General features: G+C 67.8%; 104 protein-coding genes (1 of these 104 running past the window's edge). 56 read left to right on the plus strand and 48 right to left on the minus strand.

From position 1 onward, the window contains the following. Positions 1 to 200: 200 nt before the first annotated feature. Both ABD810_RS05650 and ABD810_RS05655 read left to right on the plus strand, forming a co-directional pair. Positions 201 to 767 carry an ATP-dependent Clp protease proteolytic subunit gene (locus ABD810_RS05650; protein ID WP_344935026.1) on the plus strand — a complete coding sequence of 189 codons (567 nt, stop codon included), beginning with the start codon at positions 201 to 203 and terminating at the stop codon, positions 765 to 767. 43 nt (positions 768 to 810) lie between these two features. Then, positions 811 to 1479 (plus strand): ATP-dependent Clp protease proteolytic subunit, encoded by a 669-nt coding sequence (locus ABD810_RS05655; RefSeq protein ID WP_344935028.1) that lies wholly within the window; start codon positions 811 to 813, stop codon positions 1477 to 1479. A gap of 80 nt (positions 1480 to 1559) precedes the next feature. On the opposite strand, the gene glnII is transcribed toward ABD810_RS05655, so the two are convergent. The 4 genes from glnII to ABD810_RS05675 form a co-directional block, all read right to left on the minus strand. Then, entirely contained in the window at positions 1560 to 2573 is a 1014-nt protein-coding gene (gene glnII, locus ABD810_RS05660) for a glutamine synthetase (protein WP_344935029.1), read from the minus strand. 385 nt (positions 2574 to 2958) lie between these two features. Continuing rightward, positions 2959 to 3624 carry a response regulator gene (locus tag ABD810_RS05665; RefSeq protein WP_344935031.1) on the minus strand — a complete coding sequence of 222 codons (666 nt, stop codon included), beginning with the start codon at positions 3622 to 3624 and terminating at the stop codon, positions 2959 to 2961. Continuing rightward, positions 3621 to 5012 carry a sensor histidine kinase gene (locus ABD810_RS05670; RefSeq protein ID WP_344935033.1) on the minus strand — a complete coding sequence of 464 codons (1392 nt, stop codon included), beginning with the start codon at positions 5010 to 5012 and terminating at the stop codon, positions 3621 to 3623. Before ABD810_RS05670 ends, ABD810_RS05665 begins: the two co-directional genes overlap by 4 nt. A gap of 19 nt (positions 5013 to 5031) precedes the next feature. Then, a complete protein-coding gene (locus ABD810_RS05675; protein WP_344935034.1) occupies positions 5032 to 7158 on the minus strand; it encodes an AfsR/SARP family transcriptional regulator in 2127 nt (708 codons plus the stop codon). 290 nt (positions 7159 to 7448) lie between these two features. On the opposite strand from ABD810_RS05675, the gene ABD810_RS05680 reads away from it, so the two are divergent. Next, complete coding sequence (locus ABD810_RS05680) at positions 7449 to 7916, plus strand: phospholipase (protein WP_344935035.1); 468 nt, start codon at positions 7449 to 7451, stop codon at positions 7914 to 7916. A gap of 43 nt (positions 7917 to 7959) precedes the next feature. Here ABD810_RS05680 and ABD810_RS05685 read toward each other — a convergent pair whose 3' ends face one another. From ABD810_RS05685 to ABD810_RS05695, 3 genes are all read right to left on the minus strand, one after another. Beyond that, entirely contained in the window at positions 7960 to 8721 is a 762-nt protein-coding gene (locus tag ABD810_RS05685; protein WP_344935037.1) for an ABC transporter permease, read from the minus strand. A 37-nt stretch (positions 8722 to 8758) separates the two neighbouring features. After that, a complete protein-coding gene (locus tag ABD810_RS05690) occupies positions 8759 to 9727 on the minus strand; it encodes an ATP-binding cassette domain-containing protein (protein ID WP_344935039.1) in 969 nt (322 codons plus the stop codon). A 277-nt stretch (positions 9728 to 10004) separates the two neighbouring features. Then, positions 10005 to 11003 carry a DNA polymerase ligase N-terminal domain-containing protein gene (locus tag ABD810_RS05695; RefSeq protein WP_344935041.1) on the minus strand — a complete coding sequence of 333 codons (999 nt, stop codon included), beginning with the start codon at positions 11001 to 11003 and terminating at the stop codon, positions 10005 to 10007. A gap of 148 nt (positions 11004 to 11151) precedes the next feature. Here ABD810_RS05695 and ABD810_RS05700 point away from each other — a divergent pair, with 148 nt between their 5' ends. After that, positions 11152 to 11793 carry a TIGR04222 domain-containing membrane protein gene (locus ABD810_RS05700; protein WP_344935043.1) on the plus strand — a complete coding sequence of 214 codons (642 nt, stop codon included), beginning with the start codon at positions 11152 to 11154 and terminating at the stop codon, positions 11791 to 11793. A 97-nt stretch (positions 11794 to 11890) separates the two neighbouring features. Here ABD810_RS05700 and ABD810_RS05705 read toward each other — a convergent pair whose 3' ends face one another. Next, entirely contained in the window at positions 11891 to 13282 is a 1392-nt protein-coding gene (locus ABD810_RS05705; RefSeq protein ID WP_344935045.1) for a serine hydrolase, read from the minus strand. A 154-nt stretch (positions 13283 to 13436) separates the two neighbouring features. Between ABD810_RS05705 and ABD810_RS05710 the strand changes: the two genes are divergently transcribed. Both ABD810_RS05710 and ABD810_RS05715 read left to right on the plus strand, forming a co-directional pair. Further along, entirely contained in the window at positions 13437 to 15182 is a 1746-nt protein-coding gene (locus ABD810_RS05710) for a sensor histidine kinase (protein ID WP_344935048.1), read from the plus strand. Beyond that, entirely contained in the window at positions 15175 to 15849 is a 675-nt protein-coding gene (locus ABD810_RS05715) for a response regulator transcription factor (RefSeq protein WP_344935050.1), read from the plus strand. Before ABD810_RS05710 ends, ABD810_RS05715 begins: the two co-directional genes overlap by 8 nt. 100 nt (positions 15850 to 15949) lie before the next feature. On the opposite strand, the gene ABD810_RS05720 is transcribed toward ABD810_RS05715, so the two are convergent. Then, positions 15950 to 16855: an SMP-30/gluconolactonase/LRE family protein gene (locus tag ABD810_RS05720; protein WP_344935054.1), complete on the minus strand. Its 906-nt coding sequence runs from the start codon at positions 16853 to 16855 to the stop codon at positions 15950 to 15952. Between the two features lie 65 nt (positions 16856 to 16920). On the opposite strand from ABD810_RS05720, the gene ABD810_RS05725 reads away from it, so the two are divergent. Next, positions 16921 to 17379, plus strand: a complete 459-nt coding sequence (locus tag ABD810_RS05725) for an Lrp/AsnC family transcriptional regulator (RefSeq protein WP_344935059.1) — start codon at positions 16921 to 16923, stop codon at positions 17377 to 17379. Here ABD810_RS05725 and ABD810_RS40955 read toward each other — a convergent pair. From ABD810_RS40955 to ABD810_RS05745, 4 genes are all read right to left on the minus strand, one after another. Further along, on the minus strand, positions 17346 to 17552 hold the full coding sequence (locus ABD810_RS40955; protein ID WP_425566856.1) for a hypothetical protein: 207 nt from the start codon (positions 17550 to 17552) through the stop codon (positions 17346 to 17348). The two genes, ABD810_RS05725 and ABD810_RS40955, sit on opposite strands and share 34 nt — an antisense overlap. Positions 17553 to 17878: 326 nt before the next feature. Next, on the minus strand, positions 17879 to 18598 hold the full coding sequence (locus ABD810_RS05735) for a DUF6082 family protein (RefSeq protein ID WP_344935063.1): 720 nt from the start codon (positions 18596 to 18598) through the stop codon (positions 17879 to 17881). An 8-nt stretch (positions 18599 to 18606) separates the two neighbouring features. Next, complete coding sequence (locus tag ABD810_RS05740; protein WP_344935065.1) at positions 18607 to 19227, minus strand: DUF6879 family protein; 621 nt, start codon at positions 19225 to 19227, stop codon at positions 18607 to 18609. Beyond that, positions 19220 to 19489, minus strand: coding sequence for a hypothetical protein (locus ABD810_RS05745; protein WP_344935068.1), 270 nt, complete (start codon positions 19487 to 19489; stop codon positions 19220 to 19222). Before ABD810_RS05745 ends, ABD810_RS05740 begins: the two co-directional genes overlap by 8 nt. 260 nt (positions 19490 to 19749) lie before the next feature. Here ABD810_RS05745 and ABD810_RS05750 point away from each other — a divergent pair, with 260 nt between their 5' ends. Then, positions 19750 to 21546 (plus strand): sensor histidine kinase, encoded by a 1797-nt coding sequence (locus tag ABD810_RS05750; RefSeq protein ID WP_344935070.1) that lies wholly within the window; start codon positions 19750 to 19752, stop codon positions 21544 to 21546. Positions 21547 to 21859: 313 nt separating this feature from the next. Further along, positions 21860 to 23014 (plus strand): epoxide hydrolase family protein, encoded by a 1155-nt coding sequence (locus ABD810_RS05755; RefSeq protein ID WP_344935072.1) that lies wholly within the window; start codon positions 21860 to 21862, stop codon positions 23012 to 23014. Positions 23015 to 23142: 128 nt separating this feature from the next. On the opposite strand, the gene ABD810_RS05760 is transcribed toward ABD810_RS05755, so the two are convergent. Next, positions 23143 to 24177 (minus strand): LacI family DNA-binding transcriptional regulator, encoded by a 1035-nt coding sequence (locus tag ABD810_RS05760; protein WP_344935074.1) that lies wholly within the window; start codon positions 24175 to 24177, stop codon positions 23143 to 23145. A 128-nt stretch (positions 24178 to 24305) separates the two neighbouring features. Between ABD810_RS05760 and ABD810_RS05765 the strand changes: the two genes are divergently transcribed. The 6 genes from ABD810_RS05765 to ABD810_RS05790 all read left to right on the plus strand — a co-directional run bounded on the left by ABD810_RS05765 (position 24306) and on the right by ABD810_RS05790 (position 30883). After that, positions 24306 to 25937, plus strand: coding sequence for an ABC transporter substrate-binding protein (locus ABD810_RS05765; RefSeq protein WP_344935076.1), 1632 nt, complete (start codon positions 24306 to 24308; stop codon positions 25935 to 25937). Positions 25938 to 26042: 105 nt separating this feature from the next. Then, the gene (locus ABD810_RS05770) at positions 26043 to 26990 is read left to right on the plus strand and encodes an ABC transporter permease (RefSeq protein ID WP_344935078.1); all 948 of its coding nucleotides are present in this window, start codon (positions 26043 to 26045) and stop codon (positions 26988 to 26990) included. Beyond that, positions 26987 to 27856, plus strand: a complete 870-nt coding sequence (locus ABD810_RS05775; RefSeq protein WP_344935080.1) for an ABC transporter permease — start codon at positions 26987 to 26989, stop codon at positions 27854 to 27856. The genes ABD810_RS05770 and ABD810_RS05775 overlap by 4 nt, the downstream gene beginning before the upstream one ends. Then, the gene (locus ABD810_RS05780) at positions 27853 to 28854 is read left to right on the plus strand and encodes an ABC transporter ATP-binding protein (RefSeq protein WP_344935082.1); all 1002 of its coding nucleotides are present in this window, start codon (positions 27853 to 27855) and stop codon (positions 28852 to 28854) included. The genes ABD810_RS05775 and ABD810_RS05780 overlap by 4 nt, the downstream gene beginning before the upstream one ends. After that, the gene (locus ABD810_RS05785) at positions 28851 to 29693 is read left to right on the plus strand and encodes an ABC transporter ATP-binding protein (RefSeq protein ID WP_344935084.1); all 843 of its coding nucleotides are present in this window, start codon (positions 28851 to 28853) and stop codon (positions 29691 to 29693) included. Before ABD810_RS05780 ends, ABD810_RS05785 begins: the two co-directional genes overlap by 4 nt. 116 nt (positions 29694 to 29809) lie before the next feature. Next, complete coding sequence (locus tag ABD810_RS05790) at positions 29810 to 30883, plus strand: C45 family autoproteolytic acyltransferase/hydrolase (protein ID WP_344935086.1); 1074 nt, start codon at positions 29810 to 29812, stop codon at positions 30881 to 30883. 68 nt (positions 30884 to 30951) lie between these two features. Here the strand turns inward: ABD810_RS05790 and ABD810_RS40960 are convergent, their stop codons facing one another. The 4 genes from ABD810_RS40960 to ABD810_RS05805 all read right to left on the minus strand — a co-directional run bounded on the left by ABD810_RS40960 (position 30952) and on the right by ABD810_RS05805 (position 32803). Further along, positions 30952 to 31242 (minus strand): phosphotransferase, encoded by a 291-nt coding sequence (locus tag ABD810_RS40960; protein WP_425566860.1) that lies wholly within the window; start codon positions 31240 to 31242, stop codon positions 30952 to 30954. Further along, the gene (locus ABD810_RS05795; protein ID WP_344935089.1) at positions 31217 to 31927 is read right to left on the minus strand and encodes a class I SAM-dependent methyltransferase; all 711 of its coding nucleotides are present in this window, start codon (positions 31925 to 31927) and stop codon (positions 31217 to 31219) included. The genes ABD810_RS40960 and ABD810_RS05795 overlap by 26 nt, the downstream gene beginning before the upstream one ends. A gap of 65 nt (positions 31928 to 31992) precedes the next feature. After that, on the minus strand, positions 31993 to 32649 hold the full coding sequence (locus tag ABD810_RS05800) for an enoyl-CoA hydratase-related protein (RefSeq protein WP_344935092.1): 657 nt from the start codon (positions 32647 to 32649) through the stop codon (positions 31993 to 31995). 31 nt (positions 32650 to 32680) lie between these two features. Continuing rightward, the gene (locus ABD810_RS05805) at positions 32681 to 32803 is read right to left on the minus strand and encodes a hypothetical protein (RefSeq protein ID WP_344935095.1); all 123 of its coding nucleotides are present in this window, start codon (positions 32801 to 32803) and stop codon (positions 32681 to 32683) included. Between the two features lie 395 nt (positions 32804 to 33198). On the opposite strand from ABD810_RS05805, the gene ABD810_RS05810 reads away from it, so the two are divergent. Further along, positions 33199 to 33603, plus strand: a complete 405-nt coding sequence (locus ABD810_RS05810) for a RidA family protein (RefSeq protein ID WP_344935097.1) — start codon at positions 33199 to 33201, stop codon at positions 33601 to 33603. A gap of 62 nt (positions 33604 to 33665) precedes the next feature. Here the strand turns inward: ABD810_RS05810 and ABD810_RS05815 are convergent, their stop codons facing one another. The 4 genes from ABD810_RS05815 to ABD810_RS05830 all read right to left on the minus strand — a co-directional run bounded on the left by ABD810_RS05815 (position 33666) and on the right by ABD810_RS05830 (position 38323). Beyond that, positions 33666 to 34634 (minus strand): pyridoxal-phosphate dependent enzyme, encoded by a 969-nt coding sequence (locus ABD810_RS05815; RefSeq protein ID WP_344935099.1) that lies wholly within the window; start codon positions 34632 to 34634, stop codon positions 33666 to 33668. 658 nt (positions 34635 to 35292) lie between these two features. Next, complete coding sequence (locus ABD810_RS05820) at positions 35293 to 36318, minus strand: pyruvate kinase (protein ID WP_344935101.1); 1026 nt, start codon at positions 36316 to 36318, stop codon at positions 35293 to 35295. Then, positions 36315 to 37421 carry a thiamine-phosphate kinase gene (thiL, locus tag ABD810_RS05825; protein ID WP_344935103.1) on the minus strand — a complete coding sequence of 369 codons (1107 nt, stop codon included), beginning with the start codon at positions 37419 to 37421 and terminating at the stop codon, positions 36315 to 36317. Before thiL ends, ABD810_RS05820 begins: the two co-directional genes overlap by 4 nt. Before the next feature lie 83 nt (positions 37422 to 37504). Then, positions 37505 to 38323, minus strand: a complete 819-nt coding sequence (locus ABD810_RS05830) for an HIT family protein (RefSeq protein ID WP_344935105.1) — start codon at positions 38321 to 38323, stop codon at positions 37505 to 37507. A gap of 653 nt (positions 38324 to 38976) precedes the next feature. On the opposite strand from ABD810_RS05830, the gene ABD810_RS05835 reads away from it, so the two are divergent. From ABD810_RS05835 to ABD810_RS05845, 3 genes are all read left to right on the plus strand, one after another. Beyond that, positions 38977 to 39648, plus strand: a complete 672-nt coding sequence (locus ABD810_RS05835; RefSeq protein ID WP_344935107.1) for a class I SAM-dependent methyltransferase — start codon at positions 38977 to 38979, stop codon at positions 39646 to 39648. 15 nt (positions 39649 to 39663) lie between these two features. After that, a complete protein-coding gene (locus tag ABD810_RS05840) occupies positions 39664 to 40941 on the plus strand; it encodes a prenyltransferase/squalene oxidase repeat-containing protein (protein WP_344935109.1) in 1278 nt (425 codons plus the stop codon). A 334-nt stretch (positions 40942 to 41275) separates the two neighbouring features. Next, complete coding sequence (locus ABD810_RS05845) at positions 41276 to 41818, plus strand: hypothetical protein (RefSeq protein WP_344935111.1); 543 nt, start codon at positions 41276 to 41278, stop codon at positions 41816 to 41818. 238 nt (positions 41819 to 42056) lie between these two features. Here ABD810_RS05845 and ABD810_RS05850 read toward each other — a convergent pair whose 3' ends face one another. Further along, the gene (locus tag ABD810_RS05850; RefSeq protein ID WP_344935113.1) at positions 42057 to 42542 is read right to left on the minus strand and encodes an ATP-binding protein; all 486 of its coding nucleotides are present in this window, start codon (positions 42540 to 42542) and stop codon (positions 42057 to 42059) included. Between the two features lie 191 nt (positions 42543 to 42733). On the opposite strand from ABD810_RS05850, the gene ABD810_RS05855 reads away from it, so the two are divergent. Together ABD810_RS05855 and ABD810_RS05860 are read left to right on the plus strand one after the other, a co-directional pair. Continuing rightward, positions 42734 to 43603 (plus strand): helix-turn-helix domain-containing protein, encoded by an 870-nt coding sequence (locus ABD810_RS05855; protein WP_344935115.1) that lies wholly within the window; start codon positions 42734 to 42736, stop codon positions 43601 to 43603. Next, the gene (locus ABD810_RS05860; RefSeq protein WP_344935117.1) at positions 43600 to 43821 is read left to right on the plus strand and encodes a DUF397 domain-containing protein; all 222 of its coding nucleotides are present in this window, start codon (positions 43600 to 43602) and stop codon (positions 43819 to 43821) included. Before ABD810_RS05855 ends, ABD810_RS05860 begins: the two co-directional genes overlap by 4 nt. A gap of 31 nt (positions 43822 to 43852) precedes the next feature. On the opposite strand, the gene drmB is transcribed toward ABD810_RS05860, so the two are convergent. The 5 genes from drmB to ABD810_RS05885 form a co-directional block, all read right to left on the minus strand. Beyond that, complete coding sequence (gene drmB, locus ABD810_RS05865) at positions 43853 to 45586, minus strand: DrmB family protein (protein ID WP_344935119.1); 1734 nt, start codon at positions 45584 to 45586, stop codon at positions 43853 to 43855. After that, positions 45583 to 48735 (minus strand): helicase-related protein, encoded by a 3153-nt coding sequence (locus tag ABD810_RS05870; RefSeq protein WP_344935121.1) that lies wholly within the window; start codon positions 48733 to 48735, stop codon positions 45583 to 45585. The genes drmB and ABD810_RS05870 overlap by 4 nt, the downstream gene beginning before the upstream one ends. Then, positions 48732 to 50546, minus strand: a complete 1815-nt coding sequence (locus tag ABD810_RS05875) for a UvrD-helicase domain-containing protein (protein ID WP_344935123.1) — start codon at positions 50544 to 50546, stop codon at positions 48732 to 48734. The genes ABD810_RS05870 and ABD810_RS05875 overlap by 4 nt, the downstream gene beginning before the upstream one ends. Beyond that, positions 50543 to 55192 (minus strand): DEAD/DEAH box helicase, encoded by a 4650-nt coding sequence (locus ABD810_RS05880; RefSeq protein ID WP_344935125.1) that lies wholly within the window; start codon positions 55190 to 55192, stop codon positions 50543 to 50545. Before ABD810_RS05880 ends, ABD810_RS05875 begins: the two co-directional genes overlap by 4 nt. Before the next feature lie 149 nt (positions 55193 to 55341). After that, positions 55342 to 56004 (minus strand): hypothetical protein, encoded by a 663-nt coding sequence (locus ABD810_RS05885; protein ID WP_344935127.1) that lies wholly within the window; start codon positions 56002 to 56004, stop codon positions 55342 to 55344. 1047 nt (positions 56005 to 57051) lie between these two features. On the opposite strand from ABD810_RS05885, the gene ABD810_RS05890 reads away from it, so the two are divergent. After that, a complete protein-coding gene (locus tag ABD810_RS05890; protein ID WP_344935129.1) occupies positions 57052 to 57240 on the plus strand; it encodes a hypothetical protein in 189 nt (62 codons plus the stop codon). A 135-nt stretch (positions 57241 to 57375) separates the two neighbouring features. On the opposite strand, the gene ABD810_RS05895 is transcribed toward ABD810_RS05890, so the two are convergent. Continuing rightward, positions 57376 to 58482, minus strand: a complete 1107-nt coding sequence (locus ABD810_RS05895; protein WP_344935131.1) for a DNA cytosine methyltransferase — start codon at positions 58480 to 58482, stop codon at positions 57376 to 57378. A gap of 558 nt (positions 58483 to 59040) precedes the next feature. On the opposite strand from ABD810_RS05895, the gene ABD810_RS05900 reads away from it, so the two are divergent. Next, positions 59041 to 59490: a very short patch repair endonuclease gene (locus ABD810_RS05900; protein WP_344935133.1), complete on the plus strand. Its 450-nt coding sequence runs from the start codon at positions 59041 to 59043 to the stop codon at positions 59488 to 59490. A 132-nt stretch (positions 59491 to 59622) separates the two neighbouring features. Here the strand turns inward: ABD810_RS05900 and ABD810_RS05905 are convergent, their stop codons facing one another. Then, positions 59623 to 61176 carry a hypothetical protein gene (locus ABD810_RS05905; RefSeq protein ID WP_344935135.1) on the minus strand — a complete coding sequence of 518 codons (1554 nt, stop codon included), beginning with the start codon at positions 61174 to 61176 and terminating at the stop codon, positions 59623 to 59625. A gap of 628 nt (positions 61177 to 61804) precedes the next feature. Here ABD810_RS05905 and ABD810_RS05910 point away from each other — a divergent pair. Next, positions 61805 to 62611, plus strand: coding sequence for an NPP1 family protein (locus ABD810_RS05910; protein WP_344935137.1), 807 nt, complete (start codon positions 61805 to 61807; stop codon positions 62609 to 62611). A 201-nt stretch (positions 62612 to 62812) separates the two neighbouring features. Here the strand turns inward: ABD810_RS05910 and ABD810_RS05915 are convergent, their stop codons facing one another. Further along, positions 62813 to 63178, minus strand: coding sequence for an iron chaperone (locus ABD810_RS05915; RefSeq protein WP_344935139.1), 366 nt, complete (start codon positions 63176 to 63178; stop codon positions 62813 to 62815). Positions 63179 to 63671: 493 nt separating this feature from the next. Between ABD810_RS05915 and ABD810_RS05920 the strand changes: the two genes are divergently transcribed. Then, on the plus strand, positions 63672 to 64268 hold the full coding sequence (locus tag ABD810_RS05920) for a hypothetical protein (protein ID WP_344935141.1): 597 nt from the start codon (positions 63672 to 63674) through the stop codon (positions 64266 to 64268). Positions 64269 to 64522: 254 nt separating this feature from the next. Here the strand turns inward: ABD810_RS05920 and ABD810_RS05925 are convergent, their stop codons facing one another. Then, complete coding sequence (locus tag ABD810_RS05925) at positions 64523 to 65407, minus strand: cytochrome c biogenesis CcdA family protein (protein ID WP_344935144.1); 885 nt, start codon at positions 65405 to 65407, stop codon at positions 64523 to 64525. 93 nt (positions 65408 to 65500) lie between these two features. Continuing rightward, positions 65501 to 66115: a TlpA family protein disulfide reductase gene (locus ABD810_RS05930; protein WP_344935146.1), complete on the minus strand. Its 615-nt coding sequence runs from the start codon at positions 66113 to 66115 to the stop codon at positions 65501 to 65503. A 360-nt stretch (positions 66116 to 66475) separates the two neighbouring features. On the opposite strand from ABD810_RS05930, the gene ABD810_RS05935 reads away from it, so the two are divergent. After that, complete coding sequence (locus tag ABD810_RS05935; RefSeq protein ID WP_344935148.1) at positions 66476 to 67231, plus strand: ABC transporter ATP-binding protein; 756 nt, start codon at positions 66476 to 66478, stop codon at positions 67229 to 67231. Beyond that, the gene (locus ABD810_RS05940) at positions 67216 to 68994 is read left to right on the plus strand and encodes a GumC domain-containing protein (RefSeq protein ID WP_344935150.1); all 1779 of its coding nucleotides are present in this window, start codon (positions 67216 to 67218) and stop codon (positions 68992 to 68994) included. Before ABD810_RS05935 ends, ABD810_RS05940 begins: the two co-directional genes overlap by 16 nt. Positions 68995 to 69018: 24 nt before the next feature. Here ABD810_RS05940 and ABD810_RS05945 read toward each other — a convergent pair whose 3' ends face one another. Continuing rightward, complete coding sequence (locus ABD810_RS05945) at positions 69019 to 69561, minus strand: hypothetical protein (RefSeq protein ID WP_344935155.1); 543 nt, start codon at positions 69559 to 69561, stop codon at positions 69019 to 69021. Between the two features lie 72 nt (positions 69562 to 69633). Between ABD810_RS05945 and ABD810_RS05950 the strand changes: the two genes are divergently transcribed. Further along, positions 69634 to 70182, plus strand: a complete 549-nt coding sequence (locus ABD810_RS05950; RefSeq protein WP_344935160.1) for a SigE family RNA polymerase sigma factor — start codon at positions 69634 to 69636, stop codon at positions 70180 to 70182. Between the two features lie 29 nt (positions 70183 to 70211). After that, the gene (locus ABD810_RS05955) at positions 70212 to 71219 is read left to right on the plus strand and encodes a hypothetical protein (protein ID WP_344935164.1); all 1008 of its coding nucleotides are present in this window, start codon (positions 70212 to 70214) and stop codon (positions 71217 to 71219) included. 127 nt (positions 71220 to 71346) lie between these two features. Here the strand turns inward: ABD810_RS05955 and ABD810_RS05960 are convergent, their stop codons facing one another. Genes ABD810_RS05960 through ABD810_RS05975 form a run of 4 tightly spaced genes read right to left on the minus strand, consistent with a single transcriptional unit; the run spans position 71347 to position 75031 of the window. Next, complete coding sequence (locus tag ABD810_RS05960; protein ID WP_344935169.1) at positions 71347 to 72000, minus strand: GTP-binding protein; 654 nt, start codon at positions 71998 to 72000, stop codon at positions 71347 to 71349. After that, on the minus strand, positions 71981 to 72331 hold the full coding sequence (locus ABD810_RS05965; protein ID WP_344935173.1) for a DUF742 domain-containing protein: 351 nt from the start codon (positions 72329 to 72331) through the stop codon (positions 71981 to 71983). Before ABD810_RS05965 ends, ABD810_RS05960 begins: the two co-directional genes overlap by 20 nt. After that, entirely contained in the window at positions 72328 to 72753 is a 426-nt protein-coding gene (locus ABD810_RS05970) for a roadblock/LC7 domain-containing protein (RefSeq protein ID WP_344935176.1), read from the minus strand. Before ABD810_RS05970 ends, ABD810_RS05965 begins: the two co-directional genes overlap by 4 nt. Then, positions 72734 to 75031 carry a sensor histidine kinase gene (locus ABD810_RS05975; protein ID WP_344935179.1) on the minus strand — a complete coding sequence of 766 codons (2298 nt, stop codon included), beginning with the start codon at positions 75029 to 75031 and terminating at the stop codon, positions 72734 to 72736. Before ABD810_RS05975 ends, ABD810_RS05970 begins: the two co-directional genes overlap by 20 nt. 544 nt (positions 75032 to 75575) lie before the next feature. Here ABD810_RS05975 and ABD810_RS05980 point away from each other — a divergent pair. Further along, on the plus strand, positions 75576 to 76751 hold the full coding sequence (locus tag ABD810_RS05980) for a macrolide family glycosyltransferase (RefSeq protein ID WP_344935183.1): 1176 nt from the start codon (positions 75576 to 75578) through the stop codon (positions 76749 to 76751). 15 nt (positions 76752 to 76766) lie between these two features. On the opposite strand, the gene ABD810_RS05985 is transcribed toward ABD810_RS05980, so the two are convergent. Continuing rightward, positions 76767 to 77183, minus strand: coding sequence for a DUF6157 family protein (locus ABD810_RS05985; protein WP_344935186.1), 417 nt, complete (start codon positions 77181 to 77183; stop codon positions 76767 to 76769). A gap of 185 nt (positions 77184 to 77368) precedes the next feature. Between ABD810_RS05985 and ABD810_RS05990 the strand changes: the two genes are divergently transcribed. From ABD810_RS05990 to ABD810_RS06005, 4 genes are all read left to right on the plus strand, one after another. Further along, complete coding sequence (locus ABD810_RS05990; RefSeq protein ID WP_344935188.1) at positions 77369 to 78112, plus strand: HAD family hydrolase; 744 nt, start codon at positions 77369 to 77371, stop codon at positions 78110 to 78112. Positions 78113 to 78167: 55 nt separating this feature from the next. Continuing rightward, entirely contained in the window at positions 78168 to 80522 is a 2355-nt protein-coding gene (locus ABD810_RS05995) for a glycoside hydrolase family 65 protein (protein ID WP_344935190.1), read from the plus strand. 112 nt (positions 80523 to 80634) lie between these two features. Further along, the gene (gene pgi, locus ABD810_RS06000; RefSeq protein WP_344935192.1) at positions 80635 to 82263 is read left to right on the plus strand and encodes a glucose-6-phosphate isomerase; all 1629 of its coding nucleotides are present in this window, start codon (positions 80635 to 80637) and stop codon (positions 82261 to 82263) included. A gap of 57 nt (positions 82264 to 82320) precedes the next feature. Continuing rightward, positions 82321 to 83613, plus strand: coding sequence for a serpin family protein (locus ABD810_RS06005; RefSeq protein ID WP_344935194.1), 1293 nt, complete (start codon positions 82321 to 82323; stop codon positions 83611 to 83613). A gap of 16 nt (positions 83614 to 83629) precedes the next feature. Here the strand turns inward: ABD810_RS06005 and ABD810_RS06010 are convergent, their stop codons facing one another. Beyond that, complete coding sequence (locus ABD810_RS06010) at positions 83630 to 86500, minus strand: helix-turn-helix transcriptional regulator (RefSeq protein ID WP_344935196.1); 2871 nt, start codon at positions 86498 to 86500, stop codon at positions 83630 to 83632. 117 nt (positions 86501 to 86617) lie between these two features. On the opposite strand from ABD810_RS06010, the gene ABD810_RS06015 reads away from it, so the two are divergent. Next, positions 86618 to 87079: a PPOX class F420-dependent oxidoreductase gene (locus ABD810_RS06015; RefSeq protein WP_344935200.1), complete on the plus strand. Its 462-nt coding sequence runs from the start codon at positions 86618 to 86620 to the stop codon at positions 87077 to 87079. A 270-nt stretch (positions 87080 to 87349) separates the two neighbouring features. Here ABD810_RS06015 and ABD810_RS06020 read toward each other — a convergent pair whose 3' ends face one another. After that, on the minus strand, positions 87350 to 88345 hold the full coding sequence (locus tag ABD810_RS06020; RefSeq protein WP_344935203.1) for a LysR family transcriptional regulator: 996 nt from the start codon (positions 88343 to 88345) through the stop codon (positions 87350 to 87352). Positions 88346 to 88619: 274 nt separating this feature from the next. Here ABD810_RS06020 and ABD810_RS06025 point away from each other — a divergent pair, with 274 nt between their 5' ends. From ABD810_RS06025 to ABD810_RS06035, 3 genes are all read left to right on the plus strand, one after another. Next, positions 88620 to 89690, plus strand: coding sequence for a saccharopine dehydrogenase NADP-binding domain-containing protein (locus tag ABD810_RS06025; RefSeq protein ID WP_344935206.1), 1071 nt, complete (start codon positions 88620 to 88622; stop codon positions 89688 to 89690). A gap of 111 nt (positions 89691 to 89801) precedes the next feature. After that, complete coding sequence (locus ABD810_RS06030) at positions 89802 to 90107, plus strand: hypothetical protein (RefSeq protein WP_344935208.1); 306 nt, start codon at positions 89802 to 89804, stop codon at positions 90105 to 90107. Further along, complete coding sequence (locus ABD810_RS06035) at positions 90097 to 91014, plus strand: class I SAM-dependent methyltransferase (RefSeq protein WP_344935210.1); 918 nt, start codon at positions 90097 to 90099, stop codon at positions 91012 to 91014. Before ABD810_RS06030 ends, ABD810_RS06035 begins: the two co-directional genes overlap by 11 nt. Before the next feature lie 93 nt (positions 91015 to 91107). On the opposite strand, the gene ABD810_RS06040 is transcribed toward ABD810_RS06035, so the two are convergent. Beyond that, a complete protein-coding gene (locus ABD810_RS06040) occupies positions 91108 to 92340 on the minus strand; it encodes an MFS transporter (protein ID WP_344935212.1) in 1233 nt (410 codons plus the stop codon). Between the two features lie 82 nt (positions 92341 to 92422). Between ABD810_RS06040 and ABD810_RS06045 the strand changes: the two genes are divergently transcribed. The 8 genes from ABD810_RS06045 to ABD810_RS06080 all read left to right on the plus strand — a co-directional run bounded on the left by ABD810_RS06045 (position 92423) and on the right by ABD810_RS06080 (position 99096). After that, a complete protein-coding gene (locus ABD810_RS06045; RefSeq protein WP_344935214.1) occupies positions 92423 to 92968 on the plus strand; it encodes a CGNR zinc finger domain-containing protein in 546 nt (181 codons plus the stop codon). 196 nt (positions 92969 to 93164) lie between these two features. Continuing rightward, positions 93165 to 93575 carry an MOSC domain-containing protein gene (locus ABD810_RS06050; protein WP_344935430.1) on the plus strand — a complete coding sequence of 137 codons (411 nt, stop codon included), beginning with the start codon at positions 93165 to 93167 and terminating at the stop codon, positions 93573 to 93575. A gap of 448 nt (positions 93576 to 94023) precedes the next feature. Beyond that, a complete protein-coding gene (locus ABD810_RS06055) occupies positions 94024 to 94560 on the plus strand; it encodes a class I SAM-dependent methyltransferase (RefSeq protein ID WP_344935216.1) in 537 nt (178 codons plus the stop codon). A 182-nt stretch (positions 94561 to 94742) separates the two neighbouring features. After that, positions 94743 to 95750 carry an aldo/keto reductase gene (locus tag ABD810_RS06060; RefSeq protein WP_344935218.1) on the plus strand — a complete coding sequence of 336 codons (1008 nt, stop codon included), beginning with the start codon at positions 94743 to 94745 and terminating at the stop codon, positions 95748 to 95750. A 106-nt stretch (positions 95751 to 95856) separates the two neighbouring features. Further along, on the plus strand, positions 95857 to 96066 hold the full coding sequence (locus tag ABD810_RS06065; RefSeq protein ID WP_344935221.1) for a hypothetical protein: 210 nt from the start codon (positions 95857 to 95859) through the stop codon (positions 96064 to 96066). Between the two features lie 142 nt (positions 96067 to 96208). Continuing rightward, a complete protein-coding gene (locus ABD810_RS06070; protein ID WP_344935224.1) occupies positions 96209 to 97510 on the plus strand; it encodes a glycoside hydrolase family 18 protein in 1302 nt (433 codons plus the stop codon). 86 nt (positions 97511 to 97596) lie between these two features. Next, positions 97597 to 98493 (plus strand): glycosyltransferase family 2 protein, encoded by an 897-nt coding sequence (locus tag ABD810_RS06075; protein WP_344935226.1) that lies wholly within the window; start codon positions 97597 to 97599, stop codon positions 98491 to 98493. Between the two features lie 120 nt (positions 98494 to 98613). Beyond that, the gene (locus ABD810_RS06080; RefSeq protein WP_344935229.1) at positions 98614 to 99096 is read left to right on the plus strand and encodes an HIT family protein; all 483 of its coding nucleotides are present in this window, start codon (positions 98614 to 98616) and stop codon (positions 99094 to 99096) included. A gap of 3 nt (positions 99097 to 99099) precedes the next feature. Here ABD810_RS06080 and ABD810_RS06085 read toward each other — a convergent pair whose 3' ends face one another. Continuing rightward, positions 99100 to 100116 carry a zinc-dependent alcohol dehydrogenase family protein gene (locus tag ABD810_RS06085; protein ID WP_344935231.1) on the minus strand — a complete coding sequence of 339 codons (1017 nt, stop codon included), beginning with the start codon at positions 100114 to 100116 and terminating at the stop codon, positions 99100 to 99102. 128 nt (positions 100117 to 100244) lie between these two features. Between ABD810_RS06085 and ABD810_RS06090 the strand changes: the two genes are divergently transcribed. Continuing rightward, entirely contained in the window at positions 100245 to 100718 is a 474-nt protein-coding gene (locus ABD810_RS06090; protein WP_344935234.1) for a hemerythrin domain-containing protein, read from the plus strand. Between the two features lie 195 nt (positions 100719 to 100913). Here the strand turns inward: ABD810_RS06090 and ABD810_RS06095 are convergent, their stop codons facing one another. Together ABD810_RS06095 and ABD810_RS06100 are read right to left on the minus strand one after the other, a co-directional pair. After that, positions 100914 to 102188, minus strand: a complete 1275-nt coding sequence (locus ABD810_RS06095; protein ID WP_344935237.1) for an alginate lyase family protein — start codon at positions 102186 to 102188, stop codon at positions 100914 to 100916. Positions 102189 to 102345: 157 nt separating this feature from the next. Then, a complete protein-coding gene (locus tag ABD810_RS06100; protein WP_344935239.1) occupies positions 102346 to 103260 on the minus strand; it encodes an aldose 1-epimerase family protein in 915 nt (304 codons plus the stop codon). A gap of 279 nt (positions 103261 to 103539) precedes the next feature. Here ABD810_RS06100 and ABD810_RS06105 point away from each other — a divergent pair, with 279 nt between their 5' ends. After that, positions 103540 to 103839, plus strand: coding sequence for a hypothetical protein (locus tag ABD810_RS06105; RefSeq protein ID WP_344935241.1), 300 nt, complete (start codon positions 103540 to 103542; stop codon positions 103837 to 103839). A gap of 74 nt (positions 103840 to 103913) precedes the next feature. On the opposite strand, the gene ABD810_RS06110 is transcribed toward ABD810_RS06105, so the two are convergent. Then, complete coding sequence (locus ABD810_RS06110) at positions 103914 to 105884, minus strand: Xaa-Pro dipeptidyl-peptidase (RefSeq protein ID WP_344935243.1); 1971 nt, start codon at positions 105882 to 105884, stop codon at positions 103914 to 103916. 234 nt (positions 105885 to 106118) lie between these two features. Here ABD810_RS06110 and recQ point away from each other — a divergent pair, with 234 nt between their 5' ends. Beyond that, complete coding sequence (gene recQ, locus ABD810_RS06115) at positions 106119 to 107948, plus strand: DNA helicase RecQ (protein WP_344935245.1); 1830 nt, start codon at positions 106119 to 106121, stop codon at positions 107946 to 107948. 83 nt (positions 107949 to 108031) lie between these two features. Here the strand turns inward: recQ and ABD810_RS06120 are convergent, their stop codons facing one another. Together ABD810_RS06120 and ABD810_RS06125 are read right to left on the minus strand one after the other, a co-directional pair. Further along, complete coding sequence (locus ABD810_RS06120) at positions 108032 to 109003, minus strand: sulfite exporter TauE/SafE family protein (RefSeq protein WP_344935247.1); 972 nt, start codon at positions 109001 to 109003, stop codon at positions 108032 to 108034. A 102-nt stretch (positions 109004 to 109105) separates the two neighbouring features. Beyond that, positions 109106 to 109924: a hypothetical protein gene (locus ABD810_RS06125; protein WP_344935251.1), complete on the minus strand. Its 819-nt coding sequence runs from the start codon at positions 109922 to 109924 to the stop codon at positions 109106 to 109108. A gap of 225 nt (positions 109925 to 110149) precedes the next feature. On the opposite strand from ABD810_RS06125, the gene ABD810_RS06130 reads away from it, so the two are divergent. The 7 genes from ABD810_RS06130 to ABD810_RS06160 all read left to right on the plus strand — a co-directional run. Further along, complete coding sequence (locus ABD810_RS06130; RefSeq protein ID WP_344935254.1) at positions 110150 to 110551, plus strand: DnaJ family domain-containing protein; 402 nt, start codon at positions 110150 to 110152, stop codon at positions 110549 to 110551. A 157-nt stretch (positions 110552 to 110708) separates the two neighbouring features. Then, positions 110709 to 110870, plus strand: a complete 162-nt coding sequence (locus ABD810_RS06135) for an acyl-CoA thioesterase family protein (protein WP_344935256.1) — start codon at positions 110709 to 110711, stop codon at positions 110868 to 110870. Between the two features lie 172 nt (positions 110871 to 111042). Beyond that, on the plus strand, positions 111043 to 112155 hold the full coding sequence (locus ABD810_RS06140; RefSeq protein WP_344935258.1) for a zinc-binding dehydrogenase: 1113 nt from the start codon (positions 111043 to 111045) through the stop codon (positions 112153 to 112155). Between the two features lie 94 nt (positions 112156 to 112249). Beyond that, complete coding sequence (locus ABD810_RS06145; protein ID WP_344935434.1) at positions 112250 to 112624, plus strand: hypothetical protein; 375 nt, start codon at positions 112250 to 112252, stop codon at positions 112622 to 112624. Between the two features lie 67 nt (positions 112625 to 112691). Further along, positions 112692 to 113069 carry a VOC family protein gene (locus ABD810_RS06150; protein WP_344935261.1) on the plus strand — a complete coding sequence of 126 codons (378 nt, stop codon included), beginning with the start codon at positions 112692 to 112694 and terminating at the stop codon, positions 113067 to 113069. Positions 113070 to 113158: 89 nt separating this feature from the next. After that, a complete protein-coding gene (locus tag ABD810_RS06155) occupies positions 113159 to 113935 on the plus strand; it encodes a helix-turn-helix domain-containing protein (protein ID WP_344935263.1) in 777 nt (258 codons plus the stop codon). Then, positions 113935 to 114740, plus strand: the 5' portion of a protein-coding gene (locus ABD810_RS06160; RefSeq protein WP_344935436.1) for a hypothetical protein. The gene runs 37 nt beyond the window's last position; only the first 806 of its 843 coding nucleotides appear in the window; it begins with the start codon at positions 113935 to 113937; the stop codon falls past the right edge of the window. The genes ABD810_RS06155 and ABD810_RS06160 overlap by 1 nt, the downstream gene beginning before the upstream one ends.

Below are 114740 nucleotides of genomic sequence, written 5' to 3' on the forward strand. Positions count from 1 at the left end.
GTGCCGTCAGTGAAAAGGGTGTCGACCGGTCACCGTTTCTGGGACCGTTAATCTGGCATTATGCGGCGCGCAAAAGCCGTGATTCCCAGGCCACTATTCGAAGCAGGTGACAAACGGTGACCCCGAGGCCTTCTCCCCGTGACCCGTCCGCGACGACCTTCAGGTCCAGCGCTCAGCCCGTCGAGGTGCCCCACCCCTCGTTGATCGATCCGATCAGCCAGCGACTCCTGCGCGAGCGCATCATCTTCCTGGGCCAGGAGGTCGACGACGAGATCGCCAACCGGATCTGCGGCGAGCTGCTGCTACTCTCGGCAGAAGACGCCAAGCGCGACATTTTTCTTTACATCAACTCGCCTGGCGGATCTGTGACGGCAGGTATGGCGATTTACGACATCATGCAATATGTTCCGAACGATATCTCGACGGTGGCGATGGGCCTCGCCGCCTCGATGGGTCAGTTCCTGCTCTGCGCAGGCACATCCGGCAAGCGCTACAGCCTGCCGCACGCCCGCATTCTGATGCACCAACCGCTGGGCGGCATCGGCGGCACGTCGTCCGACATCCAGATCCAGGCCGAGCAGATGCTCTACACGAAGAGGATGTTCGCCGAGCGCATCGCCTTCCACACCGGCCAGTCCGTGGAGCAGATCGAACGCGACTCCGACCACGACAGGTGGTTCACGGCCGAGGAGGCCAGGAGCTACGGCTTCGTGGACCACGTGGTGCGGAGCGCCAATCTCGTCCCCTCCGCCGGCCCCGTCTCATGACCGGCCACGCATGGCCCGACCCCGAACCACCAGTGGAGGAACCGTGACCGACAGCCATCTGAGCCGATCCGAGGTCGTCCCCATCGACAGCCGCTACATCCTTCCGTCCTTCACGGAGCGGACATCGTACGGCGTCAAGGAGATGAACCCTTACAACAAGCTCTTCGAGGACCGCATCATCTTCCTCGGGGTGCAGATCGACGACACCTCGGCCAACGACGTGATGGCGCAGTTGCTGACCCTTGAGTCCCTCGATCCCGACCGCGACATCAGCATCTACATCAACTCGCCGGGCGGGTCCTTCACCGCGATGGCGGCGATCTACGACACCATGCAGTTCGTCCGCCCGGATATCCAGACGGTGTGCATCGGCCAGGCCGCGTCCGCCGCGGCCGTGCTCCTCGCGGCGGGCACCCCCGGCAAGCGCGGGGCGCTGGCCCAGTCGCGGGTCCTGCTGCACCAGCCCTCCATCGAGGGCACCTTCGGGCCGACCAGCGACATGGAGGTCCAGGCCCGCGAGATTCTGCGGATGCGCGCGCTCCTCGAGGAGCTCGTCGCCAGGCACTCGGGCCGTTCGGTCGAGAGCGTGCGCACCGACATCGAGCGCGACAAGATCCTCACCGCCGAGGAGGCCAAGGGCTACGGCCTGATCGACGACATCTTCACCAGCAGGAAACGGCCGGCGAAGCAGGTGCCGTCGCAGGTCCGCTGAGCGGCACCGGCGCCACCCGCGACGGGTAGCCGTCGCGGGAAGCGCCACCCCCCATCAAGCACTGTGAGGAGCCTGGTCGGTCAGACCTGGCTGGCCTTCTCCAGGGCGGAGCAGCAGGTGTCCACCATGAGCCGGGTGACCACGTAGGGGTCACAGTTGGCGTTGGGTCGGCGGTCCTCGATGTAGCCGTGCTTGTCGACCTCGACCTGCCACGGGATGCGCACCGACGCGCCGCGGTCGGAGACGCCGTAGCTGAACTCGCTCCACGGAGCGGTCTCGTGCATGCCGGTGAGCCGGTTCTGGATCTCGGCGCCGTATCCGGCGATGTGCTCCTGAGCCTTGTGGCTGAGGGCCTCGCAGGCGGTGATGATCGCGTCGTATCCCGAGCGCATCGCCTTGGTGGAGAAGTTGGTGTGCGCGCCGGCGCCGTTCCAGTCGCCCTTCACGGGCTTGGGGTCGAGCGTGGCGGAGACGCCGAAGTCCTCGGCGATGCGGTAGAGGAGCCAGCGGGCGACCCAGAGGTGGTCGGACACCGCGAGCGGCCCGGCGGGGCCCACCTGGAATTCCCACTGGCCGGGCATGACCTCGGCGTTGATGCCGGAGATCGCCAGGCCCGCCTCGATGCAGGCGTCGAGATGCGCCTCCACGATGTCCCGGCCGTACACCTCGTCGGCGCCGACGCCGCAGTAGTAGAAGCCCTGCGGGGCGGGGAAGCCGCTGACCGGGAAGCCGAGCGGACGGCCGTCCTTGAAGAAGGTGTACTCCTGCTCGATGCCGAACCAGGAGTCCTGGTCGGCGAAGCGCTCGGCGACCGGCGTGAGCAGCGCCCGGGTGTTGGTCGGGTGCGGCGTCATGTCGGTGAGCAGCACCTCGCAAAGCACCAGCACGTTGTCACCACCTCGGATGGGGTCCGGACAGGTGAACACCGGCTTCAGCACACAGTCGGATGCCTTCCCCGGCGCCTGGTTGGTGCTCGAGCCGTCGAAGCCCCAGATCGGGAGCTCGGCTCCGTCGGCAAGGATCCTGGTCTTCGACCGGAGCCGCGCGGTCGGCTCGGTGCCGTCGATCCAGAGGTATTCGGCCTTGTAGGTCACAACTATCCCTTCAGCAAGGCAGACTCCACAGGTGTCCGCATCGCCGACTTTGTCAACGTGCCGTTTCGAAGCTGTTGCTCGTTTATGAACGGCATGTGAAATCGTGCACGAGCTCGGTGTGTTCTCGCTCACAGGAAATGCCTGGTCAGATACCGTCTGCCGGTATTTGTGGATCACCACTGCGGCACCCGGCCGCCGGTTGCGGACCAACGATCTAAGGACACGGCCCGCCGGGAAGCCATGGTCACCGCGACCGTAGAAACCGTAACCGGCCACCCCGCACGCACCTTCACCCAATGGGCCACCGACCACGCCAACGACTTCCGCTGATCCCCCGCGGCAGTCGTCCCGGCGGGTTCAGAGCGTGCCTCCGGGGTTCGTAGGCTCAGTGAGACGAGCCGGGGAGGACCAGGCCGGCCTCGTAGGCGACGATCACCGCCTGGGCGCGGTCGCGGGCCCCGATCTTGGCGAACAGGCCGGTCACATGGTTCTTCACCGTCGAGGGGGCGACCCGCATCTCCTGCGAGATCTCGGCGTTGGACAGGCCGCGTGCGATCAGGACGAGGACCTCTCGTTCTCGGTCCGTCAGACCGGCCAGGTCCGGGGGCGTGGCGACCTGGCCGGACCGGGCCGTTCTGACGAAGGTGCCGATCAGCCGGGTGAGCAGGCGAGGCGCCACCGCGGACTCGCCCCGGTGGACGACCCTGAGCCCTTCGACCAGTTCCTCCGGGGAGACGTCCTTGGGCAGGAACCCGGACGCCCCCGCCCTCAGCGCCTCCACGACGTACTCGTCCAGGTCGAAGGTGCTGAGCGCGAGCACACGCACGCCGGGCAACTCGGCGGTGATGGCCGCAGTGGCGGCGATGCCGTTCGGTTCGGGCATGTGGATGTCCATCAGCACCACCTCGGGACGCAGTTCGCGGGCAAGGCTCAGCGCCTGCTCGCCGCCACCGGCTTCTCCGACCACCGTGATGTCGTCCTGGGCTTCGAGGATCATGCGGAATCCCGCCCGGACCACCGCGTGGTCGTCCACGACGAGGACCTTGATCATGCCTTCTCCCCTCGGCCGCCGGGCAGGGTGGCGGCGAGGGGCAGGCGAGCGTGCACGCGGAAGCCGCCCTCGGGGCGCGGCCCGGTCTCCAGCACGCCTCCACAGGCCGACACCCGCTCCGCCATCCCCCTCAGCCCGTAACCACCTGCGCCACGCGTACCGTCAAGCGCGTACCCGCCGACATCCCCGGAAGGCGCTCCACCGCGTCGACCGGATCCACCAGATCCGGATCGGCCTGGCGCACCGGGTCCAGTGGATCCGAGTCCACCGGGTCCGTCGAATCCGCGTCCAGTGGGTCCACCGGATCTACCGCGCCTGCCGGTTCCACCGCGTCTGCCGGGTCCGCCGGGCTCACCGGGTTCGGCTCCGTCGGCGCCGGAGGTGTGTGGGTTCGTTCCCGGGCCCTCGTCCAGGACCTCGACCTCGACGGACTCCGGCTCGTAGCTCACCCGGACGTGCGTCGCGGGGTTGCCCCCGTGGCGGCGGGCGTTGGTAAGGGCCTCCTGGACGACCCGGTAGACCGCGTGGTCGACCACCGACGGCAGCTCGGCCGGACCGCCCGACACCTGCAACTCCACCACCATCCCGCCCTCTCGTGCCCGCGCGACCAGCATGGGAAGGCCGGTGACCCCGTACACGGCGTCCCGGGAGGCTTCCGCGCTCTCGACGCGCAGGATGTGCAGCAGGTGGCGCATCTCGGCCATCGCCTCGCGCCCGGTGCGCTCGGCGGTGACCAGGGTGGCCTCCGCCTTCGCCGGGTCCTTTCCCATGGTGGTACGGGCCGCTCCGAGCAGGACGTTCATGGTGGTGATGTGGTGGGCGACCACGTCGTGCAGCTCACGCGCGATGTGCCGGCGCTCGGCCTGCACGGCCGCGTCCGCCAGCTCCGTGCGCTTCCGATCTTCGAGCTCGTACCGGAGCCGCAGCAACTGCCCCACGGCGATGGGCAGCACCGGCCACAGCCCTACGGCGAGCAGCGGCCAGAACGTCCACCACGCCTGATCCCGCGGCGGGTCGCCCGCCCTGAACGTAAGGATCACCGCGACCGTCACGTACACCGGGATGAGGCTTCCGGCGATCACCCCGGCCCGGAGGAGCGAGCTGTGCCTGCCGGCGGCGTAGAGGGCGCACAACGTGGCCAGGCCGATGCCGTTGATATCGCTCAGGAGGGTGACGCGCGCGAGGTCGCACGTCACGCAGACGGCCAGGACGGTGAGCGGCCGGTCCCTGCGCCACACGAGGGCGGCCGAGGGGATCGTGGCGAGCGCGACCGCGGTCGTGCCCTGCGAGATCGCGCCACCGGGGAACGTCTGGAACGCCCAGACCAGCACCGCGAACAGCGAGTCGCGAACGCGCCCCCGTCGCCACAGCCCCCGCAGAGCCACCATGATCCGAGCGTAGGCCACTTCAGCACAACCGGCGGTGGGGTGGTTCGTTGGTGGGCTGGTAGTGGGCGGACAGGCGGTTAAGGGCGTTGTGCCGCTCTGTTTCGCTGTCCTCGGCGTGGGCGAGGTCGGTGGCGTACGCGCGCAGCAGATCGTGCATGCCGTACCTGCCGGCCCGGACCGGCCCGATCAGATGCGCGTGGGCCAGCAGCCCGAGCAGCCGGCGGGCGTCCTCCTGCCGTTCTCCGGTGAGAGCGGCGGCGGCCCCCGCGTCAAGGTAAGGGCCGGGATGCAGGCCGAGAAGCCTGAACGCTCGCGCGGCGTCGGCCGGGAGGCGCCGGTAGGACCATGAGAACACGGCGCGGACCGCCGCCCGTGGATCCCCGCCTGCGTCCAGGAGATCCAGCCGCCGCCGCTGGTCGGCCAGCTCGGAGACCAGCTCCGCGAGGGAACTGGCCGGGCGCGCGGTGGCCAGTTCCGCCGCGATGCGCAGCGCCAGGGGCAACCGCGCGCACTGACCGGCCAGCACCGCGGCGGCCTCGGGTTCGTCCTCGACCCGCCCGCCGATGAGTGCGCGCAGCAGAGCGGACGCGTCGGGCGCGGGCAGGAGGTCGAGGTCCAGCCGGCGGGCGCCGTGCAGCGCGACCAGTCCGGCCAGCGAGTCCCTGCTGGTCACCACGACCGCGCAGGAGGGGGTGCCCGGTAGCAGCGGGCGGACGTGCTCGACCGACGAGGCGTTGTCCAGGACGACCAGCACCCGGCGGCCGCTGATCTCCGTGCGGTAGCGCGCGGACCGCTCGTCCACGTCGAGTGGGACGTCGGACGCGTTCACTCCCAGGGCGGCCATGAACCCCGCCAGCGCGTCGGCGGCCGAGACCGGCTGCTGCGGGTCGTAGCCACGCAGGTTGACGTACAGCTGGCCGTCGGGGAAGCCCTCCCGTGCGCGGTGCGCCCACCGTATGACCAGGGCGCTCTTCCCCACGCCCGCGGTACCGGACACCGTGACGACCGCCATCGCCGAGGCGGATCCCAGCGGGCCGGTGGCGGCGACGTGCCGGGACAGCTCGGCCAGCTCCTGCTCCCTGCCGATGAAGGCCGGCACCTCGGCGGGCAACTGCGCCGGGATCGGCCAGGAAGTGCGGGTTTCCTGTACCGGCCCTGAGGCCTTCGCTGTGGGTGGCTGTGTCGGGCTTGGCCGGGGTGTGCGGGATTCCTGTGCCCGCTCTTCGGCTCTCTGCGTGGGCAAGCGGCCGGTGGCGGCTCGGCTGAGGTTTCCGCGCAGGATCTCCTGGTGTACCTCGCGGAGCTCTGGTCCTGGTTCGGTGCCGAGTTTGTCGATGAGGTGGGCCCGGATGCTCGCGTAGTAGTCCAAGGCTTCGGCGTGCCTTCCGGCGGCGGCGAGCGCGCGGATGAGCACCCCGGCCAGCGGTTCGGCGAATGGATGGTCGGCCGACAGCTCCGCGACCGGCCCGATCACCTCCTCCGGCCGTCCCAGCCGCAGCTCGGCCCTGGCCCACTGCACGGCCGCGTCCAGCCGTTGCCGGTTCCAGGTCTCGCGCATCCGCGCGGCCCATGCTCCGGGCAGATCCGCCAGCGCCGTTCCCCTCCACAGGTCAAGTGCTTCCCTGAGCAGCGCCGACCGCTCGGCGTCGGGGCGCTTCGGGTCGTAGGCGGTGATGACCAGCCTGCGGAACCGGTGCAGGTCGACCATGTCGGGCGCGACCTCCAGCGCGTAGCCGCCGGTCCGGCGGACCAGGACGGTGGCTGGGCGCGCCCATACGTCCCTCCTGGCCTGCTGGGGCGGCTCGGTCCAGTCCGTTGGCTCCGTCCGCTCGGGCCGCTGGGTCCGCTCGGACTGGTCCGTCCGCTCGTGCCGTTCGGCGTTCGTCCGCTTCGCAGGCTGCGGTGGGGGTCCGGACGGATGCGCCTGCTCCAGCGTCCGCCGTATCCGGTTGACGTAGGTGTAAAGGACGCCCCGGGCGTTCGCCGTCGGGGCCTGGTCCCAGACGCGGTCGATCAGCGTCGACCAGGGCACCAGCCGGCCGGCGTCGGTCAGGAGGGCGGCCAGCACCGTTCGCTGCTTGGCGGATCCGAGATCGACCCCGCGACCGTCGACGGTCCATTCGACCGGCCCTAGCAGCTGGAACACCGCTACTCCCGACAGCCATCTCTTAATACGCCAAAGGCGACATAGCCCTCCAAATTTAATTCAGATTTGGTCCAGATACCTCGTGGATGATCCAAGACACGAGCCACCACCGCGTGGTTCGGCCGCGACGCGGGTCCACCGAGTGCCCACTCTGCCTTTCCCTCGCGAGATCCGCCTTACCGACGCTCCTGACGTGACCGGCTTGTCGATTCGCCATGCGCACCAACCGGTGGCCATGCCGCCGGAGAACGGCTCGTGCCACACATCGATGCTCGAGAAGGGCGCATTCCGTGAGATTAAAGAACGGCATCGCGGGACTCTCCGTCGCCATCGCCGCGATGACCACAGGACTGGTGACCGCGGTCCCGGCCTACGCGGACCTGTCCTCGGCCGAACTCCAGGTGAAGACCGACGAATACCTCTTCAGCGTCTCGATCGGGACCTTCCTCGACCAGCGGGCCGCGCAGCCGTACGCCGGCCAGCTCGACTGGTCCTCCGACGGATGCTCCTGGGCCCCTGACAAGCCCGAAGGCTTCAACTTCCTCCCCTCCTGCCAGCGCCATGACTTCGGCTACCGCAACTACAAGCGGCAGGGCCGGTTCAACGAGGACAACCGCGGACAGATCGACATCAACTTCAAGGACGACATGTACGACGTATGCCGGCAGTACAGCGGAGTGCAGTCGTACAAGGGTGTGATCTGCCGCCGCACCGCCGACACCTACTACCTGACCGTCCGCAACCTCGGCGGCACCTGACGGCTCCACCGGTGCTCGTACCGGTCCGACACCGCCGGTGGTCTCAAATGCCGCGCCGCATCGCGCGGGTGCCCAGCGTGAGCCCGATCGCGGCGACGGCACACGCCCAGAGCAGGCCGTACAGCACCGGCATCTCGATGAACCGTCCGTCGAACAGTGCCCGTTCCGCCTCGACGATGTAGGAGACCGGGTTGAGCGCGGCGGCGACCTGGAGCCATGCCGGGCCGAAGTCGATCGGCAGCAGCACGCCCGACAGCAGCAGCAGCGGGAACATGACCGTCTGGGTGACGCCCCAGAACAGCTCGCCGCCTGGCCGGGACGCGATGGCGAGCACGAAGGAGAGCGCACCCAGCCCGGTCCCGAAGACGATCAGCAATGCCAGCCCGGCCAGCACGCCGACGGGACGGAGATGGAAGCCCAGCGGCACCGCCAGGCCGATGATCAGCACGGACTGGAGCAGCAGGATCACGAACTCCTTCATGGTCCGGCCGACCAGCATCGCCGTGCGGTTCAGAGGGGTGACCAGCATCCGCTCCATCGAACCGCCCATCAGCTCCATGAGCAGGGAGTATCCCGCCAGCATCGGACCCGACAGGCACATCATGATCAGGATGCCCGGCACGAACCACTGCCATGGGGACCCCTCGCCTCCGAGGCTGCGCGTCCCCGCCAGCATCGGGCCGAACAGGAACAGGAACAGCAGCGGCTGTCCCATGGTGAACATCAGTGCCAGCGGCTCGCGGACCACGGGGGCGAACTCGCGGGAGAAGACGGTCCGGGTGTCCCGGATGAAATGCGTGCTCACGTCGTACCTTTCCCTGTCGGGGTGACTTCCCGGTGTGCTAGCTGTCGCCCGCGCCTTCGCTCTCGCGCAGGGTGCGGCCGGTGAGCGCGAGGAACACGTCGTCCAGCGTGGGCCGTGCGGTCTCGGCGGTGGCCGCCTTCACTCCCGCCGCCTCCAGCGAGCGCAGGAACTCCGGCAGCGCCGTGTCCGCGCGGGGCACCCTCAGGCGTACGGTCGTCCCTTCCGCGCCGGCCTCGCCCGGCCCGGCGAACCCTTCGGCGATCTCGGCCGCCCTCGCCGCCTGCCGCGGGTCGTGCGTGGTGATCGTGATGCGGTCCCCGGCCAGGTCGCTCTTCAACCGCTCCGCCGTCCCGTCGGCGATGATCAGCCCGTGGTCGATGATCACCACCCGCTCGGCCATGGTGTCGGCCTCCTCCAGATAGTGGGTGGTCAGGAACAGGGTCGTGCCGTGCTCGGTGCGCAGCCGCAGGATGTGCTCCCAGATGTTGGCGCGGCTCTGCGGGTCGAGGCCGGTCGTCGGCTCGTCCAGGAACAGCAGTTCGGGCCGGTGGATGAGGCCCATGGCGATGTCGAGCCGGCGGCGCTGGCCCCCCGACAGGGTGCCGGGCTTGCGCTTGGCCAGGGGTTCCAGGTCCAGCAGGGTGAGGACCTCGCCGGCCCTCCGGCGCGCCGCGGACGGGGTGAGGCCGTAGCAGCGTCCCTGGGTCACCAACTCGTCGTAGACGCGGAACGCCTCGCCCGCGCTGTTCTTCTGCCCGACGTACCCGATGCGGGCGCGTACGCCGGCCGGGTCCGACACCACGTCGCAGCCCGCCACGGTGGCGGTCCCCGAGGTGGGGGGCAGCAGTGAGGTCAGCATGCGCAGGGTGGTGGACTTCCCGGCGCCGTTCGGACCCAGGAAGGCCACCAGTTGGCCGGCTTCCACATCGATGTCGACCCCGCGTACGGCATCGACGGTTTCTCGTTTCACCTTGAATCGTCTGGTCAGTCCTCGGGCATGGATCATCGTCCCCTCCTTGGGGGGTGGCATGGGCGATGGCCGGGCATGGCGAAGAAACCCCTGCTCAGGGCGCGGCCGGTGATGATTTATCTTGTCCCGGACATTCCGGATTTGGCAAACGTGAACGTCACATTCACGTTTCTCGCTGACCTGGGGAAACCGGTTTTCCCTGACGCGCGGCAAAGGGCGTCGAAGGCACTTATTTCACGACCGCCCACCACGGCTGAACTGGCCTTTCTCCGCACATGGCCACGGCGTGCGAAATAAATTTCCCATGCCGCTGTCAGTCCCCGGCGGGGACGCGCATCCAGTACGGGGATCGCGTGCCGGGGAGATAAGGACTGTCGAGGCGTTTGGCCAGGGCGGCCGGCAGTCCCCGCTCCTTCGCCACCTTCAGTACGGCCTTGCCGTCACCGGGGAACCACGGGGTCGTCTGCCAATGCGGGCCGCGCAGGTCCAGGTGGTCGAGCGTGCGGCGCCTGTCCTGGTAGACCCGGTCGAGCAGGTCTCCGATGTTCAGCCGGAGCACATCGGAGATCATGTAGATCGGGGTGCCGCCGACCTCGACGATCTGGCCGTCCAGCACGGCGGGAAGGCCGCCCAGGGTCTTCCCCAGGCCGCCGAGGCCGGGGTGGTCGTCCAGCGCGGGCATCGGGCCGTCCGTGCCGGAGAACCGCACCTGCCCGTTCTCGATCGCGGCGAGGGCGCGCGTTCCACCAAGGTCGAACTCGAAGCCGTACGCCTCCTGGTCGCGGGGAAGGCGCTTGCGCTCCTCGGGCAGCATGGGGCGCAGATCGGCGGCGGGCGGCAACCCCGTCTCCGGGGGCGGGTCCATCCGGTGGATCATCCAGTTCTTGCCGTCGGTCTGGAACAGCACGTACCGGCCGGAGAACCGTGAGCCGCGCATCACGACCTTGACCTCGCGATCCGTCCACTTCTCGGTCTCGTAGGTGCCTCGGTCCCAGATCAGCATCAGGCCGCCGCCGTACTCGCCCTTGGCGATCTCCCCCTCGAACGTGGCGTACTCGAGAGGGTGATCCTCGGTGTGCACGGCGAGGTGGTTCGGCTTGGGGTTCAGGGGGATGCCCTTCGGGATCGCCCAGGAGGCCAGCACGCCGTCCCGTTCGAGCCGCAGGTCCCAGTGCAGGCGGCGGGCGTGGTGCTCCTGGATCACGAAGGTGTCGTCGTTGCCTTCGGGAAGCGGCCCGGGGGCGGGTACGGGCTCGGGCGTGCGGGCGGCGTCACGCTTGCTCCGGTAGACGTCCAGCTTGTCGGCCGACATTGCCGTTTCGTACCCACACCGCAGCCATGCCGCACCCCGGACCTGACCGCTTTGTGGCGCCCGGTGCCGTACGCCCGTACGGGAGGTGTCATCCGCGACAGCGCCGGCGTCGCATCTGCGACGGCGCGGTACCGCCCGGCTCCCCACAATGAGGCCACAGCGACGAGGCGAGGGGGAGACGGTGACCGATACCGATCTTGACCTGTACGAGACCGCCTACTTGTGCGGGGGGCCACGGCGGGTGGCCATGGTGGCGTTGGTCGCGCTCTGCGAGGACGGGCGCGCGAGGATCGATCCGGCCCGTCACCGGATCAGCGCCGTGCGGCGCGAGCCCGCCGACCCGGTCGAGGCGGCCGCCCTGGAGGCGATTCCTGAGACGGGCAGGCACCTCGGATACACGGTGGCGGTGGTGGCGGGCTCACCGGCCGTCGAGGCGATCGGCGAGTCGCTTCGAGCACGAGGTCTGGTGACCCGCCGCGGCAAGGCCGGTATCCTGCGCGGCCGCAGCGTACGCCGCGGGCTGATCGCCACGGAGGATGGCGCCGGGCTTCGGGACGGTGAGGGAGGGCTGCGACGGGTCGCGATCAACGGCACGCCCGGCATCCGCGACGTCGAACTCCGCACCAGCTTCTCCCTCGGGGAGCCGGTCTCGGCCCCGGCGCGCGGGCCCGCGTCGGTGGGAGCGCTCAGGGCGCTCCCCATCTGGAGTCCGGGCGCGAGCGGCTACGACGGCGGAGGTGGCTTCTCCTGCGACGGGGGCGGAGGCGACGGCGGCGGCGGTGCCTGCTGATCGCGGCGCGCCCTGAAGCCTCGGCGGCGGGTGGCGTTGCCGGAAGCGGCGGGGGCGCTGCCGCCGTCGCCTCGGGCGGCCTGTCGCCATGGGCGGGTCACCCCAGAAGGGTGAACGCGCCGCGGATCAGCGCCAGCAGTTCCTGGCCGGCGGCACTCTCGTTCAGGGCCGCGCGAGGGTCGGCGGTCAGCGTCGTGACGACATAGGTCTTCCCCTTCGCCGAGCGGGCGAGGAAGCCCAGGGCGAGCAGGCCGGGCTCCGAGCCGCCCTTGTGCCAGACGACCGGCCAGTCCTCACGGTCGAGCGCGAGCCCGGCGTCCTGCGCGGACATCGCCTCGCCCACGTTCCGGTCGTCGATCTGGCTCAGCCCGGCGAAGGCGCGGCACACGTCGGCCGGGGAGGCGAACCACTCGATGGTGTCCAGGTCGCGGGGAGTGGTCCACGGGGTGATATCGGAGAGCAGCACCCGTGCCACCGTCCGGCCGAGGTAGCCCCGCCGTTGCTTCGAGCCCAGCGTCAGATAGCGCTCGGCGAGACGCGGATAGTCGGCGCCCTTGAGCGCGAAGAGCTCGCGGGTGGTGAGAAAGGGCACGTTCCGCTCCGCGTGGCCGGACCACGCCGCGTTCCGCGCCTCGACGGTCCGCCGCCCGGCCCGGTGGATGAGCAGGTCCGTGGCGGTGTTGTCGCTGATGGAGATCATCAGCTTGGCCGCCTCCCGGACGGTGACCGTGCTGTTGTCGGGCCTGTCCTGCAGCTCCCCGCTGGGAAGGCTCTTCAGCTCCGGCCTGATGGTCAGCTTGTCGTCCCAGGAGAGCTCGCCCCGGCCGATCCTGCCGGCGACGGCGCCCAGCACGTACAACTTGAACATCGAGCCCAGCGGCCGGGGGGTGCCGGGCGCGACCGCGTACACCGGCCGGCAGCGGCCCTGCCTGGTCACCTCGGCGGCGAGGAACCCCACCTGCGGGGCGACCGCGCGCAGCCGCTTGCCGATGTCCGCCCAGCTCGCCGGTGAGGGGGAGGGGGACGTCACAGGGGAGAGCAGCAGGCCTGCGATCAGCCCCGAGGCGTCGGCCGAGATCGAGAGCCTGAACCGCCCGCTCGCCGTAGAGACCAGGCCGACGAGTGCCGTGGGCTTGACGTCGATCAGCTCGTCCAGAACGAGACCCGCGACGCCCTCGACGACCTTGTTGAACGTCGCGGGAGGCACCTGCTTGAGGAAATCTGCGTTCAGGTGGGCGACCAGCTCGTCCTCGGGGATCGGCGGCGCGCTCGCGGCTTCCAGGAACCAGCGCAGCTGCCGGCCGACGGGGGTGTCGGGTATGGCCACGGTGGGACGGGGGCTTGCGGTGGTGGCCCGGGTGGCGCTCGGGCCCGCGGTGGTGGCCGCGGTGGACGCGCCCTGCGAGCCGGGCGCGCACGCGGTCAGGGTGAGGACCGCCGCGCCCAGCGTCACGGACAGGAAGCGCGTGGATCTCGTCGTGAGGTGCATGGCCGCTCCTTCGCTCGATGTCCGTCCTCACGCTAGGAACGGCCGGACCGCCGGGGTAGGAGGCGGTCCACCGTCTTGGATGTGCGGGCATCCGCACCGGCTGTGCGGACAACCTCATAGACGCCCGGCCTGATCACCCGTCACGATGCCGGGTATGAAGCGCTCCGCGATGGCCGCCGCCGCGATGGCCGCGGTGGCCGTGGCGGGGACCATCGCGGCCCTGGCGCTGGAACCTCATTCGGTGGCGTCCGCCGTGCAGTGGGCGTACGCGCTGCCGCTTCTCGCGTTCCCCGCCCTCGGCTGGCTCATCGCCTCACGGCGTCCGGACAGCGCGTACGGATGGGTGCTGCTGGCCACCGCCGACTGCCTGGCACTCGGCCTCGTGGGGGCCGCACTGCTGCTGCGGATCGGCCAGGGCGCGGACGTGCCCGGTCCCCTCGCCGCTGTGCTCACCGCGATGTTGACGCTCTTCTACGGTCTGACGTGGGTGTTCATCCCGCTGCTCTTCCCGGAGGGGCGGTTGCCTTCGGCACGCTGGCGGCCGGTCGCCTGGCTCGCCGCGGGCGGGATCGCGCTGCACTGGGTGGGCATCGTGCTCATCCCCGAGGCGACCATGGGGCAGTTCCCGTCCGGTGAGCTCGGCGCCCTCGACCTGCTCGCGCTGGGCGCGGCGGGGTTCGGCCAGACCTTGGTCTTCGTCCTGGCCCTGGTCGTGCTGGGCTCGGTCATCGTGCGGTGGCGGCGGAGCAGGGCGTCCGAGCGCCGCCAGCTCGGCTGGCTGATCGCCGGGATCCTGACCAACCTGACGGGGGCCTTGCTGCTGGTCTTCGTCCCGCCCATCGGCCCGGACGCCGCGGCCGTGATCGGGGTCATCAGCGTCGTGGGAGCGCTGCCCGCCACCATCACGGTGGCCTTCCTGCGGCACAACCTCCTGGACATCCGTGTGGGGTTGAAGGGCTCCCGGCTGTACCTGGTCTTCGACGTCCGGCCGACGGTCGACGAGTTGCTGTCGGGCCTCGGGCCGGCGTTGGAGGACATGGAGCCGGTGGAGCAACTGGGCCGATTGGCGGCGGCCGTACGGACCGGCCTCGACACGCGCTGGGCCGCGGTGTCGCTCTCGGACGGCACCCGCGTCGTGGCCGGGCGGGAGGAAGGACGGCCCGCGCTGACCGTGCCGGCCGGGCTCGGGCACATCGACTGCGGGCCCAAGACCGCGGGACGCCTCACCCGGGAGGACCGGCGCCTGCTCACGGCGCTGGCCGTGCCGGTGGCGCTGGCCATCCAGAGCGCCGGGCTGGCGGCCCGGCTGGTCAACGCGCAGGAGGCGGAGCGGCGCAGGATCGAGCGCAACATCCATGACGGGGTGCAGCAGCAACTCGTCGCCCTCATCGCGGGGCTGGAGATGGCGCGGGCCACCGGAGGCGAGCCCCAGGTGCTGAACCCGCTTCGCGAACAGGCCCGGCAGACCCTCTCCGACCTGCGTGAGCTGGCGGCGGGCATCCACCCGGCCGTGCTCAGCCAGGGCGGGCTCGTGGAGGCGGTGGAGGAGCGCTGCTCGCGCCTGCCGGTGGCCACCACCGTGACGGCGGACGAAGGGCTGCGCGAGCGGCGGTTCCCCGACGAGATCGAGGGCGCCGTCTACTTCACGGTGAGCGAGGCGGTCGCGAACGCGCTCAAGCACGCGTCCGCCTCCGCCATCCGGGTCCGGCTGTCGCATGCCTCCGGCCGGTTGGCCGCCTCCGTGACCGACGACGGTAAGGGATTCGACCCCGGCACGGTCACCCGCACGGGTCTGGCCATGCTGGCGGACCGCTTGAGCGCGCTGGGCGGCGGACTGGAAGTGACGAGCGGACAGGAAGAGGGCACGCTGGTGCACGCCTGGGTGAAGATCCATGCCTGAGCAGGTCGTGCGGGCCGTCGTCGCGGACGACCATTACCTGGTCCGCGAGGGGACCAGGCGGCTGCTGGAGACCTCCGGTGAGGTCGTGGTGGCGGGCGCCGTCGGCACGGCCGACGAGCTGGTGGACGCGGTTCGCCGGCTCACCCCCGATGTCGTGATCACCGACATCCGCATGCCAGGCGGCCGATGGCGACCGGGCTTCGAGGGCATCGACGCCGCGCATGCCCTCCGCACCGGCCACCCCGGTGTCGGAATCGTCGTGCTGTCCCAGTACGCCGACTCGTTGTACGCCTTCGAGCTGTTCAAGCACGGTACCGAGGGGTTCGCGTACCTCCTCAAGGACCGCGTCGGCGACCTGGACGAGCTGCTCGGCGCCATCCACGCGGTCGCGTCGGGCGGCTCGGTGATCGACCCGAAGGTGGTGGAAGGGCTACTCGCCCGCCGGGCCGTACGAGGCGGCCCGGAGGCGCTGACGCCACGCGAGCGAGACGTGCTCGGCGAGATGGCCCACGGAAGGTCCAACGGCGGCATCTCCAGGGCCCTCAACCTGTCGGTCTCCGCGGTCGAGAAGAACGTCAACTCCATCTTCATGAAACTCGGCCTGGAGAACAGCCCGGACATCCACCGCCGAGTGGCCGCGGTCCTCACCTACCTCGGCACGCCCTGAAGCTCTCGGCATTCCTGAAGCTCTCGGCATTCCTGAAGCTCTCGGCAGGCCTAAAGCTCTCGGCACGCCCGGAAGCGGCCGTCAGGCCCGGGGCGGCGGGTCACGCGTAGGCGGGCCTGGCGCCGCGCACGTTCAGCATGATCGCGTAGACGGAGGTCGAGGCGGTCATGAACAGCCAGTTCCGCTTGAGGCCGCCGAAGACCAGGTTGGAGGTCTTCTCCGGGAGCTTCAGCTTGCCGATCAGCGTGCCGTCGGGAGCGAAGCAGTGGACGCCTTCATGGGTGGCGGCCCAGATCCGGCCGGTGTCGTCGAGCCGGATCCCGTCGAAGGAGCCCGCGGTGCATTCGGCGAGCACCTTGCCCCCGGACAGCGTCCCGTCGTCGTGCACGTCGAACACCCTGAGATGTTTGCGCCGGGTGTCGACGACGTAGAGCCGTTTCTCGTCGAGGGAGAAGGCCAGCCCGTTGGGCCGTTCGAAGTCGTCTGCCACGACGCGGACCTCGCCGGTGACCGGGTCCGCACGGTAGACCTGGTCCGCGCCGATCTCGCTCTCGGCGCGGTGCCCCTCGTAGTCGCTGCTGATGCCGTAGGAGGGGTCGGTGAACCAGATGGAGCCGTCCGATCTCACCACCACGTCGTTGGGGCTGTTGAACCGTCTGCCCTGCCACCGGGCGGCGATCGTGGTGATCGAACCGTCGTGTTCGGTACGGGTCACCCGGCGGTCGCCCTGTTCGCAGGAGATCAGCCGGCCCTGGGCGTCGAGGGTGTGACCGTTGGTGTAGCCGGCCGGGACGCGGAACGGGCCGACGTTGCCGGTCAGCTCGTCCCACCGCAGCATGCGGTCGTTGGGGATGTCGCTCCAGACCAGGTATCGGCCTGCGGGCACGTACACAGGCCCTTCGGCCCACCGGCAACCCTGGTAGATGCGCTCGACCCGCTCGTCACCGCCGACCGCGGCGAAGCGGTCGTCCAGTTCTTCGAGCTCGGCGGGGATGGTCTCAGTCATACGGCTAGCAAAGCTCACCGAATCACGTCCCGTCAAACACCGATTTATCCTGATAGCGTCCTGTCATGGATGATATCGACAGGATGCTGATCGGCCTCCTGCAAGTGGATGCCACCCAGTCGTACGCCGCGCTCGGAGCGGCCGTGGGCCTGTCGAGCGGCGCGGCCCACGAGCGGGTCAGGAAGCTGCGAGAGCGCGGGCTCATCCGGCGCACCTCGGTGGACGTCGACCCGGTCGCGGCCGGTCGCGGCGTGCTGGCGTACGTGATGATCGACGGCAACACCTGGATGGGCGACACCGCCGAGGCGCTCAGGGCCATCCCCGAGATCGAGGAGGCCCACGTGATCGCGGGCCCGGCGTCGCTGCTGGTCAAGGTACGCGCGTCGAGCACCCGCGAACTGCAGACCCTGCTACGAAGCCTGTTCGAGGTCGAGGGCACCTCCAGTACCCAGACCATCGTCGTCCTGGAGACCTTCTTCGAACGAGACGTCTACATCCCAGGCCCCGCACCGTCGGCCGCGTAAGCCGCACCAAGTGCATGAGTCACGCGCTGCCTCAGTCCGGACGCACCAATGATCACCGACACGCTGCGCTCTATCGCGACCAGCGTGTTGCCACGGACGGCATCGTGGGAGGTGTAGTCGACGAGCACGTCCACTCCGTCGAGCGCCTCGGCGACGTGGCCGAACACAGGCACGCCGTTCGGCTCACCGTGCCAGGCCTCCCCGAGATCCCGCCCGGCTCACGCTGAACGCAGCTCCAAATCATCCGCGGCGCCAACGGCCTCGGCCCGCTCGGTCCACCCGGTCGCGCCGGCCACACAGACGGACAATGTCATGGATCCCTCCACACGCCGCACCGACAAACACCGACCCCAGGCTCGCACACCACCGGCAAGCCCTGATTGAGGAACCCGCCGACCACAGCGACGGGCACGCGCACGCTGGCCGCCGCGCTCGTGCGGCCGTCCGCCTGGCGTGTGTTACCGCCGAACATGGTTTCGTACGGTCGCAACCGCTGCGGTTACTTGTCCAGTCGGTCGGCGATCCTCCGCATGAGCGCGGCGACTCGTGTGGCCCGGACCTGCGGGGGAGGGACGCTCAGCGTAGGAGTGGCTGCGATCGACTTGTTGTACTCCTCATCGAGAATCGCGTGGAACCTTCTGGCTTTCCGGGTTTGGGAGGTTCTGATGCGAGCTTCTCTGGCCTCCTTCCAAAAGATGCGTCCAGGCCGGGCGGAGAAGATGGTCGTCGCCCCGTGGCGTAGGTGCGTCTCAGAGAAGGTGCCGAGCTCGAACCGAGTCTGCCAGTACGACAGAATGAGATTCGTGTACAGCTGCTGTCTAAGGCTTTTCTCGTCCTTCTCACCGCTGAACACTCCCCAGCACTCACGATAAATCGGATTTTCCAGTGCCATCGTGATCAGCTCATTGTGGGTCGTCCGTGATGCCTGTTCCCGGGCCAGCTTTGCCTCGCGGGCCTGCAGAACCAAGGAAACGGTGATCGCAGCCAGCGCGAAGACGGAAAGCAGGGCAGCGGCTGCTCCGTATGTCTGCCCGATTTCACTTCTTCGTGCCCATCTCCCGCCATCGTCGAGCACATCGAGCGCGAGAGGCGACAGCGCCACCAGAGCTACCGCTAAAAGCACAAGCAGGACTGTCAGTGAGGGAACGAGGCGCCTCATGGAAGAGGGGCGTGTCAGCAGCCTAATCCGGGCGCGTCGTTGAGGAGTCTGGACGGTCATGCCGCCTTTCATACCCTCTGCGGAGCGGGTGGGGGAAGGTTTTCGATCTTCCTCGGGAAGTAATGGCGGATGTCTTCTCCACGTTGCCAATGGTCAGTGATCACCCGGCGGCACGTGTTGATCAGATCGAGGTCGGTGAACTTACGAGCGCCAGACAGAACACCATCTGTGTACTGGATGTCGTACATGACCGGCCTCGGCGAGCGATCCCCGAGCACCACGACCTCCGGTAGCTCGGCCCGTTCCTCCAGATGTGCGATGGTCTCCGCAGGGAGGATCCGTATCTGCTCACCTAGCTGGGCCCAGATCGCGAGCAAATGGAGCTCCCACTGGAGGTAGGGAGTCGGCGGATCGCAGACGAACCGGATACGCCGTTGCACAATGCCGCTACGGTCCAACTCGCGTTGATGCTGCACCCTGCCGGCTCGCATCTCCTCGGCGAGCCTCAGAGACTTCCGCCAGTCACCTTCGATCATCGCCAGCCAGCTAGGCGAGGAAGGCTCCTTGAAGGTGACCTGCCTCTCCAGCTTCCATGACATGTCGGCCTTCCAAAAATGGTCTTGGAAGTCGCTTTTGTAGGTGCCGAGGTCGAGTTCCTCTGCTGGTAGGAAAGCAAGTTGATCAAGCATCGGGGATGTCCGGCTTTGCGGTGGTGAGGAGGTGGCGGGGGATCATGACGAGGCGTTCGTCCGCGCGGATGGTCAGGTCGTCGGGAAGTCTGCCCGCGTAGCTCGCTGTGACGTCACGTCCGACCACGGCTATGTCTCCGTTCTCCATCTCCCAGATATCCGGGCAGCCGTCGGTGTTGGCCGTGCTTCCCAGCTCACGCATGGACTTGCCGAGTCTACGCAGGAATCTCGTACCCGTCTCCGCTTCCCATGGCGTGTTCATAGGTCGCGCCTTTCTTCACGTGGAGGTATTTCCTGGTGCTTTCAGCGTCACATGAACACATATTTACGTCAATATTAACGAATAGCCGTCTATATGCAACGACCGTAACCGCGTTTTCAGCTGGCGGTCGAGCGTCGGATTCTGTGCGCGATGGGAACGGAGGCGATCCGGAGGGGTGGCCGCTTGTGGTCGGGCTTTGAGCTGGCGTTGAGCTGGTTCAGGTAGACGTAGAGGCCCCGGCTGTCACGAAAGGGCGACGCGTGAAGACACATGGACGCTTGGCGCGGAGCCTGGCCGCGCGCGTGAAGATGCCCGCACGCTGGACTCTGCGAGCCCGGCTGGTGGTGGCGGCGGTGGCGCTCACCGCGGTCGCGCTCGTGCTCGCCAACGCGGTGGGCCTGACCCTGCTGCGTAACTACCTGGTCGATCGGTTGGACGATCAACTTGGTGCCACCGGCGCGGCCGCCACGTCGGGGATCATCGCCGGGCGGCAGGTGCTGCCGCTCCCCGGGCCCCAACCGGGAGTGAAGGGCTTTCCGCTGCTCACGCCCCAGAAGAGGATCGTTGAGCGGATGGTCGGAGAGCGGGGCTTCTACCTCTTCACCCCTGGAGGGAGACTGGCCGCCGAGTTTCCGGGAGAGACCGTCAACAAGCCGGACCTCGGATCCTTGTCGGAGGTTCGGAAGGGCGAGCCGTACACGGTGCCCGGCACCGACGGGCCGTCCTGGCGGGTGCTGGCCGTCGACCTCCCGGACGGCGGGATCGTGGTGATGAGCGCGTCGCTGGCCGAGGTCGAGGAGACACAGAGGTGGCTGATGGCCATCGACGCCGCGGTCATGGCGGCGGTGCTGCTCCTGCTGGGCCTGGCCGCCGCGGCCCTCGTACGGCTGGGGATACGACCCCTGACGAGGATGGAGGAGACCGCCGCGCAGATCGCCGCCGGTGACTTCAGCCGCCGGGTGCCACAGCCCGACCCGCATACGGAGCCGGGCCGTCTCGGTGTCGCGATGAACGTCATGCTCGACCGGGTCGAGGCGGAGATCGCCGCGCGGGTCGAGTCCGAGGCGCGGATGCGCAGGTTCCTCGCCGACGCCTCGCACGAGCTGCGTACCCCGCTGACCTCGGTGCAGGGCTTCGCCGAGCTGTACCGCAGGGGCGGCACCCCGCCGGGACCGCCTATGGACGAGACCATGCGCAGGATCGAGGACGAGGCCACCCGCATGGGCCTGCTGGTCAACGACCTGCTCGTCCTGGCCCACCTGGACGAGGAACGTCCGCTCGAGGCCCACCCTGTGGACCTGCTGCAGATCGCCGTCGAAACCGTCCGCGACGCCCGGGCTCGTCTACCTGTCCAGGGCGATCGGCCGGCTGGGATCCTGACGCGGGAGGGAGCACGGGCCACGTTGCCTGCTGGGGGAGATGCGCGGGACCGTCTCCCGGGGCATGACGAGGCGTGGGACGGTCTCCCGGGGCATGACGAGGCGTGGGACGGTCCCCCGGGGGATGGGGAGGCGCGGGACGGTTCGCCTGCTCGGGGAGATGCGCGGGACGGTCTGCTTGCTTGGGGAGATGGGTCGGCTGGTCTTCCTGGGCGGCAGCTACGGCTTACCGGGCTTGGCTCCGGGCTGAGCCCGGTCATGGTGCTGGGGGACGAGGCGCGGTTGCGGCAGGTGGCGGCCAACCTTGTGGCCAACGCGCTCGCTCATACTCCGCAGGACGCGAAGATCACGGTCCGGGTCGGTACAGGTAAGGCCGCCGCCTCACCGGCCGCCGCGCTCGGTGCAGAGCTGCCCGGGTCGCAGGTCATGGGGGTGCTGGAAGTGTGCGACACCGGTCCAGGGATCTCTGAGGATCACGCCCCCCGAATCTTCGAGCGGCTCTACCGGATCAGCGAGAGCCGCTCCCGCGTCGACGGCGGGGCCGGGCTGGGGCTCGCGATCGTGGCCGGGATCGTCAAGGCACATGGAGGGCGGGTCGAACTCACGACCACGCCAGGAGAGGGGGCCACCTTCCGGGTCCTGCTCCCCCTCCACGATTGCGAGGCTCCTCGCGGGTAGCTCGGTCAGCCGTGACGCTCCACGGCCGCAGCATTCGAGCATGAGGACTTTCCTGCCGGTGCCGGTGGCGGTGCCGGTGGCGGTGGCGGTGAGGGTGGTGGTGTGGGGCCGTGGCTCGCGGTCCTCAGGGTCATTCCATTAGGAACCTCATTAGGAATCAGACGTTCCTAATGGCGCTCTAGTGTTTGAGGCACGGAGAAAGCGCACCGGATCGATTGCCGGAAGAGCCGTATCCGCCCATCCAGTATTCCCTAGATCGCTCACTGCGGTCCGCTCTCACGCGTGGCCTGACTTCCTCGAAAGGGAGACTTCGATGACCACCACACCCTCCGCGACCCCGAACGACGACGCCGCGATCCGCCCGTTCCACATCGCCATCTCCCAAGCAGACCTCGACGACCTTCGTGACCGCCTGGCCCGTACCCGCTGGAGTGGTGAGGTCCCCGGCGTCGGATGGAGCCGTGGGGTGCCGGTGGACTACCTGAAGGGCCTGGCCGGCTACTGGGCCGACGAGTACGACTGGCGGAAGGCGGAGGCCAGGCTGAACGAGTTCCCGCAGTTCACCACCGAGGTCGACGGGCAGAACATCCACTTCGCGCACGTCCGCTCCGCCAAGGCGGACGCCGTCCCGCTGCTGCTCCTGCACGACTGGCCGGGCTCGTTCACGCAGTTCACCGAGGTCATCGGACCGCTGTCGGAGGACTTCCACGTGATCGTCATCTCCACGCCGGGCGTCGGCTTCTCCGGCCCGCTCAGTGCCCCCGGCTGGAACACCGGCAAGATCGCGAGCGCGTTCGTCGAGCTGATGTCACGCCTCGGCTACGACCGCTACGGCGTCCAGGGAGGCGGCGGAGGCGCCTGGATCGCCGCCGAGATGAGCCGCCAGGCGCCCGACCGCGTCATCGGCATCCACCTGAACGGTCTGATCACCTTCCCGTCCGACGACCCCGCCGACTTCGCCGGCCTCACCGAGGGCGAGCAGGAGCGTCTGGCCCGGCTGCAGAACTTCCGCGACGACATGATGGGCTTCAACGTCATCCAGTCGACCCGCCCCCAGACCCTGGCCTACGGGCTGCACGACTCCCCGGTCGGGCAACTGGCCTGGATCACCGAGAAGTTCAAGGAGTGGACGGACAGCGCCGCCGACCTGCCCGAGGACGCCGTGGGTCGCGACAACCTGCTGACCAACATCAGCGTCTACTGGTTCACCGGAACCGCCGGGTCCTCGGCGAACCTCTACTACGAGATGGCCCACGACCCCGGTGCCTGGGCCCCCAAGGAGCGTGGCACCGTCCCCGCGGGCGTGGCCGTCGCCCTGTCCACCGACGTCGCCATCCGCCGCTTCGCCGAACGCGACCTCAACGTCACCCACTGGACCGAGCTTGACCGCGGCGGCAACTTCCTCTCCCTGGAGCAGCCGGAACTCCTGGTAGCCGACGTGCGCGCCTTCTTCGACACCCTGAGCTGACCACAGCCGGCCTCCGGCACCCTCGGCAACGGATCAGGGAGCGACGCTCTGGCCGCCCGCGCTCCCAGGTCCACCAACAGATTCCGGGCCTGTTGCGGCCGGATCGGTGCGGAAGTTGAACGCGGGCGTCAGCCTTCGCCCGTCGACGCCCGGACGTGCAGTTGCGCGGGGACGACGACCGGCCCGGACGTCGGATCGCCGTTGAGCCGCGCGATGAGTAGCTCGACGGCGGCCTTGCCCGTCTCCTCCGGGGCGAGGTCCAGGGCGGTGATCGCGGGCACCGCCAGACGCGCCTGCTGTGCATCTGAGCCGGCCGCGAGCAACAGATCGCTCGGCACGGATACTTCGAGCCGCTGGGCCTCGGCGAGGACTCCGGCCGCGTGGCGGCCCGTCTGGCAGTAGATCGCGTCGGGCCGCCGCCGCTTTCCCGTCAGCAGTCGCCGGGCGGCGTTGCGACCGCCGTCCTCGCCCGCCGCCTCGGGGACGTGCAGTACCCGGGCCGGCATGTGGTGGCGTCGGGCCCACGCACGGTAGGCCCTTTCGGAGTCGACGTTCCACGCGTTGTCGTCCGTACCGGCCAGGAGGGCGATATGTCGCGCACCGCGCGATCGCAGCAGGTCGAGCACGCGCTCGGTCTCGACCACGTCGTCAGGTCCCACCCAGTCGGCGAACTCCGGCCGCCCGGGGTCGCGGCCCACGGTCACGACAGGTACGGCCGCGTCGAGGAGCCGGGTAAGGACGGCATCCTCGCGCACGGGGTCGCCGATGACGTAACCGTCCACGCCGTGGGCCACCTGGGGGATGTCCGCGCGGGTCAGGTCCGGCACGAGCATGAGCCCGAGGCCGTGGTCGAGCGCGGTCACCGCCGCCGCGCCGGCGAACCGCATGAAGTAGTCCACACCCGCGGGCAGGTACGACCCGATGGCGTCGAGCGGGCGCATGTCGAGGGCCAGTACGCCGGTGCGCCCGCTACGGAGGCCGCGGGCCATGGGATTGGCGCGGTAGGCCAGGCGGTCGGCGACGGCGAGGACTCGCCGGCGCGTGGCCTCCGACGCGGTCCCCTTGCCGTTCAGCGCGTGGGAGACCGTCGTGAGGGAGACGCCGGCCTCGCGGGCGACGTCCCGGATGGTGGCGCGCCCTGCCCGGGATTCCTGGTCCGGCATACGGACAGGATAGGGCACAAAACCTTTTACTAAAACGTTTTGTGCGGTAGCGTCGCCGCTTACCGCGCCGAGAGAGCCACCCACGAGGCGCATAACGAGACAAACTCCTGCAGTGTTCGGAGGATTAGATGCGTATCCGTGTGGCGGCGCTCGTCGCCGTCTCGCTCAGCCTCGGGCTCACCGCGTGCAGCGGAGAGACGACCCGCCCGGCTGTCGACGGTCACAAGCTCGACGACCTCCTTGTCACCACCCCCGCCGCACAGGGGGAGCTCGACAAGGCGACGTGGAACCTGCCCTTCGGCGAGCCCGCGTCGGTCGATCCGATCAAGGCGTTCAACTATCCCGAGAACACGGTCGTCGCGAACCTGTGCGAGGGCCTGATGCGGCTGGACCCCGACTACTCGGTCAAGCCGAACCTGGCGGAGAAGGTCGAGACTCCGGATCCCAAGACCTGGGTCTACACGCTGCGCGAGGGCGTGCGGTTCTGGGACGGCGAGCCCATGACCGCCGATGACGTCGTGTTCAGCCTGCGCCGCCACCTCGATCCGAAGGAGGGCAGTTACTGGGCGTCGGACCAGATCACCGGCAACATCGACTCCATCCAGAAGACCGGTGACAAGCAGGTCACGATCCGGTTGAAGAAAGCGGATGCGACGATCAACTCCTACATGGTCACGCCCGTCGGGGTGGTCGTCCAGCAGAAGCAGCGCGCCGAGGCCGGCGCGAAGTACGGCACGCCCGAGGGAGCGGTCATGTGCACCGGGCCCTTCAAGCTCTCGTCGTGGGAGAAGGGCTCCAAGATCTCGCTGGAGCGCAACGACGGCTACTGGGACGCGCAGCGCCGGGCGAAGACCAAGCACCTCGACCTGCAGTTCATCGTGGACCCGGGCGCGATCGCGAGCGCGCTCGACACCGGCGCCATCGACGGATCGTACGACGTTCCCGTCGGGGCGGTGGACCGGCTGTCCGCGTCGAAGAACGGCAAGTTGTACCTCGGCAAGTCACTGCAGACGGTGGCCGTCATCAGCACCGGGAGCGGGCCCCTGGGGAACCCGGCGGTGCGCCGGGCTCTGGCGCTCGCCACCGACCGTGAGGCGATCGCGCAGACCGTGTTCGCGGGTACGGCTCGGGCGTCCCGATCGCTGGTACCCCAGGGCGGCTGGACGTACGGCGACGCCGTGTTCGGACCGGCGTACGAGGCCCTGCCGGACACGAAGAAGAACCTCGACGAGGCGAAGAAGCTCCTCACCGGGGTCTCCGCCGGCAGCGCGCCGATCACCATCGCCTACCCCAGCGAGCGCCAGTTCTATGCCGACATCCTCTCGGAGATGTCCAATGCGGCACGCGAGCTCGGCTTGAACATCCAGCCCAAGGGAGTTCCGAGCGCGCAGTACGGCGCTTTCTTCTCCGACGCCAAGGCGCGCGCCGGTTACGACGGCTTCATGACGACGAACTACATGGACATCCCGGACCCACTCGCCTTCCTACGCACGATCGCCGCCAAGGGGGGATCCCAGAACTTCAACGGATACGACGACCCGCAGGTGCAGACCCTGATCGAACAGGCCGCCACGGCATCGGACGACACCGCACGTGCCAAGCTGGTCGCCCAGCTCCAGGCGAAGGTGATGGAGCAGACACCCTGGCTCCCGATCGTGGCACCGTCGGTCCGGCTGTTCCTGAACAAGCGCGTGACCGGCGTCCCGGCTTCGTTCGTCTACCTCTACTACCCATGGGCTGCGAGCCTCGGTGCGGCCTGACACCGGTCTGCCCGTGGCGCGGCGCCGCGCCACGGGCGTCCCAGACGAAGGCATCGTGCCCCGGTGCGCTGAGCGCGTGATCCGGAAGCCCGAGATGGAGGCATCGTGTCGCGTTTCCTGACCAGGCGGCTGGGTGCGCTGGCCGCCACGCTGCTTGTGTCCAGTTTCCTCATCTACGCGGCGATGTACGCCGCGCCCGGAACGCCCGAGAGCTTCCTGGTCCAGGGCCGCACCGTCAGTGCGGAGGTCCTCGCGTCCATCCGCGCGCAGTACGGCCTGGACGACCCGTTCCTGCTCCGCTACTGGCACTGGCTGATCGGCGTGCTCGGCGGAGACCTCGGTGAGTCCCTCACCACCCGCCAGGACGTCGCGTCTCTGCTGATGTCCCGGATCCCGACGACCCTCTGGCTCACGACGTACGCCGCCGTGCTGATCGTGGTGTTCGGCGTCGCCGCCGGGGTGGCCGCGGGCCTGCGCGGCGGCGTCTTCGACACCGGCGTCCTGCTCGCCTCCAGCGTGGGGTTCGCGATTCCCACGTTCTTCGCGGCCGTCCTGCTCATGAGTGTCTTCTCCGTGACACTGGGCTGGTTCCCGGTCTTCGGCTCCGGCTCCGGGCTACCAGACCGGATGCTGCACCTGACGCTGCCCGCCGTGGCGCTCGCGGTTCCGGCGGCGGCTGTCGTCGCCCGGATCACCCGCACCGCCGTGGTCGAGGAACGCGACGCTGAGCACGTGTCCGTCGCGCTGGCCCGCGGTGTCCCGTGGCGGGTGGTGGCGCGCCGCCACATCGTCCGCAACGCGATGCTGCCCGTGACGACCATCGTCGGGGTGAACATCGCGGCCCTGGTCGCCGGTGCGGCGGTCGTCGAGCACGCCTTCACCTTGGACGGAGTGGGAGCCCTGCTCATCAATGCGGTGCAGCAGAAGGACTTCGCCGTCGTACAGGCCGTGGCTCTCGTCCTGGTCGCGGTGTTCGGACTGGTCAATCTCGTGGTCGACGTCCTTTACGCGGTGATCGATCCGCGCGTCCAACTCGGAGGTGAGAGCGCGTGAGCGCCGAAACCCTCGCGCTGCCCACGCGGCGGCGCCGGCGCGGCGGCGACCTGGCGAACCGGCTCCGGCCGCTCGGCGTCATCGCCGTCGCAGTGGTCATGCTGCTCGCCCTGGCCGCCCTGCTCGCACCCCTGATCGCCCCGTACGACCCCACCATCGGAAGCGTCGTCCAGCGTTACCGGGCGCCGGGCCCCGAGCACCTGCTCGGCACCGACCAGTCAGGGCGTGACCTGCTGTCCCGGCTCCTGTACGGCGCCAGGACCAGCTTGATGGGTGCCGCCGTCGTCGTGCTGCTCGCCGGTGCCGGTGGCACCGTTCTGGCCCTCGTCGCCACCTGGTTCGGCGGGCGTGTCGACGCCTTCGTGGGCCGCGTGCTCGACCTGCTGTTCGCCTTCCCGAACCTGCTCCTCGCGATCCTCGTCGTCGCCGTGTTCGGGACGGGCCTCGCGCAGGCCACGGTCGCGCTGGCGGTCGCCTATGTCCCCTACACGGCTCGCGTGCTGCGCAGCGTCGCGCTGCGAGAGCGGCGACTCGCCTACGTCCAGGCGGCTGAGCTGCAGGGACTGTCCGGGGTCGTGGTGACCACAAGGCACCTCCTGCCCAACATCGCGCCGCAGATCCTCACCGGGGCGGCCATCAACTTCGGCTACGCGATGATCGACCTCGCCGCGCTCTCGTACCTCGGCCTCGGCGTCCAGGCGCCGACCGCCGACTGGGGGCTGATGGTCTCCCAGGGGCAGGATTCCCTGCTCCAGGGTCACCCTCAGCAGAGCCTGCTCGCCGGGACGTGCATCGTCGTCGCGGTCGCCGCGTTCAGCGTGATCGGCGAGCGGCTCGGTGGCCGCAGGGCCGGAGGCAGGGCATGAACGTTCTCGAACTCGACGACGTCCGCCTCGGGGTGCCGGATCGCGGCGGGGACCGGGCGATCCTGCGTGGCGTCTCGCTGTCCGTCGCCCCCGGTGAGGCGATCGGTCTGGTCGGCGAGTCCGGCTCGGGCAAGTCCATGACACTGCGCACCGTGCTGCGTACCGAGCCGTGGGGAGCTCGCGTCACAGGCCGGGTGATGCTCGAAGGCGAAGACGTGCGGCGCCTCGGCGCCGCGGACTTGCGCCGGGTGCGCGCCGACGCGCTGGCCATGATCAGCCAGGATCCCCGAGCCGCGCTCAATCCCTTGCTGCGTGTCTCAGGCTTTCTGGTCGAAGGGCTGTGCGACGCCCGAGGTGGAAGCCGGCAACCGGCCGTTCGCCGGGCGCGCGACCTGCTGTCGCAGGTCGGGATAGCCGACGTCGACCGCTGCATGGACTCCTACCCCCACGAGCTGTCCGGCGGCATGCTGCAACGGGTCGTCATCGCCGCCGCGGTGGCGAGCTCACCCCGGCTGCTGCTGGCCGACGAGCCGACGACGGCGCTCGACGTGAGCACACAGTCGGAGGTCATGGCGATCCTCGACGACCAGCGCCGCGAGCACGGGATGGCGATGGTGTTCGTCACCCACGACCTTGAGTTGGCCTCGGCGGTATGCGACCGGATCGCCGTGCTGTACGCAGGAGAGATCGTCGAGATCGCGACCCCCGAACAACTCCACTCCTCGCCGCGCCACCCGTACACGCGCCTGCTGCTCGACTCGCGGCCCAGCCTCACCACGAAGGCTCCCATGCTCCCCGTTATCCCCGGACGGCCCATAGCCGCCTACGAGGTGGAGGATCGCTGCGCCTTCTCGGGTCGCTGCCCATGGGCGGCGCCTCAGTGCGTCGACGGCGAGGTCCCGCTCCTGCACGCCGCCGGCCGAGCCGTACGCTGCCACCGCAGTGACGAGCTTGCCGGCGAGCTTGCTCACCCGACAGCGACGGAGGCGACCCCGTGAGCGACACGACCGGGAACGTCATCGAGATCAGCGCGCTGTGCAAGGAGTTCACGACCGGCCAGCGCGGGCGACGCCGAACGGTCCGCGCGCTCGACGACGTCAGCCTCAGCGTCGCCGACGGCAGCTGCCTCGCCGTGGTCGGTGAGTCCGGCTCGGGCAAGACGACTCTCGCGCGGGTCCTCGTCGGCCTGGAACGCGCGGATGCCGGACACGTCGTTCTCGCGGGACGCCCGGTGGCACAGCGGCCACGCCGCGCGGAGCGACGCGCCCGCGCCCGGGACATCCAGATGGTGTTCCAGGACCCGAACGGATCGCTGAACCGCCGGCGCACGGCAGGATCGGCGATCGGCGAGGTGCTGGCGGCCCACCATCGGCTCAGCGGCGCCGAAGCGCGCCGCCGCGTCGACGACCTGCTCGACCAGGTCGGCCTGAGCCCCGCGCACGCTCGGGCGTTGCCCGGCGAGCTCAGCGGCGGGCAGAAACAGCGGATCGCGATAGCGCGGGCACTGGCCGCAGAGCCGCGCGTGCTCGTGCTGGACGAGGCCGTCGCCGCGCTGGACGTGTCGGTGCAGGCGCAGGTTCTGAACCTGCTGGCCGAGATCCGGCAGGCTCGCCGGCTCACGTATCTGTTCATCACCCACGACCTGTCCGTCGTACGGCAGGTGAGCGAGGAGGTCGTCGTCATGCGGCAGGGCCGGATCGTCGAGCGCGGAAGCACGGCTCAGGTGCTCGACGACCCGGGGCACCCGTACACCCGGCTGCTGCGCGACAGCGCACCCCGGCCGGGCTGGCGCCCTCGGCGTGCCACCGGCACGGACACCGCGGAGGCGCAGGCGTGAGCCCGCGCGAGCAACCGCGGGCGGCCGGAGCCGACCCGAGGCGGCTGCGGGTTGAGGGGGCTGACCCGAGGCCGCGCATGCATCCGCAGGTTGAGGGGGCTGACCCGAGGCCGCGTATGCATCTGCGGGTCGAGGGGACCGACCCGAGGAGGCGCGGTCACGACCGCGGCCGGCAGATCGGTGCCGAGATCGTGCGGGCATGGCGGACATACTCGGACCTGTTCGAGACCGCCGCCACGGCCCGGGGCGTGGCGCTCGACATCCCCGCGCTCGCCCTTGGCGCCGTCACCGCGACACGCGCGTGGGCGCCGGAACTCGTCGCCGAGATGGAGGGCGTCGCCGAGGGCGCCGGCATGCCGCTGTGGGTGGTCGCGGCGCTCAACGCGCGCACCGAGATCCTCGCCGCCGCCGGGGCCTCGCGCCCCGGCGAATGCTCCACGGTGGTTCACACCGGTGCCCGCACAATGGGCGGCCAGACCTGGGACTGGCACGAGGAACTCGCCGGGGCCTGGCACATCCAATCGGTACGCGGCGACACGCTTGGGTTCGCCGGCATCACCGAGCACGGGATCCTCGGCAAGATCGGCATCAACGAGGCCGGGGTGGGGGTGCTGTTCAACATCCTCGGGCACGTGGACGACGGTGCGGAGGGCGTACCCGTCCACCTCGTCGCCCGCCGGGTGCTCGGCACCGCGGCCTCGTTCGCCGACGCGATGGGCATCCTGAGTGACGCCCCGGTTTCCGCCTCCACCGTGATGACCGTCGTGACCGCCGAGCAGGTGGCATCCGTCGAGGTCAGCCCGGCAGGTGCCGTGGCCGTCCCGCCGAACGAGGGGGGCTGGCTGGTGCGCACCAACCATTTCCTCGACCCGCTGTTGGCCGCGGGCGAACTCCGGGGACGGCTCGAACCGGAGACCTACGACCGGTTGCGGGTGCTGGGCGCGCGGGTTCACGAGCGTCAGGGCCTCGACGGAGCCGACGATCTCGCCGCTCTGCTGACCGTGCATCCGGACGGCGGTGCCGAGGTGTGCTGCCATCCGCCGGCCGGTGGCAGCCTCGGCACCCGGTGGGAGACGCTGGCCACGGTCGCGGTGGAACCGGCGGCCGGCCGGCTCCTGGTCCACGACGGCGGCCCGTGCTCCGCACACGCGTCAACGTGGACCACCGTCACCCCACCGAGCACCAGGTAGCGCTGCCGTGACGACCGATCCGTAGCCGGTACGAGTTCGACCTGCCCCACGCGGCTGACGCGACCAGCTCACAGCGACCGCCGGCCCAGGTACGGGGCCGCCGGCCGCCGGCTCACACTGAACGCGCATGCGCAGGCCGAGATCGGCGATGAACCTGGCGAGCCTGGCGTGGATCGCGGGCAGGTCGCCGGGTTCGGTGACGCCGGCAAATGCCATCCGGCCAGGAGCTGCGCGAGGTCGAAGCCGATCGGGTACGCGCCCGGCCGGCTCCAGTCGATCGCCACGAACTCCGCCGAGCCGTCGGCCCGGATCAGCAGGTTCTGCGGGCAGGCGTCACCATGGACGAGGGTCTGGGTCAGACGTGGGCACCGCCCGTACCCATCCGCGGTCCCCGTCCAGGAACCCGGCCGGCGTCAGGCCCGCCGCGCGGAGCTCCGATTCGAGGAAGTCGTCGTCGAGGCGCCTGCTGAGGAAGAAATGGGTCCAGCGCCGGTCGCCGGCCGTGTACTCCATGGTGGCGGCGAGCAGATCGGGGCCCGGCCTGCTGACCTCCGTCATGCGCACGGTATGGCCCTCGTCGGTCCGCCGTTCGGACGGCTCCACCGTGTCGTACCACTCAGGCGGCTGACGCTGGAGGATCACGCACCCGCCGGCGGCGACGTGCTCGCGGCAGGTGCGCAGGAACGCACGGCGGAGCTCGTCGTCGGCGGTCTCGATCACATACGACATCAGCAGGACCACGTCGAACGTCGTGTGCAATGCCAAGGACTGGATGGGGGAGCAGACCGTCGTGGCCCCCCTGATGTGCGCGAGCATCTCGGGCGACTCGTCCACGGCGGTCACCTCGTGCCCGAGGGCCAGGAGGCTATGGGTGATCCGGCCCGCGCCCGCGCCGAGCTCCAGGATGGACGCCCGCTCCGGAATGGCCGCGTGGACGCGTTCCGGCTCACCCTTGGGCGTGAGCATGGCGTACAAGTCGACCGCGCACCCATCTGGCGTGATAGCCCCGGGGCCGGTGCCGTGGTACAGCTTCCGCGACGTCATGAGCCCATCCTGTACGACGGACGGCCGGGACGAGCGGGGCTTCGGCGGGTGGAGACGAGCGGGCTTCAGCGGGTGGTCAGTGCGGTCACGGCGGCGGCGTACATCGTCGATTTGATCGCGCCGAGGGTGGCGCGGTGCTTGCCCGCCAGCGGCCGGACCTGGTCGGCGGCGGCCTCGACCAGGCCGGTCTCGTCGGCGACGCCGTCGACCAGGGCGAGGTCACGGGCCTCGACACCGCCGAAACGCCGTCCGGTGGTCATGGAGGCGACCGCCGCGGCGGGGGTGAGCTTGGCCTGGATGAGCGCGGCCATGCCGGGGGCGAAGGGGATGTGGATGTCGACCTCGGGGAAGCAGAAGTAGCCGCGGTCGGACCGCATGATGCGGAAGTCGTGGGCGAGCGCGAGCATCGCCCCGGCGCCGAACGCGTGGCCGTTGACCGCCGCGATCGTCGGGACGGGCAGGGTGAGCACCCGGGCCAGCAGGCCTTGTACGTCGGCGACGTAGGGCACGAGCTGGGCGCCGTGGCCGGAGAGCCAGTCGAGGTCGATCCCGTTGGAGAAGAACTTGCCCCGTCCGGTGGTGACCAGCGCCGCCGGTCCGGGGTGGTCGACGACGGTGTCGAGCAGGGAATGGACGCTCTTCATCCAATCCGGCGCGAAACGGTTCTCCCCGTCGCCCAAGTCCAGCACGAAGACGCTGTCCTCTTGACGCAGTTCAGGCATGGTCGATCCTCTTCTTTCGTCCGGTGTGCGACTAACAGGTGACGACCTCGCTGAGGACGGCGTGCACGGCGGTGGCGACCCTGGCGGGGGAGTAGCGGGAGCCGGCCGCGGCGCACCGGCGAGCCACGACCTCGGCGTCCGGGCCGGTGGCCAAGATCGGCCTCGTCCCAGTGGCTGCCGTGCGTGTAGGTCCCCAGGGGCAGCGGCGCGGTGTCGTCAAGCGGCACCTCCTATGGGAGATTCTGGCCGCGCGGCGTATCTTCGCGGTGCGGAATCCCATGGTGGCCCCGGTGGACAGCTCGGACGACGGGCTGACGGCACTCAGTACGCTTCTGCTCGATACAGACCACGCTCCGCGATGGAGTCCGCGACCGGGTCGGGCACCAGATGACGGACCGATTGGCCGCGGCTGACCCGCTGCGGAGATCAGCGATCACGGGCATCCTGATCTTCACATAACCTCCGGTTGGAGTACCCTCCTGCGGGGGTATTCGCTTCTCTCCGCCCTCAACGGCCCGACAGGGAAAACGCAACTCCGCCGGGAGACGCATGCCGAACTTCGATCTCCACAGCCCCGCCTCGATGCCGCCGGCCAACGGGTACAGCCACGTCGCCGCTCTCGCCCCCGGCAACCGGCTCGTCTGGACCGCCGGGCAGATCCCGATGGCGCCGGACGGGACGGTGGCTCCCACGGGCGACTGGGAGGCGCAGACCCGCCAGGTGTTCCGCAACCTCGGTGCGGCGCTGGAGGCGGGCGGAGCGACCTGGGACGACGTGTTCAAGCTCACGTTCTATGTGGTGGACACCTCGGCCCTGCCGATCGTCCGCAAGGTACGAGACGAGTTCGTCAGCGTCGAACGGCCGCCAACGAGCACGCTGGTGCAGGTCGCCGCGCTGTTCCGGCCGGACGTCATGATCGAGGTCGAGGCCGTCGCCGCCGTCCCGGCCGGGTAGTCAGCCGCGGACCACACGAAGTCGGCTCCCAGATGTCGTCGAAAGCGACTCCTCGATCACGACTAGGCCGCGCACAACTCGGCGAAGCGGTGGGCGTCGATGTTGCCCCCAGAGACGATCAGGCCGATGCGCGGTGGTACACGCTCCAGCCGCCCGGCCAGCAGGGCGGCCAGCGGGGTGGCGCCGCTGGGCTCGATGACGATCTTCAGCCGTTCGAAGGCCATCCGCATCGCTTCACGGATCTCGTCGTCGGAGACCAGGACGATCTCGTCGACCAGCCGCTTGTTGATGGAGAAGGTCAGCTCGCCGGGGATGTCCGCGGCCTGGCCGTCGGCGATCGTCCGAGGGACGGGGATGGACACCCGCTCGCCGGCGCTGAGCGACCGCTTGGTGTCGTCACCCGCCTCGGGCTCCACGCCGATCACCCGCATGGCGGGCCGCAGGCCCTTGGCCGCCGTGGAGCTGCCCGCCATCAGGCCACCGCCACCGATCGGCGCCAGCAGCGCGTCGAGCTCGCCGACCTCCTCGATCAGCTCCAGCGCGGCGGTGCCCTGCCCGGCGATGACGTGCGGATGCTCGTACGGAGGGATCAGCGCCAGCCCGCGATCGGCGGCCAGGGCCTCGCCGATGGCGACCCGGTCGCCGTTGTAGCGGTCGTAGGTGACGATCTCCGCGCCGTAGCCGGCGGTGGCTTCCATCTTGGACTTCGGGGTGTCCTCGGGCATGAGGATCACGGCGGTGCTGCCCAGCTCGCGGGCGGCGAGGGCGACGGCCTGGGCGTGATTGCCGGAGGAGTACGCCGCGATGCCCTTGACCAACTGCGCGGGCGACAGCCGGGAGATGGCGTTGTAGGCCCCGCGGAACTTGAAGGCGCCGACGCGCTGGAAGTTCTCGCACTTGAGGAAGACCTCCGCGCCGGCGAGGGCATCCAGAGTGCGCGAGCGCAGGACGGGCGTACGATGCGCCACGCCCTTGAGCCGGGCAGCGGCTTCGCGAACGTCGCCCAACGTGACCGGAAGTGCGTTCGTCATGCTTAGTACTCCTGCGGGGTGTCGGATCCGGTGTGCCTGGAGAGGTGGCCGCAGGCGGAGCTCGCGAGATGCCGAGCCGGGCCTGCCACCACCCCATTCTCACCATGCGCTCCAGACGGCTAACCGGTGACCACCTCGCTGAGGACGGCGTGCACGGCGGCGGCGGTCCAGGTGCGCAACGGACAGGCGCCTCGGCATCCGGGTCAAGCTGCGGGTCAGCGGCGAGCTCAAGCCGATCCTCGCGATCGAGGACCTCCACGTGGACTACGCCGACTCCGGCAACCCGTTCGCCAAGGCTGACGCCCGTCCACGGCGTGGCACGGGGAGTCAGGGTGGCCGCGACGACAACCCTCATGCCCCTGCTCACCGACGCGACCGGCTCCACCACCTCGCTGGCTGTCGTAGGCGTCGATGGCCGTGCCCCACCCCATCGGCCAGGGCGTGGGTCTGCTGGTCGCCGGGATCGGTTTCGCCGGTGTCGGCCTGCGCTGCTGCGCATGCCCAACGACGACTTCGACCTCCCCGCCGGACGAGCCACAGTGGGAGCGTGACGTGACCACCTCACAGACGCGACCGCCGACCCGATCCTGGGCCAGCGGTCGCGGTTCAGGCGCGGTATGCGTCTACTGGCGTGGGACGTGTGAAACGAGCATTGGCATCAGCCGATGGTCATGCTGGACAGTCGTGGCTTGCTCCACCGGCGAATGATCGCGTCGATGGAAGTCACCGCGCCGCTCGCGTTGCCGCCGAATACGGTCTCATAAGAGAGGAGCACGCCGGCGCACCCTCTGCCCAGCCAGTGGGCGAGGTCGCAGATCTCGGCTCGTGTAGGGATGGAGAAGCGCTCCAGCCCCTCCGCGACCTGCGTGGCAAGAATCCATGGAATTCCGGCGGCTTCGGCCCCGGTCGCGATCTGCTCCACTGCCTCGGGTAGATCCACCCACGGAATGCTCAACGCGAGGTCACCGCGGGCAGCCATCACCATGTCGGCGACAGCGCAGATTTCCCGGATGTTGGCCACTCCGAGGGCTGTCTCGATCTTTGCGATCACGGTGATGTCACGCCCGTTCAGGAGTTCGCGGGCCTCGACGACATCCTGGGCGGAGGAGACGAAAGACAGGGCGACCGCATCGAACTCCTCGTACCGCGAGACGAATCGCAAATCGGACCTGTCCTTGGCTGTGATCGCCCTTGGCTTGAAGGCGTGCCCGCGTACGGTCAAGCCTCGCGCCTGGTCGATGACGCCCTTGGCCGGCACCTCGACGAGAACCGCACCTTCCGAGTCGTCCACGACCCTCAGCTGTGCTCCACCGTCGCCGACCGTGATGATGTCCCCAAGTGTCAACTGCTCGAAGAAGGCGAGGTCGGGTATGGGCAGGGCCTTGTCATGTGCCGGGTCGAGTCTCTCCGCATGCGACAGGCGCAAGCGGGTGCCCGGCGCCACGGGGACGGATGGTGGTCCGGCGAACTCGCCGAGACGAAACTTCTCCCCGGCCAGGTCGGCCACGTTTAAGCAAGGACGCTTCGCTTCCTCAGCGGCCTTTCTTAGCATCCGGGCCCGGTCGAGCTGAAGCTCTGGGGTGCCGTACGAGAAAGTCAGTCTGACCCCCGTTGCGCCCATGGTCAGAAGGGCGGCCTCCTTTCCCAGCGACGATGGGCCGAGGGTCATCCACAGGTGTGTCATGTTTGGTCCGATTCGGTAAGTGGCTGCTTGAGAAGCCACTGGGCGTAGGACTCGATCCCGTGTGTGAAATACGACGTCGGTGTGAAACGCTCAGAAGCGAGGTTGGTCAACAGCCGGGTCCGGCCGTCGACGTCCAACATCACCTGGCCTGGGCCGGGTCGCACCTGCCCGATGTGCGCATACGGGATCTGGTGTGCCGCCGTGATCGCGTTGAAGGCGGCCAACCGGGCTTGCGGAACGGTGAGCACCAGCTCCCAGTTGCCCCACGCGAGCATCAAGCTGCCCGGCTCCATGCCGAAGGAGCGAGCGACCGCGGCCACCGGCTCGCTGGGCTCCAGCAGGTCGGCCCCGATGATGAAGTCGACGTTGTTGCGGGTTGCCAGCTCGCGAAGGCACCCGCTCACCCCATCAGAAGCGTCCATGCAGGCACTGACCACGCCGGCGTCGCCGAGGATCCGGCCCTCTCTCACACGCGGCACTGGGTGGTAGAGGGCATGATCAAGGCGTTCTGCCGCGGTGCCGGTGACAGTTACTTGCTCCGGGTGCATGAGGCGCAACAGCGCCGCCCAGAACAGGCCCATCTCACCGACGACGAAGATCAGATCACCGGGTTGAGCGCCCACCCGTCTAAGAATGCGATCTCTTCGCACCACGCCGATCGCGGTGCCGGTCGACGTGAAGGAGTCACCGTCCTTGATGTTGCCGCCGACCACCGGGCAATCCCATTCGTCGGCCCCCGCTGACAGACCGTCCAGGAAGCGTAGGTAGTCGGAAACGAGCATCTCATTGGGCATGACAGTGGACACCACGATGCCGGTAGGGGTGGCACCCATGGCGGCGAGGTCGCTCAGGTTGATGAGCATTGTCATCCACCCGAAATGCCAATAGTCGGGATCCGCGATATCGAACACCAATGGCGTCGGGCACGGATCGGTGGTCATGACGAAAGTGTGCCCCTCGGGCGGGGCGCCGATCTCCGCGCAGTCGTCTCCAATGCCCGTCGACCCCGAACGGAAGGTACCGAACCGGGGAAGAACCAAGCTCTCCAGGATCGTGCGCTCGCCTAGCTGACCCAACTGCACGGTATCTGTGTTCACAGGCATTGGTAGAGTTGCCCCCTTTTATGCGGATCCATGCGGACAAATCAAGATGGGAGCTGATCGGCGCATCTGGTGCTGAAATACCCTCATCGCTTGGCCAAAATCTCGTCGACCGCAGGTAACAGGCGATTAAGAGTTTCCATGAATCGCTCGCGGCTGTCTGTCTGCATGTAGAGGTCTTGCCATCGCCATGTGTCTCTTCCCAGCGCCGAATTGTACAGGCGTCGCATCATCTGGTTGGGCGGTTTCTGGGCTACGCAGTACGTCCGCTCGCCCGCCTCCTGCACAAAAAGATATGGTTTTCTCGCTTTATGTACCATGTTCAGGTCGGCCAGCGAGGTGGGCTCAACGGCAAGTCCTTGATGTCGAAGCGCCTGAACCAAGCCTGCCTTGGCAGGTAGGCAATGCATGTGCGCATGGTCGATGCACGATCCGGCCTCGCCCGGAGACGTGGGTCCGTGCTCGAAGAACAATGCTTCTCGGCCGTAAAGCAACCGGAATAGGCGACTGACTCGCTGGAGATTGCCCTCCAGGCGGGTGAGGACGTCTTCAGGGCAGGCACCCATGGCCAGATTGTGGTCGACGGTGACAATTAACAGGTGGCCGTCGTCCAGTGGAGCGAGATCGGGGATGACGAAGAAGTCGCGATCTCCCCAGAGCACGCCTGTGGCGCCGGGCAGGTTCTCGATCCTGTTGAGGCGAAAGCGCAGCCCCGGACAGAATGCGCAGTCTTCGCTGCGGGTCAGGTCGCCCGACTGCTTGACGGCGAACACCACGTCGCAAGCATCTGAGCCCGCCGTGCGGTCGACCTCAGGTGCCGAGACGAGAAGAACGCCAAGGTCCAGCAGCTGCTGCCGCGTCTCTCCGGGGGATCTTCGCTGGCCTTCGGAAATGAGGGCCAGCACGCCTCCCGGGTTCAGCGTTCGTATGTAGTTGTGGAGATGACTCCAGTTAGGAACTGTCCGGCCTGGTCGTATCCAAAGACCATCAAATAGGTCATTGGGGTAAGGGAGCGGAAATCTCGCGCGTAGTCGCCGTTCCACTGTCGGGCGGCCATCAGGTGTGCCGGCTGTGGCGCAGGAGCCGTCACCAGCGACGTTGGCAACGGATATGCGGTGCTCTGCCAGGTCGCCTATGTCGGCTGGGCGCGTGGTCAGGGCCAGTACCTCACGGTTGCCAGGTAACAGACGGGAGAATGTCGGGAGAGCGATGTCAACGGCACCCGTGTCTGCCCGCAGGGACTTCGGTTGCACTTAACCACCTTTTTGGGACACAGCTATTTGTCCTTTGCATCCCCTTTGGGGTTAGTTCGGCCTTAATGGCATATGTCTTTTCAAGTGGGGATCACGGCTATCTTGAGGCCTGTGCCCCTCCTCGACAAGCGTCATGGGCAGTCTTAGGTAGCTGGCCGGCCCGAGAATTCGGTTGCAAGCCGATCACGTAGCACGGTCAGGCAGGGGCATCGGCGTTGCGTCACCGTATGCTGACGCTGATGTAGCGTGGTGGCGGACTACCTGTTCGTCCGTTGCTATTAACTAGGGCAATGGAAATGACTTCAGTGCCGAGCCAGCAGGGACTCTGGGACGCCTGGCACGGGCAGGCGCACGGCCCCGATGCCGAGCCCGTACATCGAGAGTTCCTCGATACCTTCCTGTCCCAGCTTCCTCCTCCTGATGGCGCGGGCCCGTTGCTGGAGCTTGGGTGCGGGCAGGGACACGATGCGCTTTATGTAGCAGGCTGCGGCTACTCGGTGCGGGCCCTTGATCTGTCACCGGCGGCAATCGAGCGGGCGAACGACAATCTGGGGGCACATCCAGATGCCGATGTCCGGTTCCTACAGCATGACACCGCGATGCCGCTCCCCTTTCAGGACGAAGCGTTCGACGGGATCTATTCCTATCTGGCACTCCACTACTTCGACGACTCCACCACTCGCTCAGTGTTCTCGGAGCTCCGCCGGGTCATCCATCCCGGGGGGACGCTCGCGTTCTGCGTGAAGTCCGTCAGGGACCCCCTGTTCGGCAAGGGCGACCTACTGGAGCCCGAGATGTACTCCTTGGACGGCCATGTTCGGCATTTCTTCGATCCTCGGTATGCCACCGGTTTGCTGCGTACATGGGAGGCGTTGCGAATCACAGAGAGCCGTGGCCGATACCTGGACTCCAGGCCCAGCGGACTGCTTCAGGTCATCGCCAGAAGGCCCGCAGACGAGGGCGTCGCGGCAGATTGACGAAGGGAGGCCGCTTTGATCATCGATGTCTCAGCGGTCGATCAGGGCCTCAAGGCTTCGCTGGGTCTCCTGCGCCGAACCTACTCCGACACCGATACAGGAGGGGGTTGGTATCACCAGCTGGACATGGTGCCTCCAGGCCCCACAGCCACGGGTGTCGCCCTGACCGCCTTTCACCAATGCGGCGAGACTCCCGAACACCTCGCTGACGCCCTCCGATTTCTGAAAGCTCGCCAGATCAAGTCCGACGATCCACTGCTGGACGGCGGATGGGCCATGAACACCAGTTTTGGACTTCCCGTGGTGGAGGCCACCGGCTGGGTTGCCCGCTACCTTGGGCTGGCTCGGTGCGGGCTGGCCGAGGACGGCCCGAGCGTGCCCCGGGCCTACCAGTGGCTCGTCAACAACCAGAATGGCGACGGTGGCTGGGGCTCCCTCCGCGGATGCCCTTCGCGTGTATGGCTGACTTGCCTTGCGTTACGAGCCCTGGCACAACTCAGTCCCCGGAGCCCCGCCGTCAAACGCGGCGTGGAATGGCTGCTGGCCCAGCAGAACCGTAGCTCCTGCGGGTGGGGCGAGAACGCCACCCGATCGCCTACCGTGACCCACACCGCACTGGCGCTGATCACCCTGGCTGAAGTCGGAGCCGACCGAACCGGAGAGAACATTTTCGGCGCCTACACGTGGCTGGAAACGCATCTGGACGCATCGGTGATCGATGACCCCCATGCCCGCATTGAGAGCTACAACGTCACCCATCTGGTGGACGGCACTCCCGCAGTGTGGCACACCATCCTGTTGCACTATGGCATGCCGATCGCCCTGTCCGCATTGCTTCGCCATCCAGGTGCTCCGCCGGCTGACCTGATCTGCGCGGGTTTCAACACCATCGCTCGGACTCAGCTAGAGGGCGGGCATTGGCAGAACATCCAGGGTGGGGACAGCGTGTCCATCTGGGCGCTCTGGCCTTTCGTCCAGGCTCTCGCTGATGTCCGGGATCTCTCCCCTGTCCGGTCGGCTGACCAGATCACCTGGTCGAAGGAGTTGGTCGTCATCCAGCGACAGGACGCGGGCGGCCGACCACTCACAGCCCTTCTCCGCGCGCAGCGCTGGCTTGCCGTTACACGCTTCTTCGCCCGTACCTGGGCTTCCCTCTTGCTGATCTTGTCGACGCTTACCGGACTGGTCCTGGTGGGCATCGGACGTTTCAATTGGAAGGACTACATTCTGGGCATGATCCTCCCGATCGGTCTCCTGGTCATCCAGGAGGCGAGACAACGGCGCAGACGGTGAGCCACCCTAGAAAGGGACCAATCTGCGGCCGTCTTATCCGCAAAAGCCATCTAGGACTTTGCGCGCGCGGGCGGTCGGTCCACGCATTGCGGCGAAAGCCCCCAACTGGCTCAACAAATGATGTGCGTGCGTGCTCCTCTCTTACGAAACCTTGTTCGGGGGAACGCGAGCGGCGCAGTCGTGGCCATGGACGCGCTCGTTCGCCGGGGGCGTACAGCGTCTCCAGTGCCAGGGCGATGTAATTGTCATGCAGCGCGCACCGGCGAGTTGACCAACGCCTATGCTCACTGACAGGAACCCAGGGGAGTTGACCAACGGGAGGTCGGGAGTTCGAATGGCCGACGCGACAAAGAACGACCTGCTGGAGCTTGATTACAAAACGACGTTCGACGCCTGGCGCCAACTTGTCGACATCAGATTCAAATTACTGGCCCTCATTCCTGTGGCCAGCGTCGTCGGGGTAAGTCAGGATATCCCTTCGGGGGCCTGTGCGGCCGCATTAATCTTCGTCATCGGCCTTGCGGTCTACGAAATCCGGAACACGCAGGTACACGACGCCCTCGGCAAACGTCTTATGGATTTGGAACGCATGCTGGGAGACGGCAATGCCGACGGCGACCAGCGTGGTTTCGGCCCCTTCTCGACGCGACCGCAGGCCTCACTTCACGCATTCGGCGTCCTGAGGATCTGGCACAACAGGTCGATCGGCATTGTTTATGGCACGAGTGCAGCCGCGTGGTTCTGGCGATTTGTGACATCATGGCAACTGGACTGGCCATTCGTGCTCAGAGGGCAGATTTGGTCGACGATCGCTACACTCATCGTCGGCGCCGTCATCTACCGGGAAATCGTACGCCTCTCTAATGTTCCACCGTGACCATCGTCACCGACCACGATCACCATGAACGGGATCCGTATGTAGGCGTACTCGGGCCTGAGCTCCTCCATGTCGATGCCTAGCAGGGGCACCATCACCGCCTGCACGAACACCGAACCGGCGAGAGCGCCACCAGCACCAGCCGTAACGCCAGCACTGTCAAATTCCCCTTCAATCGACCAGCGATGGAATTATCGAAGACAAGGGCTCGGCTCGGTTCTCCGTAGCAACGGCTCTGCTAGCCGCACACCTCGTCGGCGGCGATCCTGACCCGTACGGCCTTCGGGGCGGGGAGGAGGCATCGGACCTGCTTGCCGATGGGCGTGAGGGCGACGTCCCAGCCGGGGGCGAGCGCGTCGAGCAGCCACAGGCCGCGCCCCGACTCGGCCTGGTCGTCGTCGGGAGCCACGCTCGACCGGACGGGCAGGCGGGCCGGGTTGGGGTCGTGCACCTTGACCCAGATCCCCTTGGCGTCCCGCTCGACCTCGACGACGACCGGCGCCCAGTTCCCGCAGGCCCGTACGGCATTGCCGATCAGCTCGGACGCGACCAGCCGCGCGGACTCGGCCGTCTCGGTGTCCACCCCGGCGGCCCCCAGCATCGCGAACGTCACCTCCCGCACCGCCCGCAGATTCTCCTCACACACATTCATGTGCACCACGAACCCACCCGGCCTCGTCGCCAGATAGAACCCCAAGGCGGCTGTCCCCTGCTCATCCGTCATGATCGTCGGCCCCTCCGTCGCGTGACGTAGCCCTCTGTGTCACGTAATGAGTGCAGTCACTAACTCTCGGTGACAAGCACTATGACAGACCATGGGTCTTCGACACCTGGAGTTGCAAGGTTGTCACCCAGCTTCGTTCATGATTTCAGGAGTACCGGGCTTGCTACGCGCAGTGATGGAACACTGCGCCTATGCCTAACGCCCGTCCTGTCCCGACCGTCCGCCGACGTCGGCTGGGAGAGTCCCTCCGCCGGTTCCGCAACGCCGCCGGCCTGAACCTAGACGACGCCGCGGAAGCGCTCGGGTGGAAGGCTCCCAAGCTGTCGCGCATCGAGAACGCCAACGCCCACATACGGCCGGTCGAAGTATCCGCCCTGCTCACGACGTATGGCGTAACCGATCCCGAGGTGTTCGACGCACTGGAGGAGCTGGCCAAGGACGCGGGCAAGCGGGGATGGTGGCAGACCTACAACGGGATCGTCGCGCCCGCCTACGCGGACTACATCTCCCTCGAATCCGACAGCGACAGCATCCACATCTTCGCTCCGCTGCTCGTCCCGGGTCTCATGCAGACCGCCGCGTACGCCCGGGAGACGATCGCCGGCATCACCATGACGCGCACCCCCGAAGAGATCGCGGCCCTCGCCGAGATCCGGCTGGCACGCCAGGCCGTCCTCACCCGCCCCAGCGGTCCGCTGAAGGTATGGGCGGTCATCTCAGAAGCCGTCCTGCACCAGCGCTTCGCGGTCAGGCCGGACACCATGCGGGACCAGCTCCGCAGGCTGCGAGAAGTCTCGGAACTGCCCAACATCACCTTGCAAATCATGCCCCTGGACGCCACCCCACACCCGGGCAGCGCCGGCGGCTTCAGCCTGGTCGGCTTCCCGGACGCCATGCCTGACGTCGTACTCCTGGAAAACCTGATCGGTGCCTCATATGTTGAAAATGTCGCCGAGGTACAGACCTTCGCCGACGCGTTCAACCGGATCGTCGCCGCAGCCCTGCCGGTAGACGACTCCGTAGCCTTGATCGCCCGCATGGAAGAAGGCAAGACGACGTGACCACCCCCAAGCCCGACCTCTACGCCTACGACCTCTCCACCGCCAATTGGCGAAAGTCCTCCCACAGCGCCGCCGAGAACGACTGCGTCGAGATCGCCAACCTCCCTAACGGCGCCAAGGCCATACGAGACTCCAAGAACCCCGGCTGCGAACCGCTTAGGCTCACGGACACCGAGTGGGCAGCCTTCCGCCTTTCTGTGCTGTCTGGGCGAACTTGAGTAGCGACCAGCCCGTGCCCGTTCGCCGACGTCAGAAGAAGCCAAGGTCGGGTTGATCCGGCGTCCCTGTCAGCAGGGCACGATCGAGCAAGTTATTGAACTCCTCGCAGCTGGTTTCGGGTAGTAGCACGCATGAGTGGCAAGCGGCTCGATTCAGATTGTCGGATCCGCTGGCGTCGGACTCCATACACAGCGGGTCTGCGGAACACCACGAGATTCGCTCGATGGCCGTGCGAATGGAGGTCGCGAGATTTCCGGACTCGACCTGCGCCACGATGCCGCCGAGGCTTCCGGCGGAGTCGCTCGTCGCCGTGTAGATGAGGACTCCGGACATCTCGTTCGACACGTAAAGTCGTTCACGCAGTGACGCGGTGGGATAGCCGGAGTCGAGACTCCACTCATTGATGATCGAGTGTGCCAGCGTGTGGATCATCACAAGGCGTGGCGTGATCTCTCGGTCAGGGGCGAGGCCGAATCGAGCGAACCGCTCGCGATAGGCGGCGTCGATCGGAGCCACCCGTGCCCGAACGTCAGCTCGCTCCTCCCATGCGCCCAGTCGAGTCGTATCCAGACGCAGAAACACTCCCTCGCCGATGACCTCGATCGCCGGGAGCCAATCAGGCTGGTTCTCGGCGGTGTAGAGGGGTGCTCGGCGGCTCTGGTTCTCCGCGCTTGGGACCGCGAGGCGACTGAAGCCCTGAAGGACACGAACCTCGCGTAGCCGCTTGACCCGCATCACCCGGTCCATGCCATATTCCGTCGCGACCTTCTCGTCGGGCCACGGTACGCAGACGAAGTCCTGCTTTTCAGGCCTCTCCTCAGTCGTCCTGGTCAGAGCCTGATACTCCTCCAGCTTCAGCGCCGGCTCGGAGCCGTCCGAGATACCGGCTTCGTCCTGACGCCGACGCTCAACCGCCTGAATGATTTCCTCCACGCTGTACGAGCGATGGTTCGTGAGTTCCAGCTCTTCAAGGCGCTCGCGGAGGTCACGAGCCTTCCTTAGGGACTTCCAGTTGCGCTCGACGAGCTTCTGAACGCCTTCGGACCATGGAGGAATGGAAAGGGCGGACCGCATATCGGAGAACCAGACTCCGGACGCACCACGCTGCATCGCGCGTGGCAGTTCCTCACAGTTCTCCTCAGGCACGTTGCCCAGCCATGGACGCCTTCCCGTGCAGGAGTTTATGCCCTTCAGGGCGCCCTTGCGGAGAGAGCCCTCCATGGTGACGGGACGAACTCCGCAGCTGCACGAGATCTCGATATCGCCGAGCGAGGCGCTCCGTCCCGTCGCCTTGAGCTTCAGATTATGATCGCGGCTGTCGCCCCCCGCAGCGGTGGCGCCTTTGTGAAGCCAACGGAAATAGGGAAAGTCGTCGATATGGCCGGCGGCACAGCAGACGACAAATCTGGAGGGAACCAACTCCCGATCGCATTCCCTGCACTTGATCGGGCTACGGGTGGCACCGAAGAATCTTGCCTTCGCCAGCCTGTTGCATCCAGGGCAGGACTGAACCTCTGGAAATCGAACGACGGGAACGTCACCGTACTTGTCGCTGTCAGAGGCGGGGGGAAGCCGGAAACATTGAACTCCGAGTTCCTTCTGAAGCCGGCGCTCATAGATTATCTGGTCGTAAGGACTCAACTCCGGCCAGCGATCAAGGCCGGCGACCATGAAGGACTCGCTGCCTACTGCGATCAAGGAGCCCACCCCGTAGGTGGTGATCAGTTGGGCGCGGCGGACGCCACCGATGGGCTTCCCTTTCACCGAGTTCCCCTGTCCAGGTAGATGGTGGACTCCACGTCGACATCGCGCAGACTCCAAAGCGTTGCGAAGGAGTCCGCGGTTTGATCATCCGACTCGTCCCAGCGGCCGGCGTCGACCAGCAGTCCGGGCTGTCGATACGTACCGTAAATAAGGTTGGGTTCCGCTTCCGCGGCTTCATGCCACCGATTGATGATCTCGTCGATCTGCGCAGCGGTCATATCCCGCTCGGATGGCCCTGCCACGCGCTCCACGCGCTCCAAGATCTTCTGGCAGATCCCTCGGAGCTCTCCTTCGAAATCGGCGATGTACGCGGCAGCCTCTTTTGGACGTGCCATGGGAATCATGATTCGGGCGAGGCCGACGATGGCCGCATGGAGGGCGCGATCCCGAGCCCTCGTGGAGAACGGTGTCACGCTGGTGGCCTCCACCTGCCGGTACAACGCGGAGTGGTAGGCGGTGAAGTTCTCGTAGTGTGAGCGGTCCCTGGATCGGGCCGCGTTGAAGAGGGTGACCACGAGTCCGGGCCACTTCCGGCCGACACGGCTCGTCGCCTGGATGTACTCAGAGGTGGACTGGGGCTGCCCCATCATCACCATGAGGCCGAGACGGTCGACGTCCACCCCGACGGAGATCATGTTGGTAGCGAGGATCAAGCCCAGTGCGTCCGGGTACGGCGTGGCCATGTCCTGAAGATGACTCGGGATGGCGCTGGACGGCTCGCGACTTGTGAGTTCGATGTCGCGGCCGATATCACGCCGTTTCTGACCGAGAGTCTCGCGCAGGAAATCAAGTCGATCGTTGACGTCGTCCTGGACCTGAAGTTTTGCGCCGCCGAGGAGTCTCAGGCTGTTGAAGTAGCCCAGGAGCGTCCAGTACGTATCCCGTACCGCATCGTCTCCCTCGATCGCCTGTGCATGGTGAAGAAGAGCCGCATAGGTTCGCACCATCAGGCTCGTCTGGCTGGCGGCGGGCGCCATCAGGCCGACGTACCGCCTACTTGCCTTGCGCGATGGCGGAGTTTCGACGGAGAAGTAGGAATCGCGTGCGTCCAGTCCCGGCGGCGGGAACTGCTCGACACTGCGGTCGAAGAGTGCGCGACCTTGTTGTACGGCGCGGCGGATCGTGGCTGTCGACGCCACGACCTTGGGGCGACGCCCGATCAGATCGATGGCGGTCTCGTACAGGCCGGCGAGGGTTCCCAAGGGACCGGAGATGAGGTGGAGCTCGTCCTGAATGATCAATTCAGGTGGTGGTTCGGCGCTGAAATGATTGAAGAGATTCCCGATCTCAGGCTTCCATGGGAGGCCGGCGAACTTGTCGGACGTCGCAATGATCAGTGTTGGCTGGGCGGCGTAGATGCTGTCATCCACGACATGGATCGGTAGCCCGCGGGCGAAATCACATGTGCTCGTCTCGCAGGCGATGACCACACGATCGTCCGAAATCTTATAGTTGTAGTGATCGAGCGCGGTCCCGCACCAGGGGCACGAGCGGATTTGAACAGGGTTCTCTTCCTGGACTTCTTCCTTCTTGGCCAACCTGCGTAGCGCATTTTTGGCTTCGTCCAGCGTATTGGGCGTGGAACCACGACCGACCCACATGCCAATGGAGATTTCCGTAGAGCCGAGGCGCTCGGGTCGATCCAGCCGAAGTCGCTCCATGCAGCAAATCAGCAGGGCCGCACGTTCAAACTGTTGAACCGTGAGAAGGCGGAGCGTGTAGCGCATGAGAACGGTCACCCCGCCTCCCCTGAGCGGATCACGGAGACGCCTGAGGAAGGTGGAGAAGGCGATTAGTCCCAGATATGCTTCGGTCTTTCCACCGCCTGTGGGAAACCAAAGCACGTCAGCGATGTCGCGATCATCTGACTCGTGGTCGGCCATTCCCTGCAGCGAGAGGAGTATGAAGGCGATCTGAAACGGTCGCCAAACTCCCAGAGTTTCATCGGGGGAGGTGTTTTCTTTGTCAGGGGACTTAAGCCACTCCGTACGAGCACGCTGCATGGCCATAGCCCGATTGGCCAGCCGGAACGCCTCCATCGGGGCAGGATCCATGGAATCCGCAAGGAGCTTGATCCCGGCGTCCATACGGCCGCAGGCCGTCTTGCATCGTTCGAGATGCTCGACGGCGGTCGTCCGAAACTCTCCATCGAGGATGTTCTGGACCTGTTCGGATCTGCGCTCGATCCACTGTCGATATCCCGACGTCAAGTCCTGGAGCGCCGAGACGACCTCGGTGTCGGACGCCGTTGCCAGGTGATGAATCCCAAGACGTTCTACATTGATCGTTGGATTGGAATCGGCCAACCGAAGATCGTGCGTAGGGACGAAGGTAGTGCGGATCCAGGCGGCGGACGGCTTGGCCTCCATGTCATTGACAACGACCTCTGATGACTCCCACTCCACTGCGCAGCCGTGGCCGGTGGCGAAAATCGGTGCATGGCGGTAGAGCAGCCGATACGAGTTGAGCTCTCTGTCGGAGTCGGCTGAGCCAAGCGAAGGACGCTCAACAAACGGGGACGAACCGTCCACTCCCCTTACCGTGACGCGAGGCTGGAAGAAGGCGGTCGCATCACGGTCGGCGCTGTTGGTGGATGACCTGAACGTATTGATCAGTGCGAGCGTGACAACGGCGACTCCTTCAGCATCGGCCTGCCGTACCCGAACGAACAACTCCAAATTATCTGTGATCGGAATGGGGGCAGGCTGGCCGGCTACGGAAGTCTTTATGCTGCACGGTGATATCGAGATGGGCTCACGGCGCCAGGATCGCTCTGCCACCGCATTTGTGCGACTGTGCCGCTCCTCGACCGGCTCTGGGACATAGCGAGCCGCCTCCACCTCGACGAGGATCGTGTCCGCGACGGTGACGTCAACAGAGAATGTCATGCCCATGGATGACGGATAGCGGACATTGGCCATGGTGACAGCAGGGTCGGGGACATCGGCCGGATGCCGATTCTCAAGCTCCTCGTCCGGGGCGTTGCTGTCAGCCACGCTGTCTTCCGACTGGGGAAAGAGGATGCCCGCCGCGTATTTGGTGATCGGCGGATCCGTGATCACTTCCTCGGGGAAGGACGGTCCGATCAGATCACGCTCCAACCGCGCCACCAGCTCATCGCGGAACGCATAGTGCTTGTCGAAGGTCACAGATGCTCCCCATCCCAATCGAAACGGCCAAGTCCCGTGATCCGGGGTCGCAGCCATATGCCTGACCATCCGAGACCGGCGTTGATGCCGGCGACCTCGCGACCGATCACAGTCTCCACACTGTCGACCCGAAGCTCCTTGATGCTGGAGGGCCGTCTGCGGCCACGACCCGGAAGAAGCGTCCGCAGTGCCTGTGCGAAAGCATCGGTGGTCACGCCTACGCGCCGACCCTCATGCTCAACGGCGTATCTCGGTACGTCCTCAGAAGACGGTCCCGGGAGCTGAACCAGGGTGATGGGATCTCCAGCCCGTACCGCTGAGGTCAGGTAATCCTGGATCCCTCGCGGGTCTTCTTGAAAACCGACTGTGCCGGCGGGATCTTCGGCGTTCACATCATCGGGACGGATCTCCACCCCAAGATGGTGCTCTGCTTTGAAGCCGAGTTCGGTCCACCGCCCGTCGTGCAGCTGCTTGAGGTGCCCCGAAGATAGTTTCGTAACCGGCTTCACATGTATCAACAGGTCACGGGGACGAGTCATCGCGACGTACAACAACCGCGCGCGTTCGGCCTGCTCTATCGGATCGTCGTCCGGTGCATCACCTGGATCGATGACGATGACCTGTTCGAACTCGAGGCCCTTGACTCGATGAATCGTGGAGACCGTGAGCGGCTCCGACGGCTGCTGGATGAGCTCATCGGGAAAGTCTCCACGCAACAGCCTCCGACGGACAACCGTGAGATCAAGCGTATCGCCGCGAGAGCGCGAATCCATTCGCCGGAGGAGGCCCCATGCCTCCTCCGGATCTACGCCGGAATCCTTCAGGACGGCCAGGAAGGAGTCCTTCGTGGGCTGTTTGGAATCGAGGCCGCGGAAAACAGCACCAACCCACGCAGGGAGGACCTTGTCCTGTGCGGCTCGCTGAAGGCGGTGGCGCACGCCGAGCTCATGAAGGCGCCTGGAGATCAGGAGGACTTCTCTGTTGCCTCGACACAGCAGTGCGGTAGGTGCTGTCATACGTGCCAGGACCGGGGCCGCCTGGTCCAGCGTGCCGAGCGAATCGCCGGACAGGAGTACGGTCCTGAGATCGCGCTGGAGCTGCGTGTAGGGTGCGTCGACCTTGCCTAGCGCGCCGCCGAACGAGAGGGCGGCCCCGGCCTCCGGTTCCCGGGCGCGAAAGTTACCTGCGAGCGAGACCTCTAAGAGATCGTCGGTGAAGCGCTTGCGCACGTCGTCGTACAGCCTGGCCGCGCCTGCTAGACGTTCCTGCGGATCGCTCAGTTGGAAGCCGTAGATGCCTTGCGCAGGGTCGCCGAGGAGGGTGAAGCCGGCAAGATCGGTACTGAGTAGAGCCATGACCAGCTCAGCACGATCGCCGACGAGGTCCTGGACCTCGTCGACGACAAGATGACTGACCTCCCCGATCAGCTCCGCGGCGTTCGGGTCTTCCTTGATCAGTCGAGTGGCCTCTCGGATCCGCTGATCGAAGCCCTGCCGCTGCCATGGACCGTCCGGTGCGACCTCGGACAGAAGCCATGTCGCGTAGGAGTCGAATGTCCGGACGTCGACCTGCGCGGCGGCGGAACCGAATGCGACGAGGCGATTGCGGATCTCGCGGACAGCCGCACGGGAGAAGCTCAGGACCAAGAGCTCGGCGGGTTCGAGTTCCTCCTCGTCGATGAGAAAGGCCAGGCGGCGGATCAACGAGAACGTCTTGCCTGTTCCGGCAGGAGCCGTTACCAGGAGGCAAGCGGTCGCGGGCGCCTCGACGACGCGTTGCTGCTCCACCGTCAGCTGAACCTGATCTGTCATCGGCTCTTCCACAGGTATTCGAATTGGCGGAACGCAAGCTCTTCACCATATTGAGCGATGTTATCGGCGACATTTACGATGAGGCATTCCTCCTTGCCGCCGTTCAGAGGACCGCGGATACCTCGACCGATCATCTGCTGATAGACGTTGGGGCTGTACGTGGGCCGTGCGACGATCACGGCCCGCGTCGCCGGGGCGTCGAATCCCTGAGACAGCACGTTGTAGTTGGCGAGCACTCGGATCTTGCCCTGCCGGAACTGTTCGATCGCACGCCGGCGCTGACCCAGGTCGGTGTCACTCGATACGGCGGAGGCCGAGATCCCCTTGTGAGTAAGGAGCGCCGCCATGGTCTGAGCGTGATTGACGGACGTGGCGAAGAGGAGGATCGGCCAGTTGTCCGGCAGGCCGAGGATCTTGTCGATCAGAATCCGGTTACGGATGGAGTCGTGGCCGAGTCGCTCCTCCGCTGAGGCCGGGAGACGACGCAGCTGCGTGAGCGTGTCTCGCTCACTCGCGCTTAGATCGAGCTTGACGCCCGGCAGGACCTCATGTCTGACCTGGGCCAGCACGCCAAGCTCCTGTAGCGTAGCGTACGGCTCGGCGCCTAGGATCTCCGTACCGTTCCGGTGGTGATCCAGTCGGTTCCGTCCATAGCGAGCTACCAGCCGGTCCGACTCGTCCGTATTGGTGCCCCGGAACGGCGTTGCGGTCAAGCCGACCAAGGGGCAGCGGGAGCGATGGGGCGTCAGGCCTAGGGCAGCCAAGACCCGCGTGTATCGCGGACTGATCGAGGTATGGGCCTCATCCACGATGACGGCTTGAGCGTTGCGCAGCCACGTGTACTCGTCCGTCTCGATGACCTTCTCCAACTTGGCGTCGGTGGCGATGACGAGGTGATGTCCCTCCTCCACGGGGTCCGCTTCGTTCATGGCCCACAGTCTGCTGACGGTCAACTGCCGGGCCGGGCCGGTGTGGCGCCATACCATCTGCCAGGTCTGGACCGCTTGCTCGCACAGTTCTTCCGTCTGCGCCACCCACAGCACCGGGATGGAGACGAGCTCAGACGGAAGCGAGCGCAGGCGGCGGATTACCGCCTCGACGGCGACTCTGGTCTTACCTGCTCCGGTCGGCAGGCTGAGCATTCCTCGTTGAGCGGGCTTGCTCTGGAGGACCTCCTGAATTCGCCCGACCATCAGCTCTTGGTACTCATGCAACGTGGGAAAGTCCACCGGGCCCTGCACAGTGAGTACTGGGTCGAGACTGGGCTGTCGGAACCCGGCGTATTCGGTGGGAAAACCCAGATCGGCGACGAATGCCTTCGCCTGATGGTTACCGGCCATCTGGGTTGGCACCGGGAAACCACGATCCTCAAGTTCCTGTCGGAACTCCCGCAGAACGCCTGGGCCGTGCACCGCAAATGCCAGCTCGGCAACGGTTCGGTCGCTGACGAGACCTTCCTCGGCCTCGATCGCGTTGACCAGACCGTATGGCAGCCGTTCCCGCAGCACGTCACCCCCGAGCATGGCCAGTAGTTTTTCCCTGAGATCCGGCAGCTCTCTGACCTTGACGATCTGCTGGTCTCGCTGGATGTCCTTACGGTGCTGGAGGACCTGCTGACAGCGTTCTTCTGTGAGCCCAAGTTTGAGAAATGCGTTCAGCTCCCGGAGTAGTTCCAGGTCATCGCCGTGGTCGCGCCAGTAGATCGACTCATCACGTCGACCGATCTCGACCGGCTCCGACGTCTGCCCTGACGGCGTACGAATGAGCTGCTCCAAGGCCTCACAACGCAGCAGGTGAAGGCCGCGCAGCGGGCGTCCCGGCTCGAATTTCAGTTGGGGGAACACATCCTCCAAAGGGATCGGCTGACCGGGGTACGTCGCGCGCAGCTCGGTGATGTACACCTCGTCGAACGTCTTCATCCCCCACTGATCCACAAGCTTGGCGACGTCGTCCGACCTGGGAACCAGCAGAGCCGGGAGACCACCCGCCATGAGACGTCGGTATTGGCTCTGATCCGCGGTGGCGACAACGTCCGCAGGAGCACAGGTGACCCAGGCCTCCCCCTGCTGGCAACGGATTTTCGGGGGAGCGCTTAGCTGAGTGACGGCCAGTGCGTAAAGCATGCCGAGCTCGATATGCCTCTCGCTCTCAAGAGCCTGCTTGAGAAGAGACAGCCAGAGCGCCCCCTTGATGTCCTCAAGGGTGTTGGCGAGGCCAAGAGCACGTGCAAGACCGGGATCGATATCGGCGACCGGCAGGACACGAGCTTCGTCCCTCAGGCCAGGACCGACGCAGTCGGCGGTGCGACGGATGCCCATCGATGTGGTCAGTCTGCCGTGCTTGGCAACGGCCCATACCAGCGGTGACTGAACGGACAGGGGCGCGTCATCTGGGCGAGTGAGCGCGTAGACCGACCAGGTCGTGACCATTCCGGTGGTCGGGAGGTGATAGATGAACCTGGAGCGGGCTGCTGGCGTCAGGCCGGACAGGAGCCCGAGGTGACCGGCGGGATTCGCCCCTGCCACCACGATCTTACTTAGCTGTGGCCTCCGATCACCGGATGGAATGAACCTGTAGTACAGGTCGATCATGTTCGACCGGTACTCGTCGAACCACATGGCCCGGGAAGGATCCACGTCAACAATTGGCACGTCGGACATGCCCAACTGGCGCAGCAAAGCCATGTCATCGTGGTGGAAGTCCTCGTCCACCACGAAATCCCCGTCGTCAGGACTCCCAGAGGGGATGACCGCGCCGGGAAGGAGGCAGTCGCTCAGTCTCTTGTAGGCGCCAGTGCGTGTACGTACCTTGAGCTCCGCGACCACACCTCGGCTGGTCAAGTGTTCGACGGCACGCTCCGCGCCTGTCGCCCTGGCAAGCAGCCACAGCCGGTCCCAGTCCGCTCCTCCGTAGCGGACGAGATCACCTGACACGGCTGCGGAAAAGCGTCCGAAGGCGTCTGCCTCTCTGATACCGAGACTGTCGAGGAAGCGAGAGGCGGCTGGGTCGTTCTCCAACTCCGGGTCAACGTAGACGGTGCCCTCGGTGGACGGGTCCATGGGCGAACGTCGAAAGACCTTTCCTTCCTGAGGGGGGACCAGCCGGCCGTCCTCCGTGCGCAAGACCGCAGACCTGATCGCCTCTTCGCTGTAGGGGTGCTTCTCCGCGGCCAGCTCCGCCACGATGGACAGCGCAACAGCTGAGGCGGCGGTGGAACCGTCGGCGACCACGGCCTCCAACCACTCCCGAACGGTGGCTGCTCTGCCCCCTGCCTCCTCGATCAGAGTGTCGGCCCGGGATCGACGAGTCGCCGTTCGCTCGACGGAGGGATGACACCACGCGACCGGGCGGCCAGGGTAGGCGGCCCACCGCTCCACCAAGGTCATCCAGCGCCGCCCGTCATCGGTCGCCGGCGCCTTCGGGTGGATCCTTATCTCCTTGGGTTTTTGGAACACCCCATCCTGATCAGGTATTGAGCGGTTCTGCGCCGCCTCGGTGCGGACCAGTTCGGTAAGCAGTGAGTCAGCCCAGTTGCGGACCTCCCGGCCACGTGCGGTGATCAGCTCAAGTGGCTTCGCGGGATCATCCGGTGCGGCGAGATCCGGCAAGGAGGTCACGATCAGGCGAGCGGCCTCCTTCATCAGCTCCTGATTGAAGACGTTCCCCTTGAGGATGTGCTGGCGGTCCTCGTTGGTCTTCCATGCGGCATTGAGGACACCGCTCAAAGTCGTTTTGTACTCAGTCGGGAAGAAGGCCCAGAAGGTTCCTTCCCGCTGCCAACCTGAGCCTGGAACAGCCCATGCGATCGGAACTTCAACTCGATTGCGGTATTCGCCGGCATCGGTCCATGCCTCGTCGGACAGTCGGGAGTAGGTCTCGAAAACCGACCACTCCAGGGGCTCTGCTACGACGTCGTTCTCAATGACCTGGAGCGAGCGGCGAACACCTTCCCCTCCTACGATGATCTCCTTGCGGTACGTCTCGTCTCTGCGGTCTTCCAGGATCACGCGGCCGGCGTGCGGCGAGAACACCGCGAACACCTCTGGGAACTCCCGCAGCTGCACGGATAGGCGGCTGGCGACGCCGCCGTTGCGGAGAGGAAGCTTGACCACGGTGGCGGCCCAGGACATCAGCTCGTCCAGTGTCGCGTCCGAAACGCGCTCCTGGTCGGCGTCAAGTAGGTGCGCGATACGGAGAACCGGCGTGGGGCCGGAGGCGGGAATCCGTTCGAGAATCTGGGCACGAGCACGGCTCGCGGACCATCCGAAAGAGCCGGTGCGACTGAAGAACTGCGGCTGGTCCGAGACGCTCAGGACGGATTTGAATCCCACACCGAATCGCCCGATCTCTGCACCACGCTTACGCGACAGGTGCGAGGCCAGAATGGTTCGGGCCCCCTCTGGAGTGATCGGGTGTCCGCGGTTCGCGCAGTACAGTGCCTCCGCCGTAAGAACCACGTGGATCAAGCCGTCCGCGGTTGATCGAAGCTCGTCCGCGCCATTCTGGATCAGCTCGAACAGCTGTCGAGTTCCATAACCACCCTCCCGTACGGACGTCTCGATGTTCGCGTGTTCCTCGACCAGATCGGTGTTGGCCACGTAGGAGTTGAGACATGCCTCGGATTGGGCCAGGACGACCTGAGCCACCGGACCGTCCTCGCCTGCCCAATCTTGTCGGCTAACATGCAGGGCCCCGTTCGGACTTTCCACCTGGATTTGCCCTCCTCGCCACACAAGGGACGATGCTGTAGAGACGTTCATGCCAGAGAGGCGCAAACTGGGCAGAACTTTGCCGGCTATGCCTCTAGGTTCGCCAGCCGGTAATGACCAGGCGGGATCTCCTCGGGACTGTCGTCATGTGACTGAATAAGCCACCCCTGGTCGATCAATTCACGGAGCTCCTGCCGCCACGTCGGGGTCTTGGCGACGCGTTCGAGCTGCTGGGGACTCGCCGGCCACGGGCTGATGTGAAGGAGATACTCGATCAGTCTTTCGGCGGAGTTCGTGCCGCCGACGGACGCGATGGTCGTTTCGCTCGAAGCAACGGACTCCTCCAGCTGGGGCGCGTTCAGACGGTACGGCGCCTCAGCCCCCGAACCGAGGGTGTCGATATCCCAGCCGACCGCGCGAAGCTCGCGGATGCGCCGCGCCCATGCACGGATTGCCGCTACACCCTCCAGCTCTTGAGGTGAGACCTTCTCGCCTGGATGACTGCGGAAGTACAGGAGGAGGGCTGTCCGGGCACCGCCGATGACGTCTTGACGCACTTCGGCAAGGGCGTCTCGCGATTCGGCCAGACAGGTACCCACTTTGGCCGCTGTGTCCAGCCAGTCGATGGGTCTTAAATTCTCACGCTGTGTGTTCTGGACGATCCCCAGAGCGTTCTTGAGCGACTGTTCGAGCTTCTCCAACTGTTCCCCATGGAGATGGTGAGCGCCGCTGCTGGAGGAAGGTTCCATGAGCTGTGAATACCTTTCTCATCTCATCGTCCCATCGTCTCATCGCCCCAGAAAATGGCACGCTAGCGCCTAGGCCGGGTGATACAGAGCCTCGAGAACAAAAATGGAAATCTGCTCTGCCGGTCTGCGCGAAGGGAAAGGTGAAGGAGGTTCCGTAGGGCTTATAAGCCTGCCTGCCCACGTCTTCAGGCTTGGAGCTCATCCAGACGGGGCAGCGACTCGAAGCGAGTCGCTTGACGAGAGGGTAGGCGTCTTCTGGTTGGTATGTCAAGAAGCGGCAATCATCACCTTTGATGATGATCTGATGATGGCAGTGATCGGGACAAACATGTATGATCGTGATGAGATGGGTATGCAGGTGCATTATGCAGCATGTCGCGCATGTGGTCGTATTTGCGAACTCTACTTGCGCTAGAGCGATTAGTGCTTCACTCTCGTCCTTATGCCCGGCGATCCCGGGCTGCTGGCGCAGTTTCGTAGTCTCATGCTGATGTAAGCAATGCGCGTGCACTGACACCTGGTCGGGCGGAAGCCGAGGGTGTCAGGGGCGGCAGGTGACAAGGGGACAAGGGACGGTGGTGCGATGCAGTAATAGGAGCAAGCGTCGCGATAATTTGGGGTACGCGTCTTAGCGCCTACACGTCGCTTGGAGACCTGATCAGCTCGTATCCCTGTCGGATAACTTTATCGAGTGTCTTCCAGGGTTGTGACCTTGGGGGTGCTTGTCATGCATCATTCAGCAAGACGATGGAAGTGAAGCGGGGACTCCGTCGTCGTCTGGTAGAGGCATGGTCGCGGGACATTGGGTTGCTCTACGGGAGCCACTCACAGTTCATGGCACATTTCAGTGTTCAGGCCTACGCGATGCAGCGAATTGATCACTCTGATCAGCTTGCACGTGCGCGCGGGTAGTCAATGCTTGCTGTGGCGGTCCAGGGTCGCCTCAAGTCAAGGGTTCGATTTCCTTGCCTCGAGACCACCTTCTAATCGATAAAGAGTGGTACTGGCAAGGATGCTGGCACCCGAACCGAGAACGGGGTTCCCCCCATGGGTAACAAGGCTTCTAATGGATCTACCGGGAATGACAAGCTGCCTTTGCGGTGGGCGCTGGTTATTTTCGTCGGCACCGCCGTGGGCATCGTCACTGGCATCGCCAGCGGGCTCGGCGTTGGCGTGGAAGTGGGCTTGGTGTGTGCAGGATTTCTGCACATGGTGCTGCCCAGTGACAAAAACTGACCTTTTGCTCTGACGTTTTCCCGTGCCGGCAGTTCCTTATGGACCTCTTTGCCGGCACGGGGACCGTAAGCTCGGAGCTTGCCGGGAGGCACGGCGGGAAGCGCACGTAGATCTCTGGAGAGCGCCAGATGGTTATCAGACGTGCTCAACGTCTGTGCCGACGGCGTGGCCAGGGGAGATAGGCCCTGACGTTCGTACAGATCTCCATGTCGTAAGACTCTGCAACAGCCCCTCATTGGGGTGGCCCCAGTCGAATGCAGCAGAGAGGATGTGCATGGCCAACCGCGGGGGGACGGCGTTTCCGATCTGCTGACCTACATCTCGTCCGGACCATGGGTAATCGGCAGGGAAGGTTTGAAGGCGGCCCGCTTCCGCGAGGGAGAAGCGCTCCATCTCAGCACCGTCCGGGGAAACGACGCGGTTGCGGAAGATCTTTCCTGTTACCGTGGCTGAGGGTTCACAAGAGGCGCGACGGCCGCGCGCTTTGGGATCCCCGCCGGTTCCGTAGTTCGAGATCACGAAGAACGGCGATCGTCGATCAAGCACTTCTGCCATGGTCGTCCATTCCAGAAGCTCTTGGTCGCCGGCCTCGCGAGGGACGCCCTTCCGGTAGGGGCGGTGCGTAGGCTGAGGCAAGGTCGCCTTTTCGCCTTCATCGCGCTTGCGAGCTATCAGTACCGCTCGCCTGCGGGTCTGCGGAACGCCGTATTGCTCCATGCGGAGGATGCCGCAGTCCACCGAATAGCCTTCATCATCCAAGGCCGCTGCGTAAGCCTCCCATACCGGTAGTACTGCGGGGACCTGCTCAAGTACGATCGCCCGATATGGGGTGTTCTTCTCGTCGTCGATTGCTTCAAGGGCCCAGCGGAGAGGTTCCAGCACCAAGCCGGTTCGCTCGTCCTCCAGCTTCGCGAGATCTCGATCGATCTCTTCTCGGTCCTCTCGGGCGACCATACGCTTGACGAAGCGGAGTACTTCGTCGAGCGCCCTGCGGCCGGCTCCTGCGCCCGCGACAGTGAAGGTTTGACATGGTGGTCCGCCCGCTAGTACATCCGCCTCAGAGAAGTCGGAAGGGCCATAGTGGCGTACATCCCCCTCCACTGTTGCAAGGCCGGCGGCCCGGCGGGTCATACAAGCTGAAGCGTCCCATTCCACACCCACCGTTGCGACACCCAGCTTCTCTGCTGCGACGTCTAGTCCACCGGGGCCGGCGAACAAATCAACGATCTTGACAGGGTGCACATGATCTCCAGGGGTGTGTCGTTCGGGACGATGTTGCCACAGTTCCTGGATCAGCTGTCCCAGAGCGAGCAAGCTGGCGAACGCGCACCGAGCGTCACTGAGGGTATCAGCACGCGCCCTCGTAGCAGTGGTCACGCAGTGCGTTGTGCACACAGCTGGCAGTGTCAAATCGCAAGCGCCGGTACAGGGGGCCTCTCGCGAAGGTGTGTCTGGCTTCTCGGCGGGGAGCGGCAGCGGCTCTCGTTGACGCAAGTCGACCTGCGCGCAGACGTGCTCGCCTCAGATATGCGAGCCAGGGGCCGGTGGTGGTTCGGTTGTTCCCGGAGACGTAGATTGGCGTAGGCGTGCGGCGGGTCCTTGTCGACGATCATGACCGGGTCGGAGCCAGCTCTCCAAACCGATGACCTGGCCGCCTAGCTCTACGCAGACTCCAGACTGGTGAACCGTCTCATCGGCAACTCCTCGCGCCTTCGGAGATCAGCCGGAACCAGTACGCCTGATCGCCTCGCTGCGTAAACTCGTGATCTCAAACGGCTTCTGTGTTCATGTGGTGGAGATATGGCAGTTGCAAGACCAGCGGGTGCGTCCAGTGCGGGCGTGCGTAAGAGCATGCAGGCGAACAAGGGCAGGGATACCAAGCCCGAACTTGCCTTGCGAAGTGCGGTACACGCCCTCGGTCTTCGTTACCGTGTTTCGGTCCGTCCGCTGCCGGAGGTCCGGCGAACTGCCGACCTGGTGTTCACCAAGGCAAAGCTGGCGGTGTTCTTGGACGGGTGCTTCTGGCATGGATGCCCTGATCATCACACGAAGTCCGCTACTAACGCCGCCTATTGGGCGGAAAAGATTGTCCGCAACCGGGAGCGTGACGCCGAGACCGACCGGAAGTTGACGGAGGCCGGGTGGCAGATAATGCGCGTGTGGGAGCACGAGAATCCCAAGGAGGCGGCCGTTCACATCGCCGAGCAGGTGCAAAGCATCCGTCAGAAGGACTCGGCACACAAGAAATGAAGGTCCCTTTGGGTCTGTCCAGTCAAGACGCCGGGTACAGTCCCGGTGAATTGGAAGGAATTTCCATGCGCTAACAGGGAAAGGCGCCGATATTCTGGAGACCATGGCCGCCAAGTTCCGAGTGATATCATACTACGGCAGCCGTGCATGGTCTTCTACCACTGCCAATAGCTCATTCAGAGCTGTGAGGATGGTCTCGGATGCGCCCGGGTGTTCGAGTGCTATCGGAAGAAGTGAGGGCCGCCTCGCGTAGTTGGCCGAGGAGAGTTGTGCAGGGATGTTCCTCCAACCTGGTAGAACGCTGAGTGAGTCGGCCAGGCCCGACAGGCGATCGGAAGACGTGCCTCGATTGTTCATCCACTCGAAATTAATTGATAGAACCGATTTGCTCGCGCCAGTGTAAATGCTCCAGACGGCTGCTTCGTCGGAGCCGAGGCCGAACCACGCTGTGACGGAGGGATACACGGCTTGGCCGAAATAATATCCCCGGAACGACGGGTGCCGCTCAGCGTGCCGGTAGACGGCTAGTAGAGTACCGGCTACGCGAGGTGGGCAGTATTGCTCAATGGCGTGGACGAGGCTTTCCTCGTCCCAGTTGCTCTGTCCTCGTATTAATGCCGATCGTTTCTCGTTGGGAGTCGTTGGAACGGCTCCCAAAGTGCCGACCTCGGTAGGTGCCGCGTCATAGTTGCGTGTCGGAACCGGATCACCGAGCGCCAGTTGAATCGCGATCGCGATCGATTCTAGCCAGTCGATGGTCTCCTCGGCTTCGCGTGCGGTGATGGCGGACTTCTGTCCTGCTTTCTCCGGGTCGTGGTCGGCAGTGTGTGCGATGTTGTTCCGGCGCCAGGCGATTTCCCTGAGCCTGCCACGCACGCCGTCGGACGTGACCGGTGCGGTCGTGTCCTGCTCGGTGAGGACTTCGGCGACCCTTACCCAAAGGTTCACCGTACTGATGTGGGCGAACCCTTCCTTGATCTTGTCTGGATTTTGGAAGGTCATGAACCCGAAAATTTGTTCGAGATGGGTCCTGAACGTTTGCCCGAGGTCGGCATTGTGATAATGAACCTTTTCGAACATCTCCACCGGGATGGCGAGTTTGATGAACTTGGGAGGGCGGGTCGCGTGTGGTTGCAGGGCCAAAGACACCGCACGGTCGACGATCTCCCGCGTGATCCAGTGGTCCAAGGCTGCAACGGACTGAGTCCAGGCGGCTCGGTAGAGATCGGTAACGTCAAAGGCGCCCACTCCAAGCCGCTCGAGGTTCCTGCCCCCGTGGACGAGTTGTCGCGCGTAGCCAAGGTTCTGCTGAAACTGCTCGAATGCGGCAGGAGCATCCTCGGACTTAAGTTGATTGGGCTGCCTCCGCGTCCGGTACTGACGCGCCAGCTCCCGATAGAGTTTGACATCCGGAAAGTTCTCTAACGCCTGGACTCCGATCGGAGTGATCGACCAGCCGTTCCTCTTGCTCATCCAGCCAATCGATGCCGCTTCTCCCGTGCGGAACCCAAGCTGTGCCCACCAGCGTGCCTGGCCGTGCCCATCGAGCGCCAGATACTCAGAAGCGATCGGCACCCGTTCGCTGACTGCCTTCCGCACCCTGTCAGGCTGCATAGGACGGCCTTCTTCGCGCAGAATCTCCATCGTTGCGCGGAGAAATGGTGCGATGTGCTCGGTAAAGGGCATGAGGACTCCTTGCGTATATTTATCGTCCGCGGCGGTGGGAAAGCCCAGGGTAACGGGTGGTTCAAGCCCTCTGCGAGCGCACGAGCGCATTGACGGCCTCCTCAGCGGACAAACCTGGGCTCTCGCCTTGGTAGGTACTCGTGATGGGCTCTGCCGCACACAACTTGGGCGGACAGTTGGCCGTCTCAGCGCGCGACGACAGGCTGTCGCGATGGCCGCGAGGCATTGAAGCTGGGGCACCTCCACCTGGCCACCAGTGGTGACACGCATCTGACCGTTGGCATGAGGTCGACACGTCCTTAGCAGATTCTCGGACGCGTGCCTAGGCGTCGGAGGACGGGGATGCCGTCAGGTCCAGGAAATACTGCCCAAGACGAAGGCGAGGACCATTTCGCTGGCGGTCACCTTTCGGCTGGGGCGGATACATGTCGGTGTCATCTGGTTTGGGGACCTTGATCAAGCGGCGGTCTCGTGCTGCTGTGAGTGCGAGGCGTGCTCATGTCGGCGTGGAGGGCTCAGTCGTCACGCCAGCGCGACGCAGGTCATGGAGCCAGTCCTTCGAGAAAGCGGAAGAATGCGAAAACTGTCGTCATTCAGGTCGACCGCGAGGGCACCGAAGTCAGCGACCGTGTCAGAGAGGAGGACGGCGTCCCCGGCGTCCGCGAAAAGGCGCGGGCGTTCCCGGCTCGGGATCGTGCTCGGCGCCACCGCTCTGGGGGTCGTGATCCCCGCGCCGGCGGCCTACGCCGCTCCGCCGCACAACCTTCCCCAGTCGGCCGGAGGGTACGAGGCGTCGTTCTCGCCGGCCTACGACTACGACGGCGACGGCTGCTACGCCACCCCCGCCATCGGGCCGGACGGGACCCTCGCCCCCGGGCTGAACCCGACCGGCGCGGTCAACGGCAACTGCCGTGACCAGTCGGACCTGGACAATTCGCAGACCTACGCCCGGTCCAAGTGCAACAACGGCTGGTGCGCCGTCGTGTACGCCAGCTACTTCGAGAAGGACCAGGCGCTGGCCGGCATCAGCCTCGGCGGCCACCGTCACGACTGGGAGCACGTCATCTCCTGGGTCAACCAGGCGTCCAACCAGGCGGAGTACGTGTCGACCACGCAGCACAGCAGCGTGGTCACCTACACGCGCTCGCAGGTGCGCTTCGACGGGTCGCACCCCAAGGTCGTCTACCACAAGGACGGGGCGTCTACGCATTTCTTCCGGCTCGCCAACGGCAATGACGAGCCGCCGGAGAACCACTACCACAACTGGCGCTATCCGCCGCTCGTGGACTGGAACGGCTGGCCCAGCACCTCGCTGCGCGACAGGCTGATGAACGCGAACTTCGGCTCCGCGACCATCAAGATCAATGACGGGAGGTTCGCGGACCTGCTCTCGCGCGCCAAGCCAAGCGGTATCCCCTTCAACCCCGCGGCCTAACGACCCCGACAGGTTCCGACTCCCGTCAGCCTCTCCACGCGCAGGCCCAGGGCGGACGCACGAGGCCGCGACGACGTGAAACCCATGCGCGTACCCGATGTGCCGCTCCGGCGACGAAACAGCCGGAGCGGCACCACGACGGCGCGGGGCGGCGATGGTTGGCCTCGTCATCGGTCGGCCGTGGGAGATGCCGGCGACCGGTCAGCAGATCGTGCCGGGCTTGGATGCGGTGGCTGTGAGGAGGTCGCGGACAAGGTCGAAATTGATCTTTTCCGGCTTGCGGAAGCGCAGGCAGCCCTTGCCCATGTCCTGATCGGCCAGGCGCTGCTCGAAGGCCTCGCGGACGTCGCTGCGCATGAGATAGAAGGAGATGTACTGCTTCTGGCTCGCGAAGGCGATCTCGGCGGTGCCGTCCCGCTGGTAGGTGGGCATTCCGTACGCCATGACCTCGCTGAAGCCCTTGAGCTCGGTACGGCACAACTCGCGCAGCCTGGTCAGCGCCTCCCGGCGCTCGTCGGCTACCTCGCCGAGGTAGGTGTCGACGTCTCCCGCCTTGCTCTGCATCATGCACGAATCGTAGGCCGTCACGCTCGCTGGGCGGGCTGCCGCTCGTCCGGGGCATCGGCTTGAGTGGGGCTCACAGCGGGCTGCACCCGTGGCGGCCAACTCGCCGATCTTGAGCTGCGCCACCGCCGCCAGGCCCGCTGCGAAGACCCGATCCGCAGCGCGAAAGACACCGGCCTGCGCAACCTGCCCTGCACGACTTCACCCAGAACCAGATCTGGATGAAGACCGCGGTTAGCGAGATCACGCCGGTTATGGTGATATAAGCGAGTTCATCCGATATACCGCACAAGTGGCCCGTCGGGTCATATCCCATTTGCCGTATTAACCGGCAGTTGACACACTTGCCGGATTAATCATCTGTGTTGCCGTCTCAATACGGGGTAGTTCACCTATGTGCCGCCATTATGGTGATACACCGCTCGATTCTCTTAATTTACTAATGGGGGGTATTTAGGTGATCTATCCATCTAGAGGCAGGCAGCCTCTGACGCGAATGATCAACGACCGATCCCTGTTCGCTTACATCGGCGCGGCGGTGACGGCTGGGGCGCTCATGGCGCTGCCGCTTCCCGCGCAGGCCGACTCTCACGTCGGCACCACGAAGAACGCCGCCCAGGCCGGCCTCACATTCCCGTCGACACCCGACGGCGGAGGCGGGGGCGGCGGCGAAGAAAAGGCTCCCTCCGCGAAGAAGCCCAGAAAGGAAATCCGGAAACACCGCCGAATACGCCACGTCGTCCAACGTCCGCGAAAGCACCACGAACATTTCGTCCGCCAACCGCAGCCGCGAGAGCACGTCAAAGTCTCTATCCAGCCCGAGCACGGCGGAGGCGGCGGCCACCGACACCACTGGGGGCATCACGGCCACCACCACAACAACCATTTCACCGACGACCTCTACCGCACGCGGCACTTGCGCAAGTACCACAGCCATCACGAGGCCCGCGAGGCGCTCATCCGGGACGCGCGCCGCTGGTTCCATCACGTACCGGCAAAGGCCCACCCTCAGGGCGTCAAGGGCCACGACGCTGTACGCGTCGTGCGTAAGGAGCCCAGCGCTCACCGGGATGGCGGCCGGAAAGGCCAGTAAGGGCCGCCGGGACCCCACAGCCCGGGGATGAGCCCGGCACCCAGGGACCGGCCGGACCTGCAGGTCCGGCCGGTCCCTCCGGCTAAGAGGTGCGAGTAAGGGCGGGACCCTGTGCGAACCGTGGAGGGCCTCATCACCACGGCCATCAGTGCAGCCCCGGTGTGGATGTGGCACCGCGCCCGACTGCGGCCGTAGGACGCAACGGGTCACCCCGGATCACATCTGACTTGCGTCCCATGGACTCGATCTTCCCTTCATCGGCTGAGCCCTCTCTCCCGCCGCCTCGGTCGCAGCACGCGTAGCGCGAGCGCGCCGCCGGCCAGCAGCACGGCGAGCGCGACGACGCCCCAGCCCGCGCCGAGGCCCGCCAGCCGGCTGGAGATCAGGCCCTGCACCGCCGTCGCGGCCCCCACGATCGGGTCCTCGGCGGATCCGCCGCCCAGCACGCGCAGCTCGTACCAGCCGTAGTACAGGACGTAAGCCCCGGCCAGGACGAGCAGGCCCCCGCTGGCCCGCGACACGTACGGCAGGATCCGCCGAAGCCTCGCCACCGCGGCGGCGCGGGCCAGCGACACCGCGAGCGACAGTATTGCGATGACCAGCCCCATCCCCAGCGCGTACGCCACGAAGGCGCTCACCCCGCCCGCCAGGCCGCCACCGGCCACCGAAGCCGAGGTGACCGCCAGGAACGGGCCCACCGTGCACGAGAGCGAGGCCACCGCGTATGAGAGGCCGTACCCGTAGAGGGACAGCGGCGAGGCGGCGGGACGTCCGGTGGCCAGGCCGGGGAGGCGGACGAGCAGCTCGCGGCCGGTCAGCAGCCAGGCGCCGAGACCGATGAGGAGCGCGCCGATCACGAGCGTCGCCCACGGCAGGTAGCGACCGGCCGACACCGCGAGCGCGGTGACGGCGAACCCGAACAAGCCGAAGACGGTGACGAATCCCGCTGTCATCGCCGCCGGCAGCACCAGCGCCCGGACCACCGGTCCGTACCGGTCCAGCGGTCCGCGCCGATCCGCCCCGTCGTCGGCGATCAGCATCGTGAGGTAGGCGGGCAGCATGGCGAAGCCGCAGGGGTTGAAAGCGGCCACCGTGCCCGCGGTGAACGCCAGAGCCAGCGGCAGATCGGCGGCGGTCATACTCGCCCTCCCGAGCGGACGGCGGTCATGGTCGCCCTCCCGAGCGGACGGCGGTCGTGGGCGTTTCCTGTCCGGTGGCCGGCATGAGTGGTGTTACCTGGCCAGTAGTTCGCGGACATGGCCGTCCAGCGTGTCCTGGCCGAGTGGGCCCGAGGCCTTGGTCGTGCTCCCATCCGGTCTCATGAACACGAACGTGGACTGCTCGCTGACGCCGAGTTTCGTCCACACCGCGCCCTTCTCGTCCGAGAGTTGCACGATGCCGCCGGTGCCGGTGCGCTGGACGAACTCCTTCATGGCCGCCTCGGTGTCCAGCCCGGCCACGCCGACGAACGCCACATCGCCGTACCGGGCGGCCGCGGCCTTGACGGCGGGCGCCTCGGAGCGGCACTTGGGGCACCACGGCGCCCAGAACCAGAAGACCACCGGTCTGCCCGCCAGGCTCTCCCCGCGGAAGTCCTGACCGTCGAGCGTCCTGGCTGAGAACTTCAGCGCGGCGGGCACCGCCGCCTTCCCCGCCGGACCGGCCGAGGACGACGGCACCGCGGACGACGGCACCGACGTCGACGACGACGCCGGAGCGGAGGACACCGGGGCCGACAACGGCGCGTCGCTGCGGACCGGGTTGGCCGCCTCGTCCCATCCGGCCCCGCACGCGACCGTCACCAAGGCCGTCAGCGCCACGACGGCCGCACCACGAACTGTGATCATGCGGTCCAGCGTAGAAGCGTTTCCCCTCCGCAGACCTTACGAGACCATGACGGCCCAACTCATGCTCGCGTCTTGCCGAACATCCGGTCCGAGGTCGGCCTGGCCCGGCGATCCGACCGCGGTTCGGCTGAACGCATCTGGTCAGGCTTCTAGAGCCTTGCCACGTCCCGTACACGGGTGTAGATCAGCTCGATGCCAAAGGTTGCAGGTCCTGCCGTCGGTCTCCCTGCCCCACAAAGCCGTGGCGATGGTGATTTTTCTACATGATTGACGTGATAGCCGCATAAGTGCTCATATATGCGACACTGATCTTGAGTAATCAGCACGTGTATCTTCCATGCCTGCGACCCGGAGTGATCTATGACAGCAGCCCTCGAAATCTCCGGATTGTACAAGAAGTTCGGCGAGAAGGTGGCCGTCGACCATGTCGACCTGAACGTCCCCCAAGGTTCCTTCTACGGGCTCGTCGGCCAGAACGGCGCCGGCAAGACCACCACCTTGTCCATGGCGGTCGGCCTGCTCCGCCCCGACGGTGGTAGCGCGCGGATCTTCGGCGCCGACGTCTGGTCGGACCCGGCCAAGGCGAAGTCGCTGGTCGGTGTGCTGCCCGACGGGATGGCCATGCCCGAGCGGCTCACCGGCCGTGAGGCGCTGACCTTCCTCGGCCTGCTCCGGGGGCTGTCTCGTGAGGTCGTCGATCAGCGTGCCGGAGAGTTGCTGTCGGTCCTGGAGTTGGACGACGCGGAGAGAACGCTCGTCATCGAGTACTCCACCGGAATGCGCAAGAAGATCGGGCTGGCCACGGCACTGCTGCACGCGCCGAGGCTGCTCGTGCTCGACGAGCCGTTCGAAGCCGTGGACCCGGTGTCGGCCGCGACGATCAAAACCATCCTGCGCGGTTTCGTGGCCGGTGGCGGGTCCGTCGTGCTCTCCAGCCATGTCATGGCCCTGGTGGAGCAGCTCTGCGACCACGTGGGGGTGATCGACAAGGGAAAGGTGGCCGCGGCGGGCCCTCTGGACGAGGTCCGTGGCGCCGGCTCGCTCGAAGACGCCTTCGTCAGCCTGGTCGGCACCTCTGACGAGGGATCGAAGGAGCTGTCGTGGCTGTCGCGCTGACCATGGCCCAGATGAAGCTGGCCGTCCTCCGCAATTCGATGTCCGGCCAGCGGGCCGGCTTCGTCGTCATGGGTGCCATCGGTGGGCTGGTGCTGGCAGCCGGCACGATCTTCGTGGCCTTCTCGGGGCCCGACCTGCTCGCCGCCACCTACGCCGTCTGGATGCTGGGCTGGATCTTCGGTCCCGCGTTCGCCGGGGGCGGCGACGAGACGCTCCGCCCCGAGTACTTCACGTCACTGGGCCTGCCTCCGCGCCGCCTGGCCTCCGGACTGCTGGTCGCGGCCTTCGTCGGGGTGGCGCCGGCGATCAGCCTGCTCGCCCTGAGCGGGCTCGCCGTCTTCGGGGTACGGCAGGGTGTCGCGGCCGCCCTCGTCTCGCTTCCGGCGCTGCTGCTACAGCTCGCGATCTTCGTCCTTGTCTCCCGGGTCGCGGTCGCCGTGCTCGGCCTCGCTCTGCGTTCCCGCGTGGGGGCGATCGGCGCCGGGCTGGTCAACGGCATGATCCTCGCGTTGATGGGCCAGATCTGGGTCGTCTTCGTGGCGCTCGGCGAGGTGGGCGGCATCCCGCCGGTGGTGACGACGTTGGCCCGCTACCTGCCCTCCGGCTGGGGGCTCGCCGCGGTCGAGGCCGCCGCGTCCGCCGACTGGGCGCGGGCGGGGGCCTTTCTCGGCAGCATGGCGGTGTTCATCGCCCTGCTGCTGGCCGCGTGGGCGGCCCTGCTGACCCGGCGCGCCGGATCCGCGAGGGCGGCCACCAGAGGGCGCAGGCCGATACGGGCCACCACCGCCTCGGGCGCCGTGCTCGCCAAGGAGCTGCGCACCTGGTCCCGTGACCTGGTGCGCACCCACTACCTGACCTTCGCCCTCGCCTACGGGCTGTCCTTCGCGGCCGCCCCGCTGCTGATGGGTTGGGCCGGGATGCTGCCGTGGGCGGGCCCGATCTTCGTCGTGATGGCCGCCGGCATGTCGGCGAACCTGTACGGCACCGACGGCACCGCCCTGTGGCTCACGCTGATGAGCCCGGGGGCGAGCGACGTCCGCGGGCGGCAGTACGCGTGGCTGCTGACCGTCGCACCCGTCGCCGTAGTGCTGACGCTCTGCCTGACCGCGGTCACCGGCGGGCCATGGCCCCTGATGCTCGCCCTCCTGGTCGCGCTGCTGGGCGGGGGAGCGGGGTTGGTGGCATTGGCCTCGGTGTACGCGCTCATCCCCGGCACCGATCCGCATCGGCGCGGCGGCAATCCGCTGCGCTACACCGAGGACGACGGTGCGGTCACCGGCGTGGTGTACGCGATCCTCGCGCTGGCCGCCCTCACGGCGCTCCCTGCGGCGATCGCGACCGCGATGTTCGGCTGGGCGGGCGTGGGCGTCGGAGCCGTGACGGGTGTCCTCTGTTACTGGGGATTCGGGCTCCTCGCCGAGCGTCGGCTGGTCGCGCAGGGGCCGGAACTGCTGGACATGATGCGCACCGGCCGCAAACCGGCGTCGAAGCCGGGCGGCAGGACCCGCTTCGAGGAACTGCCGCTGCGCCGGCGCGTCGTCGCCGGCGTCTGCTTCTCGGTCGGCGCGATCCCGTTGTTCCCGCAGGGCCTGCTGGCCGGCTACTTCAAGGCCTCCGGCAACTCGACACGCTCGTGGTTCCTGGCCCTGTACCTGCCGCCGTGGCTGCAGTGGCCCACGATCGTGTTCATGGTCCTCCTGGGGATCGCCGTCTACGCGACCGGAGTGATCGCCTCCTACGGCCACAAGAAGGAGGCGGCGTAGCGCCGAATCCTTACGATCAGGCTTCTAGGGTCTTGCCGCGTCCCGTACACGGGTGTAGGTCAGCTCGAAGTCGAGGTTCCAGGTCGTGCCGTCGGTCGACATTTCCCACTGCCCGTCGACGGTGTCGCCGTCGGGGCTCAATGTGCCGGTGAAACGCTGGTTGAACCTGGGTGCGCCCCGCCACAACTTCCACACGCCGCCGTCGAGTGTCATCCGGTACACCCGGTGCACGCCGCGGGCGTCGGCGTACAGCATGGTGAACTCCTCGGTGGCGTCGTCGAGCCCGATCAGGGCGGTGGTCGGGAACGGCGCGTTGTCCCGCCACGCGTTCGGCGTGGTGGGCGGTATCGGCTCGGTGTCGGAGTACTGGCGCAGGAACAGGCCGCCCTCCTGCCAGGTGAACTCGGTCCACGCCGTACCGACGCCCGGGACCTTCGGCTCCGAGGAAGCGCGCGGCGGCGGGACCCGCCCCGATCTCCGCGCTGCGCCGCATGCCGGGACTCTACCAACCCGGTACGCCGACGCGGCGCGAGGAAGTGCTGAGAAATGAGCTGATATGTCTGTCAACGCGGACGCCGGCAGCGGGCGTGGTTACGGGACCGGACCGTACAAGAAGCTGTAGCCGACAGGAGTGACAGCGTGGATCTCGATGCCGAGTTCGTCGCCTTCGTCCGCCGAAGAGGCAGTCACCATCTGGGGACGGCGGTACTACTGACCGGCGACTGGCATGCCGCTGAGGACCTGGTGCAGGCCGCGCTGGTCAAGCTGTACCGGGTCTGGAGCAGGCTGGACACTTCGGGCGACCCGGACGCCTATCTGCGCCGCATTCTGGTCAACACTCACCGGTCGTGGTGGCGGGCCAGGTGGCGGCGTGAGCTGCCGGTGGCGAACCTTCCCGATCGGCCGGGCCCGGCGGACGTCGGGGAGCGGCACGCGGTGGCGGAGGTGGTCAGGCACGCCCTGGCCGCCTTGCCGCCACGGCAGCGGACCGCCCTGGTGCTGCGCTATTTCGAGGACCTCTCGGAGGCCCAGACCGCCGAGCTCATGGGCTGCAGCATCGGCTCGGTGAAGACCCACGCCCACCGGGGAGTGCAGGCGATGCGCAGGCTGCTGCCCGATGACCTGTCGGAGAAGGTGCCCGGCGGGCGTGTCAACCAAGACCAGGACCAAGGGAGTGAACCCTGGTGACAGCGTCCCCTTTCAATGAGGAGCACGACATGACCGTCACCCACGACCCCGGAGACGATCTCCGCCCGTTGCTGGCCGCAGCGGTCTCTGACGGGCCCGCCGCCACCGACCTGCTTGCCGGCGTGCGCCGCGCCCGGCGGGGCCGCCGCGTGCTGGTGCGAGTCGGTTCCCTGGCCACGGCCGGTGCTCTTGCCGCCACCGCGCTGACGGTTTGGTCTGTGGGCAACGCGCCCTCGGCCCAGGCGCAGTTGGTCGCGGCGGTCGAGAACACCTCCGGGCAGGGCTACCACATCCACGCCGTCAACAAGAACAGCGGGCGCTCCTGGGACGGTGCCTTCGACCCGGCCACCCAGACCGGTCGCCTGGCCGCCTCCGATGGCGGCTTGGACCTGTTCATCGGCGGCACCGTCTACCACAAGATTACCGAACCCGAAAGGCTCAACGCTCAGACGCTGTCGGCGGGCAAGCAGTGGATCTCCGAGCCGCTGCCGACGGAGGCCGAGTGGGCGCAGATGGGCATCGCCGGCACGGTGATCAAGCGCAGCGAGCTGAACCCTCAGCTGGTACTGGAGCGACTCCGGTCGGCCACCAACGTGCAGGAGACCGGCTCCGCATCCGGGGCAGGATGGACCGGGAAGCGCTACTCCTTCACCATCAAGGACAATGCAAGGCCCGAGTGGGGAAGCGTGGAGATCACCGGCACCGTTGCCGTCGACTCACAGGACCTGGTCCGCGTTCTGGACATCACCATAAGCGAGGATGGCCCGGCGGACGACGGCGCGGAGGGCCAGAGCGGCGGTGACAACAATATGGTCACCGAGTTCAGCGACTACGGCACCACGGTCGACGTCACCGCACCCCCGGCCGACCAGGTGATCAGCTCAGGCACACTGGACAAGGTGAAGCCGCGGTCGTCCGGCAAGGACTCGCGCGAGCCGGCCCCATCTGACCAGGCGAACGGTTCCGACAAGGTGAAGTCTCCGCCGTCCGGCACGGAGCCGCAGAAGCCCGCGGCCTCCACATCCCCCGGCTCCTGACCCGTCCGAGGACGAGCCGGTCACCGTGTCGGGCGACCGGCTCGATCCCGAGTCGGACGGCCACGGCACCCGCTCCGTGGTCACCTGCCGGGGAACTCACTGAGCCGGATCCCGCCAGGGGCCCGGCTCAGACAGGTGAGCCCGGCGCGGTCGACGCGGCGGCCCGTACGGCGTTGCTCCCGGATCCGGCGGCGCCCTCGAAGGCGCCGCCCACCGCGTAGGTGACCAGCACGGCCAGGACGTCCTTGACCGACTCGCGGTCACGCACGTCGCAGAGCACGATCGGTGCCACCCCGTCGAGGCCGAGCGCCCGTCGCACCTTGACCGGGTCGTGCCGCCGGGCCCCGTCGAAGCAGTTGACCGCGACGACGAACGGGAGCCCGCGCTGCTCGAAGTAGTCCACGGCAGGGAAGCATTCCTGCAGGCGGCGGGTGTCGGCGAGGACGACGGCACCCAGCGCGCCGACGGCCAACTCGTCCCACATGAACCAGAACCGGTCCTGGCCAGGGGTGCCGAACAGGTAGAGCCACAGTCCTTCACGGATGGTGATCCGGCCGAAGTCCAGCGCGACCGTCGTGGTGATCTTGGACTCCACGCCCGAGGTGTCGTCCACGCCGATGCCTCGGTCGCTCAGCAGTTCCTCGGTGTGCAGCGGCCGGATCTCGCTGATCGTGCCGACCATCGTCGTCTTGCCGACCCCGAAGCCGCCGGCGATGAGGATCTTGATGGCCATCGCCGGAGGGACCTCGGTCGCTCCCGGCTCAGAGGCCGCGTAGTCCATGCAGCACTTCCCTGTAGATGCGTTCGTCGATCGCCTGCGCCGCAGGCTGTGGACGGTCGATGGTCACCAGGCCCTCACGCCGCAGGTCGCCGAGGATGACGCGGGTGATGTTGAGCGGCAGTTTCAGCTGCGCCGCGACGTCCGCCACGGGGGTGGGCCTGCGGCACGCCGACAGAACGGCGAGGTACTCCGGGGTCAGGTCTGTCGGCTCGAAGGACACGCTGACGGTCGTGACGATCGCCACCAGGTCGAAGGTTTCGCCCAGTGGGCGCGCACGGCCGCCGGTCAGTCCGAAGAGCCTGACCAGCGGCCCGGGATCCTCTCCCGTCACGACCTCACGCCGTTCCAGGCGGGCGCCGGAGCCGCCCCCCTCGGCTGCGAGGACAGGTGGTCGCCGACGCGCTTGACCATGAGCGCCATCTCGTAGGTGACCATGCCGAGCTCGGCGTCGCCCGCGGCCAGCACCGCCAGCCGGGCGCCCTGCCCGGCCGCGGTGACGAACAGGAAGCCGCCCTCCATCTCGATGATGGTCTGCCGTACGCCGCCGAGGCCGAAGTGCCGTCCCGCGCCCAGGGCGAGGCTGTGGCTGCCTGCGGAGATGGCGGACAGGTGCTCGGCGTCCTCCCGGGTCAGCTCCCGGGAGCCGCCTATGGTAAGACCGTCGGCGGACAGCACGATGGCGTGCCGGACACCGGGGACCCGCTGGGTCAGGTCGTCGAGCAGCCAGCTCAGTTCAGGTCTGGGGTCGGGCATCGGGGTCGCCCTCCTTTCTGTTCCACATGTCCTGGTCCTGCTCGGCCTGGCTGCGACCCTGCTGCCAGCCGTGCTGCATGGACGACATGAGCTTCATGAGCTCCTCGGGAGAGCGCACGGAGACGTCGCGCTGCTCCTTGGAACGTGATTGGCGGAGCTGGGGCGCCAGGTTGGCCTGCCGCACCCGCACGGGCAGACCGTCCAGGTCGTCATCCTCGGGGTCCGGTACGGACACCGCTCGCCGCGCCGGGGCAGGGGGCGCGGAGGGGTCCTGGCGCCGCGGTTCCGCCAGGAACCACCCCGCCGCGCGGTCGGGAGCGCGGCCCGACGGCTGGTCCCGCGTCCCGGACAGCGCCCTCGGCCGGGCCTCCGGTACGGTGCTCAGCGCCCGTACGGGCCGCTCCGTGACGCCGTCCCCCGTGACGCCGTGCCCCGCGGCCTCGGTGGCAGGTGCCTCCGAGGCGGCGAGCAGGCTCGACGGCAGCAGGACGATCGCGGTGGTGCCGTCGTAGGGCGAGGGGCGTAGCGAGATCTTGATGCCGTGCCGGGCCGCGAGCTTGGCCACGACGAACAGGCCCAGCCGGTCGGTGTCGACCAGGTCGAACTCCGGAGGGTCGGCGAGCTTGGCGTTGAGGTCGTCCAGGGTGGCCCGGCTCAGGCCGAGGCCACGGTCCTCGACCTCCACCGCGAAACCGTTGGCCGCCGTCATGCCTCGGATGTGCACCGTGGTGTTGGGCGGCGAGAAGACGGTGGCGTTCTCCACCAGCTCGGCGATCAGGTGGATCACGTCGGCGACGGCGGCGCCCACCAGCAGCGGAGCGTGCGGGATGGGGGGCACGGTGACGCGGGTGTAGTCCTCGACCTCCAGCACGGCGCTGCGCACCACGTCGAAGATCGGTACCGGGTCGCGCCACCTGCGGGCGGGGGCCGAGTCGGACAGGATGATCAGATTTTCCGCGTGCCGCCGCATGCGGGTGGTCAGGTGGTCGAGCCGGAAGAGATCCTCCAGGATCTCCGGCTCCTCGACGCGGCGCTCCATCGTGTCGAGCAGCGTGAGCTGGCGATGGAGCAGCGCCTGGTTGCGCCAGGCGAGGTTGAGGAACACCTGGCCGACGCCCTTGCGCAGCGTGGCCTGGCTGACCGCGGCCTCTACCGCGGTGCGCTGCACGGCGGAGAACGCGTGCACGACCCGGTCGACCTCGGCGGTGTCCGCGGCGTCCAGGGCGGGGGCCTCGGTCGCGGGGTCCACGTCGTCGCCCCTGCGCAACCGCTCGACGAGGCGTGGCAGCCGCTTCTCGGCCAGCTCCACGGCCGAGGCCTGCAGCCGGCTCAGCTCGTTGATCAGGGAGCGGCCGAACCGGTAGGACAGCACGATCGACACGATGACCGCGAGCAGACCAAGGCCGAGGACCAGCCCGATCCTCCAGTACGCGGCGGTCTTGAGCCGCTCTGCCTCGGCCGCGGCACGGACCAGCTCGTACTGGGTGTCCCTGTGGATCTTGCCGATGAGCGACCCCGCGTCGCTCTTCCACACGGCCGGCTGCACCGGAGGCGCGCCGCTGGTGTCCCATACGAACAGCGCGTCCTCCACCGCCAGCAGCCGCTCGTAGGGGGCGCTCCTCACGAGATCGTCGTAGTGCGTCCGCAGTTCGGGACCCACGTCGCGCTCGGCGTTGGCGAGGGCGATCCTGCGGCTGGTCATCCCGGCGACGAACGCGGCGCGATCGGTGGGGGTCATGATGCGGTGCACGATCGTGGAGGTGAGTACGGCGTGTTCCCTGCCCAGGTACTCGGCGGTGGCGCTGAAGGCCGCCATGCCACGCACCGCGCGGTAGGACGACACGTCGCTCAGCGCGTCGCTGTCGCTGAACTGCCGGTTGACGGTGGCGATCAGATCGCTGTACGCGTCGATGATCTTGAGCGGCGGGGAGAGCCGGCCGCTGTCGGCGGAGGCGCGAAGCCTCTCCAGCCCGTCCAGCGCCTTCACCAGGTCCCGTACCTCAGCAGGGGTGTTGGCGGTCCCACCCTGGAGGTCGATGGCCCCGATCACCTGGCGCAGTCGCCCCACCTGGGCGTCGGTGACCTTCCGCTGGTCCGCCAGCGGCCGGTCGGCGCCGGTGCCGGCGACCGCCTCGGCGGAGAGCTGGCGCTCCCGCTGGAGCTCGATGATCAACTGAAGCACCGGCGACCCGATGGCCTCCCAGCGGTTCTGGGTCCGAGAGATGGTCGCGACCTCCTCGACGCTCCCGTACGCGATGACCCCCCACAGGGCGATCATGGAGATCAGTGGAATCAGAAGGATTCTGAGGAGCTTCGAGCGGATCGGTGGAGGCGAGCTCATCCATCATGTCCAATTCCGCGCGTTCTGGCGCGCCGTAAGCAGTCGCGACCATGGCCGCCCCTCGAGGACGCATGCCCGACTGGTACGTCTGTGATCTGGACAACTATGCCTATTGCGCTACAAGTCCTCAAGACAACAAAGCGAAGATTGGATATCGATGTCGCGGTAGGTGCGGTCGAGGTGACCGTTCGTAATGACAGATCTTGACGCGGCCGAGCGGATGTCACGAAAAGTAACCAGCCGAAACCCGGTCATCGGCCTCCGTGAACGCCCCGAATGCGACGCGATAATCCGGTTGGCCGCCGTTGGAGGGTGGGGCTAGGGTTGGGCTCATGATCTATTCGATCCGCATGCGCACCGCCTGACACGGCGCGACCGCAGGGCCTGCTCGCCCATCGAGCGGCCCCTTCGAGCACGTCCCCTTCCGGGGCTTCTCCTGCGCGCCGTCGGACCACGTCTTCCGAGAATCCGACAGGACATCATGCGTACGCGCGAACACATCGCCATGATCGGCTGCACCGCCCCGAGCCACATCTACCCCTCGCTGGCCGTCATCAGGGAACTGGTCTCCCGTGGCCATCGGGTCAGCTACGCGGTCGGTGAGACGCTGACCGAGCTGGTGGAACCCACCGGCGCCGAGCTGGTCCCCCATCCGTCGCTGCTCCCCACCGGCGAGAGCACCTGGCCGGATGACCCGGCCTCGGCAATGCGGATCTTCCTCGACGAGGCGATCGCGGTACTGCCGCGCCTCATCGAGCGCTACGACGACGACCGGCCCGGCCTTCTGCTCTACGACGTCGGCGGGCTGCCCGCACCCGTACTGGGCGAGCGGTACGGCATCCCCGCCGTGCAGCTGTCTCCCACCCTGGTCGCGTGGGACGGCTACGAGGAGGACATGGCCGAAACACTCGACGCCCTGCGGACGTCGGAGTCCGGCAAGAGGTACCACGCGGCGTGCAACGCGTGGCTGCGGGAGAACGGCATCGAGCGGGACGCGTGGGACTGGCTGGCGCATCCCGAGCACGTCCTCTCCCTGATCCCCAGGGTGATGCAGCCCAACGCCGATCGTGTGCCGCCGAACGTCCGGTTCGTGGGGCCCTGCCTCGACCCCGAGCGGCTGGCGGACACGAGTTGGACGCCGCCGGAGAACGGCGAGCGGGTGCTGCTCGTCTCGTTCGGCACCGCCTACACCGACCAGCTCGACGTCTACCGGGCGTGCCTGGAAGGCTTCGCGGACTCGGACTGGCACGTGGTGCTCGCCGTGGGCTCGCACGTCGACCTGGAGGATCTCGGCCCGATCCCGGCGGGTTTCGAGGTGCACCGCAGCGTGCCGCAACCGGCCGTGCTCGCCGCGGCCTCGGCGTTCGTCACCCACGCGGGGATGGGCGGGTGCACCGAGGCGCTGTGGTTCGGTGTGCCCACCGTGGCGATTCCGCAGGCCGCCGACCAGTTCGGCAACGCTGCGATCTTGGAGGCGCTCGGTGCGGGAAGGCACCTGCCGGCCGAGGAGGTCACCTCGGCGACGCTGCGTTCCGCGGTCGATTCGGTCGCGGGGTCGGCCGAGGTGGCCGCTCGGCTGGCGGCGATCCGTGCGTCGGTGCGGGCGCACGGCGGCGTCGACCGTGCCGCGGACGCGGTGGAGTCGTTCCTTCGCTGAGCGCCGGAGGACCGTTCAGGCTCGACGGGAGCGCATGGCCTTCAGGACGGTCACGCTCTCGTCGGCCAGAAGGTCCTGGTACTCCTTGGACTCCATCGGGCAGAGCGACACCCTGCCCTCGGAGTCGAAGGCCAGGCCCCAGCCGTGCTTCTTCGGCAAAGGCGAGGCGCGCAGGCACGCCTGCGACCTGGAGAAGAACTCGTGACGGAGCCTGGCCACCTCGTCCTCCGAGGGGTCAGGCAGGTCCTGGCGCCTGAGCCAGGACTCGAACAGCACGTCTTCCTGCGTGTAGACGTACGGGTTGCCGACCAGCAACTCGTACTGCAGCGCGGCGACGGTCTTCTTCTCACCGCGAGCTCTGGGAATGACGCTCTCGGTCACCGGGCAGTCGTCGGCCACCGCTATGAGGGTCTGGTAGTAGTTCAGGTCCATGGGAGAGAACTCCTGCCAACGCCGTTGGATCGTATGCGTGTTCGAGATCCTACCGGCCCGCACCCGATGAGCGCCCGCACCGCCTCGAAGCGCAGCGGCCGGTTCAGCACCTCGACCAAGCTGACATGCAGGTGACGGGGCCGCGGAGGGGGTAGGTAGCGGGAGTGATCGATCGGGGAGGGTCGATGCTCGGGTTGCCTGACGGGGTCCGTGGGTGCCTGTTCGACATGGACGGCGTGCTGACCCGCACCGCGACCGTCCATGCGGCCGCGTGGAAGTCGACGTTCGACGAGTTCCTGCGGGAGTGGGCCGACCAGACGGGCCGTCCGTTCGTGCCGTTCGACGCGGTGGCCGACTACGACCGTTACGTCGACGGGAAAGAGCGGCTGGACGGGACCAGGAGCTTTCTGGCCGCGCGTGGCATCACACTGCCCGAGGGGTCGCCCGGTGACCCGCCCGACGCGCTGACCGTGCATGGGCTGAGCGACCGCAAGAACGCGCGCGTACAGGCGATCATGGACAGGGAAGGCGTCGAGGTCTTCCCAGGCTCGGTCCGATACGTCCAGGCCGTGCGGGACGCGGGGTTGCGCAGAGCCGTCGTGTCGTCGAGCGCCAACACGGCACGGGTGCTCTCCGCCGCAGGGATCGCCGAGCTGTTCGAGGCGCGCATCGACGGCGTGGTGGCCAAGGAGCGGCGTCTCGTGGGCAAGCCGGCGCCGGACATGTACCTCGCGGGCGCGGAGGCGCTCGGGCTCGGGCCGTCAGAGGCCGCGGTCTTCGAGGACGCGCTGGCGGGGGTGGCGGCCGGCCGCGCGGGAAGGTTCGCCTTCGTCGTCGGCGTCGACCGGGTGGGGCAGGCGGGGGCGCTGCGCGAGCACGGCGCGGACCTCGTGGTGAGCGACCTCGCCGAGTTACTGGAGCCGCGATGAGCCCGTACTTCGCGGTGGGCCCGGTGACCGGCCGCGCCGGGGCGGTGGAGCCGCGATGATCCAGCACCCCGCCTTCGTGGCCGAACCCTGGGCGGTGCGGGAGCGCGGGCTCGACCTGGGCCTGCTCGCGCAGACCGAGTCGGTGTTCGCGCTGTCCAACGGGCACATCGGCCTGCGCGGCAACCTCGACGAAGGCGAACCGTACGGGCAGCCGGGCACCTACCTCAACTCGGTGTACGAACTGCGGCCCCTGCCGTACGCCGAGGCGGGATACGGCTATCCCGAGTCCGGCCAGACGGTCGTGAACGTCACCAACGGCAAGCTGATCAGGCTGCTGGTCGACGACGAGCCGTTCGACGTCCGGTACGGCACGCTGCACGAGCACGAGCGGGCCCTCGACCTGCGCGCGGGGACCCTGACCCGCCGGGCCCGCTGGAGCTCCCCGACCGGGGGCGAGGTGCTCATCACCTCCACGCGGCTGGTGTCGTTCACCCATCGGGCGGTGGCCGCGATCCTGTACGAGGTCGAGCCCGTCGGCAGCCCACGGCGGGTGGTGGTGCAGTCGGAGCTGGTCGCCAACGAGACCGTGGAGTACACGAGCGGCGACCCGCGTGCCGCCGCCGTTCTGGAGTCGCCGCTGGTGCTGGAGGAGAACGTGCCGGCGACGGACGGAGTGGCCATCATGGTCCACTCCACGCGGGTCAGCCGCCTGCGGGTGGCCGCCGCGATGGTCCACCAGATCGACGGTCCCGAGCGCACGCGGGTCGAGGCGCAGGGAGGCGGCGACGTCAGCCGCGTGACGGTCGCCACGCGGCTGGAGCCCGGTCAGCGGCTGCGGCTGGTCAAGTTCTTCTCGTACGGCTGGTCGGCCAAGCGGTCACGGCCGGCGATGCACGACCAGGTCGTCGCCGCGCTGGCGGCCGCCCGGCTGGCCGGGTGGGACGGGCTGTGCGCCGACCAGCGGCGGTTCCTCGACGAGTTCTGGGCCGGTGCCGATGTGGAGGTCGAGGGCGACGCCGAGGTGCAGCAGGCCGTCCGTTTCGGCCTGTTCCACCTGCTGCAGGCCTCCGCGCGGCTGGAGGACCGTCCCATTCCCGGCAAGGGGCTGACCGGCTCGGGCTACGACGGCCACGCGTTCTGGGACACCGAGATCTTCGTGCTGCCGGTGCTCACCTACACCTATCCCCGGGCCGCCGTTGACGCGCTTTCGTGGAGGAAGTCGATCCTGCCGATGGCGGAGGCGCGCGCGGCCCAGCTGGGACTGGGCGGCGCCGCCTTCCCCTGGCGGACGATCAACGGCGAGGAGTGCTCCAGCTACTGGCCGGCCGGCACCGCGGCTTTCCACATCAACGCCGACATCGCCCACGCGGTCACCCGGTACGTCGACGCGACCCAGGACACGCGCTTCGAGCGCGACACCGGCCTGCCGCTGCTGGTGGCGACGGCCCGGCTGTGGTGCGCCCTCGGCCACCACGACGCCCGCGGGCGGTTTCGCATCGACGGCGTCACCGGCCCCGACGAGTACAGCGCCGTCTCCGACAACAACGTCTACACCAACCTGATGGCCGGGCATAACCTCATCGAGGCGGCCGACGCCGTGCTGCGGCACCCCGACCGGGCGCGGCACCTCGGGGTCACCCTGGAGGAGTCCGCCGCCTGGCGTGACGCGGCCACCGCGATGTTCGTCCCGTACGACGAGCGGCTCGGCGTGCATCCCCAGAGCGAGGGGTTCACCAGCCACGCGGTGTGGGATTTCGCCGCCACCAGGCCCGATCAGTACCCCCTGCTGCTGCACTTCCCCTACTTCGACCTCTACCGCAAGCAGGTGGTCAAGCAGGCCGACCTGGTGCTGGCGTTGCAGTTGCGCGGTGAGGCGTTCACGCCCGAGCAGAAGGCCCGTGACTTCGCCTACTACGAGGCGCTGACGGTCCGCGACTCGTCGCTCTCCGCCTGCACCCAGGCGGTGATCGCCGCCGAGGTGGGCCAGACCGAGCTGGCCTACCGCTATCTCGGCGAGGCGGCGCTGATGGACCTGGAGGACCTGGAGAAGAACACCCTCGACGGGGTCCATCTGGCCTCGCTGGCCGGGGCGTGGATCGCGTTGGTCGCCGGGTTCGGCGGGATGCGGGCCGGTCAGGGGCGGATGTGCTTCGCCCCGGCACTTCCCTCAGGCATCACGCGGATGGCCTTCCGGCTGCGCTATCACGGTCGCCTGCTGCATGCCGACGTCACGCCGGGTTCGACGGCCTACCGGCTCCTGGAGGGTGAGCCGCTCATGCTGACCCACCACGGCAAGGAGTTCCGGCTCGCCGCGCATCCGGTCACCCGGCCCAATCCACGTTCGCCGCTGCCCGAGGTGCCCGTCCGGCAGCCGCCCGGTCGCGAGCCCGCCCCCCGCCGTCCGAGTTGAGCGTCGGGTCCGCGCCTGCTGGGACGATTGCGGGGAACAAAGTGCGCACAGAGCAACTCGCCCATCCGAACGGCCGCTTCGTGGCCGTCGCCAGCGACCGGAGGAACCACCGATGCCCACCGTCCCGCTCCGTGACCGTGCCTCGTGGAAGGCACTCGAGCAGCACCACGCCGAGCTCAGCGGTCGCCACCTGCGCGAGCTGTTCGCCGAGGACCCGGAGCGCGGTGAGCGCATGGCCGCCGAAGCGGCCGGGCTGTATCTCGACTACTCGAAGAACCGTGTCACCGACGAGACGCTCCGCCTGCTCATCGAGCTCGCCAGGGAGTCGGAGCTGGAGGAGCGGCGGGACATGATGTTCCGCGGCGAGCCCATCAACACCTCCGAGGGCAGGTCGGTGCTCCATGTCGCCCTGCGGATGCCCAGGGGCGGCTCGCTGGTGGTCGACGGCGTCGACGTCGTCGCGGAGGTTCATGAGGTCCTCGACCGCATGGCCGACTTCGCCGGGCGCATCCGCTCGGGCCAGTGGAAGGGGTACACGGGCAAGCCCATCAGGAACATCGTCAATGTCGGCATCGGCGGTTCCGACCTCGGGCCGGTCATGGCGTACGAGGCACTACGCCACTACAGCAAGCGCGACCTGACGTTCCGGTACGTGTCGAACGTCGACGCCACGGACTTCGTGGAGGCCACCCACGACCTGTTCGCAGACGAGACGCTGTTCATCATCTCCTCCAAGACCTTCGGCACGCTGGAGACCCTCACCAACGCCCACTCGGCGCGCGACTGGGTGATCGGCCAGTTGGGCACCGAAGAGGCGATCGCCCGTCACTTCGTCGCGGTGTCGACCAACGCCGAACGCGTCGCGGAGTTCGGCATCGACACCGCGAACATGTTCGGCTTCTGGGACTGGGTCGGTGGCCGTTACTCGCTGGACTCCGCCATCGGGCTGTCGACCATGGTCGCCATCGGTCCCGACCACTTCCGTGAGATGCTGGCGGGCTTCCACGAGATGGACGAGCACTTCCGCACGGCCCCGCTCGCCGAGAACCTGCCGGTGCTCATGGGGATGCTCGTCGTGTGGTACGTGAACTTCTTCAAGGCGCAGGCCATCGGCGTCATGCCGTACGAGCAGTATCTGAAGCGGTTCCCCGCCTACCTCCAGCAGCTCACGATGGAGTCGAACGGCAAGCACGTCACCATCGACGGCCACGAGGTCGACTACGACACCGGCCCGGTCTACTGGGGTGAGCCCGGCACGAACGGCCAGCACAGCTTCTACCAGCTCCTCCACCAGGGCACGCGGCTGATCCCCCTCGACCTGATCGGTTTCGGCAAGAGCCTCAACCCGCTGCGCGACCACCATGACCTGCTGTCGGCCAACGTCTTCGCGCAGGCGCAGGCCCTGGCGTTCGGCAAGTCCGAGGAGGACGTGCGCGCGGACGGCACCGCCTCCGACGTGGCACCTCATCGGGTCATGCAGGGCAACCGTCCCACCAACGTGCTGCTCGCCGAGCGGCTCACGCCACGCCTGCTCGGCGCGCTCGTGGCCCTCTACGAGCACAGCGTGTTCACCCAGGGCGCGATCTGGGGGATCGACTCCTTCGACCAGTGGGGGGTGGAGCTCGGCAAGGTGCTCGCCGGTCAGATCGCCCCGGAGCTGGTGAGCGACGCCGAACCGGAGCTCGCCCACGACTCGTCCACCAACACGCTCATCCGCCGGTACCGGAGCCTCAAGGGGTAGGGGAGCGGAGTTCCGGCCGGCACTGAACCGTCCATGGTCCGATTACGTGACACGGTTATGCCGATCGACGTGCCTGAGGGGATGTGCCGCCGGAAGTTCCTGGCGGCCGCGTTGCTCGCGGTGGCGGCCACGGCCTGTGGAAGGGGTGATTCGAGGATGCTGGTGGCTCAAGGGGTGCGCCGGGAGGTTCCCAGGGAAGCGCCGGTGGACGAGGTGGTGCGCGGGCTCACGGCCTTCGGCCACGCGCTGTACACGGCAGGCGCGAAGCCGTCCGCGAACACGGTCATCTCGCCGTTGAGCGTCGCCTACGCGCTCGCCATGGCCAGGGCGGGAGCGGCCGGGACCACCGCTTCGGAGCTGGACCGGGTGCTGGGCTTTCCTCCGGCGGGCCCGCATGCCGCGTTCAACGCGCTGACCAGGCAGATCGTCACGGTCGACGGTGTGCCGCCGCGGCCCGACCGCCGGGCCACGAGGGACGCGCAGGACAGCGAGCAGGACCCGCCTGTCGTCGGCATCGCGAACGGCCTGTTCGCTCAGCGGGGCCTGCCCGTCAAGCAGAAGTTCCTCCGTACGCTCGCCTCGCAGTACGGCGCCGGCGTGCGAACCGTGGACTTCCAAGAGGACGCCGCCGGTGCCATCAACGCGTGGGTCGACGAGCAGACCGCGGGGCGCGTCGAGAAGCTGTTCGAGCGGTTGGACCCTTTGACCCGGCTGGTGATGGCCAACGCCGTCTACCTCAAGGCCGACTGGCTGCATCCGTTCGCCGAAGACCCGCCCGAGCAGGACGCCGCGTTCACCCGGGCCGACGGGTCCACGGTCCGTACGAAGCTGATGCGTCTGAAGGCCGACCTGAGGTACGCCTCCGGCCCCGGCTGGCAGGCCGTCGAACTGCCGTACGCCGGCAGCGACCTGGCCATGTGGGTGCTGGTGCCCGAGCGCGGTTCGTCCCCCGTGGACCTGCTCACGCCCGCCGCGCTGGGCCGGGCCGCCGCCGGTCTGAAGGTGACGAACGTCGGCCTCTCGTTGCCGGGCTGGGACTTCGCCACCGACCTCGACCTGCGGGCGCCGCTGAGGACGGTGGGGCTGAACGCGCTGTTCGACGGCGCCGACTTCTCGGGCATCGCCGATGACCTCGTTCTCGACCAGGTGGTCCACCGGGCGAACATCACCGTGGACGAGTGGGGCACCGAGGCCGCCGCGGTGACCGGGATGGCGTTCATCGTCTCGGCGCGCCCCAGCCCGGCCGCCGAGGTCCGCGCCGACCATCCCTTCGCCTTCGCGATCATGCACGGGCCCACGTCGGCCCCGCTGTTCGTCGGCCACGTCGCCGACCCGGCGGCGACGGCCTGAGTCCAGCGGCGCCGTGTCACTGGTCGAACAGGTGAAGCCGGTGTGCCGTGGCCGCCGCCTCGCCGCGTGAGGCGACGCCCAGCTTTGCCAGGATGTTGGAGACGTGCACGCTGGCCGTCTTCGCCGAGATGAACAGCTCCGCGGCGATCTCGCGGTTGCTGCGCCCGGTCGCGACCAGGCGGAGCACCTCGCGCTCCCTGGCGGTCAGCCCGAGCCGAGCCTCCTCGGAGGGGGTGAGGTCGGGCGGCGCCTCGGCCTCGCCGGTGAGGGAGAGGCGTGCCCGCTTGGCGAGCGAACCGATCTCCGCGATCAACGGGTTCGCGCCCAGCTCACCGGCCAGGTGGCCGGCCCGTGACAGGCGCTCGGCCGCCACCTCGCGTTCGCCGGCCGCGACGGCGGCGAACGCGGAGCCGAGCAGGGCGCGGGCCTCGGCGTACGGCTGGCGCAGGGCGACCCAGGCGTCCACCGCCCTGTCCCACATCGCGCGGTCGGGCGAATCGGACACCCTGGCCACCTCGGCGGCGAAGGTGAGGCTGTGCGCCTCCTGCAGCCTGCCGTCCACCTCCAGCCGGCCTGCCTGGTCGCGTAGCTCGGCCAGCGCCGGCCCGGCCGCGGGAACGCTCGCGACGAGCAGCGGCCAGGCGTAACGAGGGCTGGCCGCCAGCTCGTAGTTCCTCAGCACCTTCGCCACCAGCGCGGACGCCTCCTCGGCCCGCCCGTGCGCCAGGTGCAGCGTGATCTCCCTGCGCAGATGGGGATACACCGTCTGGTCGCGGAAGGTGCCCCCGACCAGCACGCTGGTCGAGGCGTGGAAGAGCGTTTCGGCCCGGTCGAGGTCACCGCGGGCCAGGGCGATGTCGGTGGCGAAGCCCTGGAGGCTCGCGCGGTAGGGCGGGGGCGGGACGACGTCGAGGGCGCGCTCGATGACCTCGAGCGCCTCGTCCCAGCGACCGAGGGAGAGCAGGGGCTCGGCCAGGTTGATCGCCAGGAAGGCGCCCGAGGTGCGCGCCAGGCCGTACGCCTCGGCCTCGGCGATGCCCTTGCGGGCGACCCCGGCCGCCTCCTCGTGGAGCCCGGCCCCCTCCAGCGCGTCGGACTCGGAGATGGCGGCGCGCATCAGCACGTTGTAGCTGGTGGCCTTGCCCGCGATCTCCGGCAGCTGGGCGAAGGCGGAGACCTGGGCGTCCATCGTGGAGTAGCGGTACTTGGCCCAGGTCATGGTGATGAGCGCGTGGGCCTCGATGTCGGTGTCGCCCAGCTCGCGGGCGATGCGCATGGCCTCGCTCGCCGCCGCCTCCTTCTCGGCCCAGTGGTCGGCCTTGTGCAGCGCACGTGAGAGGTTCTCCAGGATCTGGGCGCGCAGCCGGCTGGGAGGGTCGGCGGGTACGAGCTCGGCGGCGGCGCGCAGGTCGTCGAGATGACCGGTACGGCCCAGGTCGTATCGGACCAGCCCGCGCTGGCGCAGCACCTGGGCCGCGCGGATGGGATCCTTCTCCCTGTCGATCTCGCGCAGCGCGGCCTTGGCCAGGGAGATGCCGCGCTCGAACTCTCCGGCCAGATGCGCGACGGTGATGGTCTGCCGCAGCACGTCGACGTAGTCGGACTCGATCCTGGCGGCGGCGTCGGGCACCGTGTCCCACAGCTCCACCACCCGGTTCAGCATGCGAAGCTGCTCGTCGTAGGCCGCCGACCTCCTGGCGGCGGCCGCCGCGCGCCACGCGCTGAGGAGCGCCGACGGGGCGTCGTGCGCCGCATGCCAGTGGTGGGCCAGCTCGATGGCCCCGCGCAGGGCGGGCAGGATGGCCGGGTCACGCTCAAGGGTCTGGGCGAAACGGGTGTGCAGGCGGGCGCGCTCACCGGGCAGCAGGTCGTCGTGGACGGCCTCCCGGATCAGCGCGTGCCTGAAGGAGTAACCTTCGCCGTCGACCACCAGCACGTTGCCGGCCACCGCTGGGCGCAGCGCGCGGGACAGCGCGCCGTCGTCGAGGCCCGCCACCGCGGCGAGCAGGGTGTGCTCGATGCGTGCCCCGCCGGCGCCGGCCACCCGCAGCAGCTCCTGGGTGTCGTGGGGCAGCCGCTCGACGCTGGCCAGCAGCAGGTCGCGCAGCGAGTCGGGCAGGGCCTCGCGCTCGCCGCCGCTGAGCAGCGCCTCGACGAACAGCGGGTTGCCCTCGCTGCGGGCGTAGATCAGGTCGATGTCGAGGGCGGTGGGCTCGTGGTCGAGGATGCTCGCGGCCTGCTCGACCACCTCGCGCCGGCTGAGCCTGCGCACCTCCAGCCGGGTCACCCAGTCGATGCGGCTCAGCTCGGCCAGCAGCGGGCGCAGCGGATGGGTGCGGTGGAGCTCGTCGGACCGGTAGGTCACCAGGGTGAGCAGGCGCGTGTCGGGCCGCTGGTAACGGATGAGGAAGGAGAGCAGGTCGCGGGTGGAGCGATCGGCCCAGTGGGCGTCCTCGATCACCAAGACGGTGGGCTCCAGCTCGGCGAGCCGCTCCAGCAGGCCGAGGACCTGCTCGAACAGCCGGGCGCGGGCCTCGGCCCCGTCGTCGTCGGGCTCGCCGAACTCCGGCAGCAGCCGGGCGAGCCCGCGTGTGCGCCCGCCGGGCAGCAGCGCGGCGACGCCGTCTCGCCCGAGGTCGCGCACGAGCTGGCGCAGCACGGCGCTGAAGGGGGCGAAGGGAAGGCCCTCGGTGCCGAGCTCAAGACAGCCGCCGACGAGCACGCGGGCCTCGCCGGCCTCACGGGTGAACTCGCGGATGAGCCGGGTCTTGCCGACACCGGCCTCGCCGCCGAGGAACACGGTCGTGGCGGACCCGGCGCGCACTCGGGCGAGCGTCGCGCCGAGGACACGCAGCTCGGCAGCGCGCCCGACGAACAGGGGGCTCACCGTATGGGCCATCATTGCCCCAAGGATGCCACCCACCGGCGACATTTCGCTCATGCGACGGCGGGTACATGGCCTGGGCGCCGATCGCGGTGCCGGCCATGGTCATAAGCTGAGGGCATGAGCCCGAGGATCGCCACCACAGATACCGTCGGCCGCGAAGAGCTGCTCGACTTCGTTCGTGATCGCCACCATGCGCTCGTCATCACGACGCGGCGTGACGGCCGGCCGCAGGCGTCGCCGGTGAGCTGCGGTGTCGACGGGTACGGCCGGATCGTGGTGTCCACCTACCCCGAGCGGGCCAAGACCAGGAACGCCCGGCGCGACCCGCAGGTCAGCGTCGTGATCCTGTCGGACGACTTCGATGGTCCCTGGGTGCAGGTCGACGGCGCCTGCGAGGTGCTCGACATGCCGGACGCGCTGGAGCCGCTGGTCGACTACTACCGGGCGATCTCCGGCGAGCATCCCGACTGGGACGAATACCGCGCGGCGATGGAGCGGCAGGGCAAGTCCCTGCTGCGCATCACCCCGGTGAAGTGGGGCCCGATCGCCACAGGCGGCTTCCCCGCGCGCTTGGCCTGATCGCCGCGGAGGGCTTCCCCGGAGACGCGCTTGAGACCGCCGGGGGCGATCCACCCGGCCCTGGAGTGGATCGCCGCCTTGCCGTGGGTATCGGTGGTCACTGACCCGATCGCCTGTCGGACACGTTGCCGCCGTCTTCGCGCTTGGCGAGGCTGATCGCGGAGTCGAGGTGATCTGCCGGGACCGGTCCTGCCGCTACGCCGAAGACCCACCTGACCACCGCATATACCCAGCTCAATCGACGAATGGCGGCTGTGATGGCGGTCTCGGTCAGCCGGTCGATTCTGGGGCTTGCTCTCGGCTCACTTTCGTGAGGATGTCCAGCAGGGCCGACACGGCCGGGAGGCGGAAGGGCGGCGCGAGCGAGACCGCGTACAGCCGGCGGGCGGGTAAGGAAGGAATGGTCGGACGCAGTACCACGTCGGGGCGTAGGGAGTGCTGTGCCAGCGTGGGCACGAGCATGATGCCGGCTCCTCCCGCGACGAGGGCTTGCTTGCCGTTCCAGTCCTCGCAGAAGAACCCGATCTGGGGGGCGCCGCCCATGGCCGTGGCAAGTTGGGGAATCGGGCCGAGACAGTCGGGATAGCCGCCTTCGATCCAGGTCTCACTGCGCAGATCAGGTAGCCGTACCCGGCGCTGCCGGGCCAGTGCATGGTCTGCGGGCAACGCGATCTGGAACTCCTCATCCAGTAGCGGGACCAGGTCGACCGCGGTGAGCGCGTCTAGATCGAGAGGCTTGGCCGCAGGATCGTACTTAGCCGCATTCACGTCGGCGTACAGGCTCCAGGCCGTGATCAATGCGAGGTCGATGTGACCCTCTTTGAGCGAGGCCCATGGTCCCGCAGGGTCGTCACGCATCAAATTCAGGGTCACACCGGGGTGGGCTATCCCGAAGCGCCGGATGACTTCCGGCATGAAACCAGTGTTCGCGCTGGAGAAAGCCGACAGCCGCAGATTCCCGGCCTCCGCGTTGGTGAAGGCTCCAAGTCTCATCTCCAGAGCTCGCAGGCGCGCCAGGATGTCTCGCGCCTGCTCGACGACTATCTCGCCGGGCGCGGTGGCTTTGACACCGCGGGGTGTACGCCGGAACAGGCTTACGCCCAGCCTTCTTTCCAGACCGCTGATCTGCCGCGACACGGCCGGCTGGGTCATGGACAGCCCTTCGGCCGCTGCCGAGAACGAGCCGCGCTCTGCTACCTCGATCATCACCTGCAACGTCCAAGGATCTATCACGAACAGAACATATCTAAAGTCGCTGGCATGCATTGTGGTTATGGAGCAAACCCTGCCTTCTGGGTCAGGTACTTCGCCGTGAGAAGCGCGACAGGCGAAGCCACCGGTTGTCACGGCAGTACGGTCTCGGTGCCGGTGTAGGCGTCCGGGAAGATCAGGCCGTACTTCTCGTTGCGTGACGGTCCGTCCGCTAAAGCCCATGCATGTTGTGCACGGCAAACATAAGACATCGTCATTTGGAGTTATAGCGAGCTTTGCTCGATACTGGCAGTCAGGCACGCGTGAAGTGAAATGCGAAAGGAACAGCATGCGTAACGGCAAAGGGGACCCGCGTGAGGGGCCTGACACCGGTAAGTCCATTGTCGTCATCGGTGGTTACGGCGCCGTCGGCAGCGCGACTGCGGTAACTCTCGGCGCTTGGTTCCCGGGCCGGGTCGTGGTGGCCGGACGTGACCTGGCGAAGGCGACGGAACTAGCGCGATCCACAAAGGGCGCGCTTCAAGCGACACGTGTCGACGTCAGTGACCCCACTGACGTGGATCGGGTGCTCGACGACGCGGCTGTCGTGGTGATGTGTGTCGAACGCGCCAATGCGGCAGTGGCTGAGGCGTGCCTGAGACGCGGGGTGCACTACGTCGACATCAGTGCGTCCGATCCGGTGATTGAGGCAATAACGTCGCTGGACTCCCTGGCGCTGCGACACCAGGCGACGGCCGTCCTCAGCGTCGGCCTGGCTCCAGGGCTCACCAATCTGCTGGCTCACCACTGTGTGGAGAGACTGCCCTCGGCCACAACAGTGGATATCAGTTTGCTGCTCGGCCTGGGCGGTGACCACGGTGTGGACTCGGTACGCTGGATCGTTGAGCAGTTCAGCCGTCCGGAAGGCCGAAACGGGTCCGATGCCAGGCCCACGCGTATACGGCTGGCGGAATGGGGAACTCGGACCGTCCACCCGTTCCCCTTCTCTGACCAGTACGTGATAAGCAGGTCGCTGCAGGTCTGGGCCACGACCCGGATCTGTTTCGATTCGGCCTTCGTGACGTCCGCCCTTTTCGGTCTCCGGGCCACCCGATTCTTCACCCTGATGCGCCGGTTTCGTGCTGATTCTCTGCTCACCGCGGTGCTTTCCCGCGTTCGTCTTGGATCCGACCGGTTCGCTGTCGACGTGACCGCATCAGATGCCCGGGGAGGCATGGTGTCGAGTACGGTCACAGGCCGGGATGTCTGTCAGGCGACCAGTATGGTGACGGCCCACGTAGCCCGTGTTCTCTTCACCGATCCGGCTCCGCCCGGGGTCTTGCATATCGACCGGCTTCTGCCCGCCGGAAGCTTCATCGATGAACTGGACAAGCATCTGATGACTGTGGAACACACCTAGATGAATCGCTGCTGCGGCGGAACGGTCGCAGCCGGAAGTGGGTCCTGGCGCGTACACGTACCGGTCCTTTGCTCACACCAGTTTCGTATCCCTCTCGCAAGGAGTCTAGAAATGCCCATTATCCGGACAATCTGCTTCACCACCAACCGCGCCGATCAACAGGAAATGCTCGCGCGGCGTGCAGCGCTGATCGACGCGGTCCGAGCGAGGCTTCCGGGACTCGTCGAGACGACGCTCTCGTTGCTCGACGACGATCGACCCGAGCACGACAGATGGATGGACATATGGCGGTGGGACTCGGCGGACAGCGTCAAGGCGGCGACCGATGCCGCCCCCGCATGGCCGGAGACCGCTGCGGCATTTTCCCTGACGCGGGACATCGTCGCCTCACAGGGTGCCGTAATCGATGAACGCTGAGCACGCACTGGAAGGACGTTCGCGCGAAGACCTTCCGCTCCAGCGTGATAGGGGGATGCCTGTCCCGAATGTGGCTCAAGCCGAGTCGTGGAACGGCCCGGAAGGAGCCCATTGGGCCGACAAGAAGGACAGCATGGTAGGCATGAACAGCGCGTTACACCGCGTGCTGTTCGAGGCCGCCGCTATAAAGGACGGCGATCGCGTGCTCGATATCGGGTGCGGTGCGGGGGAGACGACGATCGTCGCGGCCCGGTGTGCGACACGTGGGCACGCTGTGGGCATCGACCTCTCCAGGCCGATGCTGGAACGGGCCCGGGCCGATCAGAGCCGGTTGGGGCTGACCAATCTTCGGTTCGACGAGGGGGATGCTCAGGTTCATTCCTTCATGGACGACCACTTCGACGTCGCGATCAGTCAATTCGGAGTCATGTTCTTCTCCGACCCTGTGGCTGCCTTCGCCAATATCGGGCGTGCTCTGAGCCCCGGTGGCCGGCTGGTCTTCGTGTGCCCGCAGCGGATGGCTCGCTGTGAGTGGTATACCGTTCCGATCACAGCATTGCTCGGGCATCCCCCTCGACCTTCCTCCGCGACTGCGCGGGAACCGGGAATGTTCTCACTTGCGAATCGCAGACATATCGGCGACGTGCTCGGCAAGGCGGGGTTCCGAGCCGTCACCACCACCGCCAGGGATGTTCCCCTCTACTTTGGCAAGGATGCGGCGACCGCTGCTGACTTCTTCCTTGGCAGCGGTCCTGTCCGAGCGATTCTTGAGGACCATGAGGACCTCTCTCCTGCCATGGCCAGAACGATTCTGGAAGACGCTCTGTTGCCTTATACGGGTCCTGAGGGTGTGCAGCTGGGTGGTGCGCTGTGGCTGGTCACGGCCCAGCGCCCATGCCATGAGTAAGAAGATCCGCGACCGCGCCGGCGACGCTGATTGCTGACGTCTGTCGCTCGCGCTTCTGAGTATGTGCGTTGCTACTCCCACGGCATGTGCGCCTCAGCTGTCAGCTATGCGATCAGTTTCACGGGAAGGGCCTTCGGCCGGCATCTGGGCGGGCGCCGGCTGGGAGGAGAAGATCCGGTTGGCGACGGTTGCCAGGATCGCACCTGCCACGGCCGCGGCTGCGGCTGCGGCGAAGGCGGCGCTGCCGGTGTCGTGGGGGCCCGTCAGCCGGCCGGCCAAGGCGGTGCCAAGGCCGTAGCCGGCCCACATGAAGGTGTTGAGCCAAGCGAACACCTCGGTGCGGTAGCGACCGGTGGCATGCTCGGCGAGCAGGGTCGGCACGACCGCGTCGCGTGGCCCGGTCACCAGCCCGACAAGAGTGATCAGTACGGCGAGCGTCAAGAAGCCGGGTGCCCAGCCTCCGCCGAGAAGGACGGCCCCCTCGGCGAGCGAGAGTAGGACGAGCAGGCGCCCGCCGGGGATGGGCCAGGCCCGCGCGCCGTACCCGAGGGTGCCGAGGAGGGCGCCGACCGACAGCAGGCTCATCAGCACGCCGGCGAAGGAGGCGGAGCCAAGGGTGGTGGCCGAGGCCACTGTGGCGATGCGCAGGCAGCCGAAGGTGAAGGTCCCGAAGGCGGCGATGGTCAGCAGCAGGAGGGTGCGCCGGTGGGTCAGCGGTCCGGCCAGGCGGAACTTGCCCGGCGGCGCCGGTGCGGAAGGCCCTATCGCAGGAACGGTCAGGAGCAGCGCGGTGCCGAGCAGGACGGCGGCGCCGGCGGCGGCGACCACACCCTGGGCCGGGATGACCCAGGACAGAACTGGTACGAGCAAGGGACCGGCGATGAATGACAGCTCGTTGACGGCGTTGTCGACCGCGTATGCGGCGGGCAAGGAGGCGGTAGGGACCAGGTGTGGCCAGGCGCCTCTGATGACCGGCCCGACGGGCGGGGTGGTGGCGCCGAGCAGTACTGCGGCGCCGATCATCAGGGCAGGCGGCGCGAGAAGGAGGAAGGCATAAGCGAGAGTGTGGGTGACCAGATAGCCGGTCAGGGCCGGACGCGGGCCGTACCGGTCGGCGATGCGCCCGCCGAATGGCGCGCACAGGGCCAGGGCCAGCGCATGGCCGGTGAGCACGAGCCCGGCGGTGGCGTAGGAGCCGAGCCGGTCGACGGCGGCCAGCAGCAGGGCGAGGCTGAGCACGGGCGTGCCGAGCTTGACGATAAGCCCGGTGATGAACAGGCGGGGGACGCCTGGCTGGGCGAGCAGGCGGCGATAGGGCGTGAACAAGGCATCTCCGTTACCATCTAAGTGAGTTATGCCTATGACATATGGGTGAGGGGTTACCAGTCAAGTGGAAATAGCCTGTAACGTGACCCGCCATGCTCCGCTGATCGCCGAGTTGGTCAATCTGGCCACAGCGCGCTGGCGTGGCGGCGCCTCGGTACACCCACTGGCGGGCGAGGAGCTGGCGGCGACGTTCGCCGCTCAGCTCGGCGACCGCACGGGTGCGGCGCTGCGCGCGGTGCCGGACGCGGGGCGACGTTTAGCTGAGCTGGCGAGCGAGCTACGGCAGGCGCTGCTGGCCGAGCATGCAGCGGACCAGGCTGTCCGCATCAACGCGTTGATCCGCAGGTACGGCGCACAGCCCTACCTGGTCGAGGATGTCGGCCAGCCCTTTCACCTGCACTTTCACGGTTCAGGCGGCACTCAGGTGGAGGCCCTGGGCGGCGAGTTCGCTACAGCGCTGGCCCTCATCGTGGACGGCTACGGCCCAGACCGCTTCGGACAGTGCGCGGCGCAGCAGTGCGAGGCGGTCTTCATCGACGTAACTCGCAACGCTTCACGCCGCTATTGCAGCGCGCCATGTACGGCTCGGGCCAAGACCGCCGCCTACCGCAGCCGCCACCGAACCTGATCAAGTGAACCCGTCCGGCTTTATGGAGGCTGGGTGAAGGTTAGGAGCCGAACCGCACGCCCCTGGTCGGAGCTAAGTTCACCAATTTGGGTGAGGTTATGACCCATTACCTACGGCAGGACGAAATGACCTTTGTACTTTCCAATCATGGGTGAGTATGAGGTGGCTGGGGTCGTCCGACGACTGATCACATATCCTGTCCGTCCACGCCGTTTCCCAGGCTTCACTTGACGAGCTGAACAGGCGCTTGGACGTGCCGTTGCCCATGGAACGCTTCCGTCCCAACATCGTGGTCGACGGGTGGGACGAGCCGCACCTGGAGGACCGCGCCCGAGTCGTCACCGTCGGCACCGGCGAGTTCGGCTATGCCAAACCCGCCATCCGATGCGCCGTCACAATGGTCGACCAGGACACCGGCGGCAAAACAGGTCCCGAGCCCCTGCGGACGCTGGCCAAGTACCGGCGTGCGGCGGGAGGCGGCGTCGCCTTCGGCGTCAAGCTCTCCGTCTTACGGCCAGGCGAGCTCGCAGTCGGGAACAAGGTGATCGTCACTTCCTGGGAGACGCCGAAGACAAGCCTCGAAGCCCTCGGCCCGGCCTCTGTGTGAGAATTCCGCGTTCAGTGGGCGCTCGTTCTCTTCCTGGCCACCACGGTGTTCGGCCCTCAGCGTGAGAATGCCGGCCCTGGTGCACGATCTCTTTGAGGAAGAGGTTCGAGTGGACGTTAAGACGCATATGCGTGCGAGTAATGGCTCACCAAACATCAATGCATTGGCGCCTGCGGCGGACCCGCCTTATCCTTGGTGTCGAACGAGTACAAAACCGCTTCCGCCTCTCATGTGGGGGAGATTTCGCCCTGCTCAAAGTCGTATGCGGCGCCGTGGGGGAAGCTGCTGATCCGTCGTTGAGTGATACACGTGGAGCAGTGTCGTGAAGCACGAAGTCTTTACAGGGAGATCCCCGCGTGACCGTGGTGTCACGTTGGAGGTATCGGCCAGAGCGGCGCCCAGTATTTCGATTGCGATAGGGCGCGGAAATGGTTTCTAATCAAGGGTTGTGACAGAATTCGACGCACTCATCCGCCCCGACCGGTATCCGTTGTCCTCTGCATACGACCCCGCCTGGCTGCTCGAGCTCGACATGGGGCCCCACCCGTTGTGGTTGCTGGAGGACCTCGCTCGCGACCTCGACCTGAAACCCGGCATGCGGGTGCTGGATCTGGACCACTACCTGCCCTACCTGGCGCAGTTCCTCCGTCCCGGAGGCCGGATCGGCATGGCCACCCCAGGGATGACACGCGAGATCCGCGAGCTGGGAGCCATCCCCCCGCACATCAAGGACGTGGTCGGCTGGGAAGCCATCGCCTGGCATACGCCGGAATGGTGGCGCTTCCAGTGGGAGATCACCGAGCTTGTGGAGGTCATCTCCGCCCGGCTGCAGCCGGATGGCTGGCAGGACTGGCTGCTGTGGGCCAGAGCCGGCGCGCAACGACAGCCGGAGAACAGGGCGTTGTACCAGCCGGTCATCGACATGCTGGTCGCGGACGCGGGTGAGTACCTCGGCTTCACTCTGATGACCGCCCGTAAGAAGTAGATGGCGGTGACTCATGAGCCATGGCCTCTGACCGACCGACCACCGGATGCGGCGGACCATACGTCGGTGGACAGGCGTTGACCTGGAGTGCACTCGAGCTTCTAACGTCGAGGACCACCATCGACAACGAGAACGCGTGCCATCGAGCACCGCACGCTGAGCCGAGGAAGGGAGCATGTCACATGAAGACCGTGCAGCTTGGATGTACCGGCGAGCAGATCAGCCAGCTTGCCCTGGGTTGCATGATCATGGGTACCGTCACGCCCGAGGACGAGGCCGTCACGATGCTGGACCGGTACGTCGAGGCCGGCGGCAATGTCCTGGACACCGCCGACTGCTACTGCTGGTGGGAGCGCGGGGGCAGTTACGGCGGCGAGAGCGAGGAACTGATCGGCCGCTGGCTGGCCCGGACCGGCCGGCGCGACGACGTGTTCCTGGCCACCAAGGGCAGCGCCGTCGTGCGCGACCTTGACGCGGTCTGGGCCGGCGGCCGGCCGGACTGGGATGTTGCCTACAAGACGTTCGTCGGGGCCGGGGCGAAAACCTTGCGGGAGGCGATCGACGGCAGCCTGCGCCGGCTCGGCACCGACCATGTCGACCTGTACTACGTGCACGTCGACGATCGGGCCACGCCCTTGGAGGAGACGATGGAGGCGCTCGCCGGCATCGTCCACGCCGGTAAGGCCCGCTACATCGGCTGGTCCAACGTACGTACCTGGCGGCTCGAGCGCATCCGGCAGTTGTGCGCCCAGCATGGCTGGCCGGCGCCGGTGGCGCTCCAGCAGCAGCACTCCTACCTGCGGCGCCGCGCCGGGCTGCGGCACGCGTCCATTGTGGACGACGAGCAGCTGGACTACCTGCAGGCGCATGACGACCTGACTCTGGTGGCGTACTCTCCGATCCTCAAGGGCATCTACGACGACCCGGACAAGCGCGAGGGCCATTGGGCGATGGACCCGTACCAAGGCCCGGACGCCGACGCCCGGCTCGCCGCGGCGGCCGAGGTGGCCGCCAAAGTCGGTGTGGCCCCGAACGCGCTGGTCCTCGCCTGGCTGATGCACCAGACCTCACCGACGATCGTGCCGCTGATCGGCCCGCGCACGCTCCAGCAGTACGAGGCGGCCCTGCCGGCACTCGACGTCAAGCTCACCGACGAGCAGCTCACCCGCCTCGACACGGCTGGCGCCTGACAGGAATCTCGTCCAGACCATCTCCGCGGCCAGTTCGCGATCGGGGAAAGGATCTTGGAGATCGAACCGATGCGCCCGGCCGGAACAGGTCGGGCTCGTCGACGTCGTGGTCAGCGCAGGTGGCGTCGAGCGACGTGCCACGGCCCGTGGCCAGAACATCTACGCGGTCACCGCACCACTGGCGGTGGAGGCCGTCCGGCGGATCCTGGCCGGGCACGCGCGGACATCGGGCGTGGCCTCGGCCGGCGCCATGTTCGACGCAGCGGACTTCCTCCGGGCGCTGACTCCGCACCTATCGGTTGAGCTTCCGCACTGACCGCGCTCGGACCTTGAGCGCGGCCCGCCGCGCGATCGCCTCTGAGGCATTGACGGGTCGTGCGGCGGACTCTACGATCCGAGAGATCTTATAGGAAACTTTCCTATAAATAGGGTCCCTCGAGTAGCAAGTGGAGACGGCCGTGCGACGTCCTTTCCAGCACCTTCTCGCGGCGGCGATCACCGTCGGCCTGGCCGCGGTGGCCGTACCCGTCGAAGCCGTGGCGGCGACCGCACCGGCGCACGCCCGGACGGCGCATCCGGACGGCGGTGACCGGTTCAAGCGGGTCGCGTACTTCATCCAGTGGGGCGTCTACGGCCGGAACTTCCAGGTCAAGGACATGGACACCAGCGGCGCCGCGGCCAGGCTCACCCACGTCAACTACGCCTTCGGCAACGTCGGCGCCGACGGCACGTGCGTCTCGGCCGACGCCTGGGCCGACTGGCAGCGTCCGCTGGCCGCCGAGCAGAGCGTGGACGGGGTCGCCGACGAGCCCGGCCAGGCGCTCAACGGCAACCTCAACCAGCTCAAGAAGCTCAAGGCGAAGCACCCGGGCCTCAAGGTGCTGATCTCGCTGGGCGGCTGGACCGGATCGAAGTACTTCTCCGACGCGGTCCTCACTCCCGAATCCCGTGGCCGGCTGGCCGCCTCCTGCGTGGGCCTGTGGCTCAAGGGCGACCTGCCCGGCCTGCCCGCGGGCGCCGGCGCGGGCGTCTTCGACGGCATCGACCTCGACTGGGAATGGCCGGGCTCGGAAGGCAACACCGGCAACGTCATCCGGCCCGAGGACAAGCGCAACTTCACCCTCTTCACCGCCGAACTGCGCCGGCAGATGAATGCCTACGACGCCAAGAGCCAGCTCACCGCGTTCCTGCCGGCCGCCGCGGCGAAGATCGACGCCGGGTTCGAGGTCCGCGACGTGTTCAAGCACCTGGACTTCGCGACCGTCCAGGGGTACGACCTGCACGGATCGTGGGAGAACAGGACCGGGCACAACGGCAACCTGTTCACCGATCGCAGGGATCCGAACCCGGTGAAGTACAGCGTCGACACCACCGTCCGCGACTACCTGTCGCGCGGCGCCCCCGCGAAGAAGATCGTGGTCGGCGTCCCGGCGTACGGCCAGGGCTGGACGGGCGTGCGGTCCACCGGCGACGGACTGTGGGAGCCCGCCACCGGCCCGGCCCCCGGGACCTGGGCGCCCGGCACCGAGGACTACAAGATCCTCGTGGGCAAGCCGGGGCAGAGGTACCGCGACCTGCGCACCGGCACGCTGTGGCTGTACGACGGCAACGAGTTCTGGTCGTACGACGACCCGGCGACGATGCTGCAGAAGGCCGCCTACATCAGGCTGAAGGGACTGGGCGGCTCGATGATGTGGTCCATCGACCAGGACGACGCCAAGGCCTCCCTCACCACGGCCCTGTACAAGATCCTGCGCTGACCCAACGGCCCGGCGCGATGTTCGCCCATGTCGGAACGGGTATGGGGGGCAAAGGGTCTGTTTCGCGCCGCCGGGGGTGAGGGCGCATGAGCGATGGGCGGATCACCGTGGTGGTGATCACCATGGATCGCCGGGCGGAGCTGTTACGCACCCTGGGTCACATGACGGCGGTGCCCGAACGGCCGCGCATCATCGTGGTGGACAACGGCTCGCGCGACGGGAGCGCGGACGCGGTGGCGCGGGCCTATCCAGGGGTGCGGCTCATCCGCAGCCCGCGCAACCTCGGGGCGGTGGCACGCAACGTCGCGGTCGAGGAGGTGACGACGCCGTACGTCGCCTTCTGCGACGACGACACCTGGTGGGAGCCCGGCGCCCTGGGCCGGGCGGCCGATCTCCTGGAGTCCCACCCGAGGCTGGCGTCGGTCACCGGACGCATCCTGGTCGAGCCTGATCTGCGCGAGGACCCGATCACCCCGGAGCTGCGCTGCTCGCCGATCCCCGCGCCGGACTGGATGCCCGGCCCCGCGCTGCTGAGCATTCTGGCGGGGGCCTCGATGCTGCGGGTCGGCCCGTTCCGGCAGACCGGGGGGTTCTCGCCACGGCTGTGGCTCGGGGGCGAGGAAGAGCTGCTCAGCCTGGATCTGGTGTCCCGTGGCTGGTGGTTGTGCTGGGCGGAGGGCGTCGTCGTCCACCACGCCGCGTCGAAGATCCGGGACCGGAGGCAGCGCCGGTGGCTGGGGATCCGCAACACCCTGTGGACGGCGTGGCTGCGCCGCCCGGCCGCCGACGCGCTGCGCCGGACGGTGGCCGTGCTCCGCTCGGTGCCCAAGGACCGCGCCAGCGTCTCCGCCGTGGCGGCTGCGGTGGCGGGACTGCCGTGGGTGCTTCGCGAGCGCCGGGTCGTGCCCGTGGCCGTCGGACGGGGGCTGCGCCTGCTGGAGGAACCACAGCGGACCTCGGTCGCCCGGCGCTACGTGGACTGACGCGACGAACCCGGCGGACCTCGGCGGACGCGACGGGGAGACGAGCGTTTCCCCTGGTGGGGTCGCCGCTGTGCCACCCCCTGCGGAGGTGATCCGGTTCGGGGGAGGAATCATTGATGCATGGACACCTCATACGATCCCTGCGTCTTCTGCGAGGTCATGGAGGGCCGGGCCGACGCGAGCCTGGCCTACCAGGACGATGTGGTCATCGTGGTGATGGACGCCAACCCGGTGAATCCCGGGCACGCCCTGGTGATCCCTCGGGCGCACGCCATGGGGCTGGAGGATCTCGACGAGGAGGTCGGGGCCCACATGTGGCGCGTGGCCCAGCGGGTGGCGCGGGGTCTGCGCCGTTCCGGGCTGCGGTGCGAGGGCGTCAACATGTTCCTCGGGGACGGCGAGGTGGCGTTCCAGAAGGTCTTCCACGCCCACGTCCACGTGTTCCCGCGCTTCGAGGGGGACAACTTCGTCGTGGACGCCGACTGCGAGCCCAGGGACCGGCGGCTGCTGAACCAGGAGGCTTGGGTGCTCCGCGAAGCGATGAAGGCGTTCACCCAGGGGCCTTCCCCGGTGATGCTCCCGCACCGCGCTCCGAGGGTCTGACCGTCACCCTTCCATGTGCAGCACGGCCGCGCCGGTCACACGGTCGGCCGCCAGGTCGGCCAGGGCCTGGTCCGCGCGGTCGAACGGGTACGGCGTCGTGGTGACGGCGAGCGGGTGGCGCGTGGCCAGCCGCAGGAAGGCGCGGCCGTCGTCGCGGGTGTTCGCGGTTACGCTTCGCAGGGTCCGCTCGCGGAACAGGTGGTCCTGGTAGTTCAGCCGAGGGATGTCGGTGAGGTGGATCCCGGCCACGGCCAGCGTGCCGCCCCGGTCGAGGGCCGAGAGCGCCACGGGAACCAGGTCGCCGACAGGGGCGAACAGGATGGCGGCGTCCAGGGGTTCCGGCGGAGCGTCGTAGGCGTCGCCCGCGGAGGCGGCTCCCAGCTCCAGCGCCAGCTCGCGTGCCTCCTCCGAACGGGTCAGCACATGCACGGTGGCGCCTTGGGCGACCGCGACCTGGGCGGTGAGGTGGGCCGAGGCGCCGAAGCCGTAGATGCCCAGCCGCCCGCTCGACGGCAGCTCGGCGCGCGCCAGAGCCCGGTAGCCGATGATGCCCGCGCACAGCAGCGGGGCGAGCTGCTCGGCGGGCCGGTCCTCCGGCAGCTCGTAGACGTAGTCCTCCCCTGCGGTGGTGTACCGGGCGTACCCGCCGTTGACGTCCCAGCCGGTGTAGCGCGAGTAGGGGCACAGGTTCTCCGAGCCGCGAACGCAGTAGCGGCATTTCCCGCAGGTGGCGTACAACCAGGCCACCCCGACCCGCGTCCCGATCGGCAGCCGTTCCGCGCCGGGGCCACGGGCCACGACCCGCCCGACGACCTCGTGTCCCGGGGCGGTGTCCGGCCGTTTCGGCGGCAGATCGCCCTCCGCCAGGTGCAGGTCGGTACGGCAGACGGCGCACACCTCGACCTCGACCAGCACCTCTCCCGGCCGCGGCTCGGGCACGCGCAACCGCATGCGCTGCAATGGTCGCGTGTCCATCGGACCGGGGTGGCGCACCACCCATGCGGCCATCGTCTCGGCCATCTCCCCATGGTCACACGGCGGCCCGTACGCTCACCACAGCCCTGGGGCTCGCGGGCCCCGCGGGTTTAAATCCCTCACAGGTGGCAGCGGTGTGACGAGACCACACCACCTAGAGGGGAACGCCACCGATGGACGCCATCGTGCTCCTGAAGGACGACCACAAGACGGTCGAGAAGCTGTTCAAGCAGTTCGAGAAGGCGGGTGAGAAGGCCCACAAGGAGAAGCAGAAGATCGTCGAGCAGATCATCAACGAGCTCACCACCCACGCCTACATCGAAGAGGAGATCTTCTACCCGGCGGCTCGCAAGGAGGTGCCCGAGACCAAGGAACACGTTCTGGAGAGCGTCGAGGAGCATCACGTCGTGGTGTGGATGATGTCGGAGCTCAGGAACCTCGACCCCAAGGACGAGCGGTACGACGCCAAGGTCACCGTCCTCATGGAGAACGTCCGCCACCACGTGGAGGAAGAGGAGCAGGAGTGGTTCCCGCAGGTACGGGAGGCCATGGGGCGCAAGCAGCTCCAGGAGCTGGGCGAGCAGATGGAGAAGGCCAAGCCCCAGGCGCCCAGCGATCCGCTGGCCCTGCTGAGCGCGAGCCAGTAACGCCCGGCGCGGCTCGTACGGCGACGACGCGGCCCCGCACGACACATGTGCGGACCGCGTCGTCGCCGTTTCCGTGATATTCCGTGATCGTCACGGCGTCTTGACTGTCCGAGCCGCCTCGGTCGGACCCTGGCCGCACGGCGGCCCGGACACGGCTGAAGCCCTGCCGCCGGGCCGCCCGGACCTCGGACGGGCTCAGCCGGGGTTGTTCGCGTGGGTGAGGGTCTCCCAGGCCACGAACAGGGCGTTGGTCCCCGCGGGCCGCTGCCGCTCGGTGAGGGTCTGGGTGTTGGTCATGGCGATGCCCATGCGGTTGTGCAGGGCGTTGAAGCCGACCTCCGTCACCGGCCCGAGGCCGAGGGTGAGGCTGCCGCCGCACAGCCAGGACGGCGCCGCCGTGCCGAGCTGGTACTTGGAGTGGAACCCCAGCGCGTGGCGGAGCCGCTCGCCGATCTCCGGGTACAGGTCCTGGCCCTGGATCCGCGTGGTCTCGGCGAAATGGGAGATCGCGGAGATGCCGTACCCGGTGTGGGTGAAGTCCCTGCAGGTCTCCTGCGAGAGCCCGTCGACGAACGTCGACTGGTTCTGCCAGTACTTGATGATCTCCGCGCTGGTGTCGATGCCGCTGTTCGGCGGGCCCTTCGGCAGGGAGCCGTCGCCGGTCAGGTAGATGTAGGCGGGCACGCGGCCGCGGAACTTGGCGACGGCCCTGTCGTAGCTCGTCCGGTCCTCCAGGAAGACCGAGATGCCGAGCGCGGCCTCCATCATGCTCAGCTCCCAGTTGCCGTTGCTGTTGGAGCCGTTGATGACCTCGGGAAGGTAGACGGTGCGCAACATGGTGGCGAAGCGGGTGACGGCGGTGGAGGTCCAGCCGGTGTAGGTGTACCGGATGATCTCGGCGGCCCGCGGCCACGACGACCCGGCCCACCCCGTCTGCAGGGGAGCGTTGCTGTTGGTGTGGTCGGTGATCACCGCGGACCAGGCGTTCATGATCTCGATGGCCTTGTCGGCGTACCGGTTGTCGCGGGTGACGTACCAGGCCAGGGCGAGCGTGTACGCGGCCAGCGCGTCCTGGCGCTCGTCGGTGCAGCCGTAGTTGGGGTTGGAGTACGAGCCGCACTCCACGACCGCCCGGGGCTTGGCGGTCCGCGACAGCGAGGCGTACGAGCTCGCCATCATCTGGTCGTAGGCGGCCTTCCACGGCTGGGCGCCCGCGTTGACCTTGGAGCGGATGAAGTCGAGCTGTGACCGGCCGACCAGCACGCCGGGATGGGTGAAGGTGGCGGGGGCCGCCAAGCCGGTGAGCGCGGACGCCCCGGCCGTTCCGTTCAGGGGGGCACTGAACGGAGCGATCCCGGCCGGGGCCGCCTGTACGGCCGCGGCGGGGCTGGACAGGGCGCCGGCGATCAGGGCGGCGGTGAGGGTGACGCCGGCGAGGAACCGGACTCGGAGTCTGCGTGGCTGGACCATGTCTCCCACCATCTGTTAGGAAAGTTTCCTAAAAGTGATGTGATCGTAGCCTTGACTCCGTCCCCTTACAAGTCCTGTCTGCGGCCGGAATAAGCGGGGCACGCGGGACGGGCCGGCGCGCTCGGGTTGCTCGCGCGCCGGCTCTTCGCGGCGGGTGTCAGAGAGGGCTGATGCCCCAGCGATGGGTGACCCGCTCGCCCGGCGCGAGGCGGATGAGGTCCTCCCCGGTGCGGAAGGCGTTGGGCGGGCAGGTCATCGGCTCGACCGCGAGCCCCTTGCGGCGGTAGTCGCCGGCGAGGGTGTCGCCGGTGAACAGCTGGAGCCACCCGATGCCCTCGCCCGCCCACAGCTCCACACCGCGCGTGCCGTCGCCGGTGGCGAGCCTGACCCGTACGAGCCCGTCGGCGCCGCGTGCCAGGCCGGTGAAGGCGGTGTCGAGGGCCAGGTCGCCGATCGGGCGAGCGGTACGGAAGTCGTACGGTCCGCCCTCGACCTCCCGCCTGCCGACCGGGATCTTGCGGTCGTTCACCGCGAGCCACTGGCCGGCGGGAAGCTCCAGCACGGCCTCGTCCAGGGGCCGGCCGAGCGTGAGGTAGGGATGAGCCCCGAGGCCGTACGGGGCGGTGGTGCCGCCGGCGTTCAGCGCGGTCGTCTCCACCTCCAGGCCGGTGGCGTCGAGCGTGTAGGAGATGGTGAAGTCGAGGACGTGGGGGTAGCCGATCTGCGGGAACAGCCGCAGCCGGAGCGTCACCGAGCCCGCGTGGCCCGACACGACCTGCCACGGGAACGACCGGGTGAAGCCGTGCGCGGCGTTGCCGTACTTCGGCTCGGTCAGCGCGAGCTGCCGCTCCTGGCCGTCGAACTCGTAGCGCCCGTCCTCGACACGGTTCGGCCAGGGCAGCAGTGGCAGGCCCGCCGAGCCGACCGGCGGCTGGTCCTCGGGGTAACCGACGATGAGCGGGCGGCCCTCGTGGGTCAGGCTCCGCAGGCCCGCCCCGACCTCGGTCACGACGGCCCGGAAACCGTCGGCCTCGATGGTGTGCTGGGCTCCGGTCGGCGCGATGGTCGTCACCCGCCAATTCAACACCATCGGCGTCCACGGATATTCGGCCGGCTGTTGTGACATTTGTGGCATATGCGACAGACGATGCTGAACGTGGATATTTGCTGCCTTAGGGGGATCTGGCGAGATCGGTGAGGGGCGGGGTTGGGGTCTTCCTGAAAGGGATCCGGTGTTTGTCTGGAATCAGGCGACACGACGGTACGCGGGACGCCTTCCGGCAAGGTGGATCGCGCCGTTCACCGCACACCCGGGGGGCGTGCCGTCTCGGCACCAGGGGAGGGATTCGGCATGGACACGATCATCGTGCGGGAGACGGCCGGGGCCATACACTCCGAGGTCCCCGACGAGAGTGTCAAGCTGCTGCGGTTGTATGAGCACCTGACCGGGCTGGGCGTGGACGCCGAGTTCCGTGCCACGATGCCGGCCCTGCTGGTGCACCGCCCGGATGTGGGCCTTCCGCTGTGGGTCTTCGTCGGGTACGGCGGCGCGTACTACTCCTGGCAGTCCGCCGAGAAGCGGCACCCGGTCTCCGACGCGGCGGGGGCCGCCCTCGTTCTGGCCGACTACATCAGCGGCAGGGTCTTCTGACCGCGCGGCGACCCGCCGGCCATGCGGAGGGGGTGCCGTGACGCCGCCAGAGGCGGCGTCACGGCCGGGAACCGTCAGAAGAAGTCACGCGACGGCTTGGGCAGCACCACGTCCACCGGCCCACGCCACTTGTCCTGTTCCGGAGCCGGGGCGAAGTCCATGGTCGTCGGCGGATCCGCTTCCTGTACGGCGCTGACGGCGGTGAGCGGGAGCCAGATCCGGCTGGAGGCCAGCTCCACGGTCACCGTGGCGGGCGCCGGCTGATCGGGGAAGGTCTCGCCGGCGTCACTGCCGGCCAGGATGACGGCCAGCCGGTGACCCGGCTTGACGACGTAGTCGGCCGGGAGCGTGTCCCAGGTGAACTGGTAGGCCTTGCCGGGCGTCAGGGTCTCCGGGGTCGTCAGCGAGCGGCGGTTGTGCGCGTCGAGCCAGCCACGGGCCACGATCTCCACCGGCCTGCGGGCGGTCACGGTCTCGGTGAGCCGGTAGCAGGCGTCGTCGTCGGCCGTGCTCTCCCCGTGGCAGCTCTCCTCGGTGAAGGTCCTGATGCCGCCGGCCGCCGCGTAATGATCCACTCGGTCGTCTTCGCCGTAGTCGACCACCAGGGCGGTCAGGTTGGCGTCCGGCCGGTCCAGCCTGGCCCGGATGTCGACCTTGGGGGTGCCGGAGAACCGTACGGCCCGCTTGAGCGGCGGAGTCAGGAACGCCAGCCGGTTCGGCGAGGCGGCCGTGGGGTCGGAGACCATCCGGTCCTCGGTCTGCGTGGGGTCGTCGACGAAGCTCAGCGTCTTGCCCTTGCCCGCGGGCAGCAGGCCCAGGCTGCCCTGCCCGTCCTGGCCGGGGCGCAGCCACAGCGGCACGTTGAGCGACCTCGACGGCCATTCCGCCTGCTTCACCCACTGGCCGGGCGCCACCTGCAGATCGACCCTGGGCTCCTTGGTGACCCCGGTGTCGATCTTGTGCAGCCACCGGTCGAACCAGGCGTGCAGCGTGTCGATCCAGTCCTCGCGCCGGTAGTCGAACGGGTCCACGTGCCCGTACTGCGAGAGCCAGAGCTTGCGCGGCACCCCGCGCCTGGCGAGGGCCTGCCAGTAGGTGCTGAAGTGGTCGGCCTTGACGTTCAGCTCGCCGAGCCCGTGTACGGCGAACACGCTCGCCCGTATCTTGCTCACGTCGGCGAGGCTGCCCGAGATGTAGTTCCGCTCGTCCCAGAAGGCGTTGTAGTCGCCGGTCGCGTCGTCCTGGCCCTCGTGCAGGCGCTGGAGCATGGCGGCGCACTTGGCCGGTGGGTCGGTGTCGATGCGGTCGGCCAGGAAGGGCATGTAGTCGTCGGTGTAGAGCACCCCGTTCATGCGGGTGTACCGGTACCAGCTGGTGATCGCCGAGATGGGGACGATGGTCTCCAGGCCCTGGACTCCGGTGGCGGCCACGGCGTTGGGCAGCGTGCCGTCGTAGGACTTGCCGACCATGCCGACCTTGCCGGTGGTCCAGCTCGCGGTCGCGGGGCTGCCGTCCGGGTTGTACGCCTTGGCCCGGCCGTTCAGCCAGTCGATCACGGCCTTGCCCGCCGCGATGTCGGCGGAGGCGCCCACGTCCGGGCAGCCTTCGGACTTGTTGGTGCCGACCATGTCGACGAGCAGGACGGCGTACCCCCGCGGCACGAAGTAGTTGTCGTAGAAGAGCGGGAACTTGACCGGCAGCCCGGCGGCGTCGTACCGCTTGCGCTCGGACTCGTTGCCGCGGCCCACATTGTCGTAGTAAGGGCTCTCGTCCATGATGACGGGCACCTTGAGGCCCTGGTCGGTCTCCTTGGGCCGGACGATGTCCACGGCGGCCAGGTCGTTCCTGCCGTCGCCGTCGCTGTCGACGGGGGTCTCGACGTTGACGTGCTCGCGGATGGCGTCGGCATAGGAGAAGACCGGCTGGGTGCGGCCGTTCGCGACGTTGATCTGAGGTGCGGTCCGGGCGGCGGCGACGCCGCCCGTGGTGGCCGTCAGCACGAGGGAGATGCCGATGGCGCAGAGCAATCTGGACGATCGCCGCAAGGTGTACCTCCGGGGGGATGTGCACCGATCATGTACAGCACAGAGTTATCCCAGCCGACATATCGTGTAAATAGCCGCACAGCAGCCCGCATCAGAATGAGACCCGCCCTACCGATCGCCAAGGCGCACGGCCGCGAGGGCCGGGACATGCTCGGGCTGTGGATCGGGGAAGGGTTGTCCACAGGTGTTCCAGAGCCTCGCTTCGTGGCGTCGGGGTCCTCGTAGACTGGCGCGATGACCTCCCCCGACAACGGCCTCGAGGCGAGCGACGCGCTGCGCGTGCTGAACCGCGTCTTCGGCTACAAGTCGTTCCGCGAAGGCCAGCAGGAGATCATCGACCACGTCGTCGCGGGACACGACGCGCTCGTGCTCATGCCGACCGGTGGTGGCAAATCGCTGTGCTACCAGATCCCCGCGCTCGTGCGCGAAGGGGTCGGCGTCGTCGTCTCGCCGCTGATCGCCCTCATGCAGGATCAGGTGCACGCCCTCACGGCTCTGGGGGTCCGGGCGGGCTTCCTCAACTCCACCCAAGATCACGACGAGCGGCGGCTGGTCGAGTCGGCCTTCCTGGCCGGAGAGCTCGACCTGCTCTATCTGGCGCCCGAGCGCCTGCGGGTCGATTCGACGCTGAGGCTGCTCGACAAGGGCACGATCTCCCTGTTCGCCATCGACGAGGCCCATTGCGTGGCCCAATGGGGTCACGACTTCAGGCCCGACTATCTGGCCCTGTCGATGCTGCACGAGCGCTGGCCGGCCGTTCCCCGCATCGCCCTCACCGCGACCGCCACCGAGGCGACCCACGGCGAGATCGCCTCCCGGCTCAACCTGCGAGAGGCGCGTCACTTCGTCGCGAGCTTCGACCGCCCGAACATCCAATACCGCATCGCCCCCAAGAACGAGCCCAGGCGCCAGTTGCTGAAGCTGCTGCGCACCGAGCACCCCGGCGACGCGGGCATCGTCTACTGCCTGTCACGGGCCTCCGTCGACAAGACCGCGGAGTTCCTGGTCGAGAGCGGCATCCCGGCGCTGCCCTACCACGCGGGGCTCGACGCGCGCACCCGAGCCGCCAACCAGGCGCGGTTCCTGCGCGAGGACGGCATCGTCATGGTCGCCACCATCGCTTTCGGCATGGGCATCGACAAACCCGACGTGCGGTTCGTCGCCCACCTAGACCTGCCCAAATCGATCGAGGGCTACTACCAGGAGACCGGCCGCGCCGGGCGTGACGGCCTTCCCTCCACCGCCTGGCTCGCCTACGGCCTCCAAGACGTCGTGCAACAGCGCAAGATGATCGACACCTCCGAGGGCGACGACGCCCACCGCCGCCGCCTGGGCGCCCACCTCGACGCCATGCTGGCGCTGTGCGAGACGGTCGAGTGCCGTCGAGTCGGGCTTCTGGCGTATTTCGGGCAGAAGAGCACCGCCTGCGGCAACTGCGACACCTGTCTCACCCCGGCGGAGTCGTGGGACGGCACGATAGCCGCGCAGAAGCTTCTGTCCACCGTGGTCCGCCTCGCGCGCGAGCGGCGCCAGAAGTTCGGCGCCGGCCAGATCATCGACATCCTGCTCGGAAAGAAGACCCCCAAGGTCGCCCAGTTCGATCACCACTCCCTGTCCGTCTTCGGCGTCGGCACCGAGCTGAGCGAGCTCGAGTGGCGCGGCGTGGTCCGCCAGTTGCTGGCCCAGGGCCTCCTCGGGGTCGAGGGCGACTACGGCACGCTGGTGCTCACCGAGGCGAGCGCCGAAGTGCTGAGCCGGCGGCGTGAGGTGTCGCTGCGCCGCGAGCCCGAGCGTCCGGCCCGAGCCGCCAAGACCCGCCGCGCCCCCTCGGCCGAGCTGCCCGAGGAGGCCATGCCGGTCTTCGAGCGCCTCCGCGCCTGGCGGGCCGCCACCGCCAAGGAGCAGGGCGTGCCCGCGTACGTCATCTTCCACGACGCGACCCTGCGCGAGATCGCCACAGGGTCACCGTCGTCCCTGGCCGAGCTCGGCAAGGTGACCGGCGTGGGGGAGAACAAACTGGCGAAGTACGGCCTGCAGATCCTGGAGACCCTCACCGCCTCCTGAGCACGCGCGTCCCGTCCGCCGATGTCGTCATCCTGCGATGGCCGTGTCGGGTGACATCCAGCGTCACCCTTCACGGAGGGTCATCATGGCACCGATGACTTCTTCGATGGTTCCCCGGCCGTCTGCCAGGGGAGTGCGGGCAGGCCGTGCCGGGCACGCAGGAGCATCCAGATGACCGGGGCGGCGACCAGGACGCCGGCCAGCACCCACGCCGTCACGGTGGTGCTGAGGTCGAACATCTTCAGCGCCGAGGCGAGCAGCACGAACGCCAGCGCGCGGCGGATGAGCCCGCCAGGGGCGCGGGAGGAGATCCGTGAGCCGAGGTAGACACCGGGAATGGAACCCACCAGCAGCGCCGTGGTGACCGAGAGCTTGAAGTCACCGAACAGCAGGTGGCCCAGCGCCGCCGACATGACGAGGGGAACCGCCTGGACCAGGTCCGTACCGACGAGCTGGTTGGCCTTGAGCGCGGGATAGATGGCGAGCAGCGCCACGATGATCAGCGAGCCGGAGCCGACGGAGGTCATGCCCACCACCAGCCCGCCCACGACGCCGACCACGACGGTGGGGATCGGCCGTACGGACACCGACGGCAGCCCGGTCGCGGCCGGCTCGCCCGGCTCCGCCGTACGGCGGCCGGTCGCGGGGGTGCGGCCTTCCGCCCGGTCGCGCATCGCCAGATAGCCCCGTACGGCCAGGCCCGCCGCCGCGATCAGGAGCGCGACGCCCAGCGCCTTCTGCACCAGGTCCTGGACGTCCTGGCCGTCGCCCAGCGCCCTGGCGACGAGCACGCCGCAGAACGCCGCGGGTATGGAGCCCAGGCACAACCAGCCGACCAGCTTGAGGTTGACGGTCCCCCGCCGCAGATGGACCACGCTGCCGACCGGCTTCATCACCGCCGCCGCCACGAGGTCGCTGGAGACCGCGGTGAGCGGCGGCACGCCGAAGAACGTGACGAGCATGGGCGTCATGAGCGCGCCACCACCCATGCCGGTCAGCCCGACGACGATGGCGACCAGGAACGAGCCGATCGCCATGGTGTAGTCGAAATCCACCTCCCTAACCTATACAAGCCCTAGGGAGTGGCGGGACTATGGCCGACCGGTGGGGTCTCGCGGAGTGGGCCGGATGTGCTGGGCCTTCGCCGACACCCCCGGTCACTCAGGGTCTGGTGTGGCGGCGAGCAGGTCCTCCGGCTTGGAGATCTGGAATCTCCACAGGTCGGTCGCCACTCCGTTGTAGGCCTCCGCGACGGCGAGGGCGACCGCTCCGGTGTCGAGCAGGGCCTGGTCTCCCTCCAGTGCCACCGTGCCGTCGTCCTCCTCGAAAGGGACCACATCGACCTTGACCACTTGCGTCGCGTACGGCAGCAGGGCCAGCACGACCGGAGGGATGTCCTTGTCGTGGACGGCGGTGACGAAGATGTCGGCTCCGCCGTACATGTGGAAACCCGGTTGCACCAGGTGGACGATGCCCTCGTCCAGCTCGGCGGGGCCGGCCGATTCCCAGTTCGCCGACACCGAGTCGGCGGGACGCAGCAGCCCGCGAAGCAGCGGGATCATCTCCTCGGGGGGCGGCATCTCCCCGAGATAGGCGATCGGTCCCCGGCCCTCGGCGTCGGCCGGGTCGCTCATGCTTCCCCGGGTCAGCGCCCAGCCGTCGAGGCGGTGGGCGATCCCCTCCGCGAGTAACCTGTCGAAGCCGTCCATGGGGAGCGGGCCGTCGGCGACGATCCGATAGGCCCACAACCGGTCCTCGTCGTGGATGTTCAGCTTGCGAAGCTCGGGCTCGCCGAGCTCGACGCCGGCCTCCACCCGAAGCCCGGTGAGCACGATGTCCGCGCCGTCCAGGCGCGCGGAGGGATCGGCGAGCTGGATGATCTCCAGAAGCGCCGCAGGGCTGGACGCGGACTGCGACAGAGCGGTGGGACCGGTGCGCAGGCGGCTGAGAGACAGGCGATCCGACAACCAGCTCATCACATCTCCTCGTGATCGAGATGCGACCGACGATATCCAGAACCGCCGCCACTCGCGATGCTTCTCCCCGGTGGATATCGGAAACCGGCCGCTTCGGCGCCGCCGCCGGTGCGAAGACCCGGACGGATGGGTCCACGACATCACCCCTACCGGCCGGCCGCCACGGGATCACCGGCAATATTCTGGAGTCATGCACTCGGCCGCACCCGCTGAGAGAGCCGCACCATGACAGAGCGCAAACCGCCCGGAGTGAGCTTCGAGACGTGGATCGACAGGCAGATCCGCGAAGCGATGGAGCGTGGCGAGTTCGACGATCTGCCAGGTACCGGCAAGCCCATCCCCGACCTGGACAAGCCGTACGACGAGCTGTGGTGGGTCAAGCAGAAGCTGCGCCGCGAGAACGTGTCCTACCTGCCACCGACGCTCGCCCTGCGCAAGGAGGCCGAGGACGCGCTCGCGGCGGCGTCCGCGGCCGAGTCGGAGCACGAGGTACGGCGCATCGTGGCGGACATCAACGAGACGATCCGCAAGGCGATCAGGACCGGCCTGTCCGGCCCTCCGCTGAACCTGATGCCGTTCGACGTCGAACGGGTCGTGCGTGAATGGCGCCGGGAGCACTGGGATTGACCGTGGGCGTTCCGGCCTCCCGGCCGCCTTCGATGCCGGGGCCGCGGTAGAGCCGCTCGGGCGCGCCGGGCCCCGCGTGGTAGGGCCTTCACCCGTGGCCGGGGCGACGCGGACGCCCGCCCTAAACTGAGCGGACGCTTGATCGAGGAGGCGGCCGATGCGGCACACCGCTCTTGAGGAGAACGACGAGCGCGGCTCGGACGGCGCGCTGGTCGCCGAGGGGGACTTCACCCACGTGTTCTGCGACCGGACGACCCGCCGGCCCGTACCGATCGAGGGCGACATGCGAACCGCGATGGAGAGGCTGGTACTCGGTTGAGCAGGAGCGTGCGGACCGCGACGGCCAGGGTGGTGATCGCGTGAGCAGGAGCGTGCGGATCGCGACGGCCAGGGTGGTGATCGTGTGATCACGAGCGTGCGGATCGCGACGGCCAGGCCGGTGATCGCGTGAGCAGGAGCGTGCGGATCGCGACGGACAGGCCGGTGATCGTGTGATCACGACGCGTGCGGCCGTGCTGGTCGAGTCGGGCCGGCCCGCCCCCTATGCCGAGTCACGCCCGCTGGAGATCCGCGAGCTCACTCTGGCCCCGCCCGGCCCGGGGGAGTTGCTCGTACGCGTAGGGGCGGCCGGGCTCTGCCACTCCGACCTGTCGGTGATCAACGGGTCCCGGCCGAGGCCGCTGCCCATGGCGCTCGGTCACGAGGCGGCGGGCGAGGTCGTCGAGGCGGGCCAGGGCGCCGAGTTCGCGCCCGGCGACCACGTGGTGCTGACCTTCGTGCCGGCCTGCGGTGACTGTCCCGGCTGCGCGTCCGGGCGGCCGGCGCTCTGCGGCCCCGGCGCGGCCGCCAACCGCGAGGGCGTGCTGCTCGGCGGCGGCCGGCGGCTGTCCGGTGGGGTCGGCCATCACCTCGGCGTCTCGGCCTTCTCCGACCACATCGTCGTGTCCGGCCGCTCCGCCGTCCGGATCGATCGCGACCTGCCGTTCGAGATCGCCGCGCTGTTCGGCTGCGCCGTGCTCACCGGCGCGGGCGCGGTCTTCCACAGCGCGGCCGTGACCCCGCGTGACTCCGTCGCCGTATTCGGTCTCGGCGGTGTGGGCCTGTCGGCGCTGCTCGCGGCCCGGGCCGCCGGCGTCGCCACGCTGGTCGCCGTCGACGTCGTCCCGCACAAGCTGGCCCTGGCACGCGAGCTGGGCGCGACCCACGTGATCGAGGGCGGGCCCGAGGCCGCCGAGGAGGTGCGGGAGGCGACCGGCGGCGGCGCCAACAAGGTCATCGAGACCACCGGCGTGGTCCCGGTGCTCGCGCAGGCCTACGCCGCCACCGCACCGGGCGGCACCACCGTCACGGTCGGTCTCCCCGATCCGGGCCGGGAGCTGAGCCTGCCCGCGCTCAGCCTGGTCGCCGAGGAGCGGACGCTGCGCGGAAGCTACCTCGGCTCGTGCGTGCCGCGCCGGGACGTGCCCCGTTTCATCGGCATGTACCGGGCGCAGGCCCTTCCCGTGGACAGGCTGCTGTCGGACAGGCTCGCGCTCGACGACGTCAACGCCGGGTTCGACCGCCTGCACACGGGCGCGGCCGTGCGCCAGGTGATCGTGTTCTGACACCCACGGGGGAGACCTCGCCCGCCGGAGGTGCCGTGCCGTCCGACTTCCGATCATCGGTCCCCTTCCGCCCGGCGGAGTTATCTTGGGAACCGTGGATGAGAACCGGGCACGGCGGGTCGTGGACGCGCTGCGTGAGCGTGGCATAGACGGTCATCTGGCGAGAGTCGGTGTCGACCAGTTCGGGATACGGGTGTCACTGCCCGGCGGGCGCGAGGCGGAATGGGACACCGACGGCACCGCGGGTCTCGAAGCGCAGGTGATGCGGGACGGCATGCTGGTCGGCTTCGTGCCGATGATCGCCGGGTCCGAGGACTTCGACGAGGCTCAGGTCGTCGACGCCATCGCGCGGACCAACTACGACCAGCCCATCGCCCGGCAACTGCCGGTCGCCCCGCCGCCGGCCCCACCCCTGCCTCGCGCCGGCGGCCTCTTCCGTCGCTTCCTCGACGGTTTCCGCTACCGGTGACGGGCTCCTGGCAGGATGATCGCCACACCGCGGAGACCGCACACATCGCATTCGGGAGACCAGCGCCATGACCCCTGCCAGTGGGCTGAAGCTCACGACCGTCAACATCGACGCACCGGATCCCGCCGCGCTCGCACGCTTCTACGAGCGGCTCCTCGGCTGGAAGATCACCAGGGAGGAGCCGGACGACGTCTTCCTGAGCGACCCCGAGGGCGGAGTGGGGCTGTCGTTCCAGAGGGAGTCGTCCTACGTCCGGCCGACCTGGCCGGCCGGCCCCGGTGACCAGCAGATGATGATGCACCTGGAGATCCGCGTCGACGACCTGGACGGCGCGAGCGCACACGCCGACGCATGTGGTGCCACTCTCGCCGGCTACCAGCCCCAGGACGATGTCCGCGTCTATCTCGACCCGGCGGGGCATCCCTTCTGTCTCTGGCTGGAGTGACAGGCCCGCGACCCGACGAGGTGGCCGTGCGTCGACGGCCGTTGACGCACGTTTGACCTTGACGCGACGTCAACGTGTCTAATGAGGGCATGCGGATCGGCGAGCTCGCCGCGCTGGTCGGGGTGTCCACCCGTACCGTGCGCTACTACCACCACCTGGGCCTTCTTCCCGAGCCGGCGAGGCTGGCCAACGGCTACCGGGAGTACCGGCTGCGGGATTCGGTGGCCCTCGCCCGGATACGGCACCTGGCCGAGCTGGGCCTGTCGCTGGAAGAGCTCCGCGACGCGCTGGCCGACGACGAGGGCCGGGATCTGCGCGAGGTGCTCCTCGAGCTGGACGCCGAGCTGGCCAGGCAGCAGGAGGCCATCGGCGCCAGACGTGACCGGCTGGCCACGCTGCTGGCGGAGGTCGACCTCCACCCCGACTCGATGGTGACCGGTGACATGGCGGAGGTGCTGCGCCACCTGCCCGCCGAGGGCTCGACGTTCGCCCAGGTCGATCGGGAACTGCTGACGCTGGTGAGCGTCATGGCCGACCCCGCCGACCAGGCCCGCATGCTCAAGCTGATGCGTCCCCTCACCGAGCCCGACGCGCTCGCACGCGGCCACGCCCTCTATGCCCGGCTCGACGACCTCGCCGACGCGGAGCCCGATGATCACCGCGTCGCCGTGCTCGCCGCCGACCTGGCCGCCCACATCCCCGATGAGATGGCGAGGCTGATGGTCGCGAACGTGCCCGCTGCCCGGTCCGGCCCTGTCGACAACGCGGACGACGGGCGGTGGCTGGAGGTGCTGTCCGGCGAGGTCTCTCCCGCCCAGGCAGAGGTGTTCCGGCTGCTCATGACCATGCTGAAGGAGAGAGCGTGATGCTGAGGATCGCCCGCGTCGTTCTGTTCGCCGCGATTCCCGCGGAATTGCTGGTCATGGTCCTGCTCGTGTCCGGGGTCTCGCTGCCCGGCGTGGTGGTGGCGGCTGTCGAGACGGCCGTCGTGCTGATCGTCGTCCTGGAGGCGACGGTCGTGTACCGGCTGTTCAGGGCCGAACGCCAGGGTGGCGCGGACCGGCGGGCGGCGCTGCGGGCGACCGTTCATCGGCTGGTGCCCGTCCAGGTGCGCAAGATCATCGATTTCGAGCTCAAGGGCCTGGTGAGCCTCGCCCTGTGGGTCGTCCGGCGCCGCGACGGCGTGCCGCCCGGCGCCACGGCGGTGCCGTACTCAGGGGGGCAGTCGTCGACGCTGCTGGTGCTGCTGTTCCTCATGGCCGTCGAAACGGTGGGGGTGGACGTGCTGCTGAGGGCGCTCGACGTGCCGGACGGGGTGCGCGCCCTGGTGCTGGTGGTGGACCTCTACGGGATCGTGGTGGGGCTGGCGCTCGGCGCGGCCTGCGTCACCCGGCCGCACGTCGTCGCAGACGAGGAACTGCGCATCCGCTACGGCGCGTACTTCGACCTGCGCGTCCCCCGTCACCTGATCGCATCGGTACGGCTGTCTCGCGGCTACAACGAGACCGGCATGGTCGCGGTGGCGGATGGGCGGCTCAGCGTGGCGGTGTCCTCCCAGACCAACGTGGTCGTCGAGCTGACCGAACCGATCACGGTCGTCCGCCCTCTCGGCCGCCGGGCCGAAGCCACCACGATCCGCTTCTTCGCCGACTCACCGGACACCGCCCTCAC

The sequence above is a fragment of the Sphaerisporangium flaviroseum genome (assembly GCF_039537005.1).
Lineage (GTDB): Bacteria > Actinomycetota > Actinomycetes > Streptosporangiales > Streptosporangiaceae > Sphaerisporangium > Sphaerisporangium flaviroseum.

Bases quoted from the DNA above. Each gene is read 5' to 3' on its own strand.
- ABD810_RS05665 (WP_344935031.1), bottom strand. From the start codon at position 3,624: ATGATCAAGGTCCTCGTCGTGGACGACCACGCGGTGGTCCGGGCGGGA.
- ABD810_RS05670 (WP_344935033.1), bottom strand. From the start codon at position 5,012: ATGGTGGCTCTGCGGGGGCTGTGGCGACGGGGGCGCGTTCGCGACTCG.
- ABD810_RS05690 (WP_344935039.1), bottom strand. From the start codon at position 9,727: ATGATCCATGCCCGAGGACTGACCAGACGATTCAAGGTGAAACGAGAA.
- ABD810_RS05695 (WP_344935041.1), bottom strand. From the start codon at position 11,003: ATGTCGGCCGACAAGCTGGACGTCTACCGGAGCAAGCGTGACGCCGCC.
- ABD810_RS05700 (WP_344935043.1), top strand. From the start codon at position 11,152: ATGAGGCCACAGCGACGAGGCGAGGGGGAGACGGTGACCGATACCGAT.
- ABD810_RS05705 (WP_344935045.1), bottom strand. From the start codon at position 13,282: ATGCACCTCACGACGAGATCCACGCGCTTCCTGTCCGTGACGCTGGGC.
- ABD810_RS05710 (WP_344935048.1), top strand. From the start codon at position 13,437: ATGAAGCGCTCCGCGATGGCCGCCGCCGCGATGGCCGCGGTGGCCGTG.
- ABD810_RS05715 (WP_344935050.1), top strand. From the start codon at position 15,175: ATGCCTGAGCAGGTCGTGCGGGCCGTCGTCGCGGACGACCATTACCTG.
- ABD810_RS05720 (WP_344935054.1), bottom strand. From the start codon at position 16,855: ATGACTGAGACCATCCCCGCCGAGCTCGAAGAACTGGACGACCGCTTC.
- ABD810_RS05725 (WP_344935059.1), top strand. From the start codon at position 16,921: ATGGATGATATCGACAGGATGCTGATCGGCCTCCTGCAAGTGGATGCC.
- ABD810_RS05735 (WP_344935063.1), bottom strand. From the start codon at position 18,598: ATGACCGTCCAGACTCCTCAACGACGCGCCCGGATTAGGCTGCTGACA.
- ABD810_RS05740 (WP_344935065.1), bottom strand. From the start codon at position 19,227: ATGCTTGATCAACTTGCTTTCCTACCAGCAGAGGAACTCGACCTCGGC.
- ABD810_RS05745 (WP_344935068.1), bottom strand. From the start codon at position 19,489: ATGAACACGCCATGGGAAGCGGAGACGGGTACGAGATTCCTGCGTAGA.
- ABD810_RS05755 (WP_344935072.1), top strand. From the start codon at position 21,860: ATGACCACCACACCCTCCGCGACCCCGAACGACGACGCCGCGATCCGC.
- ABD810_RS05760 (WP_344935074.1), bottom strand. From the start codon at position 24,177: ATGCCGGACCAGGAATCCCGGGCAGGGCGCGCCACCATCCGGGACGTC.
- ABD810_RS05765 (WP_344935076.1), top strand. From the start codon at position 24,306: ATGCGTATCCGTGTGGCGGCGCTCGTCGCCGTCTCGCTCAGCCTCGGG.
- ABD810_RS05780 (WP_344935082.1), top strand. From the start codon at position 27,853: ATGAACGTTCTCGAACTCGACGACGTCCGCCTCGGGGTGCCGGATCGC.
- ABD810_RS05790 (WP_344935086.1), top strand. From the start codon at position 29,810: ATGCATCTGCGGGTCGAGGGGACCGACCCGAGGAGGCGCGGTCACGAC.
- ABD810_RS05795 (WP_344935089.1), bottom strand. From the start codon at position 31,927: ATGACGTCGCGGAAGCTGTACCACGGCACCGGCCCCGGGGCTATCACG.
- ABD810_RS05800 (WP_344935092.1), bottom strand. From the start codon at position 32,649: ATGCCTGAACTGCGTCAAGAGGACAGCGTCTTCGTGCTGGACTTGGGC.
- ABD810_RS05810 (WP_344935097.1), top strand. From the start codon at position 33,199: ATGCCGAACTTCGATCTCCACAGCCCCGCCTCGATGCCGCCGGCCAAC.
- ABD810_RS05815 (WP_344935099.1), bottom strand. From the start codon at position 34,634: ATGACGAACGCACTTCCGGTCACGTTGGGCGACGTTCGCGAAGCCGCT.
- ABD810_RS05820 (WP_344935101.1), bottom strand. From the start codon at position 36,318: ATGACACACCTGTGGATGACCCTCGGCCCATCGTCGCTGGGAAAGGAG.
- thiL (WP_344935103.1), bottom strand. From the start codon at position 37,421: ATGCCTGTGAACACAGATACCGTGCAGTTGGGTCAGCTAGGCGAGCGC.
- ABD810_RS05845 (WP_344935111.1), top strand. From the start codon at position 41,276: ATGGCCGACGCGACAAAGAACGACCTGCTGGAGCTTGATTACAAAACG.
- ABD810_RS05850 (WP_344935113.1), bottom strand. From the start codon at position 42,542: ATGACGGATGAGCAGGGGACAGCCGCCTTGGGGTTCTATCTGGCGACG.
- ABD810_RS05855 (WP_344935115.1), top strand. From the start codon at position 42,734: ATGCCTAACGCCCGTCCTGTCCCGACCGTCCGCCGACGTCGGCTGGGA.
- ABD810_RS05875 (WP_344935123.1), bottom strand. From the start codon at position 50,546: ATGACAGATCAGGTTCAGCTGACGGTGGAGCAGCAACGCGTCGTCGAG.
- ABD810_RS05885 (WP_344935127.1), bottom strand. From the start codon at position 56,004: ATGGAACCTTCCTCCAGCAGCGGCGCTCACCATCTCCATGGGGAACAG.
- ABD810_RS05890 (WP_344935129.1), top strand. From the start codon at position 57,052: ATGGGTAACAAGGCTTCTAATGGATCTACCGGGAATGACAAGCTGCCT.
- ABD810_RS05900 (WP_344935133.1), top strand. From the start codon at position 59,041: ATGGCAGTTGCAAGACCAGCGGGTGCGTCCAGTGCGGGCGTGCGTAAG.
- ABD810_RS05905 (WP_344935135.1), bottom strand. From the start codon at position 61,176: ATGCCCTTTACCGAGCACATCGCACCATTTCTCCGCGCAACGATGGAG.
- ABD810_RS05915 (WP_344935139.1), bottom strand. From the start codon at position 63,178: ATGATGCAGAGCAAGGCGGGAGACGTCGACACCTACCTCGGCGAGGTA.
- ABD810_RS05920 (WP_344935141.1), top strand. From the start codon at position 63,672: ATGATCAACGACCGATCCCTGTTCGCTTACATCGGCGCGGCGGTGACG.
- ABD810_RS05925 (WP_344935144.1), bottom strand. From the start codon at position 65,407: ATGACCGCCGCCGATCTGCCGCTGGCTCTGGCGTTCACCGCGGGCACG.
- ABD810_RS05930 (WP_344935146.1), bottom strand. From the start codon at position 66,115: ATGATCACAGTTCGTGGTGCGGCCGTCGTGGCGCTGACGGCCTTGGTG.
- ABD810_RS05935 (WP_344935148.1), top strand. From the start codon at position 66,476: ATGACAGCAGCCCTCGAAATCTCCGGATTGTACAAGAAGTTCGGCGAG.
- ABD810_RS05955 (WP_344935164.1), top strand. From the start codon at position 70,212: ATGACCGTCACCCACGACCCCGGAGACGATCTCCGCCCGTTGCTGGCC.
- ABD810_RS05960 (WP_344935169.1), bottom strand. From the start codon at position 72,000: ATGGACTACGCGGCCTCTGAGCCGGGAGCGACCGAGGTCCCTCCGGCG.
- ABD810_RS05970 (WP_344935176.1), bottom strand. From the start codon at position 72,753: ATGCCCGACCCCAGACCTGAACTGAGCTGGCTGCTCGACGACCTGACC.
- ABD810_RS05975 (WP_344935179.1), bottom strand. From the start codon at position 75,031: ATGATCGCCCTGTGGGGGGTCATCGCGTACGGGAGCGTCGAGGAGGTC.
- ABD810_RS05980 (WP_344935183.1), top strand. From the start codon at position 75,576: ATGCGTACGCGCGAACACATCGCCATGATCGGCTGCACCGCCCCGAGC.
- ABD810_RS05985 (WP_344935186.1), bottom strand. From the start codon at position 77,183: ATGGACCTGAACTACTACCAGACCCTCATAGCGGTGGCCGACGACTGC.
- ABD810_RS05990 (WP_344935188.1), top strand. From the start codon at position 77,369: ATGCTCGGGTTGCCTGACGGGGTCCGTGGGTGCCTGTTCGACATGGAC.
- ABD810_RS05995 (WP_344935190.1), top strand. From the start codon at position 78,168: ATGATCCAGCACCCCGCCTTCGTGGCCGAACCCTGGGCGGTGCGGGAG.
- pgi (WP_344935192.1), top strand. From the start codon at position 80,635: ATGCCCACCGTCCCGCTCCGTGACCGTGCCTCGTGGAAGGCACTCGAG.
- ABD810_RS06005 (WP_344935194.1), top strand. From the start codon at position 82,321: ATGCCGATCGACGTGCCTGAGGGGATGTGCCGCCGGAAGTTCCTGGCG.
- ABD810_RS06015 (WP_344935200.1), top strand. From the start codon at position 86,618: ATGAGCCCGAGGATCGCCACCACAGATACCGTCGGCCGCGAAGAGCTG.
- ABD810_RS06020 (WP_344935203.1), bottom strand. From the start codon at position 88,345: ATGCATGCCAGCGACTTTAGATATGTTCTGTTCGTGATAGATCCTTGG.
- ABD810_RS06025 (WP_344935206.1), top strand. From the start codon at position 88,620: ATGCGTAACGGCAAAGGGGACCCGCGTGAGGGGCCTGACACCGGTAAG.
- ABD810_RS06030 (WP_344935208.1), top strand. From the start codon at position 89,802: ATGCCCATTATCCGGACAATCTGCTTCACCACCAACCGCGCCGATCAA.
- ABD810_RS06035 (WP_344935210.1), top strand. From the start codon at position 90,097: ATGAACGCTGAGCACGCACTGGAAGGACGTTCGCGCGAAGACCTTCCG.
- ABD810_RS06060 (WP_344935218.1), top strand. From the start codon at position 94,743: ATGAAGACCGTGCAGCTTGGATGTACCGGCGAGCAGATCAGCCAGCTT.
- ABD810_RS06075 (WP_344935226.1), top strand. From the start codon at position 97,597: ATGAGCGATGGGCGGATCACCGTGGTGGTGATCACCATGGATCGCCGG.
- ABD810_RS06080 (WP_344935229.1), top strand. From the start codon at position 98,614: ATGGACACCTCATACGATCCCTGCGTCTTCTGCGAGGTCATGGAGGGC.
- ABD810_RS06085 (WP_344935231.1), bottom strand. From the start codon at position 100,116: ATGGCCGAGACGATGGCCGCATGGGTGGTGCGCCACCCCGGTCCGATG.
- ABD810_RS06090 (WP_344935234.1), top strand. From the start codon at position 100,245: ATGGACGCCATCGTGCTCCTGAAGGACGACCACAAGACGGTCGAGAAG.
- ABD810_RS06095 (WP_344935237.1), bottom strand. From the start codon at position 102,188: ATGGTCCAGCCACGCAGACTCCGAGTCCGGTTCCTCGCCGGCGTCACC.
- ABD810_RS06105 (WP_344935241.1), top strand. From the start codon at position 103,540: ATGGACACGATCATCGTGCGGGAGACGGCCGGGGCCATACACTCCGAG.
- recQ (WP_344935245.1), top strand. From the start codon at position 106,119: ATGACCTCCCCCGACAACGGCCTCGAGGCGAGCGACGCGCTGCGCGTG.
- ABD810_RS06125 (WP_344935251.1), bottom strand. From the start codon at position 109,924: ATGAGCTGGTTGTCGGATCGCCTGTCTCTCAGCCGCCTGCGCACCGGT.
- ABD810_RS06130 (WP_344935254.1), top strand. From the start codon at position 110,150: ATGACAGAGCGCAAACCGCCCGGAGTGAGCTTCGAGACGTGGATCGAC.
- ABD810_RS06135 (WP_344935256.1), top strand. From the start codon at position 110,709: ATGCGGCACACCGCTCTTGAGGAGAACGACGAGCGCGGCTCGGACGGC.
- ABD810_RS06150 (WP_344935261.1), top strand. From the start codon at position 112,692: ATGACCCCTGCCAGTGGGCTGAAGCTCACGACCGTCAACATCGACGCA.
- ABD810_RS06155 (WP_344935263.1), top strand. From the start codon at position 113,159: ATGCGGATCGGCGAGCTCGCCGCGCTGGTCGGGGTGTCCACCCGTACC.